Genomic DNA, 115,343 nt, shown 5'->3' on the forward strand with positions numbered 1-115,343 from the left:
TAATCTTGAACCGTTAAACCGTCAGGATGATAATCGTTTGCTGAAATACGAACAAATAACGGTCCGTTCCAAACTTCATTTATTGAGTCAATGATTTCACGTAAGAAACGATAGCGATTTTCAGGTGAACCTCCATATTCATCGGTCCGTTTATTAGAAAGTGGAGAAAGAAATTCATTAATAAGATAACCGTGAGCGCCGTGTATTTCAATAACGTCAAATCCAGCTTGTTTGGATCGTATTGCAGCCTCTTGAAAAGCTAATATGGTCTTTTTTATTTGCTGTATACTCATTTCTACTGGGATTTTCATAGTTTCATTAAACGGAATTGCGGATGGAGCGAGAGCATCCGTTTCTAATTCAGCTTTTCTTCCGGCGTGAGCAAGTTGAATGGCGGCTTTTGCGCCGTTATCATGTATAAAAGTTGTCGTTTTATGTAAGCCTTCAATTAGGCTATCATCCCATATACCTAGGTCTTTATTAGAAATTCTTCCTTCAGGTAACACGGCTGTTGCTTCGATCATAACTAAACCAACTTGACCAGCAGCTCTTGTTCCGTAATGAACGTGATGGAAATTAGTTACTTGGCCATCCTCGTTTTCTGATGAATACATGCACATAGGTGACATAACGATACGGTTTTTTAATGTAACGTCCTTAATTGTATAAGGTGAAAAAAGTTCATAATTCATCCAATAGCCTCCTAGATTGAATTTTCTTACATTGTATCATTCTTGTTTTTGTTTCCCTAATAAAACGCTTATACGAAAAATTTTGTCTATTCGTGTTACAATAATTAATATGAATTGAATTGGAGGATGACATATGTACCAGGCTTATTATGAAAGTGAATTAGGCTTGCTGGAAATTACAGCGAACGATAAAGGAATTACGTCTGTTATATTTGTTGATGAGAGACAAGAAGAACATAAAAATGAAATAATAGATCAATGTATAAATGAGCTAGATGAATATTTTAAGGGGAAAAGAAAAGAGTTCACAGTCCCGCTATCTGCTGAGGGAACAGTATTTCAAAAAAATGTATGGGATGCGCTTTATACTATCCCTTATGGCGTAAGTGCTTCATATTTAGATATTGCAGAGAAGGTTGGAAATACGAAAGCTGTACGGGCGATAGGAGGGGCAAATAGTCGGAATCCAATTTCAATAATCGTTCCATGTCACCGTGTAATAGGAAAGAGTGGAAAGCTTGTTGGATATGCTGGTGGTTTATGGAGGAAAGAGTGGTTATTAAAACACGAAGGTATTATGAAATGACGTATGGATGGGAAGAGGGATTGTTTTGAAATGTATAAATTGTGGGCAACCTTGCGAGGAGGAACAGTTAAATTGTGCAAGTTGTCAGCGAAAGTTGGATAATGAACAAGGTGAAAGTAGCTCGTTAATAGATAAAGAACTAGAAGTATATGTAGGGAGACAATATCCGTATTACAAAAGGAAATGGGAGCTTGAGAATAAGCGGATTGCTAGGTGGAGCTGGAATGGTTGGGCAACTATTTTCAATATAGGTTGGCTTGGATATCGTAAGTACTATTTACCGGCAGCATTATTTGTATTGTTATTAGTAGCGTGTGATGCGTTTTCTTATTATATGGGTTTCAATGTAGCACTGCCAATCATTAATATGGTGCCTCTTACGTTTTTATTACTCATTTTTATTCTGTTTGGAATGGGGATTTTTGCAAATGGATTATACTATCAATTTGCGGAAAGACGTATATACCGAATAAAAGCAAGAGAAATAAAAGATAAATCAGTTGAAAACTATCTTATCCATGATAGCGGCGGAACGAGCAAAATGGGAGCGACAATTGTTACTATTTTAGCAGTTGCTAGCATATTTTTTAGTCATTTCTTTTTTCCGACTGATCGAGACGTTATACAAAAGGTTCGTACAAGCTCGCTTTATGAATATCCTTTCTTTTCAATAGGTGAATCTTTCGAAAATTATTTTCAAAATTCAGGTTGGATATATTATCGTGGAACGGAAGGGTTAGAATTAGTAGAATTCCAAGGATATAACGCGGGATCACCAAGACAAAAGGTGACGATTCAATTTGTTGTCGATTATAAATTGGGTGAAGTGGAACCGTACTCGCTTACGGTTAATGGTGAATCTAAAAATGAAGAAGAGTTTTTGAAGATGATGGACGAAATATTTAAGGTTCAAAATCCATTTGATATAGAGGATGGATTACAAGTAAATGCGATTCAAAAAAGCGGCTGGAAAGAAACTTCCGACCGCTTTTTTCTATGTTTGTTAAAATAAATATTTAAAATAATCAGAATCTTTTGTATAATGAAATATATTATACAAGATTTAACTTATACATATAGATTGGGGGAAGGAAGAATGAAGAGAAAGACAACAACAATTGCTGCACTTGCGTTAACGACAAGTGTATTGGTTGCAGGATGTGGGAATGGTGAGAAGGCTTCGACAACGAAGAAAGAATCGAATAAGGAAATGGCAGATAAACAAGTTTTAAATTTGCTAGAAACAGCTGAAATTCCTTCAATGGATACATCTAAATCAACGGATTCTGTATCTTTCCGTGCCTTTGTAAATGCAATGGAAGGTTTATATCGTCTAGATAAAGATAATAAACCAACACCAGGCATGGCAAAAGATGTGAAGATTAGTGAAGATAAAAAGACATATACATTTGAATTACGTGATGCGAAATGGTCAAATGGTGATCCAGTTCGAGCACAAGATTTTGTATATGCATGGCAACGTACATTAGATAAAGCAATAGCGGCAGAATATGCATTCATTTTATTTGATGTGAAAAATGCACAGAAAGTAAATAAAGGAGAATTACCATCAGATCAATTGGGTGTTAAAGCGAAGGATGATAAAACGTTGGTAGTAGAATTAGAGCAACCAGCACCTTATTTTCTTGAGCTTACGTCGTTCCCTACATATTTTCCATTAAATGAAAAATATGTGAAAGAGCAAGGAGATAAATACGGATTAGAAGCAGATAAATTATTATATAATGGACCATTTACAATGAGTCAATGGAAACATGAACAAAATTATCAGTTAAAGAAAAATCCTAATTATTGGGATAAAGATACTGTAAAGTTAGACGAAATTAATGTAAGTATTGTGAAGGAAACAAGCACTGGAGTAAATTTATATGATAGTGATCAAGCAGATCGAGTTATTTTAACTTCTGAATTTGTTGATAAATATAAAAAGAATAAGCCAGATGAATTTAAAACGAAGTTAGATCCACGTATGTATTTCTTGCGTTTTAACCAAAAAAATGCAACATTTAAAAACCAAAAAGTACGTGAAGCGATTGATTTAGCATACGATAAAAAAGGAATTGCTGATGTCATTTTAAATGACGGTTCTTTGCCAGCATATTTCTTAGTACCTGAAAAATTCACGACAGGTCCGGATGGAAAAGACTTCCGCTCTGTAAATAAAAACTTCCGTGATAGTAAAGATAACGCAGCGAAAGCAAAAAAATTATGGGAAGAAGCGAAGAAAGAGCTTGGTCAAGATACAATTACGGTTGAATTACTAAATGATGATAATGGTAGCCGTAAAAAAGTAGGCGACTTTATTAAAGAAGAATTAGAGAAAAACTTACCTGGTATTAAAGTGAATTTGAAACAGCAACCATACAAGCAGAAGCTAGATTTAGAAAAGAAATTCGAATATGAATTCTCATTATCTGCATGGAGCCCTGACTATCCAGATCCAATGACTTATATTGATATGTTTGTTACTGGAAGCTCATTTAATGAAATGAATTATTCTAATCCGAAGTATGATGATTTAGTAGCGAAATCAAAAGGAGAGCTATTAAAAGATGATAAAGCACGCTGGAATGCACTTGCAGAAGCTGAAAAAATCTTAATTGGTCAAGATGCTGCCATTTCTCCTACGTATCAACAAAGCACAGCTTATTTAGAGAAGCCGTTTGTAAAAGGTATTGCTAATCATACGTTTGGCGGGGACTTCAGTTATAAATGGGCATATATTACAAAAAAATAGTATAATAAAAGGTGAGTGAATTTTCGCTCATCTTTTTTGTATAAGGAGGAATTATAGTTGTTAAGGGGAATCAATCATCTTTGTTTTTCAGTGTCTAATTTAGAAAACTCTATTATGTTTTATGAAAAAGTATTAGGGGGAGAATTATTAGTTAAAGGGAGAAAATTGGCGTATTTTAACATATGTGGAGTATGGATAGCACTTAATGAAGAGAAACATATTCCGAGAAATGAGATTCATCAATCTTATACGCACATTGCATTTTCTGTTGAACAAGAAGACTTTGAACGTCTAATACAGCGATTAGAAGAAAATGATGTTCATATTTTACAAGGAAGAGAACGGGATGTAAGAGATTGTGAGTCTATATATTTTGTTGATCCTGATGGACATAAGTTTGAGTTTCATTCAGGGACATTGCAAGACCGAATTAATTATTATAGGGAAGATAAACCTCATATGACATTTTACTAAGGGGAGAAGAAGTTGCATGCGTTAGTAATTGGTGGAACGGGAATGCTAAAGAGGGTGTCTATGTGGCTTTGTGAGCAAGGGTTTCATGTTTCTATTATTGGAAGAGATGAAGTGAAATTAGAAAATGTTAAACGGGAGAGTACCACACCTGAAAGTATCACATGCCTTCCGTTAGATTATCATCATGATGACGATGTAAAGTTAGCTATTAAAAACACAATTGAGAGGAATGGCCCAATAACATTGGTTGTTGCATGGATACACTCAAGTGCAAAGGATGCATTATCACTCATTTGTAGAGAATTAGACTTGTCGTCTGAAACATACAACGTTTTTCATATTTTAGGCAGTAAAGCGTCGAGAATAGCCTCACAAAAAATAGGCGGTACGCGATGTAGCTATCATAGAATAATATTAGGTTTTATATTAGAAGATACATACGGAAGATGGCTTACTCATGAAGAAATATCGGATGGAGTAATAAAAGGAATTGAAATTAAATGTGATGAATGGATTGTAGGACGAGTAGAACCGTGGGAATTGCGGCCGACATGGTAAGGGGGAATTGAAGTGAAGACAACGGTATATGTAACAAGGCATGGTGAAACGGAATGGAATGTAGAGAAACGAATGCAAGGCAGGAAAAATTCTGCTTTAACTGAAAATGGTATGTTACAAGCTAAGCAATTAGGAGATCGAATGAAAGATTTATCTATCGATGCGATCTATAGTAGTCCGAGTGAAAGAACCCTTCATACTGCAGAGTTAATAAAGGGCGAACGTGATATACCGATAATCGCGGATGAGCATTTCTATGAAATTAACATGGGTATATGGGAAGGACAGACAGTCGATGATATAGAAAGGCAGTACCCAGACGAAATACAGTTGTTTTGGTATGAACCACATCTTTTCCAGTCAACATCGGGAGAAAATTTTGCGGCTGTTCATAAAAGGGTAATGGATGGGATACAGCTTCTTTTAGAAAAGCATAAAGGAGAAAGTATATTAATTGTTTCCCATGCGGCAGCGGCAAAACTACTTGTAGGACATTTTGCGGGTATTGAAATAGAAAATGTATGGGATGATCCATTTATGCATAGTGCTAGTCTAAGTATAATAGAATTTGAAGAAGATAAAGGTGAAGTGAAGCAATTTGCAGATATAAGTCATTTTCAATGAACGTAAAAAAGGCCGCAAAACGGCCTTTTTTTGTAGGCATAAAAACTAGCGATTACGTTTTTTATACCAGAAGTGATCGAATTTCTTGTTTTTGCAAGATGGGAATTTATGTCCGCCTTTGCAATCATTCCATTTGTGCCCGTCATCGTGACAGTCTTTACCATGATCACATGAATCATCGCAAGAGTGACCGTGTCCGTGAGGGAAGAATTCGCATTTTTTACAGAAACTTCGTTTTGTCCAGAAAAATTTCTTTTCAAAGCGTATGCATTTTGTAACGAAAGTACAATGTTTTCTGCGAGTACGTTTTGTAACTAAAACGCATTCTTTTCTACGCGTTACTTTCGTAACAAATGTCCATTTTTGAACACGTACACGAGTACATTTCGTAACAAATGTCCATTTTTTTACATGCGTACATTTTGTAACGAACGTACAATGTTTCACGCGAGTACATCTTGTTCTTGGACATTTACCCCCAGTTGTACATTTACATCCAGTTGTACAATTATGATGAGTGAAATTATCATCATCGCATTCAAAAGTACTTGGATCTTGGTGTAAGAAATCCTCCATCCCAGCACTTTTGATTTCTTCAACCGCTTTTCTAATATCACGTTTCATAGAAATCCTCCTTATCATGTATTAAGTTGAAAAGGTATTCTTTTTCCTTAACATGATATGAGATATGACGTCTTTCTGAACAGGACAAGAGTGTAATTTTATATAAATAGATGATAGCGGATGTATGGACAAGGCAAGGTGCATACATTGAATGAAGAGAACTGAGAAGGGATGGGGAAATATGCTACCTTCATATGATTTTTTTATTCATCCAATGAACTTAGTGGAGTTGAAAAAAGAAATTTGGTCAGATAGTCCAGTGCCAGCAAAATTAACTTATGGAAAAAAGAAGTATGACATTGATATCGTATACCGAGGCGCTCATATTCGTGAATTTGAGAAAAAGTCTTATCATGTTATGTTTTATAAACCGAAAAAATTTCAAGGTGCGAAAGAGTTTCATTTAAATTCTGAGTTTATGGATCCGTCTCTCATACGAAATAAATTATCTTTAGATTTTTTTCATGATATTGGTGTACTTTCACCAAAATCACAACATGTATTTATAAAAATTAATGGTCAAATTCAAGGTGTATATTTACAGTTAGAATCAGTTGATGAAAACTTTTTGAAAAATAGAGGATTACCGAGTGGTTCTATTTATTATGCGATAGATGATGATGCGAATTTTTCTTTAATGAGTGAGAGAGATAAAGATGTTAAGACTGAGCTCTTTGCGGGTTATGAATTTAAATATTCGAATAAAAATAGTGAAGAACAGCTGAGTGAATTTGTATTTCAAGCGAATGCTTTGTCGAGGGAAGCTTATGAAAAAGAAATTGGAAAGTTTTTGCATGTTGATAAATATTTACGATGGTTAGCTGGCGTTATTTTTACACAAAACTTTGATGGTTTCGTTCATAACTATGCACTATATCATAACGATGAAACAAATTTATTTGAAGTGATACCGTGGGATTATGATGCGACTTGGGGGCGAGATGTACAAGGGAGACCACTTAATCATGAGTATATTCGTATCCAAGGTTATAACACGTTAAGTGCAAGATTGTTAGATATACCTGTATTTAGAAAACAATACCGAAGCATTTTGGAAGAAATATTAGAAGAACAATTTACCGTTTCATTTATGATGCCGAAAGTAGAAGGTTTGTGTGAATCGATTCGCCCATATTTACTACAAGATCCATATATGAAAGAAAAATTAGAAACATTTGATCAAGAAGCTGATATGATTGATGAATATATAAATAAAAGAAGAAAGTATATACAAGACCACTTACATGAATTGGATTAATTTTGAAAGAGATTGGAACATTATCAATCTCTTTTTTTGTATAATAAAGATGTATCAATTGAATTGAAGTAATATTTACTTAATAAAGAATGGAGATGTGGAAACATGACAGTTAAGTGGGTTGATTGGGTAAAACAAATACAATCTATAGCTCAAGCGGGTTTAACGTATTCTAAAGATGTGTATGATATAGAGCGTTTCCAACAATTACGGGATATTTCCATTTCGATGATGTCACATTATACAAAGACAGATTGGGAAATAGTAGAGAAGTTATTTGCAAGTGAGACAGGCTATCAAACACCTAAAGTTGATATAAGAGCAGTCATTTTTCAAAATGAAAAACTATTATTTGTGAAAGAAAAAAGTGATGGGAAATGGGCATTGCCAGGTGGATGGGCTGATATCGGTTATACGCCGACAGAAGTAGCAGCAAAAGAAGTTTTAGAGGAGACGGGTTATGAAGTAGATGATTTTAAGCTACTGGCTATATTTGATAAAGAAAAACATCAACCATCGCCTTCAGCAACACATGTATATAAAATTTTTATTGGCTGTAAGATTGTTGGTGGTGAAAAGAAAATTAGTATTGAAACAGAAGATGTGGAGTTTTTTGGTGAGAATGGATTGCCTAATTTATCGATTGCTAGAAATACAGAAGAGCAAATTAAAGAAATGTTTGCCTACATGAAAGAACCTCAAAAAGAAACATTAATAGATTAATAATGCTTATGCCGATGATATTGTTGAAATGAAGATATTGGCAGAATGCAACCTTTATGTAATAATGGGATGGTATGTGAAGAAAAAAGGAGATAGAAAATAAAATGTTAGCAAGCATAATAGATCAGTTATTGCAATTTTTTGCAAGCTTAGGTTACTTTGGAGTAGCACTAGCTTTAATGATTGAAATTATCCCGAGTGAAATTGTACTTTCGTATGCTGGATTTTTAGTAGCGGATGGTAAAATTAGTTTTGTCGGTGCAGTTATCGCCGGAACTATTGGTGGTACTTTAGCCCAAATCTTTTTATACTGGCTTGGATATTACGGAGGGCGTCCGGTTGTAGAGAAATATGGGAAATATCTACTTATTAATAAACACCATTTAGACATAGCGGAAGGTTGGTTTAAGCGTTACGGAGCAGGAGTAATCTTTTCTGCACGCTTTATCCCAGTCGTACGTCATGCAATCTCTATTCCAGCAGGATTAGCTAAAATGCCGTTAAAACTATTTACACTATATACAGTAGTTGCGATTATTCCATGGTCAATACTATTTATATACTTAGGTGAAAAGCTTGGTGGAAATTGGCGACACATTAAAGAGTATGCATCTGATTACACACATTACATAATTATAGGAGCTGTTCTCTTTGTTGCTCTATACTTCGGTTTAAAGTATTTAAAAAAGAAAAAAGCAGCGCGTTAAAGTCAATGATTTTTCATTGGCTTTTTTATTTGTTTCGGTTCTAAAAAAAAGGAGTTGTCCATAATGTGTAATAATAAAGCGTAGCGGAGGAATGTGATGAAAGGGTCACCGTTTATACGTGGAACGATATTTTTAACGATGGCAACGATGATATCTAAAATGTTAGGATTTATATATGTTATACCATTTACAGCAATGGTTGGTACGAGTGGGTACGTTTTATACACATATGCATATCGTCCTTATACGATTATGCTCAGCATTGCGACGATGGGACTACCACTTGCCGTTTCAAAAATGGTATCAAAATATGATCAACTGAATGATTATCATACGGTTAAGAGAGTGCTAAAGAGCGGTATCTTTTTTATGTTAATAATGGGAGTAATCTCATGTTTTACGCTATATATATTAGCTCCACATTTAGCTAAACTTGTAATCGATGGAAATGATCAAACAGGGAATAGTGTAGCAGCGGTCACTACTAATATCCAAATTGTAAGTTTTGCGTTAATACTTGTACCGGTAATGAGTTTATTAAGGGGATTCTTTCAAGGGTTTCAATCGATGGGGCCTTCTGCTTTAAGTGTAGTTGTTGAGCAGTTTTTTCGGGTCTTAACCATTTTAATAGGAAGCTTTGTCGTTTTATATATTTTAAAAGCTTCTGTCTCGCTAGCTGTTGGTATTTCAACGTTCGGTGCTTTTATGGGAGCGATAGGTGGATTAACAGTTCTAAGTGCGTATTACATAAGGAGGAGAAAGCACTTAAAGAAAAAAGAGATGGCAAGTATACCGCAAACAACGAAATCTTTCTTCTCACTGTATAAGGAGCTCTTTACATATTCAATACCGTTTGTTGTGGTTGGTTTAGCAATTCCGTTGTATCAGACGATTGATACATTTACAATTAATAAACTACTTATACAAATAGGGTATATGCAAGGAGAAGCGGAGAAGATAAATGCAATAATTGGTCTTGTTCAGATGGTTGTACTCATCCCAGTTTCCGTTGCGACTGCTTTTAGTATGTCTCTCGTACCTGAGATGACAAAAGCCTATACAGCAGGGAATGTGAAGTTACTGTACAAACATTTTACGAGAACGAATGTATTAGTAGTAGGTATTACTGTACCAGCGGCGATTGGAATGATGTTGTTAGCAAAACCAGTATATACTCTTTTATTTGGTGCCGGAAATGATCCGGAGATGGGGAGAGTTATTTTACAGTATTATGCTCCTGCCTGTATACTATTTTCGCTTTTTACAGTAACAGCTGCGATGTTACAAGGAATTAACCAACAACAGAAAACAGTGCTAGGATTAGTAATTGGCATTATTGTAAAGATAGTTTTAAATATCGTATTGCTTCCGTATTTCGATTATGTAAGTTTTATTATTTCAACATACGCTGGTTATACGATTTCAGTTGGCTTTAACTTGTGGATGCTTTCTAAATATGTTATAAAGGCAACATAAGCTTTTTAAGGCAGAGAGCACTCTGTCTTTTTCTTTGTTTAGAATATTTTTCTTATAAAAACGTTTTCAAAATAATTTTTCTATTGAAATTTAAACGTATGTTTCATATGCTGAGAATGGCGGTTCAAAAACTGTTATGTAAGAGAGGTAGATTCCTACATGTAAAAAGAATCGGGGTGATAGTATGTTAAATATTTATTTAACAGACCGAAACGGAAAACTACAAGAGGTTGAGGAAATGCAAAAGGGTTGCTGGATTAATGTACTTCATCCAACGGAAGAAGAAATTCAATATCTAGTACAAACTTTAAATGTAGACTTAGATTTCATTAAAGACCCTTTAGATGATGAAGAACGCTCTCGTATTGAAAAGGAAGACAATAATACCTTAATAATCGTGGATATTCCAACAGTTAGACATGATGAAGAAGGAAATTCGATTTATGACACGATTCCAATAGGTATGATTGTAATGCCAGATTGCTTTGTGACAATTTGTTTAGAAGAAAACCCAATTTTCGAACGCTTTATTAATCAACGTATTAAAGAATTTTATACGTTTAAAAAGACACGCTTTGCACTTCAGCTCTTATATACGATTTCTACTTATTATTTAAGATACTTAAAGCAAATTAACAGAAAAACAATCGATTTAGAGCATCAATTAAATAAGTCGATGAAAAATAAAGAGATTTTCACATTGCTAGGCCTTGAAAAAAGTTTAGTTTACTTTACAACATCATTAAAGGCGAATAAAATTGTAATTCAAAAATTAATGCGTAACAGTACATTTTTAAAAATGTATGAAGACGATCAAGATTTATTAGAAGATGTATTAATTGAAAATAAACAGGCTATTGAAATGGCGGAAATATATAGTCACATTTTAAGTGGAATGATGAATACTTTTAGCTCCGTTATATCAAATAATTTAAATAGTGTTATGAAACTGTTAACGTCTATTACAATCATTTTATCATTACCAACGATGGTTTCTAGTTTCTTTGGAATGAACGTAAAGGTTCCGTTTGAAGGGGAAGCACATGGTTTTGTAATTGTACTCATAATATGTGTAACACTATCTTTCACATTAGCATTTGTTTTTTGGAAGAAACGTTACTTTTAACGAGAAGAAAGCTGCTCTAGCATAGTTATATAACTGCGCTAGAGCAGCTTTTTTGCTATGAAATCGAAAGTTTTGAATAGAATATAACTTATAAAATGTAATGTATATGAAGGAAGTGAATTCCGTATAAGCCTTGTCCAATTCATAAAATGGGGTTAAAATTACATATTGTTAATGAAAAGTTGGAGGAAATACATCATGGAATTGTTTCAATTACCGAAAGCATTCCTGCAAATGAATACAATCTTTATCTCCATATTGATCGAAGCACTTCCTTTTGTGCTCATTGGTGTATTTATTTCAGGATTCATTCAAATGTTTGTGACAGAGGATATGGTAGCAAAATGGATGCCGAAAAACCGTTTTCTGTCTGTTTTAATGGCTACTTTTTTAGGTATGATGTTTCCAGGTTGTGAATGTGGAATCGTTCCGATTGTAAGACGGTTAATCGGAAAAGGGGTTCCACCATATGCCGGGATTGCATTTATGTTAACTGGGCCAATTATTAATCCGGTCGTATTATTTGCAACATACGTTGCCTTTGGAAGTAGTATGCACATGGTATGGTATCGTTCTATCGTAGCGATTATCGTAGCAATTATCGTTGGAATTATATTATCATTTATGTTTAAAGAACATCAATTACGAGATGATCACTTCCCAGAAGTGAATCATAAGCGTCCATTACGTAAAAAAATGTGGGATGTATGTACGCATGCTGTTGAGGAATTTTTCTCGATGGGAAAATATTTAGTATTAGGTGCGTTAATTGCAGCGGCAGTTCAAACGTTCGTACAAACTTCAACACTTCTTGCTATAGGACAAGGGCCGTTCTCTTCACCAGCTGTTATGATGGGACTAGCTTACATTTTATCACTTTGTTCAGAAGCGGATGCGTTTATTGCTTCGTCATTCCAAAGTACATTTTCAACAGCATCACTTGTCGCGTTCCTCGTATATGGACCGATGGTGGATATTAAAAATATGTTTATGATGCTTGCGACATTTAAAACGAAATTTGTAATTGTCGTTACAGTTACAGTTACACTTGTTGTTTATGCAAGCTCACTACTCATTTATGCGATGGGGTGGTAGGTTATGTTTCGAGCATATATATTATTAGGTTTTACAATCTTAATTGCGCAGCTTCATATTTCAGGTAATATTACGAAGTATATCAATATGAAGTATGCCTATTTATCAAAAACAGCAGCTATTATTTTAGGTTTTTTAACGGTCGTTCAAATTATTATCGTTTTCCAAAAAGAACATCAAAAAGAAAAAGAACAGCACAATTGTGGTTGTGATCATAGCCATTGCGGGCATGATCATTCAAAAGATGAGAATACATGGTGGAAAAAAGCATTTTCGTACTCATTGTTTTGTTTTCCGATTGTCTCAGGGCTGTTTTTCCCGATTGCAACGTTAGATTCAGATATCGTTAAGGCGAAAGGATTTCATTTTCCTGTTGCACAAGCAGAAAGTACAGATCCATTTATGACAAGGCAATTTCTAAGACCTGATACGAGCATTTATTACGGGAAAGAAGGATACCGTGGTGTAATGGAAAAGGGGAAAAAAGAGTTTGTTACGAAAGATAGTATTACTTTAAAAGATGAAGATTTTCTAAAAGGGATGGAAACAATTTATAATTATCCTGGCGAGTTTACTGGGAAAAAATTATCTTTTAAAGGGTTTGTTTTCAAAGATGACTCTTCTCAAAAAGAACAATATTTCTTATTCCGTTTCGGGATTATACATTGTGTAGCGGATTCTGGTGTATATGGTATGTTAGTGAAAAAACCAGAAGGTGTAGAATGGAAAAATGATGATTGGATTCAAGTTGAAGGAGAAATATCAACGGAATTTTATCAGCCATTCCATGCGAATATCCCTGTATTAGAAGTAACGAAATGGAATAAGGTTGAACCGCCAAAAGAACAATATGTATTTAGAGGAGCCGATTGATAACATCGGTTCTTTTTTGTGGACTAATAGTTCTGAATGTTGTTAATATTAAACGTGTAGTGATAGTAAGCTCATACCGTTCTAGTGTTAATGGGAAATGGAACTCTTACCGAACTTCTTTGCTCCAGCCGAATTTTGTGGTGGGAGTCTTAATGTCTGCAAATAGCGGGTTAAATAATCAAAGAGGTGATAACAATGACTGAAGTAAAAGGGAAAACAGCTAATGAGTCTAGAGTGTTTAAAACGAGCCGAGTATTTCCAACAGATTTAAACGATCATAATACGCTATTTGGTGGGAAGATATTAGCCGAGATGGATATGGTTGCTTCTATTTCAGCAACGAGGCATGCAAGAAAAGAATGTGTCACAGCATCTATGGATTGGGTAGATTTCTTACATCCTGTTCGCTCTTCAGATTGTGTTAGTTATGAATCTTTTGTAATTTGGACGGGTAGAACTTCTATGGAAGTATTTGTGAAGGTAGTAGCAGAAGATTTAATTTCGGGTGAGAAACGTATAGCAGCAACGTCATTTGTTACTTTTGTTGCACTTAGTAAGGAAAATAATCCGGTTCCTGTGCCGCGAGTTATCCCTGAAACAGAAGAAGAGAAAGAATTACATCGCATTGCAGTGTTACGTGCAGAACAACGCCATATACGTAAGGCGGAGAGTAAGAAAGTAGCTACATTATTAACTTTTTGAGTTGAATATGTAGTCGTTAAAGGTACAATAACAAACGGAAATGTTTTTCATATGAAAAGCGGACACCTAAAAATAGGTGTCCGCTTTTATAGTTTTTTCATCCACATATCATATGACGATAACTACTTAGCAGAAGCAAGCAGCACCGACGATGATTAAGAGGATAAATAATACGACTAATAGCGCGAATCCATTACCATGTGCGAAGCCCATTGTTATTTCCTCCTTTTATTTTAAGATACAACATACAATATGCAAATGAGCTATCGTTTGATATGGACATATATCATGTAATGACATATTTTCTTGAATGATATTGTATTAAAAAAGGGAAGATATAGAAATAACAGTAAGTGGAGGAAGGAAAATATCCATGAAACACTTTTTCGTTGTAATCCTTTGTTTAATAGGTGTATTCATTTGGATGAACATCGATGTGGAAATGGGGAAAAAAATGGCTAGTGAATATGAATTAGGGCAAGTTCGATTAGGTGAATTTCAACTATATACGAACGGTGAAGAGTTATATACGAAATTATTTGAGGATATACGTAATGCAGAAAAGTACATATATATCCATTTTTATATTGTAGGTAAAGATGAAATAAGCAAAGAGTTTTTGCAGTTACTCGAGAAAAAGGCATCGAGTGGAGTAGAAGTAAAATTGTCAGTTGATCGAATAGGTGGATATAAGCTGAAGAAAAAGATAATTCGTCAACTAAAAAGCAATGGTGTCCAGTTTACGTTTAGTAAAAAACCTAAATTGAAACATTTATTTTATTCGTTGCATCAACGAAACCATAGACGCATTGTTACGATAGATGGAAAAATATCATATATCGGCGGCTTTAACATTGGAAAGGAGTACCTTGGACAAGATCCGAAATTTGGTCCGTGGCGTGATTATCATGTGCGAGTAAATGGGAATGGTGCTAAGGATATGGAAAGAAAATTTGCTGCTGACTGGAAAGAAGATACGGGAGAAAAAATGCCTATACATAAAAGTCTACCTGCAATTGGGCATGTGAAATATCAATATTTATTTTCAGATGGAAAAGGGTTATGGGAAAAATATGGAGCGCTTTTAAAGCAGGCTAAAAAGTCTTTAATTATTGCTACGCCATATTTTGTACCAAGTAAAGAAATGATGAAAGAGTTAAAAGGTGTATTAAACCGAGGTGTCAATGTGAAAATTCTCGTACCATTTAAAAGCGACGCAGTATTGTTAAAACAAGCTGCCTATCCGTATTTGAGAGAGATGAACCATGCTGGAGCGGAGATCTATCAATATCGGAATGGTTTTTTTCACGGGAAAGTAACAATCATTGATGGAGAAATTGTTGATATAGGTACAGCGAATTTTGATAATAGAAGTTTTTATTTAAATTGTGAATCTAACTGTATCATATATGATACAACAGTTGTTGCTGACGTATGGAACCGATTAAAAGAAGACTTTCATAAATCAAAAAGATTTTCAGAAGAAGACTTTGAGAAAATTAGTAAGTGGGATTGGTTTTTAGCAAGAATAGCAAATGTTATAGCATCATATTTATAACATATAGACAAAAGAGGAGGGAGGTATTTTCATGGATTGTATGAAAGAATTAATGAGGTATAGTTATATGCTTATTTATAAGGTTGGGGAGTATACAGGGGAGGTAAGAGACGAAGAATTAAAAGAGCTATTACAGCATCATTTACCATATATGTTGCAAGCGTATAATGAACAAGTGAATTTTCAAGAAGGAGAGAATGTACAGCATATAACTTGTGAACCAATTTCATCTCATTTTCATGAAATGGAAAAGGAAACTGATAGTAAATATACAGGGGATATCCATATTGCAACTTGTTATATTTCGCATTTAAAACGGTTAGCACTAAAGTTCGCTCAAGTGGCAGTTGAAGTTGCGAATCCAGAATTCCGCTCGTTCTTAGAAAATTGCTTCCTGAAAATGAATCGTTATGCCTATAGTGTATGGCAATATGTTGTGAAGAAAGAGTATAAGATTAAACATGTATATGAAAATGAGAAGTTTGCATAAGAAACTAAGGCGGAAAGATAGGCGCCTTAGTTTTTTACTTTTCATGGAGAAAAAAGACGAGGTGTACATATCTATTATTAGAAAATTTACAAATATTTACCGTTTATTTACTATTTTTCAATCTTTCCTTTAAAAATAGAGAGTAATATGGGGGTTGTACATATTCTATCTAAAGGAGGAAACGCAAATGAACAAATGGGTTAAATCATTAACTGCTATGGCACTTGCAAGTTCTTTATTAATGGTAGGTTGTAGTAAAGGTGAGGACAAGAAGAAAGAAGACGATACAACAACACAACAAGAGGACAAAAAGGATAAAGAAACAAGTGGAACTGAGAAGTCTACAGATTCTAAAGAAAAGAAATAAAGTGAAACTTTAATCAGTGAGGCATCCCCCACTGATTATTAGTTGAACCAATCGGGCTTTTACGGGCAGTTGATCCCCATCTAACTTCTTTGTTTTTACTGAATTTTGAGGTGGGGTCTTACTGCCCGTTAAAGCGGGGTAAAATAATAATAGAGCTTCCTCTTATATATGAGGAAGCTTTTTTGTTGTAAATTGATTGAGATTATTGAAAAATAGAGGGAGAATGAAATAGGGGGAAAACAAATGAAAGTATGTATATTAGGAGCAACAGGTCGAGTAGGTTCAAATATAATAAAATTAGCATTAAAGGATGCAGCTGAAGTAACTGCATTAGCACGTGATTTAAATAGAATAGAAATACAACATGAAAGGTTACGAGTAATAGAAGGTAATGTACTAAATGAAAATGATATAAAGAAAGCGATAGAAGGAAGCGATATAGTAATTAGTGCACTTGGAACGGATCAAAATGGGACATTGGCGAAGAGTATGCCACATATTATAAAGAAAATGGAAGAAGTAGGGGTTCATAAAATCATTACAATAGGAACAGCAGGTATTTTACAAGCAAGAACAAATCTAAATTTATATCGTTTTCAATCAGCTGAATCAAAAAGGAAAATGACAACAGCAGCAGAAGATCATTTAGCTGCATATAAGATACTTAGTAGTAGTAATTTATGTTGGACGGTCGTTTGTCCGACGCATTTAATAGACGGTGATGTGACAGGAGTGTATCGAACTGAAAAAGATGTATTACCAGAAGGGGGAGCGAAAATAACAGTTGGTGATACAGCGCAATTTACGTGGAATCTGTGTAGTGAAAACAAATATGAGAATAGCCGAGTAGGTATTTCATATTAAAAAAACCATCCCGAAATTGGGATGGTTAAAAGATGATATAACATACAAATATGAGAATCATAAGGATTTGGAGAATAGCTTTCGCTACTGTGCTGCTTAAAAAACCAACTACAGTAGCAACTCCTACTAGAAAGGCGTCTTTTGGCGCTTTTTTATGCATGAGTTCTGTAATAAATACCGATAAGAACGGTATGATAATTAAACCGAATGGTGGGAAGAAGAAAGATCCGACAATGATAGAAATCATACCGACACGTTCTCCCCATTTAGAACTTCCGTATTTCTTTAAGAAATATCCATTTGCAATAAAATCAGCCACGAAAATAAATAGTGTGAAAATGACTTGAATAATCCAAAAGGAAGTTGTTAGTTCTCCGCCATTTATACCAAAATGGTAAATGAAATATCCAGCCCAAACAGCAAGGATGCCTGGAATGATAGGATAAATAAAGGCGAGAAATGAAACAATGAAACAGGCAATGATACAGATTGTTAATAATACTGTCACTTTATAACTCCTTCTTCGTGTCTAATTTATGTACCGCAATTTTTTTCACTTGATGTCCATCAAGTTCTAGTGCTTTAAATTGAAAACCGGCAAATTCAATGGAATAACCAGCTTCAATATTTAAATCAACTGCTTGAGAGAGGAGCCAGCCTCCAATTGTATCTAAATCGCTATCATCAATATGCAGGCCAAACATATCATTTACTTCAGAAATGAGCACCTTCCCATCTAAAACAGTAAGCTTCGGCGTACGTTTTTCAATCATAGGTGATTCATCCGCATCAAACTCATCTTGAATTTCTCCAATGATTTCTTCAAGAATATCTTCCATTGTTAAAAGTCCAGCAGTACCACCATATTCATCCATAATGATTGCCATCTGAACGCGATTCTTTTGTAGATGTACTAATGTTTTGCGAATTGGAACAGTTTCAAATACAGTTAGTACTGGATGTATGTAAGATTCAAGTGGTTTATGAATGCCTTTCGTTTGATCGTGAAATACTTCTTTCGTATTGATCATACCGATAATATCATCTTTATCTTTTTCGATGATCGGATAGCGTGTATATTTTTCAGTTGCGACGATATCCATATTCTCTTCTAACGTATTTTCAGTAGATAAGCAAATCATTTCTGTACGAGGGACCATAATTTCTTTCGCGACCCGGTCGTCAAATTCAAAAATATTATTTACATATTTATATTCGGTTTGGTTTATTTCGCCGCTTTTGAAACTTTCACCTAAAATGAGTCGTAGTTCCTCTTCAGAATGGGCAAGTTCATTTTCTTTCGCAGGCTCTAAACCGAGTAGTTTTGTGAAAAAGATTGCCGTACTATTAAGTAGCCAAATGAATGGATACATAATTTTATCAAATAAAATAAGTGGTCGTGCAAACTTAAGTGTGATTGCTTCAGCTTTTTGAATGGCGAAAGACTTTGGAACTAATTCACCTAATACAACATGGAAAAATGTAATAACACTAAAAGCAATAATAAAGGATAAAGTATTCGCCATTGTTCCAGTAATATTAATCTTTTCAAAGAGCGGTCGTAGTAAATGTTCCACAGTCGGTTCACCAAGCCAACCAAGCCCTAAAGAAGTAATCGTAATCCCGAGCTGACAAGCTGATAAATAAACATCTAAATTAGATAGGACACTTCTTGCAGCTAAAGCTTGTTTATTGCCTTCATTTGCAAGTTGGTCAATGCGACTTTTTCGTACTTTTACAACAGCGAATTCTGATGCAACGAAAAAGCCGGAAATAAGGATGAGCACAAAGATGAGAAAAATATTTAATATGTCCAAGTGTGTTCTCTATTCCGTAGTTTGGAATAAAGATGTCACCTCCTGCGATTATGTTATACTTTTATAATAAATCCAAACGAAAAGAATAGTCAAAGAAAAAGGGTAAATATTGGTATGTTTCTGCAATAGTTTTTGAATTTGCTGTTATTTTGTCCGCTATACAAAAGGAATAACCCCCTACTTTCATATTATAGAGGGTTATTTCAAATTAAGGTTTTGGAATACTTCTCGTTAAAGCGTATGATTGTTGTTTAACGTGATTTGTCGTCCATAGTGTTTGAAGGAAAGAGAGTATGCAATACGGGATATACAAAAGTAATAAGCTAATTGTAACAATAACAGGTGCATTTCCACCGAATTGAACGACAAATTGCAATAGTCCGCTTGCATGAAAAACGCATTCCATAATAACGAATGAAAGAATAATGGAACCTAGAATAGATTTATGATTCGAAGTAAGCGCTAAAAACAATGTATCTACAAGGAAAGAAGATTGTTTTATTTCATATTCATTGGTGTTACTTAAGAAAGGAACCCACTTTTTTATTGCTTGCATAACGATAATCATGGAAGTACTACAAACGATGATAAAAGATGAGTAGTAAGGAAGCTTTATCAATTTTGCGATGTATAGGAGTAGTAATAAGACCGAACATTGTAATAATACAGTACAAAAAGAGTACGGTATCCATTTTAATAAATAAGTGAACTTCTTAACCGATTGAGGTGCTTTAAAAAATAAATGGCCGATCCCTAAGCTGATAAAGAATCCAATCGCAAGAGTAAAGGTAAAACGAACAATCGATAAAAAATATATTTCCCATATGTAAGGGAATAACGGTGTTGAATGATTAGAAGTATGAACCATTTGATTTGCTGAGAAAAAGATAGATTCGTGCATCCAATCAATCTTTGGAATTGTCATAGAAGAAAGTTGTGCGAAGTTATGAAAAATGCTTATAAAGCCAGTTATGTATGGGTATTTATGTGTAATGAATAATGCAGGAATAGGACTAATGATAAATATAATGAGAACACCAACGATAAATTTACATATATGTGAGCGCAATAAAGACATGTAATCACCTACTCTTAGAATATTCAGAAAATTCTTATTCTTATTTTAGCTTTTTTCGGCGTAAGTTACAATATATTTTTCTTAAAGAAATTTAGTATTGTAGGGAATATAAGTGAATGAAACGTGAATAAATTATGACAAGAAAATGAATAATTTTCAGAAAAGTAAAATAAATTATTTATTTTTTTCTGAAAATATAATATAGTTATGGCACAGAAAGTATTTTAACATAAGGAGGCTGTTTATGAGGATTAAAGGGAATTATGTGCCGAAAAAGGAAGTTTTATTTTGCTCAAGTTCAATTACGATAGGGGAAGCACTGGAGCATTTAAATAAAACTGGGTATCGTTGTGTACCAGTTTTAGATGAAAAAAAAGAGAAGTATTTAGGGAATGTATACAAAGTAGATATTTTAGAATATAAAGGTTCGCTGGAAGAGAGTGTAGTACAATTATTAAACGATAAAGAAGGTTATGTTAGAGAAGATTCTTCGTTCTTTAAAGTATTTTTTACAATAAAAAAATTACCTTATTTATCAGTAGTTGATGAAAATGGAGTCTTTCTTGGAATTTTAACGCATAAAAAGGTTTTCGAGTTATTAGAAGATGCTTGGGGCGTTCATTCTAGTAAATATTCTGTCATGATTGGGACACAAGATTATAATGGGGCCATTCAAAAATTATCGACAGTATTAAAGAAATATACAGGTATCCAAAGTTTAATGACTTTTGATAATGATGCCTTATTAGTTCGGAGAATTATGTTTACATTAGGAGAAGAGTTTAACGACGGTGAATTAGAGACGTTACTGAAAGATTTAGAAGATCACGGATTTAGAGTTGTGTATGTGGAAGAGATGAAAAATCCACGCGAAGTTGAAACGATAGAGTAACATGCAAAAGCCATCTAATTATGTTGGATGGTTTTTGTTATGTTACTTGAATAAAGTTATTTAAAAATAATGATAGGATAAAAGTCGAGATTGTAACAATATTTGTGTAAAAGAATAAAAAATGTAGATAATTTTGATTTTCAAAAAAATCAATTTGAAAATATGTTTTTATTTTTCAACTAAATATGTTACTATATGTGTGATAAAAACAAAGAGGTCTGACAACTATACTCCACGCAATACCACTCTAATGAGTTAAATATTCAAAAAAATCAAAAATTAATAATTAGAGTAAAAATAAGGGGAATGGAGAAATTATGGAGAAAGACACTGCTTTGTAAGGGGCATATTTTATCAGCTTGAGCAGAGAGGAGGATGCATAGCATATTGTGAAAATAGAGATAAACAATGAAAAAGTGCTATGCAAATGAAAAGTATGAAGGGACGTTTAAGGCCAGGTGATACGGTAGCAATCGGTTTAATGTTATTTGCACTATTTTTAGGAGCAGGAAATTTAATTTTCCCACCAGTTTTAGGGCAACAAGCTGGAGAGAATGTTTGGATTGCTACAATTGGATTCCTTGTGACGGGAGTCGGATTACCCCTATTAGCTGTAACAGCTGTCGCGTTTGTAGAGGGGGACTTGAAAGCGCTATCTTCTAGAGTTCACCCAATATTCGCGTTTATTTTCCCATTGATTAGTTATTTAGCAATTGGACCATTTTTCGCGATTCCGCGTACTGGAGCCGTTTCATTTGAAATGGGTATGAAGCCATTTTTATCAGAGGCATTGGTTTCCGAATGGTACATGCTATTTCTTTTCACGATAGTTTTCTTCGGAATAACTTGGTATTTATCATTAAATCCATCTAAATTAGTGGATTGGTTCGGAAAATTTCTTACACCATTGTTAGTATTGATTGTTGCTGTTATTGTTGGAAAGGCAATTATTGATCCAATTGGAGAACCAGCTGCGCCACTAGCAGCATACAAAGAAAATGCTTTCTTTGGTGGATTTATACAAGGATATTTAACGATGGATGCAATTAGTGCGCTTGTATTTGGAATTGTCGTTGTACAAGTTATCCGTTCTAAAGGAATAAAAGAAAGTAGTCAAGTTGCAAAAATAACAGTAGTATCAGGTATTATTGCAGTACTTGGTTTAACGTTAATTTATTTATCACTTGCTTATCTTGGTTCAACAAGTACATCACTTGGTGTATCAGAGAATGGTGGACTTATTTTAACGAATGTTGTAAATGAGTTATATGGAACAAGTGGTAAAATTTTATTAGGGCTCGTTATTATACTCGCTTGTTTAACAACTTCTGTTGGATTAACATCAGCTTGTGCTGGCTTCTTTACAAACTTATTCCCTAAACTTTCGCATAAAGCGATTGTAACGATGGTATGTGTGTTTAGTTTAATTGTATCTAACCTAGGTTTAACACAATTAATCACAGTTACTTTACCAGTGTTAATGATCATTTATCCAGTTGCAATCGTATTAATCGTACTTTCTTACTTCCATAAATGGATTGGGAAGCGTAATACCATTTATATTGGAGCTATTCTAGGCGCATTGTTAATTAGTTTCTTTAACGGTTTAGAAAGTGCGAACATTAAAATTGACGCGATTTCTAACGTACTACAAATGTTACCATTATATAATGAAGGAATAGGATGGTTAATCCCATCATGTATTGGCGGGATTCTTGGTTTCTTCTTCTATAAATCAAATGAATCAAGTGAACTACAAAAGAAAGGTGCTTAGGCGCCTTTCTTTTTTTAAAGGGGATTTTATTGTTTTGTCTAAGTAATAAATGGGAGGAATGATAAAATGGCTAATTTTGAAGATTTTTTAGCTTTGGATTTACGAATTGGAACTGTAACACATGCAGAGGAATTTAAAGAAGCAAGAGTTCCAGCGATTAAACTAGAAATTGATTTTGGAGAGCTTGGAATTAAGCAGTCAAGTGCTCAAATTACGAAGAGATATACCCCAGAAGATTTAATCGGTCAGCAAATCGTTGCTGTTGTAAATTTTCCGCCAAAACGTGTAGCTGGATTTAAATCAGAAGTGCTTGTTTTAGGGGGAGTACCTGAAGCCGGTGATGTCGTATTACTTCAGCCCAATATGGAATTACCAAATGGAACGAAAATTAGTTAGTGTAAAGGCGGGGGAACATGGATATTGGACGAGAATATTTACAATGTGCCATTTCGAATTTTGAAGCAACAAAGAAACAAGGGGAACGGGTGCTTTCTCAATTATCATATGAACAGATTGAATGGTCTTCTCATGAAGCAACAAATAGTATAGCGGTTATTATAAAGCATCTGCAAGGTAATATGCGTTCTAGATGGACGGATTTTTTAACATCTGATGGTGAAAAAATAAATCGTAACCGAGACGCTGAATTTGAAGATGGTTATCATTCTAAGGAAGAGGTTCTCGCAGCATGGAATGAAGGATGGGAATATGTTTTGAAAACGATGCATGTGCTAACGCCAGAAGATTTATTACAGACGGTATATATTCGCGGTGAAGCACATACTGTCATGCAAGCAATTGAAAGACAAATTTCTCATTATGCTTTGCATATTGGACAGATTATTTACATTGGGAAGATGTTAAAAGAAAATGAGTGGGAATGTCTAAGTATTCCTAGAGGACAGTCTGCACGTTATGTAGAGAAAAAACGTTCAACATAATAATAGGAAAGAAACCGATATAAAATGGGAAATAAGAAAATCACCCAAATAATAGATGGTTCTGTAATCATAAGCATGCTGCCAAAAATAAGTCCGTATATAATAAGAAAGAAATTAAAAAGCGTATTTACAGGGATAAATCGTGAGATGAACACTTGCTGTCGTTTAAAGCAATCACTGTGAAATAAATAAAAGCGGAAGTACGATGTGGCAATAATAAGATCTTTCTTTCGCACAATTCTTTTTTTGCATGTATGACAGATGAATGGTGGTTGCATTTTATTACGCTCCATTTTTTATTTTCGTAATAACGTAAGACAAGATTAAGTGCAAGGTGTATATCCCTATATATCCTCCTGATATAAGAAAAAATGGATTTAGTAAAATTCCATGAATGCTTGTCATGAAAACTAAATCTTGTATTAAAACATCATATATATTAATAGAAATAATTGTACCGAGTACATAAAGTGCTAAGTACGCTGAAATATGTAAAGCAACACGGATTGTAGGATGCTTAGCAAGCCAATAAAAAATAAATGATAGTACAATGGGTAATGTTCCTATTAGTAGCTTCAATTCATTTCACCTCATTAACAATATAGCCGGAATTTAGACGGTCTATTCTCTAGAGCTTGTACATAACTTGAAATAGAGAGGGTGATAGTATGAATCGAGGCTTTTTTTATGTGAAGTTCACAAGTGTACGTAAGTTAGTTTTATTTATTATTACTACAGTACTAGCGACTTTTTTTCTTATTAGTATGATGGTAACCTCTATGAAAGAGACAAAGTCAACGTATTTATATAATTGGTTAAATGAGTTATCGATGAATGGTTACATGTACGTTCTTGGGAAAGAGAATCATTATTTTACACAGGAGTATCGAAATTTAAATCAAGATTTTTCAATTTCTTCGTTTCTCTTTTCTATGGCTACGAATATTCGTTTTAATGATGTACGCAGTTTTGTCGGAAAAGAGCTACCTGGTTTTGGAAAGTACGATACAGAAATTGTTATTGCGGGTGAAGGGACAAATTACTCTAACTTACCGATAGAGTCGAGCGTTCCGCTTGAAGAAGTGGTAAAAGAACGAACTGGTGAAGGTGGACAGGCTCAAAAGCCGAATACGAACAAAGAGAAAAAGCAACCGGCTCAAACAACAGGAAAAAGACAAGTTGCGCTTATTTATCATTCGCATAGTTGGGAATCTTATTTGCCGTTACTAAATTTAGCAAACGATCCAAATCCGAATAAAGCAACAAGTTCCGTCACTAATATTTCAATAGTGGGCGATCGATTTCGTGAACAATTAGAAAGTGAAGGGATAGGAGCTACTAACGACAAGACTGATGTCGGCCAAAAGTTGATTAGTAAAGGGTTAAATAGTAATAGTTCTTACAAAGTGTCACGGGAAATTGTACAAGAAGCAATGACAGGCAATAAAGAACTGCAGTACTTCTTTGACTTGCATCGTGATAGTGCTCGGAAAAATGTCACGACAAAAGCAATTGGAGATAAATCATATGCAAAGCTTGCTTTCGTAATAGGGAAAGGCAATAAAAATTATGAAAAGAACTTACAATTAGCAACAGCTCTTCATGAGGAAATTAATAAGAAATATCCAGGAGTGAGTCGTGGTGTCATTCAAAAAGGATTCCAAACAGGAAATGGTGTCTACAATCAAGACTTATCAGGACAAGCGATATTAATTGAAGTTGGTGGCGTAGATAATACGGAGGAAGAACTAAATCGATCGATTGATGCCCTTGCTAAAGCATTTGGTGAATATTTCTGGCAGGCAGAAAAGGTGAATGGATAAAATGAAACATAAATTTGTGGGAGAGTCTGAAAAAACGTGAGTGTAAAGCTTGCGTTTTTTGTCATGATGAGACGTCACAGAATAGACATAATTTGTCGTTGTTATAGTAATATCGAAATTTGTCAAATTATACTGGGAGATTTACAAAGGGATTTTCGGGAAAGTAGAGAAAATCTTTTTACAAGGAAAACTTTTTATTATAAAACGGGTAGGGTGATAGAAGTGATTAGGGAGATCAAAATAGAAGATGCAGCACCATTTTTGCAATTAAGTAAGCAATTAGATGAAGAAACGAAATTTATGCTATATGAACCAGGCGAAAGAAAATTTACAGCCGAGCAACAAGAACAAATGATTCATCGCTTTATAGAAAATGAATATGCAACAATATTCGTAGCAGTTGAAGAAGGAAGTATAGTAGGGTTTATTTTAGTGAATGGAAATCATATTCAAAGAAAGAGACATGTAGCAAGTATTGTAATTGGTATTTTGCAAGAGTATAGCGGGCGAGGTATTGGGACGAGATTGTTTAAAGAGGCTGAGAAGTGGGCAAGATTACATGATGTATGGCGTTTAGAATTAACGGTAATGGCCCACAATACAAGAGCTCAGGCACTATATAAAAAAGTTGGATTTGAGAAAGAAGGTGTCAAAAGAGCAGCTCTTATTATCGGTGGAGAGAACATCGATGAGTATGAAATGGCCAAATTATTAAAATAAGAGGTCGTTATATGAAAAAAAGATGGATACTACTTGGTATCGTAGCGATGATACTCATTGTTGGAGTAGCAGGAATCAATTATAAAATGTATAAGGATAAGCAGGCGCGCGAGGTAAATGTGAATAACATATTTCCGAAAGCGAAAGAAACGATTGCCAATATGGATGGTGATATTGCGGTAATTAGTAATCCGAATTCGATGCTTGTGCTTGTGAATAAAAGTAGACGTTTACCAGATGGATACAGACCGCCAGATTTAGTTATTCCGAAAGTGCGCTACTCAAGTGAAGGTGATCAAGAAAAGAAAAAAATGAGGAAAGAAGCAGCAGGAGCGCTAGAGGAAATGTTTCAGCAAGCTGATAAGGAGCATATTTTCTTATTTGCAGTATCGGGATTTAGATCTTTCGATCGACAAAAAGCATTAAATACGATGTATAAAAAGCAAGATGGAGCAGTAAAAACAGCGATGTCGAGTGCGGTTCCTGGTACGAGTGAACATCAAACAGGGCTTGCTATGGATATTACATCTCAAGCTGCTAAGTTTCAGCTAGAGACAATTTTTGGTGAAACGAAAGAAGGACAGTGGCTGTCTGAAAATGCCCATAAATTTGGGTTTGTAATTCGATATACAAAAGAGAAAGAATCGCTTACGGGCTATCGATATGAACCATGGCACGTAAGGTATGTGGGTAACCCACAAGCTACATATTTATATGAAAATCAACTGACGCTTGAAGAAGTAACGCAGTGAGCAATTGAGGGGAGAGAAGGATTATGACGGTGTTATATAAGAAAAAAGTACACGCATATGTGACAAGAGAAAAAGAAGGAGTTATGCAACTGCTTGTTTTTAAACATCGTGATATACCTGAAGCTGGTATACAAGTACCAGGGGGAACAGTTGACGAAGGGGAAACGTTAGAAGCAGCAATTTTACGTGAAGTACAGGAAGAGTCTGGATTACGTCATTTATGCATAGAAAGATTCCTAGCCGATTACATCATACTTGTGAAAGAGAAAAAGGAATATCAAAAGCGGCATTTTTTCCACGTAACTTTACTAACAGATGTAAAAGATGATTGGGAACATATTGTAAGTGCCGGTGAGGAAGATCAAGGGTTAGTATTTTGCTACGAATGGATTGATATTGCAAAATGCCCTGCACTAGCTGGGAAACAAGGTGAGTTTTTACATTTGTTAGATGAGGTATATGTAAAGTAATAAAAGAGTCTGAAGCGGAAATTTAATCGTTTCAGACTTTTTATTTTTCAGGAAATAAAAGGTTTTTACATTGGTAAGTTGAACTCTTTGAAAGGGATTGTAGTTGTATATGCGAGGAGCGGAGAAAATGAAAAAGTAATAGATACACGTTATCAATAAAAGCTTTTAAAGAAGGAGAATGAAGATGGAGATTCAGTTCAATGCTCGATTACAAAAAGAATTAACAATTCATGATATACAAGTAGCGATGGAAGCTGGGCAATTAACTTCAAAAGAATTAGTTATGTATTATCTTCATAGAATCGCGAAATATGATCAAGAAGGGCCAAAAATCAATTCTATTTTAGAAATCAATCCAGACGCTATTTTTATTGCAGAAGCGTTAGATTATGAAAGAAAGACAAAAGGTGGACGGGGACCATTACATGGTATACCTGTTTTACTTAAGGACAATATTGAAACGAATGACTCTATGCATACAAGTGCAGGTACGATTGCCCTGGAACAAAATATAAGTAGTGAAGATGCATTTCTCGTTACGAAACTTCGAGAAGCAGGAGCAGTAATAATAGGAAAAACAAATATGACAGAATTAGCAAATGCAATGTCTTTTGACATGTGGGCTGGATATAGTGCAAGAGGTGGACAAACAATCAATCCATATGGGACGGGCGAGGATGATATGTTTGTTGGTGGCTCTAGTACGGGGGCTGCGATTGCAGTTGCTGCTAACTTTACAGTAGTATCTGTTGGAACGGAAACGGATGCTTCTATTTTAAGCCCGGCTGTTCAAAATTCTGTAGTCGGTATTAAACCGACTGTTGGTCTAATTAGTCGTAGAGGCATTATTCCGTTCACGTATTCGCAAGATACAGCTGGTCCATTTGCTAGAACGGTTACAGACGCTGCTATTTTGCTAGGGAGTTTAACTGGGGTAGACGAGAAGGATGTAGCTACTCATAAAAGTGAAGGTATAGCAGAACATGATTATACAAAATATCTTGATGTTAACGGTTTACATGGAGCAAAGATTGGTGTATATAGCAATGCACCAAAAGATTATTATGAAACTGGTGAATATGATGAAAAATTGTTTAAGGAAACGATTGAAGTATTGCGTAGTGAGGGAGCAACAGTAGTAGAAAATATTGATATTCCGTCTTTTCATAGAGAATGGAGCTGGGGAGTATCGCTCTATGAATTAAAGCATAGTTTAGATAACTATCTTTCTAAATTACCTTCTACTATGCCAGTACATTCTATTTCAGAGTTAATGGCGTTTAATGAAAACATAGCTGAAAGAGCTTTAAAATATGGACAAACTAAGTTAGAAAGAAGAAAAGATTTTCCTAATACGTTAAGAAATCCAGAATATTTAAATGCAAGATTAGCAGATATATATTTTTCACAAGAACAAGGTATTGATTTTGCACTGAAAAAATATGATCTTGATGCGATTCTATTCCCTTCCTATATCGGCTCGACTATATGTGCGAAAGCAGGTTATCCGTCTATAGCGATACCTGCGGGATATATGGATAACGGAAGACCGTTTGGAATTACTCTTGCAAGCACTGCTTTTTCTGAGGGGACTTTGATTAAACTAGCATACGCTTTTGAACAAGCGACAAAGCATCGGAAAATCCCTAACTTATCATGAATAAAATAAATAGGACAGGAATTCCTGTCCTATTTATTTTATTCATTAAAGTGAAATATCTTTTTTCTCTGTTTTATCATATTTTAATAAGTTAAATGATAAACAAGCAGAGCACAATATAAGGATAGAAGCGAGAATATAAATAGTACGAACACCGAACAGGTCGGTAATAATGCCAACGCTAAGCATAGAAAGACCAGAAGCTGTTGAAAGAAGTGCGCCGTGTGCTGTATACATTTTGGATAATAAAGAAGGAGCAACGCTGGATTGTAAAACCGTCGTTTGAGAAATATCTCTAATTTGATAACATGGCCCCATTAGAACGCATAGAAAAAGCGCAATAAACCCGCTACTTGTCATACCATATAAAAATGTAAGAATACTAAACATAAGGGAGCCTATCGCCATGGAGCGTATTAAATTGTTTTGAATGTATGTACTCATTTTCCACGCTAATATCCCGCCAATTAACGTCCCCGCATAATAACTTGTGTTAATATATCCCCACCATTCTTCTCCTTTATGAAGGACAGTTGTTACATAAGCCATCGTAATAGCGCCGATCCATATCGTCCCTGCGAAAGTCTCAATTAAGTCCATACATGTAACGGTACGGAGAGAGGGGTTCTGAAATAAGAGTTTCCAACCTTCCAGTAAAGCAGCGCCTTTTGAAGAAGAAGGTTCAATTACTCGTTCAGTATGTATGGAACGTAATGAAACGTGTAGTGCAACACACCCAAAAATCATCAAAATGTTATTCATCATGAGTGTAGAAGTAGCACCGATAAGAAGAACTATAACACTTGTAAATGAATAAGCAGCGGCTTGCGCAATTTGTGTGGAAAAGGAAAAAATACTATTTACTTTTACTAATTGTTCTTTTCGTGTAAGGCGAGGAAGGATACCGTATAATAACGGTGCGCTCCAGCCGCTACATAAAGAAATGAAAAAAATGAAAATGAATAGTGTTACAACGTTTGAGGAAAGGGCTGGGAATAATATCATTAATAAAAATAATAGAACAGTTTTTGTCCATTGTAGTGTGAAAAGTAAGGAATAAGATGAAAAACGATTCATGATAAGTGGTGCAGATGTATTTGCTATAAGATTAGTTATGACTTGTACTAATGGAAAAAGCGCGGTTAATGTAGCTGATTTCGTTGTGATATACATATGAGTTGTAATAATCATGATGTATACGATGTCAGCGAGAGTAATGCATATTTTAGAGCCTAAATAGTAAATTAGTGAACGATTTTGCAATAAGTACACAACCTTCCTGAGGAAAAACCTTCCAATAGTTAGAATAATTATAATTTGAAAGTTGGAATTGTGAAAGAATTTAATTTTTTGTCATTTTTTGAAAGGGAATGTCATGTATAATGAAGAATATATTAATATAGTATTTTATTGATGCTTTTTATAACAGTGAATATGTACAATAGCTTGTAGTAAATGCCCCGGTATAAGAAAGGGCGGATAAACCATTCTTTTCTTCATATACATATAGAAAATGAGAAAGAAAGCGAGGGTTGCATATGGCTGCTTGGGTAATTTGGTTTATAATAGCTGGTATTTTATTTATTGCGGAACTGTTGTCGATTACGTTTTATATGCTTTGGCTTGGAATTGGAGCTGTTGTCGGAGGTCTAATTGCTTTGTTTGCCCCTGAAGCACTACTGTTACAAGTTGTTGCTGGTGCGATTGTAAGTTTAACATTGACTTTCTTTACGAAAAGAATTTCAAAAAACTTTCGAGAAGCAAAAGGGTTTACTGATACAGTAGATTTGCTTGTCGGTAAAAAAGGCATTGTTATGCAAGCGATTACAAATGAAGCGAATGGTATTGTGAAGGTGGATGGAGATACTTGGACAGCTATTGCAGATGATCCAATTGATGTTGGAGAAAAAGTTATTGTTATAAAGAGGAATAGTACTATATTACAAGTTAAAAAGGAGAGTGAATAAATATGGCAGTAGCATTAACATTAACGATTATTTTAGCACTAATTGTTGTTACATTTATCGCGTTAACAATTAAAATTATTCCACAGCAAAAAGTTGGAGTCGTTGAAAGATTTGGTAAGTTTCAACGTGTTATGCAGCCAGGATTAAATTTATTAATCCCGATTGTAGATCGAGTTCGTGTATATCATGACTTACGTATTCAACAAACGAATGTACCACCGCAAAAGGTAATTACGAAAGATAATGTACAAGTAGAGATTGATACAATTATTTTCTATCAAATTGTGGAACCGGAACTTGCGACATATGGTATTTCAAACTATGAATATGGTGTTCGTAACATTACTTCTGCAACGATGCGTCAAATCATTGGTAATATGGAACTGGATGAAACGTTATCAGGTCGTGAAAAAATTTCAACAGAAATTCGCTTAGCACTTGATGAAGCAACAGAAAAATGGGGCGTTCGTATTGAACGTGTTGAAGTTGTTGATATTAATCCGCCGAAAGATGTGCAAGCATCAATGGAAAAACAAATGAAAGCAGAGCGTAATAAACGTGCGATCATTTTAGAAGCTGAAGCTGCAAAACAAGATAAAGTTCTTCGTGCTGAAGGTGAAAAGCAAAGTAAAATCTTAATGGCTGAAGGTGATAAAGAAGCACGTATTCGAGAAGCTGAAGGTATAAAGGAAGCAAAAGAATTAGAAGCGCAAGGGGAAGCAAGAGCGATTGAGGAAATTGCAAAAGCAGAACAAAATCGGATTGAATTACTTCGTGCAGCAGATTTAGATGAACGCGTACTTGCTTATAAATCATTTGAATCATTGATTGAGGTTGCAAAAGGGCCAGCAAATAAAGTCTTTATTCCATCTAATGCAATTGAGACGCTTGGTACTCTCGGGGCCATTGGAGAAATCTTTAAAGAAAAACAAGCGAAGAAATTGCCTTCTTCAGATACACAAAAAGAACAATAAGAGTGAAAAAGAGAAATGGAATGCCGTTTCTCTTTTTGTTTTTATCTAGATAAAAAATATTAGCCTCTTTGCTACTATGAAGATGGATTTTCTTTTCACTTTTAAAAGAATTATAAGTTTAGAGTGCTTGTAATTGTTAAGTGGAATAACTCGTTTATTAAAACGGGTTGAACAACTGTACAGTAATATATTTTTGTAATAGAAAATTCAGAGTATGATATAATGGGATTTTGTGGATATTAAACGAGGGAGTGGAGAAAAAATGCAAATACTGCTAATACGCCACGGAGAATCAGAAGCTGATATCTTAAACGTACATGAAGGGCGAGCTGACTTTGAATTAACAGAAAAAGGAAGACAGCAAGTGCAAAGGCTTGTACAGAAAGTGAAAGCAGATTTTCCACCAGATTTCATTTGGGCAAGTACATTAAAGCGTGCTCGTGAAACTGGTGAAACGTTAGCTGAAGGAATTGGATGCCCAATTCAACTAGAAGAGGAATTAATGGAGTTTAATAACGGAGTGCAAGCAGGCTTATCTTTTGAAGAAGCAAAGAAATATCCAGAGCCAAAGTTTCTTCATGACCGTTTTGAAAATGGGGAATCATTTATTGAATTTAGAATGAGAATAGAAGGAATCTTTTCTAAAATCGTGACAGAGAATACGTATGAACGGATAGCAATCGTTGCACACGGTGGTGTAATAAATAGTCTATTACGTGCGTTTTTCAAAATGCCCATTTCAATGGACTATTATTTTAAAATGGGAGATACGGGAATAAGCTTAATTGAAATTGATGGCGAACAAAAAACGGTACATTTCATTAATGATACGAATCATTTGGACGGGATGTAAAGACCCGTGTACAAAGTAGTGTTTTTTGATGTTGACGGTACGCTTTTAAGTGAGATTGATAGAAGTATGCACGAAAGTACAAAAGAAGCGATACAAAGATTAATAGATAAAGGAATTCACGTAGTTGTTACAACAGGGAGACCATATAGCTTATGTTCACAATTTAAAGAGCTGGGCATACATACAATTATTTCTGCAAATGGTGCACATATTAAGTGTGGGGAAACAGTTCTACATAAATCGGTACTTTCAAGTGAAATCGTTCATGATATCTCAGAGTTTGCAGAATTACATGGTCACGGCGTTTCTTATTTTACTGAGGATTTTACAATGAACGGAATAGCCTCAGATAATGAGCGTGTAATGCAAGCACTTAGCGAGACGTTAAATTTAGGGGAGTACCCTGAAAAAAGCAAGGATTTGTCTGAAGAGATCTATTGTTTATGTTTGTATGCGGATGAAATAGAATCTCAAAAATTTATTGAAAAATACCCAATGTTTACATTCGACCGTTTTCATGGTTATGTCATAAATGTATTGGAAGATAATAAAGTATCGAAGCTCACCGCAATTCAAAAAGTATTGGATCACTTAAACATTTGTAAATCAGAAGCAATTGCTTTTGGTGACGGTGGAAACGATATTGAGATGTTGCAATATGTAGGATTAGGAATTGCGATGGGGAATGGCGGAGAAGTAATAAAAACAAAAGCTGATTTCGTTACAAAGAAGGCGAGTGAAGGTGGTATTTTATTTGCTTTAGAGAAGTTTCATGTCGTCTAACATACCTTTATTGGAATAAAGGTATGTTAGGATCTTTAATGTGCTCGCACAATAAAATATGAATTTGCCCACGATGATGATAAAAGTGTGCAACAATTTCAAGCAACCATTCAAAACGGGAATAAGAAATACCCCAATAAGCAGTCTTAATTTCCGCTAATTCTTCATTGGAATAGGATAAAAAAATTTTAGAAAGTACATCGTAGCCCTGTAGCATCGTTTTTTGCATTTGCGTAATTGTTTCGGGTGTTTGTTCTTTATAGAAAGTGTGTAGTTGTTTTTCAGTACTACCATTTAAAATGAGTAAATCCGCATGGCAAATCAGAGAAAGGTGTGCACACATTTCAAATAAAGCTCGCTTCGAGTGAATTGGTTGTATTTTTAAACTATCTTCATTATATTGGTTAAGCATTTGAATAGAAGTATCAACAGCAACTTGTAGTTGATGCAATGCAGATTGTACAAACATTGTAATTCTCCTCTTCTCCGTATATAATAGTTTCTTAAGGGTATTATATCATACTCAAAATTCCGAAAATTCTAGTAGTTTGACTAGCATATTGAAAAGTATTATATTGTAAAAGGTCATATGAAACGTGAAATAGAATGGAATGCAATTATTGAGTTAGGAGTTAGACCAATGAGTTTGAAATATGGAAGAGATACAATTATTGAAGTTGACTTAAATGCAGTAAAACATAATGTAAAAGAATTTAAAAAACGTGTGAATGATGAAAATATTGCAATGATGGCTGCTGTAAAAGCAAATGGGTATGGTCACGGGGCGGTTGAAGTTGCGAAAGCTGCTATTGAAGTAGGAATAGATCAGCTTGCAGTTGCATTTGTAGATGAAGCGATAGAGTTAAGAGAAGCAGGAATTAACGTGCCGATTTTAATTTTAGGTTATACATCAGTAGCAGCTGCGGAAGAGGCAATTCAATATGACGTTATGATGACTGTTTATAGAAGTGAAGATTTACAAGGTATAAATGAAATCGCAAACCGTCTTCAAAAGAAAGCGCAAATTCAAGTGAAAATTGATACAGGAATGAGTCGTATCGGTTTACAAGAAGAAGAGGTTAAACCATTTTTAGAAGAATTAAACCGTATGGAGTATGTAGAGGTAGTAGGAATGTTTACACATTACTCTACGGCAGATGAAATTGATAAATCATATACGAATATGCAAACAAGTTTATTTGAGAAAGCTGTCAATGCAGCAAAAGAATTAGGAATTCATATTCCATATATTCATAGTTCAAATAGTGCAGGTTCAATGGAGCTTAGCAATACATTTCAAAATATGGTTCGTGTAGGTATTGGAATATATGGAATGTATCCTTCAAAAGAGGTAGATCATGCAGTCGTTTCTTTACAGCCTGCGTTGTCATTAAAATCAAAAGTAGCTCATATTAAACATGCGAAGAAGAATCGCGGTGTAAGTTATGGGAATACGTATGTAACGACTGGTGAAGAATGGATTGCAACTGTACCGATTGGCTATGCTGATGGATATAATCGTCAGTTATCTAATAAAGGGCATGCATTAATAAATGGAGTTCGAGTACCTGTTATTGGCCGTGTTTGTATGGATCAACTTATGTTAGACGTTTCAAAAGCAATGCCAGTACAAGTTGGGGATGAAGTAGTATTCTACGGTAAACAAGGTGAAGAAGAAATTGCGGTAGAAGAAGTAGCGGATATGTTAGGTACAATTAACTATGAAGTTACTTGTATGTTAGACAGAAGAATCCCGCGAGTGTATAAAGAAAATAATGAAACGGCTGCTGTCGTAAATATACTAAGAAAGAACTGAATCGTTATGATTCAGTTTTTTTATTTTTGACAAATGAAAAATGTTCTGTTTGTACCGTGTAATTGAATGTTCTTAAAACCTACAGATTCCAATGAAGAAATTATTTCTTCATTGGAATAACAAGCTTCCTCAAAAGAAAAGTCACTTCTTTTCCAATTATTATCTATGTCATGTTGAAATAGTATAAAGTTCATTTCTGCTTTTTTATTTTCTTTATCATATGTAGAATCAATTGTACATACATATTCTTCCGCTGAAATATGAAATGAAGCAATCCAATTTTCAAGAAAACATTTCTCCATATTCATATCAAATACGAATGTACCTTCGCTATGTAATACGGAGTAAACATTATGAAAAACATTTTTTAATTCATCTAATTTTAAAATATGGTTTAAGCTATCGCCAGTAGAGATAACATAGTGAAATTGCTCATTTATATTGAAATAACGAGCATCATCGACGATAAAGGTTGCGTCTGGCGCGTTTTGACGTGCGTATTCAATCATTTGAGCAGAACCATCTATTCCAGTTACTAAAAAAGTATTATCAATTAATTTCTTAGTAAGGTGACCAGTCCCGCAGCAAAGATCTAAAATATGAGAATGTGGTGGTGCATATTGTAAAACGAGTTTTTCCAAAAGTAGATAGGAGTGTTCAGCATAATGCCCCCAATGTTTATTATAAATGGATGCGAAAATATCATAATCAGAATAAATTAGTTTTTTACACATATGTATTCACCTCAAGATTCATTACATTATAATAGTCATGCTTCTTTTTCATTTCAAAACCACATTGTGTATATAGTTTTAAAGCGTGGTTATTTTTCGTTTCGACGTCTAATTCAATTGTTGAAATTCCTTTTGTAATAAGGGTATGTACCATATAACTAAGAATATCTTTTCCGTATCCTTTATCTTGATAAGAAGGATGAACGGCGAATCCTGATAGTGTAGTAGATTGTTCTTGCTCAGAAACTGTAATCGTTCCTATCACTTTTTCGTCGATAAGAGCACAGTAAACTTGATAGGAAGGGGAATTCATCATTTTTTGTAACCATGTAGCGGTATTTTTGCTGAATCTCCAAAAGCTTTACTAGAAATTTCAATAAGATCAAGAAGTGACCCTGAAGATGCAAGAGTAAGCTGTATAGAATTCTTTGTTGTTTTTTGAACTTCTTTAGCTTTGAAATCCATACTATATTCACTATATAAATAAGGTAACTTCATATGTCTTGCAAATTCTTTCCCAGAAGCAGAATCCCCATTCATAATAAGAAGAGCTTCATCTGCCGCTCTTATTCGTATTTCTTTCATTGCGGTTTGTAAAAGAGTAGTGCCTATATGTTGTTTCCTATAGTTCGGATGAACAAACCCTATTAACTCCAGTTTTGTCGGTCTTTCAAAATCATACATACTTAATGCACCGATTAATTGAGTATTATCATAAAATAGGAAATCATATACCTCTTCATTATTGCGAGCAGTTAAAAAGTTTATATGTAAATCTGATGAGTAATCAATTTGATCGTGTTGCCCACAAATATGAGCTAAATCTTTCATTTGCTGAATTTCGTTTGCTATTAAAGATTTCTTTTGTTCAATATTCATTTCATAACCCCTCTCATTCGTATTTAAAAATAGGATGGATGACTAAGCCACTTTTTTAACTCCACACTGCCCTGAACAGATAATAACCGGTACAAATATCGATAGGGAGGTCTACATTCTGCAAGATGAGGAAGGGGCATAATGGTTTCGTAACCTTGTTTAAAAGCATGTGCCTCTTTTTCTGTAAACACATATTCTAAGCCTATAAAATCAAACTCCCGGGGAGCAACGGCATAGGCTTCTGTATCTACTAATCCCGTAATAGTTGTACCATCTGATAAAAACTGAGTAGGGTCCATATCAATTAAAACGAGCGTTGATTCCTTTGGTGCTGGTAAGGAAGAAAGTTGTGATTCAAAAGTAGGAAATGCATTTTGTATGCTTTCATTATCGGAATAAAACATATTCACAAGCTCTTTACTCACATTTAAAATGTGTGATTGGAATTCATCTAGTGTAATTTGGAAGGAACCTGACACATTTCCTATGTAATCGGCTTTAAATGTATGTATTTCTGCAAGCCCTTTTCCTAGACTGAATAAAATAGAATCTGGTTGCCCGATAAAAGATTGAACTGTGTTACCTACTAACTTTTCGGCTACAACGAATTCACGGCCATTTAAAATATGTTTTTCTAATATTGTTGGGATAGGAAGATTAGTATGTTCTTGCAGCAATGTATGTACAGCTTTTAAATGATGTACGTTCCTTGGATCAATTCCAAATAGGTTTTTACATCCCCACCAAAAATCATTATTTGGCTCTTCATTCATTTTAGAAGAACGAACGATGACTTCTGCATCTTCTGTTCGGACGAGAAACACATCGCTTGCATGGTCTTCATAACCTGGGTGTAAAGCTTGAATAGATAAAATAGGTGAAGTGAATAGTTGTTGTAGCATGAAGTTACCTCTTTTTCTGTAAATTCTATAAATTCATTATATAACAGAATATGTTCCAAGTGGATAATGATGAGGACAACTTAGAACTTAAATAAATTTATAGTGAGAAATCAGTGTGGAAATTATATTTTTCTACTTTTGTATGAATTATCAAAATAATGTTTCTGATGATAAATCTGTAAAAATGCCTGAATGTAACTCCCGTATTTTTCAATAAATGAAAGGTTAAGCATACTTTTATAAGAGTTATAATGTAGGTTATGAAAAATATTTCTCAATAATAAAATGAAGTGAAAAATATGAAGAAGTAGAATAGATTCCTTTATAATAGTTTTAAATTAATTAATATAATTAACTATTAATATTGTTAGATAGGAGAGAATATGATGGCAAATGTACTCGTAATAAATTTTCCCGGAGAAGGTCATATAAATCCGACTTTAGCTATTGTAAGTGAGTTAATTCGGCGAGGGGAGACAGTTGTTTCGTATTGTATTGGAGATTATAGAAAGAAGATTGAAGCAACAGGTGCAGAATTCCGAGTGTTTGAGAATTTCCTCTCTCAAATTAATATTATGGAACGAGTAAATGAAGGTGGGAGTCCTTTGACGATGCTATCTCATATGATTGAAGCATCAGAGCGTATTGTGACTCAAATTGTAGAAGAAACAAAAGGGGAAAAGTACGATTACTTGCTATACGATAATCATTTTCCCGTAGGACGTATTATAGCCAATATTTTAAAATTACCTAGCGTTTCTTCTTGTACAACATTTGCTTTTAATCAGTACATTAATTTTAATGATGAACAAGAATCAAGACAAGTAGATGAAACGAATCCGTTATATCAATCTTGTTTAGCGGGAATGGAAAAATGGAATAGGCAGTATGGAATGAAATGTAATAGTATGTATGATATTATGAATCATCCTGGTGATATTACTATTGTATATACTTCAAAAGAATACCAGCCGCGTTCAGATGTATTCGATGAATCGTATAAGTTTGTCGGCCCATCAATTGCTACTCGAAAAGAAGTAGACAGCTTTTCTATGGAAGATTTAAAAGATGAAAAATTGATTTTCATTTCTATGGGAACAGTTTTTAATGAACAACCTGAACTATATGAAAAATGTTTTGAAGCGTTTAAAGATGTAGAAGCGACAGTCGTATTAGTTGTTGGTAAGAAGATAAATTTAAATCAATTTGAAAACATTCCGAATAACTTTAAGTTGTATAATTACGTACCGCAATTAGAAATATTACAGCATGCTGATGTATTCGTGACACACGGTGGTATGAATAGTTCGAGTGAAGCACTATATTACGGTGTCCCGTTAGTTGTAATTCCGGTAACAGGAGATCAGCCTTTAGTTGCGCAACGAGTGAGTGAAGTAGGGGCTGGAATAAGGATTAATCGTAAAGAATTAAGTTCTGAATTGTTACGTGAGACTGTAGAAAAAGTAATGGATGATGTGACATTTAAAGAAAATAGTCGTAAAGTTGGTGAGTCCCTTAGAAATGCTGGTGGGTATAATAGGGCAGTTGATGAAATATTAAAAATGAAAATGAATTCATACTTAAAACTTAAATAAATGTTTGGAGCACACTTACTGTAATACGTAAGTGTGTTTCTGTAAATAAATTACATAAAAAATCACTGTAAAGGTGAAACTTTTGTGTATATAAACTCATATCTTTGAATTAGTAGTAAAATTACGTTAAAATAATACTAAGAAAATATATAAGTTTTGGGGGTAATGAATGAAAAGAGTATTTGAATACGTATTATTAACAATTGGATCGATTATTGTAGCGGGTTCATTAGAGCTTATTTTAGCACCTAATGGCTTAGTAGATGGTGGGGTAACGGCCATTGCTATTATGGCAAATAAAGTTGCTGGATTACCGCTTTACGGAGTGTTTTTAGGACTTAATATTCCTATCCTGCTATTTACCGCAAAAGTAATGGGGAAGAAGTTCTTCATCCGTACATCTTATGCAAATGTAGTTACAACACTCGGATTAATCTATTTAAAACCATTTCCGGCGATTACAACTTCTGAATTATTAATTGTACTTTATGGTGGCGTACTGTTTGGAATAGGCGTTGGGATTGTTGTTAAAATGGGTGGCGCAATAGATGGATCAGAAATGTTAGCGGTTTGGATGAACAAACACTTTAAAGTACCGATTAGTACATTTTTACTTGCTGTAAATGCAGTTATTTTCACATTTGTAGCGATTTTATTTTCAATCGAACAAGCGATGTTCTCATTAGCAATTTTCTATATTGTTACGAAGATGATTGATTTCATATTAGATGGTATTAACCAAGGAAAGAGCGTCATGATTATTTCTGGTAAAAATAAAGAAATAGGCGATCTGCTTATGAAAGAATTGCAATTATCCGTTACGTATCTACATGGAGAAGGTGGTTTTTTAGGAGAACATAAGAGAATCATTTATTGTATTACAAACCGTTTCATTTATCCCAAAATGAAAGATCTCGTTCTCTCTGTAGATCCAACTGCTATCATTGAAGCTTCCTATTCAACAGAAACAACTGGTGTTAAGCGGCCAGGAAGGGCAGCGAGAACAGAAAAATAGTGAATGAAAATAGCTCCACGTAAGTATAACTTACGTGGAGCTATTCTTATTTAGGGAACCAGGCCTTTCTCAGTAATTGAACTACAGTTTCGATACGATCCTCTGGAATACTGCCAAAACCGAGCAATACATACGACTCATCCATTACATTATGAACAGAATCGTATGTGGAGAGAGGGTATAACTTAATACGTTCTTTTGCGGCTGCATGAATAAGTTCTTGTTCATTCATCCCGTTATGAACGTGAAGTACAATATGAAGTCCGGATTGTTCACCGAGTATATGGACGTTATTTCCCATCTCGTTTGTAATAGATTTAATTAAAGAAATATGTTTTCTTTTATATAACGTCCGACTTCGGTTAATATGACGTTCCCAATCACCATTTTGAATAAAGGTGGCAAAGGTAAGTTGCTGCAGCGTAGAAACAGTTTGTTTAAACATACCACCAAGCTCTTCATAGGCTCTTAACAGATGAGGTGGTAAAACAATGTATCCCATTCGTAAAGAAGGTAAAAAAGATTTCGAGAAAGTTCCCATATAAATAACACGTTCATTTGCATCTAGTCCTTGTAAAGAAGGAATAGGTTTTCCTATATAACGGAATTCCCCGTCGTAATCATCTTCAATAATATAGCCCTTACAATCATTCGCCCATTTTAATAACTCGAGTCTTCTAGATAATGGCATAATGATTCCAAGTGGAAATTGGTGAGATGGAGTGACATACGCTACATTGCAACCCGATTCACGTAAAGCGGAAATATGAATTCCTTTATCATCTAAAGGGATGGGGTGAACGGTAAGACCAGAACTTTGAATCATAGCAGGAATACGGTGAAATCCAGGGTTTTCGATTCCGAATTCCTTTTTTGAACCAAGTAGTTGAAGTAGTAGCCAAAGAAGAGGCTGCGTACCTGCTCCAATAATAATTTGATCAGGTGAAGAATGTACCCCACGAGCATGATATAAATACTTTGAAATATGTTCTCGTAGAACGAGCTCACCTTGTGGATCTTCCTTAGCAAATAATTCATTTTCATACTGAAATAAAGTTTCGTGTATTGCTCTTTTCCAGTTTGTTATCGGAAAAGCTTTTTGATCAATAAGTCCTTGACTACAATCATAATCATATTGTTCGTTTTCTTTATTGTTAGCACTGTTTGACGCAATTTGCTGTTTCTTTTGAATGACATCCATATCAACTTCTGCAACAAAAATCCCACGTTTCGGTTTGCTTTCTACATACCCTTCAGCTAGTAATTGTTGATAAGCGGATTCCACTGTAATACGGCTCACATTAAGTTGTACTGCTAAATTTCTGTGAGAAGGAAGGCGTGTACCGGCACATAGTGATCTATGAGAGATTTCTCGTTTCATATATTCATAAATTTGTAAGTAAAGGGGTATTTTACTTTGTAATACTAATGGGATAGTCAGATCCATTCGTAGACGCTCCTTTTCATACTGGCCTTATAAAAAAAGATAAAACTGTCACTTAAGCTAAGGGCAGTGGCTTTCTATAATGATGATATAACATTTAGAAAATTTTATAAATAGTAAGGGGAGAATCAAAATGAATATTAGAGAAGTAGTAACAGAAGCGGATTTACATGATGTATTTCCCGTATTACAGCAGTTACGAACGAAACTTTCAAGAGAAGAAGCAAGTTCTTTGTTTCAAAAAATGAAAGAAGAGAATTATAAACTATTTTCGCTACGTAATGAAGAAGATGAAGCAGTTAGTCTAGCCGGTGTAGCGATTTGTACGAATTTTTATAATGAGAAACATGTTTTCGTATATGACCTTGTAACAGCAGAAGCACATCGTTCAAAAGGGTATGGGAATGTATTACTCTCCTATATAGAGAACTGGGGAAAAGAAAACGAATGTGAGTCCATCGTTCTTACATCAGCGTTTCCTAGATTAGACGCTCACCGCTTTTATGAAAGAGAAGGTTATGATAAGGTAAGTTTTTCTTTTTATAAAGAATTATAAAGAAGGATAGGTTCTATATGACATAATATATAGAACCTATTTCATTTAGAAAGGTTTATAATTTAAGTTGTTGAATTGTTTTTTTGTAAATAATACAGAGAATGATTGGAGCGCTTACACTTGGAAAAAATAAAGAAACTATCAATTCCTAATGATGTTAGAGTAATCGTAATATCTGATATTCATGGAGAATTACTTCTTTTAAAAGAAGTACTACAGAAAGTTAACTTTAAAGATGAAGATTATTTAATTATTAATGGTGATCTTTGTGAGAAAGGAAGAGACAGCATCGGCGTCGTAAACTACGTTATGAATCTTGTAAAGAACAATTCAAATGTTCACGTTGTTGAAGGGAATTGTGAAGTTTTAGTTGATGCGCTTTTAAATGAAAATCCTGGTCTTATCAATTATTTATGTACGAGAAAGCATTCGATTTTTAATGAATGGTTAGAGTGTGTGCATTTCTCTATTCATGAAGGTACGCCTATTCAAAAAGTAAGGGAAGTATTAATGAGCCATTTTTCAAAAGAAATAAAGTGGCTGACAGAATTGCCAACAGCGCTTGAAACAGAAGATTATATTTTTGTACATGCTGGCCTTGAAGATAGAGAAGATTGGAAAGAGACAGAACGAAAAAATGCGATAGCAATGCCGGAGTTTTTCAATAAATCACATAGAGCACATAAATATGTAGTTGTCGGTCATTGGCCTGTTGTAAACTATTCAGACAAAGCACCGTCTAATAATCCAGTTATTGATAAGGAGAAAAAGATTATTGCGATGGATGGGGGAAATGCGATTAAAGAGGCAGGGCAATTAAACGCATTTATCATTCAAAGGAAACCAGCAGGTGATATGTTTTCTTATACATATGTAGACTATTTTCCAGAGTTTGAAGTGATAGCAGATTTTAATGCGAATTCAGAAATGCAGGGCGGGGTAACATATCCATATTATTACATAGAGCCGATGGAGAAGGTGCAAGAATACACAATATGCAAGCAAAAGGAAACGAATACATTACTTTATGTGAAAAATGAATATATTAGGCAGCTTGAGTCAGGTGATTACACAGTGAAAACCGATATTTCTTGTGCACAAATATGTGTAAGGAAAGGGGACATTGTTTCTCTCATTGATGGAAGCTGTTCAGGATATGATTTAGTGAAAAGAGATGGGATAGAAGGCTGGATAGAGAAAGGGATTTTAGTTGAGATAGAAAAAATGAAAAAGAAAACGTTTAGCTGAAATAGGAGGTATAGAACCTCCTATTTTTTTATTACCTTTTTAAATGAGTAGATTGCTTGCTGTCTTTCATAAGTAAGTAAATCGTACTCGGTAAAATGGCAAGCGTCATTCCTAAAATAATTGCGATTATAGCATAACCTCTATACGGAACAGGAACGATAAATGGAAGCCCGGCTAGGAAAATACCTGCTATTATCATTGAAATACTACAAATATTTGAAGCTCTTTTTTCAAGATGTTTATCATTCCATTCCAATGAAACCGTTGATTTACTCGTATCGATTTTGGAACTGAAATAGCCTATTAATATAAATAAAAGCCCTAATGCTAAAAATATGAAATGATCAAGAGGAAGAGTGAAGCCAAGAGCGATGAGAGCAATGACAATATCGACAAAAAATAAAAATAGTAAAATTGTGTTGCCAATCCAAAGGAGAAATTTCTGGTTACTCGCTGCTTTAGATAAAGCTAAAAATAAAAAGAATAAGAAGGTACATATAATTATATTTACGATAACAAAAGTGCTTTTATCCATTGTTGATGTAGGCGTTCCATTGAAGTCCCATTTCGTAACAATACGTAATGGTAAGAAGAAATAGAGAATAATATTTGTTGTAATAATAGTGAGAAATAAAGCAATACTAAATCGATTATTCATTGAATCACCAGCTCTCCACATGAATAAGTGGTATCTTATAACAAAATTATACAATATAATAAACGATATTTGTTTTGATTTTTCTGAAAAAACATTATAATTATATATGAAATAAAGAGGAGTGTAGGAGGAAATTATGCAAAACGTAAGAGTAAAAGGGGATAAAGTTACAATTCGTGCAATTGAAGAATCAGATATAAAAACATTATGGGATCTCGTATTTAAAGAAGAAAATCCAGAATGGAAAAAATGGGATGCACCGTATTTTCCGTTTTCAATGCAAGAATACTCGTCTTATAAAGAGAAGATGAAAACTCGTTTAAAAGAGGAACCTCTATCCAATTTAATTATAGAAAATAACGGTCAAATTATAGGGACAATCGGGTTTTATTGGGAATATAAACCGACGCGTTGGTTAGAGATAGGGCTTGTTATTTATAATCCAAATTACTGGAATGGTGGTTATGGTACAGAGGCGTTAACGTTATATCGAGATTTACTATTTGAAAAGATGGAGATTGGCAGAGTAGGAATCACGACTTGGTCTGGCAATGAACGAATGATGAAAGTAGCGGAGAAAATAGGAATGAGCTTAGAAGGTAGGATGCGAAAATGTCGTTATTATAACGGGACGTACTATGATTCTATTCGAATGGGAATGATTCGTGAAGAATGGGAAGCGTTATATGTAACGAAGGGGTGAGAAAGTATGTACGCTATTATTGCTACATTTGATCGTGTGTTTACTAATAAAATTATAGAATTACAAAATGAAATAACAAATATCATTGGCACAAATCAATTAGCCGGAGTAGAACCTCATATTACATTAGCTGATTACAATGAGGTAGATGTTAACTTATATACTAAGAAATTAGAGGAGTTTGTAGCTGTTCAAGAAAATATGGCTGCAATAAATTTTCCTTCTGTTGGAGTTTTTCCTACTAATGGAACGATCTTTTTAGCACCGACCATTACAGATGAATTGTTAAAACTTCATCATTCTTATCATGATAATTTTAAAACTTTTCATGATAATTTAAATTCATATTATGTACCAGGAAAATGGGTTCCGCATTGCACGATTGCAAATAAGTTACATGCAAATCAGTTTTTAAGTGTAATGGAATATATATATGAAAAATTTGATTATGCAACAGCTTCAATTGAGAAATTAAAATTAATTAAAGTGAATTATGAAAATGGTTCTGCCATTTCTTCTAGTATATTAGCAGAATATAAGTTAAAGAGAATGGAGACAACGAGATGACATATGTAATTAGAGAAATGAAGCAAGAAGATATTCACGCTGTACAATCCGTAGCGAAAATAGCTTGGCATGATACATACGAAAGCATTATTCCGAGAGAGATTCAAGACAGATTTTTAGACGAGGCCTATTCTGATGAAAAAATGAAATATCGTCTTGAAAATACACATTTATTCGTTGCGGAAGAAGAGGGAGAAGTAATTGGCTTTGCGAATTTTTCACCTGTTAGATTGCAAAACGAAGCAGAATTAGGAGCGATTTATTTGTTACCAGATCAGCAAGGGAAAGGGGTAGGAAGTGCTTTATTACAAAAAGGGTTAACGGAATTAAAAGGAATTCGGAAACTATACATTCATGTAGAAGCAGCGAATGAAAAAGGAAAACGTTTTTATGAAGCGAAAGGTTTTGCACAATTAGAGGAATTTGAAGAAGATTTTGAAGGACATATGATGCAGACAGTAAGGATGGTTTTATACGTATAGGGAGGATTAGTAATGAAAATTTTTGATTTTAGTGAAAAAGTGGGAAAGAAAATCTCAGCATTTCAATCTAATTTCATAATGTCAAAAATATTAAACCATAAAGGAAATGTACATATTGGTGCTATGCATTTACGAGAGAATGGAATAATTGGATATCATGAAGCAGTTGTATCACAGCTGCTTCTTATTGTGGATGGAGAAGGATATGTATGCGGAGCAGATAAAGAAAATGTGAAGGTGGAAGCGGGACAGGCTGTGTTTTGGGAGAAGGGCGAATTTCATGAAACGATTACGGAAAAGGGATTGCTGGCAATTGTGATTGAGTCGGAGGAACTTGAACAAGCGATAGTAATGCCTATTAATGAGTGGAGTTGTGAAAAATGATAGAAAAGGCGAATCGAGAAGAAACGAATGAAATCTTACAGTATGCAGCTCAATCACTTTTTGAAGGGACAAGAGGGAATTGTCGATTAAGTATAGAGAAAGCGATTGAAATTACAAAGCCAATAGTGGAAAAGGGAGCATATTATTTAGTTATTAAAGAAGAAAAGAAAGTAATAGGATGGGTATTAATAGGGGAAAATACAGACTATTTTTCTCGTGAAAAACTTGGATTTATATATGAGTTATACGTTTTTCCAGAATATCGAGGGAAAGGACTGTCGAAAGAACTGATGGAAGCTGGTATTAAGGAATTGAAGGAGACGTATTCAGAAATTCGCTTAAATGTATTTGCCGGGAATTTTGCGAAAGAGATGTACGAAGAGTTTGGTTTTGTTGAAAGACAGGTAATTATGACTTTGAAGTGAGAACAATAGGCTTGAACGGGAGAGGGGAAAGAATGAGAAAAGAAAATGAGTATGTTTCGTATTTACAAAGAGTGTGTCCTGAATTACAAATAAGATCAGCTTATATAAATGAAATTGGCCAAAATAATGATGTATTAATTGTAAATGATAATGTAGTATTCCGTTTTCCGAAATATGAAAAAGGTATTCAAAAACTTCGAATAGAATTAGCTAGTTATGGAGAGGAGTTTTTACAACTATTTTCAGCTCATTATCCTAATTTAGAAGCAGTAAAGGAACGAATGTATTTTTATAAAAGTACATTTGCGCTTCAAGAAGCATTGTTTGGTGTACTAAATAATGATAAAAAAGCCTTTGAAGCTGGATTAGCACAATATGTATAAAAAGCCGATTTCAAATCGGCTTTTTATTATCGGTACATCGTCCACATCCCTATATCTTTAAACCCTAATCGTTTATAAATTCGTCCAGCAGCCGGATTATTATAAAACAAGCAAAGTGTTCGGCCTTCTTTCGTAAAGTCTTGAATCATTTTTTGCAATATGAGTGAAGCAAATCCATTTCCGCGGTAGTTCGGATGCGTACATACGCCAACTACCATAGCGGATAATGAATTTTCAGCAGATGTAGAGGCGGATGCAATAATAGCGCCGTCTTTTTCAATATAGTATGTACGTCCTGTGTTTGTTTCGAGAGCTTGTCTTAATATTTTCTCTGATTCATTAGCAGTCGGAAATTCAACGATGTTACTTCGTAATTGCATTATTCGCTTTACATCATCTAGTGTGGCAAGTTTAATTGTTTCTTGGACAGGTGTAATAGGTAAGTTGTTGTCATTTAGACATTCACAAAAATACATTTCATTTTTGACACCTAGTTGTATGCTCGGAGCGGTTTCAAATCTTTCTACAATAGTTGATTTGCCAGAGAGTTTAAGCGGCTTATAGGCGGAAATAAGTGCCTCATAATCAATGGTAATAAATTCTTCTTTACTATAGGGTATAAATGCATCATGGAAGCGGAGTAAAATCGATTTTAATGTTCCATTCTCTTTAAATACGCCCCATAATTCTTGAAAGTCTGTTTCATAACCGAAAGTTTCTAAATCCCCAATAATAAACAAGTTAAGGGCTGCTTCTTCTTTTAGGTAATCGAATACTTGTTCATGATCTTTCTTTGTTAACTTTCGCATCATAACGAATCGACCTCTTTTTTTACTTTTCTAAATATTACAACTTAAGTTTTTTGAAATCAATATAAAATTTTATGTTTAGTTCACCAACTTTCGGAAAAACTAGGAAAGATATGACAAAGGAGGTTATGAACGGTGGATCATCCAATTCAAGGGTTAATGAAAGCGGCAATGGAAAATTTAAAAGAAATGGTCGATGTAAATACGATTGTTGGAGAGCCTGTTCAAACGGCTGACGGTGGTGTGGTGTTAACGGTTTCTAAAGTGGCGTTCGGTTTTGGAGCAGGAGGTTCTGATTTCCAAACGAATGATGGCCAAAGAGCGAACGGTAACCCTGCATTTGGTGGCGGTAGCGCGGGTGGTGTTTCTATTACACCAGTAGCATTTCTTGTAGTGAATAAAGATGGAGTAAATATTCTGCATCTACAAAATGCGACACATTTAGCAGAAAAAATGATTGAATTAGCTCCACAAACAATTGATAAAATTCAATCGATGTTCCAAAAAGATGAAAAGAAAGAGGGAAATCATCATCCTCAAAACCCAGATGAAATCCTTTAAAAACACCTGCTCACGAGCAGGTGTTTTTTCTTGTAATCACTATGTAATAAAACACATGAAATTGTAAATAGTTTTTGAATTTTTTTCTATGTTTCTAAAATTTTTCATGTTAAAATATGCTATAGAATTGAAACATATAAAACGAAGGTGGCTAGGTGCTTTGTCTGGAGGATCTGACCAAGTAAAAAATATGATATATATTAATGGTAATCGTCGGGGTCATTGTTTTATTACATCAGGAATTACGTTTAAAGAGTTTGCAAGTAACATCCCTTCACCGCTTCATCAAGTGTTGCTTTTGAAGCATAACTTTGAATGGACAGATTTTCATTATCATACTTTATTTGAATATGTTGAGGAAGAAAATATACATAAGCTAATTCAAGCAGAGATTGATGAATTTGATGAATTTTGTTGGGTAGATTTTGATGATGCAAGCGATTTAGATGAATTAGAGCCAAAAGAAATTGCAGAGCTTTTATATTTGGCTCACAAAAAAGAACCACTTGCAAGAACATTCTTTCCGCTATTGAAAAATAGATTTGTTTATTTTTCACATGATGACGGATGGTACAACAAAGTGTATTATCGTAGAATTGCTGACTTTGTAGGGATGTTAAGTAAAGTCATTCCTTATAAACTCGGTGCTTTTGGTAAGAAACGTTTTTCTTTGTTCCAAAAATCAAAAATTTTCCCAGCAATTTCGAAAGAAGTGATCATGGGGCTTCTTCCATTAATGGAGGATGGTCTTTATATTGATCTAGCAGGGAAAATTGAGTCAAGAAGAGGTCTTGAAATTCCGGTATATGTAGTTGGTTCGTATGAAAGTACGGATGAGGTGCTAGATAATATCGATGAATTGAAAGAAGAAGCAACAGAGACAGGCTGGCTTATTTTTGATAAGAAAGAACAAGAATGGCAATGGGTTGTGGACTAAGAAAACTTGGCGCATGAAGTCAAGTTTTCTTGTCATTTGAAAGGAGTACAAATGAAGAAATATTATACAATTGTGGGTATTGTAAGTATTATTCTCGTAGCGATTTTACTTATTACTTGTCCGAAAGAATCGGATTTTAAAGTATATGTAGAGGATAAGTATGCATTGAAATGTGATGAGAGTAGTTTTGAATGCACACAAAATGTAGATGGTAAAAAAGAAAAATTACAATTTGAAAGTACAGATGCACGAAATGGTGTATTCTTTATGACTGCAAAGCAAACATTTAAAACAGAAGCTGGTGTTACGAAAGAATATAGCGGAGTAGGAATGTTTGGTACATTTCTTTTTGTTTCAGAGAAGACTTTCTAGTAATAGAAGGTCTTTTTCTTATGCTTATGTTCATATAGATGAAGTAAGACAAGCATAGGAGGGATAGTAATGAAGAATACATGTATCGTTTGCGGTGGTGAGGAGTTTTTTTCCTCAACTTTGTATGCACGTACGAAACAAGATTGGGCATATGCGCCAAACATGTACCGTTTTGAAAAGGTGTTTATTGAACATAGGGATGAAGAAAATTATCCAGTGTTTCAAGAAATTACAGCGAAACATTGCTGTGGATGCGGTCATATTATGTTGTATCACGAATGAACACACCAAGTATAACTTGGTGTGTTTTTTTAAAACGCTGACAAAGAAAGCGGATAGAGTAAAGTAAATAAAACAGAAAAACTACCAAAACCAATTGCTGTATATCCAAGTGTTCTTGCTCCGAAATTGACAGCTAATAAGCCGACTAAAATCGCAAGAGAGCCGAGTGTAACTGGATAAAATGCAATTGAGAAAAGCGAAAGAAATAAAGCGACATAGCCTACCATTGCACCGGTGTTTGTACCTTCTATTTCATTTGCAATTTCTTTACGCTTATGTCTAATTGGTATGCCAGCTGGTGATATTTCAGCTGCATACTCTTCGTGTTTTTCACCACTTTTAAAATGATGATTTCTCTTTCTTCGCATGTACATCCCTCTCTTTCAATTGGGTGTACCTATAGTATCTTACACAAAGAGAAGAACATGAGTATGAGTTAAACCCAAGTAAAGCAAAAATTGGAGAATAAAGATTCCGTTATTAGCTTGTACATCTCCTAATGAAGATAAACAGGAATTTTGGAAAATGATGTAGAATGAAATGAATGATAAAACGTGAAGGCAGGGGAATGTATGACGAAATTTAATTGGCATGAATCAGCAGAGAAAAAATGGGATAGTAGTGCAGAATTTTGGAATCAAAATAGTCAAGAGATGTGGGACAGCGGGAGTAGGAGTACAATTATTCCGTTTTTTGAACAGTATGTGAAGAAAGAAGCTCAGGTGCTCGATGTTGGTTGTGGGGATGGATATGGTACATATAAATTAAGTCGCGCGGGCTATAAAGCAGTTGGAGTAGATTTATCAGAAGTGATGATTCAAAAAGGGAAGGAGCGTGGAGAAGGACCGAATTTATCTTTTATAAAAGGGGATCTTTCTTCCTTACCATTTGAAAATGAGCAATTTGAATCAATTATGGCAATAAATTCTTTAGAATGGACCGAGGAGCCATTACGAGCATTAAATGAGATAAAGCGCGTTTTAAAAAGAGATGGGTATGCATGTATTGCAATTTTAGGACCGACAGCAAAGCCTCGAGAGAACAGTTATCCTCGTTTATATGGCAAAGACGTTGTTTGTAATACGATGATGCCTTGGGAGTTTGAACAGTTAGCGAAAGAACAAGGTTTTGAAGTTGTAGATGGCATCGGTGTATATAAGCGCGGAGTAAATGAGAAGATGCTAGGTCAACTACCTATCGAGTTACAACAATCGTTAACATTCTTATGGGTATTTATGTTAAAAAACGCATAAAGAAATGAAAGAATTTTTAGGAGGTAAATAAGTGCAGAAAATACAAAAAACTGATACAATATCATCAGAACCAATTAAAGGGGGACTAGGGTATATGACAACTACTACAACAGTTAAATCCGATATTGAAATCGCGCAAGAAGCGAGTATGAGGAAGATTCAAGAAATTGCAGCTGAATTAAATATTTTAGAAGATGAATTAGAGCCATACGGGCATTATAAAGGTAAGTTATCTCTTGATATTTTTAAGCGCTTACAGGATGAGAAAGACGGTAAAGTTGTTTTAGTAACAGCGATTAACCCAACTCCAGCTGGAGAAGGTAAATCAACAGTAACAGTTGGTTTAGGTCAAGCTTTTAATAAAATTGGTAAGAAAACAGTAATTGCACTTCGCGAACCATCTCTTGGACCAACGATGGGACTAAAAGGCGGGGCAGCAGGTGGCGGTTTTTCACAGGTTGTACCTATGGAAGACATTAACCTTCACTTTACTGGAGATATTCATGCGATCACAACTGCTAATAACGCGTTAGCGGCGTTTATTGATAATCATATCCAACAAGGGAACACACTTGGAATTGATACGCGTAAAATCGTTTGGAAACGCTGTGTTGACTTAAATGATCGTGCCCTACGTAACGTAGTAATTGGTCTTGGTGGACCAGTTCAAGGTGTACCACGTGAAGACGGTTTTGATATTACAGTAGCATCTGAAATTATGGCCGTATTCTGCCTTGCAACAGATATTCAAGATTTAAAAGCTCGTCTATCTCGCATCGTAGTTGCTTATAACTTTGCAAATCAACCTGTAACGGTTAAAGATTTAGGTGTAGAAGGTGCGTTAACACTATTATTAAAAGACGCATTAAAACCAAACTTAGTGCAAACGTTAGAAAATACACCAGCTATCATTCACGGTGGACCATTTGCGAATATCGCTCACGGTTGTAACAGTGTTATCGCTACAACAATGGCCGCAAAATTAGGTGATTATGTTATTACAGAAGCTGGATTTGGTGCTGATTTAGGTGCAGAGAAGTTTTTAGATATTAAAGCTCGTGAAGCTGGCATTAAACCAGAAGCAGTTGTTATTGTTGCGACTATTCGTGCGCTTAAAATGCATGGCGGCGTAGCAAAAGATCAATTAAAAGAAGAAAATGTAGATGCATTAGCAAAAGGTATGGAAAACTTACAGAAGCATGTTGAAACAATTCAAAGCTTCGGTGTGCCTTTCGTAATTGCAATTAATAAATTTATTACAGATACAGATGCAGAAGTTGCATACTTACAAGATTGGTGCAATGAGCGTGGCTATGCAGTATCCTTAACGGAAGTTTGGGAGAAAGGTGGCCAAGGCGGAGTTGACCTTGCTGAAAAAGTATTAAAAGAAATTGAAAAAGGTGAGAACAACTACGCACCACTTTATGAATTAGAATTACCATTAGAAGAAAAAATCCGTACAATTGCTCAAAAAGTGTATGGTGCAAAAGATATTGAATTTGCTCCGAAAGCACGTAAGCAATTAGCTCAATATGAAGGAGAAGGTTGGAGTAACCTACCAATTTGTATGGCGAAAACACAATACTCTCTTTCTGACGATGCAACAAAATTAGGTCGTCCATCTGACTTCATCGTTACAATTCGTGAGCTAAAACCATCTATTGGTGCAGGGTTTATCGTTGCGTTAACAGGAACAATGTTAACAATGCCAGGCCTTCCAAAACAGCCAGCAGCACTACAAATGGATGTAAATGAAGATGGAAAAGCAGTAGGTTTATTCTAAAAGGTTGTAATTCATCTCGTTTATCTGTAAACTATATATACATCAAGTGGCGCCTTTCCATCGAAAGGCGCCTGTTTTTTGGAGGAAATTATGTTTGATCCAACTGCTTTTGATAATTTAAAAGTAATCGTAGAAGGTGCTGTTTATGATTTTGATTTACATGGAGATATTCTTGTAACAGATCGAAAAGATATGATGGACCTTGCCTCATTAAGTCGTATATACCATATTTCATTTCAATTAACAGAACCGTTCGAACCGGTAGTAAAAGCAACATTTTCACTATCTGTAGATGCAAAGAACTTGTCTGGTGAAATATTGGAAGTACCACAATTTACACCAGGTTGTGAAATGAAGTTAGCATTTTCATTCCCGATAGAAAAGCCAGAGGTAGTGTGTGAAGAAATTGAAAATTTCATGCATTCTATATGGGGAAAAGAAAGAATGATTACGCAGAAAATTTCATACGAATATAATAAGCAAGCGATTTCATATCATAATAAGGTAGAGGTTATATTTCAAAAAGCGATTACAGAAGACCATGTTGATGATTTAATAGCTGTTATTTCACACATGATAGAAACGGTGCGAACAATACAACATTTTCTTCAAAAATAGAGATAAAGGAGAAAAACAAATGATAAAAGATATGCAACCATTTTTACAACAAGCTTGGGAGAAGGCTGGTTTTAAAGAATTAACTGAAATTCAAAAACAAGCGATTCCAACTATTTTAGAAGGACAAGACGTTATAGCTGAATCTCCAACTGGAACAGGAAAAACATTAGCGTACTTATTACCCCTTTTACATAAAATTAATCCTGAAGTAAAACAACCACAAGTTGTTGTTTTAGCGCCAACACGTGAGCTTGTAATGCAAATTCACGAAGAGGTTCAAAAGTTTACAGCAGGGACTGAAATTTCAGGGGCATCTTTAATTGGTGGTGCAGATATTAAGCGCCAAGTTGAAAAATTAAAGAAACACCCGAGAGTAATTGTCGGTTCACCAGGACGTATTTTAGAATTAATTCGAATGAAAAAGCTAAAGATGCATGAAGTAAAAACGATTGTATTTGATGAGTTTGATCAAATTGTAAAACAAAAGATGATGGGCGCAGTACAAGATGTAATTAAATCTACAATGCGAGATCGTCAATTAGTATTCTTCTCGGCGACAATTACAAAAGCGGCAGAAGATGCTGCACGTGATTTAGCAGTTGAACCACAATTAGTACGTATAACACGTGCAGAGTCAAAAAGCTTAGTTGAGCATACGTATATCATTTGTGAGCGACGCGAAAAAAATGATTACGTAAGAAGAATTATGCATATGGGCGATGTAAAAGCAGTTGCTTTCTTAAATGACCCATTCCGTTTAGATGAAATTACTCAGAAATTGCAATTCCGTAAAATGAAAGCAGCGGCTCTTCATGCAGAGGCAAGTAAGCAAGAGCGTGAAGCAACGATGCGTGCTTTCCGCGGCGGGAAATTAGAAATTCTACTTGCTACTGATATTGCAGCACGCGGTATTGATATCGATGATTTAACACATGTAATCCACTTGGAGTTACCAGACACAGTAGACCAATATATTCACCGCTCAGGACGTACAGGACGTATGGGTAAAGAAGGAACAGTCGTTTCTCTTGTAACACAACAAGAAGAGCGTAAATTACTTCAATTTGCAAAAAAACTAGGCATCGTATTTACGAAGCAAGAAATGTTCAACGGATCATTTGTAGAAACGAAACCGAAAGCACCAAAGAAAAAGAAGCCAGCATTTACTGGGAAGAAAAAGCCTAGATAAATAAAGAGAAAGACGTAACTATTTGTAGTTACGTCTTTTTTGTTTGTAATTGAATGAAAGAGGAATAATAATAGTACCTGTAGAAACCTACATAGAATATAAAAACCATTAGGGGGAAATGAAATGATTCATAAAGTTGGACAAATTATGTTATATGTAAACAATCAAGAAGAGGCAGTAAATTTTTGGACGGAAAAGGTAGGGTTTCATGTAGTTGCAGAGGAAGATAATAAGCAAGGAATGAGATGGGTTGAGATTGCTCCGACTAGCGGTGCAGAAACGAGCATTATATTACATAATAAAGAAGTGATTTCTAAGATGAGCCCAGAATTAAATCTTGGTACACCATCTTTAATGTTCTTCTCAGAAAATCTTGATCAATTATATACAGATTTAAAAAATAAAAATGTTACTGTTGGTGAAATGGTAACAATGCCTTCTGGTAAAGTATTTAACTTTGCTGATAGTGAAGAGAATTATTTTGCGGTTATGGAAAAGAACAAATAATAATATTGCTATGTGAAAATCCCCCTCAAATATATTGAGGGGGATTACATGTTTGAAGTGGATTTTTCATTAGAGAGTTGATTAATAAAAAATGCCCCTTTTTCAATAGCTGTTTCAATATAACCAACGATTTGATCGAACGTAAATACTTGTAAGTTTTCATGTAAATGTTGCTCTGGATACAACATATCTTCAAAAAGATACTTTCGAAAAGCTAAAACGTTTTCTTTAGAAACCTCTTCAATATCTATAATGTGAGCCTCTTGATTGAGAAGAGAGAAGAGCCGTTGTTCTTTATCGTAATGATAAAGTAATTTTGCGTTCAATAATTTAAAGTCGTTGTAGTACATAGGCGCGATAGTTTCGTCATTTTCGATTCTGTTTTTAAGCCAAGGTAGAAAAAAGCCGCTTAGCCAATTATCATCGGCAATGAGGTGGGTGCAATAGCCTAGGAGAAAAGGGGACTCCATATAATCTTTATATTTATGAATAAATGATCCATAATCAATTCGTCTCGTATAGTCTTTTGTTGAGCCGGCGTAAAAATGTGAGGTGACTTTTTCTATCTTTGAATGCACAGCATCGGGGGCTACGCCTCCAAGTATAAAAGAAGTTTTATCTTGAATAGATAATTTCTCGGCAATCCTGTTAGCGATAATAGCATGCATAATTCGTGATCCCATGAATGACACCTCGGTTTCAAGTATTCATTTCAGGAAGGGGACTGAACAGTTAGTATTACTTTCCCTGTACTTTTTCTACTTTCGACCCATTCATGTGCTTTCCCTGCATCTTGAAGTGGAAAAGATTTCGCAGCTTTCATTTTCAGACGGCCATCACGTAAATAACGGAAAACTTCATTTGCAGTTTTTTGGAGTAGTTCAGGACGTTTTTTTCGTGTAGTACCAAAACTAAAACCGAGTATAGAGCGGCAACTTGCGTGTAAATCTTTCGTTTGGAAGTTACCAATTTCACCGCTTGCATTTCCGAAATGAACGAGGCGACCATAATAAGCAAGACATTTTAAACTTCTTTCCGAAACCGTTCCAGAAATAGAATCTAAAATTACATCAACCCCTTCACCGTTGGTCAGCTCATTGACTTTCTCTACAAAATCTACATCTTGACGACATATAACATAATCAGCTCCAGCGTCTAAAGCGATTTTACTTTTCGCTTCATTTCCGACAGTACCGATAACAGTTCCAGCCCCTAATAGTTTAGCGATTTGAATTGCTGTCGTACCAATCCCACCAGCCGCTGCATGAATGAGTACAGACTCATCTTGTTGAAGCCTTGCTACATTTGCGAGTAAATTATAGCTTGTAAAAGATACAATCGGACAAGCAGCTGCAGTTTGAAAATCGACTTCATCAGGCAAAGCAAAAGTAAGGTTTTCGTTTGCGACAACGTATTCTGCGTAAGAGCCATCTTGAGGAAAAGCAATGACACGTTGTCCAGGAGAAATATTTTTCACATGAGAACCGACTCGTTCTACAACACCAGCGGCATCTATCCCTGGTATAAAAGGTAGTGCTTTATTTCCTTTTTTACCATAACGGGATTTAATATCGGCGAAATTTATACTAGTAGCAACAACGCGAATCAAAACTTGATCTTCTGAAATAGCCGGCATATCCACATCTGTATATTTCATCACTTCAGGACCACCGAACGACGTTACAATGATAGCTTTCATTATATATCCTCCTAAATTTGACTATATAAATCATTTTAAATGTTCATTAGAAATTGGAAAATTATATAATAGTTATGTGTGATTATAAGTGAAGCTTATGAACATATTGAATCATTATATTAATCTATATAAAAAAACTTTTGAAAAAATCGAACGAAATGTCAATTACTTGCCAATATATAGTGTAAGACAAAGGAGGGATGGTATGTGAAGGGTGAAACAGTGTATACAGATTTGATCCAATTAACTTTATCAGGCAATAAAGAAGCATATAGCAAGTTGTATGATAAAACGATTCAAGAAGTATATAAAACAGCACATTTTTTAATTGAAGATAAAATGGATGTAGATGATGTCGTTCAAGAAATATACATACAGTTATATGAATCGCTTCGTAAGTATGATAGCGAGAAGCCATTTAGACCTTGGCTAATTGGACTTGCGATTAAACAAATTCACTCTTATAGAAGAAAGAGGTGGATGCGATTACGAATTATAAAAAAAGCAGAAGAGCAAAGAAAACCAGTACAAATTGATTTTTCTAGCGATGTTGTAAGTAAAATATCAAATCAAAAATTAATCGAACTCATTCATAAGTTACCGTATAAATTGAAACAAGTTATTATCTTAAGATACTTACACGATTACTCTCAAGAAGAAGTAGCACAAATATTACATATTCCAATTGGTACTGTGAAATCTAGAATTAACGCAGCATTAAAGAAACTACGTCAAAAAGAGCAAGTAGAAGAAATCTTTTTAGGAGAGGTAGGGAATGTGAAATGAGTTTAGATTGTAGAGTTAGAAAATCTATACAAGAAGAAGCGAAGGGGATTATTGCCCCGCCGGGGTTAAAAGAAAAAGTAATCGTTCAAATAAAAATGAATCACGGCGGGAGTAAGATGAAGAAACGCCTTATTGCAGGAGTGCTTGCAGCAGCATTTTTAATCCCAACGACTGGTTTTGCTTACCAATCTATTATGGCGGATGGTATATACGGGTCGTTTGAGAACTTAAAAAAACATGCCGGAGCGATGACATTAGAAGCGTATATGCGTTTTAATGCAAAGTTATCAGAAGCGAAAGACGAAATGGGTGCGAAGGAATATGAAGAGTTTACAAAAGAACTAAAGAAATTAACAAATGCAAAGCTTGCGTACGGGGATTCGAACGGTAATATTAATTATGATCAATTATCACCAGGAAAAAGAGAAGAAATGAAAAATTTAAGTATGAGCCTTCAACCATACTTTGATAGATTAAATGGTCATAAATCTAGTAAAGAAGTATTAACACAAGAAGAGTTTGACCGTTATGTGGAAGCTTTAATGACATATGAAATCGTACAAGTAAAGACAAAATCAACTGGTGGGATGAAAGTAGAAGAAGTACCTGAGGCGTATAAAGAAAGATTTATTAATGCGGAGCAGTTTATGGAGTATGTAGATGAAAAGGTGAGATAAGTAAAAAGCTCAAAGCCTAAGCTGAGAGCTTTTTTATTGAAACGTAAAATTATTAACCACCTATTCCTTTTGCTAGCGATAAGAAATATACAAATACTAGTATTACTGCATTTAATGCTGTACCAACTATTCCGAATAACCAATTCTTTGATGTGATTGCAAAAATAATACCGAGTAATGAAAGTATAGCTAGAATCACAATAATTAAAGTTAAATTTGCATTAGGTCCTCTTAAAATAAAGAAAGAACATATACTTGCAAGAAACGTTAGAAACGAGAAAGCACCTAATTTATACATAATAAGTCTCCTCTGGATAAAATGCATTGTGATCTAAATACAACCAATTTAATTTTAACATAATTCCCCTTTTTGTTTATATCGGCTTTTACAAGTAATATCAGATTTATAAACAAACTGACCTAATTAGCAACACTTAAAAAATGGTTATCAATTATATTTTTTCATATTTGTAGTATCTTTTTGTATAAAACAATCTAAAAAAGAATAGCCAGCTATTAAACTTATTATCGTAACAAAAGTAGTATTTATAAGAATAATATTAGTTAAATAAGGCAGGTATGCACCAACTGGTGAAAAGAGTAGAGCTGGAGAAAAGGAAATGAATAGCGTAGGCACAGTAATAGCGATAAATTTATCCGGTTGAAAGCGCCAGTTTTGTTTACTTGTTTCGCGATTAATGGATTGAAGGAATCGTAATAAAATGCCAACTATAAGAGGGAAGAGTGTAAAGTAGAATAATCTTGGATAAACGTTAAAATTCACCTGCGCATCTGTATCTAAATAAAATTGAATTTTCACTCCGACAAATAATAATAAGACGATAAATAATGTAAAGCAGAGGTATAGCATTACTTTTTGCATTGCATTCCACCATCCTTTACTCAAAATATATTCAAAGAAAAAAGAGATATACAATAACTACTGTTGTATATCTCTTCTTTTACGGTTATTTAATAGTGGAGTTTGCTTTTTCTTGCTTCGTGAAATAATCTATAATGCCCATCGCACTAATTTCTATATCTAGATGTAAAATGTTGTAAACAGAATGATCTGATGGAACGTTTAACTTTGTAAGATGAGAAGAGATCTTATCCATTAATACAGTTTGTAAAGCTTTAGTCGCTTCATCGAAATCCGTGTACTGTTTAAAGATCTCTTTTCCAGTATGAACGAAAATAGGTAGCCAATGTTCTAGTTGGTTATATACTTCTGTAACATTAGAGGATGCACCGTAATGACCGAAATAAATAGTATCTACATTCATACTTTGAATGTGATTTTTAGAAGCAATCATCGCATCTGGTTGGAATTGTGAGGGGGACGTTGATGGTAAATATAGTTCGACACCAAGGTCTGCGAGTTCTCTATAATAAATTCCAATTGTATCGCCAGTAAAAATGCCGTTTGTTAATGAATCGTGAATGCTAATATGGTGTTTAGCATGTCCCGGTGTATCGTAAAATGTAAGTGTACGGTCTTCGGCAATTTTTAACGTATCACCATTTTGTACAATACGAACACGTTCTTCTTCTATAGGAAGAATTGGATCAAATAGTTTATCGAAATCTTCTTTGTATACAGCTTTTGCGCCTAAAATGAGTTTTGTTGGATCAATCATATGACGAGCACCGCGAGAATGCACATATAAAGTAGCGTTTGGGCATTTTTCCATCATTAAACCAGCAGCACCGGCGTGATCTAAATGAACATGTGTAACGATAATGTTTTTAACTTCGTTTAAATCAATATGTAATTGTTGTAAGCCGTCTAAAATATACGGAATAGAAGGGGCTGCACAAGTTTCAATTAAAGTAATATCGTCACCTACTAAAACGTACGTACCTGTTCGTTCATTATGTTGTAAATCAAAATCATCAATAAGATATAGGTGAGAAGATAATTGCTCTACTTTTTTCATCATTACCACTCCTTATTTACTATATGTTTCTATTATACGCTAAAATAGAAAAAAGGCAGAAAACGAAAGCTCGTCTTCTGCCTTTTTAAAGTGTTATTATTTCGTTTGTTCTTTATTGATAGACATAAGAAACAGTCCAACTATGCCACCAACGATTGGAAGCATAATTTCTCCTGCTAAATTAAAGTAGGAGCTTAAAAATAAACCATTTACATCGATTACCCAGCCAATCACATACAATAACATCATATATAGTACGAAATAAAACTCGCGATTTGAAATCGTTTCATGTTGTGCAGTTTTCATAATGAACACCATCCTTTTCTTTTATAATGGAATATAAACTGTCACATTTTGTTCACAAATTAATTGTAAAACTTTCCATCATAAAAGTCTAGTAGTTTGTGTCGAATTTTCGAACAGAAATAAAGCGCTATCATATTGGGGTGTAAGTACGTAATAAGAGCTGTATATTCATGAATGTAGTATAGTATAAACATAGAATGATAGTGAAGAGAGGGGTAAGGAAAATGACAGTTTATGATTTTTCAGCTAAAACGATAACAGGAGAAGATAAATCGTTAAAAGATTACGAAGGAAAAGCACTTCTTATTGTAAATGTAGCTAGCAAATGTGGTTTTACACCACAATATAAAGGATTACAAGAAGTATATGATAAATATAAAGACCAAGGACTAGAAGTACTCGGTTTCCCTTGTAACCAATTTGGAGGACAAGAACCAGGTACAGAAGCAGATATTACTAGTTTTTGTGAATTAAACTATGGTGTGAATTTCCCGATGTTTGCAAAGATTGATGTGAAAGGTGATAAAGCTCATCCTCTGTATACATACATGACAGAGCAAGCGCCAGGTTTACTCGGTATGAAAGCAGTGAAATGGAACTTTACTAAGTTTTTAATCGGAAAAGACGGGAAAGTAGTAGGGCGTTTTGCGCCGCAGACGAAGCCGGTGGATTTAGAGGTTGAGATTGAGAAGGTACTTGGAGAATAACTAGAAGTTTCACTTTATTAAAAAAGCCTCAAAGAACAATGTAGTTCTTTGAGGCTTTTTCTATCAATTCACAGTATCAAGATTAAATCGCTGAATGGAAGTCATTTGATTTAGGCGGAGAGGCTGCTTTTTTCATAAGAATTTCCCATAAGTGTACGGATTTCTTCCATTCTGCTACGGCCTGTCCCTTTTGATACATAGCGTTCTCATAACTGAAAGTAAGTTGTTGCATATCGGCAGAGTTGTAAAGTGTATCGATGTGGAGAGCATATTCTCGGAATGTTTGACTTTCCTCACGTGGTATACCAATTCGGCCAAATTGTTTTAAAAGTGCATCGTAAGCTTTGCTATAAACAGCATCATCTTTTCGGTATTTGTAGAAAAGAATAATAAAAAATGTAATCCATTTCATTCTATTAGCGAAGAGAATGTATCCGATGATACTAATTAGTATCGTAGAGAGGAATACGTACCACCAAGAAAGTCCATTTTTAGAATTTGTAAGCTTTTTAGTAGGAGCGTCTTCTGTATCTTCAATTAAACTTTTGAGCTTTGCTTCATTGTTTCTTTGGTGCATTTGCGCATTTTGAGACTTAGTTTCTTCGCTATTTTGTAAAGTAGGAGCAGGAGTATTATTTGTGAAATTATAGGGATTGGTAAATCCTTTTGTTGGTTCGAATGGAATCCATCCGTATCCTGGGAAATATACTTCGACCCAAGAGTGTGCGTTATCGTTCGCGATTTTATATACATCCTCACCTTCTGAACCAACTAGTGTGTTATCAAGAGTTCCTTCTGTATAACCTTTTACCCATCGAGCAGGAATCCCAGCAGAACGAAGTAACACAATCATAGATGTCGAAAAATTATTACAGTAGCCGCTTTTTGTATCAAAAAGGAATTGATCAACATAATCTTGATTTTTGGCAGGGAACAACACATTCATTGTTTCATATACGAAAGAATGGTCGGTGAAGTAATTTTCAATAGCTAATACTTTATCATATCGGTTGTCTTTATCATTTGTTAGATTAACAGCTAAGTCTCTTACTCGCTGCGGTAATGATTCGGGAAGTTGCGTGTACTTTGTCATGAAATAAGGATTTGTTTCTTGGCCTTCATTCGTGTTTACAGCTTTCAATTTTTCTATGGAAAACTCCGGGATCTCATACGTTACTTTATATGAATTTAAAGTAGTAGAGGAGTCTCCGTGCATCGTATAGATTTTTTCTGAAAAGGGGTCAACGCTGTATGATATATCTGAAGAAGCCTCAACTGATACTAATCCTGCTGGATAGGTAAGGTGTGGATAACTTTTTTTCATGGTGATTGTTGCCTCAGTGGCCTCCGTTTTTGTATTTTGTTCGTACCAGCTCACGACGTCGTTTTTATTTTTAAAAGAAACCTTTTTTTGATTTTCAGAAACTTCCCAGCCTTTTCCTGTATAAAAATCTTTCGTTTCGACTCTCCAATATTGTTTGTTTTGCGTTTGTGCTGTGAAAACAATTGTAGGATCCGTCTTAAAAGGACCGCCTAATCGCGAATCATCTAAACCATACCCAATTTTAGAAACATCTTGTTTTTTACTTGCTTCGGATGTGTTGAATTTTAAAAAATCCATTGGGTTTGGCCATTGAGGGCCAAATTTTGGAGCAAAGTATGCGATAGTTGCTGACAATACAATAAATATTGTAAGAGGTTTAAGTAATTTTGAGATTTCTCTAGCATAATTTTGTAAGTGTTCCATCTCTTTTATTCGTTCTATGCGGAGAAGACTAAGCATAAAAAAGCCGATGACAACAGTACGAATAATAGCGTAGTTTGCATGACATAAATGTAAGTTATGAAAAACGGTGATATAAATAATAGTCAATATAAGAAATAACAGCCCACGTTTTTTATGAATCATCCAAAAAGAGATGAAAGCACTCAAAAACCAAAAGGATAAAAAAAATAAAAGTGTTGGAAAAACTGGAGAAACCTCTAGCAAATTCCCCTGAAATAACAAGGAGGCATTTCGAGAAATATCAGTAAAAAATTTCATTAGCCAAGATGGATTTATAATAGCGTTTTTATAATATAAGAAATGAATGATGAATAAAATCGTGACGATCTTTATTGGAATCTGCCATTTTATTTGAAAAAAAGAGAGAGTGAAGCAAATCCCTATAAATATTACGAAAACATCTAATCTACCTACGTTTGTAATACCTACGAGGGGCCTTAGCCATTCTAGTAAAAGTAGAAATGCGCATGCATGCATGAAAAATCTAGTCATATCCCATTGTTTTTTTGCCTGTAATGTTATCATTTGCTCACCTCAAAAAACACGTTTGTATACTGGTTTCCATAAACCACATTTACAAATATTTGTCGTTTTTGTAGAGTTTCTAGAATACTGAGTTCTCGGTGTGAGAGTTGATTTGCTTTTTCTTTTACGACAAACACCATTAATTTTCTGTTTTTTATAGCAGCAAAGTCAGCCGCCTTTTGAATATCGGGAGAAAGATCGCTTATCACGAGTATAATCGTGACGGGCTCATAAATTTTTCTTAATTCCATTTCTACACTCCGGGAGAGCGGGAATACACTATCTGCTTGTACCTTCGCTAAATGACAAAAGATTTGATGTAACTGACTATCTCCATTGTCTAAAGGGAAAAAAGTTCGTTCTTTTCCGACAGATACGAATGACGCCGGTGAATTTTGCTTCAAGACAGACCTGACAATAGAGGCAGTAAATGTGACGACTGATTCGAATAGAGGGGATGGGGTTCTGTCCATGAATATCATAATATTATGGCTGCGCTGTTGTTCAAACTCTTTCGTCATAATGTTGTTTGTTCGTGCAGTTGCTTTCCAATCAATCCACGAAAAGCGATCACCAGGTTTATATTCCCTGACACCGACAGAAATGGTAGAGTCTTTTACTAAATTTATATTTGCTGAAAGTGCTCCTTGTTCGAAATGATTTTCCATTTGTCGATATGTTATATCTACATACTGAGGGTAGACTAAAAATGTATCTGGAACTGAAAAAGTTACTTCTTTCTCCATCATACCGAATAGATCGCCAGTTTTGACACGTACGCTTGAAAAAGAGTGCTCTCCTCTAGGGATTGTGTCAATTGCATATTGAAACGAAATATTTCGTTTCAATCCTGGAAAGAGTATTACTTTATTCATATTCGTTTGTTTACAATTTGTAAATTGTGATGGCAGTTCATCTTCTATAATTAAATAAAGTAAGGGAAAAGGGAAACTTCTTTTTATTGTAATCGTACTTAAAAATGGTTCTCCTGCTACATATTCGTCTTGATTTGTTCTTCGTTTTACCTCGGCGTTCCGTAAAGCAAAGAAGGAAAGCAATAGTGAATAAAGGCCAATAGGAATCGCACTGTAAAACAAAAACCAACTTACAAATCCTCCTTGAAGCATAGCGTATACAAATGTTAAGACTAGGCATAACGGAATGAGTGATAACTTAGTAAAATGATAGAGTGCTCGTAGTATCCGTTTCATCAAAGGTTCATCTTCCTTTGAGTAGGTACGGTAGTTCGCGCAACGATTTTTGCGATAACTTGTTCTCCTGTTATTCCTTCAAATTTTGCCTCCATTTTTAGAATGAGTCTGTGAGCTAACACGTAGGGAGCTAAAAATTTAACATCGTCTGGAATAACATAATTTCTGCCATGGATGAATGCATAAGCTTGTGAAGCTTTCATTAAAGCAATCGAGCCACGTGGACTTGCACCTAGTTGAATAGAACTATAAGAACGAGTCTGACTAACAAGCTTTACAATGTAATGCTTGATTGCTTTTTCCATGCTTATTTCCCGTACGCTCTGTTGTAAATAAAGTAATTCTTCTATTGTTGTAATAGCTTGTAAATGGGAGAGGGGATTTGTTTTTTCCATCCTGTTTAAAATTTCAAATTCTTCTTCTTGTGTAGGATATCCCATTTTTAGTTTCAATAAGAAACGATCGAGCTGTGCTTCTGGTAAAGGATATGTTCCCTCATATTCGACCGGATTTTGGGTAGCCATTACAAAGAACGGTTTTGGTAACGGTCTTGTCATGCCATCTATTGTAATATTGCCTTCTTCCATACTTTCAAGTAAGGCAGATTGTGTTTTTGGAGATGTACGATTAATTTCATCAGCAAGTATAAAATTCCCCATGATTGGTCCAGGCTTGAACTCAAATTGGAGCTCTTTCGGATTATAAATAGAAACACCTGTAACATCTGACGGCAGTAAATCAGGTGTGAATTGAATGCGCTTGTAATCAGCATCAATTGATTTAGAAAGTGCACGTACTAACATTGTTTTCCCAACGCCAGGCACATCTTCTAATAGTACATGACCTTCTGCTAAGAGAGCTGTCAAGGCTAAGATCGTTTCTTTTCGCTTTCCGACCATTAACTTTTCAATATTGTTAATTATTTTTTCTATAATGGGATGTAATGAGTCAAGCTGGTGCATCGTAATCCTCCTAATTTTATTATCGTTTTCTAATCTATTTAGTGAAAAATAGAATGTATCCGTCTAATTGCGGGCAGTAAAGATTCTATCTTTAATTCTGAGAATATTCAGATTATTTATCGCGATTACATCTAGTATAATTGTTTCCGTAACTTAGGGCAATATGGTAAATAATGATTTCTCGTTTTATGTGAAATACGTTTTGATATAGAATAGTATCGTCGGTAAAAGTAGAAGAGGGGAAGGAAGGGAAAGATTGACCTCAATGAGCAAAATAAATAGCGTAGGAAACCCTACGCGTAAAGTTTGGAACATATATTAATACGCCTTGTGATTAAAATGTATATGAATAAAATAAAGTCGGCTTCACATGAAGAGGCCATCTATTTAAATTATTACACTCCTTTATTTTTTATCTTTTTTATATTCTTTTCGTTTATTTAACCAAATATGAATCAATTCTACCAATTCCATTGTTTCAATCTCACAATATTCTCCTTTACCATCTTCGGCTAAATTGTCTAACACAGTAGTTGTGTCGTTCCGGATTTCTAAACCGCAAATGTTGCCATTTACTACTACATAATTTTTTCTCCGTTTAAAACACTATGTAATTCTTCTAAAATCCAATCTCGAAAAGCTGAAACTTCAATTCCTAAAAAAGTTTCAACAAGTTTTATTTCTTGAGGAAGTCTCATAACTAAATCACTACTGTTAAGTACTTCAAAACTATATGGATATTTCATGACTATTTTACTCTTTTATTTCTGGCTTTAGTGACTCTATTTACTTCTCTATTAAGGTAATAAATTCTTATACTATCATTACTCTTGTCTTACTTACATTTATAGTAAAAGTAGATTGTTATTAAACTTATTTATCCAATATCTCTCTGATGTAGGTATGAGTTCAGTGAAATCTTCATATGTACCTATCCAATCTTTTGGTACATAGTTTTCGTATGATGCCGGTTCTGGAAACATTGAATATAGTATTTTATTATCAAAGTTAATTAATAAGACGGGACTATAATCTAATAGATCTTCTCCTGCATTCTTCCTTTTAATATTTTCAAGTAGTAAATAATTTAATTCTTCTTTAGTTGTTTTATATTGATTAATCCTTACTAAAAATACTTCTACATTTTCATGATCTAATACTTTTATTCCATTTCTTTCTCCCGTTTCATCATTATCTTCAATGCTTATACCTAAATTTTTATATGCATTATCTAATTTATTATAATCTAAAAACCATAGTTCTTTATCTGTTACATACCACCTAAACTCATTTTTATATATGACGGCTACTATAATGTTTTCTGCATAAAGCGGTTCTAATATCATAATCTACTCCTTTTATTATTATCTTAATATCCTGCCATTCTGGTGTATTCTTCTCTTCATTCAATCCAAGTTGCTGGCAAATCATATGGATTTCCTGGCGTTTTTGGTTCAACTATTTTCAGGATACTTACCCTTAGTATGGTGGATTGAAAGTATTGTATTTTCATTTATAAACTTATCTTACGATTTAGGCAAATCAAATTTAACTATTCCCAAATTACTTCCGCTATTATATAAGAAATTTTTTGCACGCTCATTTTAATCTGTACTACATCTTAAACTTTGCTAGAAGCAAGGAAGTAATTTAACAGTCAGTGAAGGATGTGAACCCTCCACAACGATTAGATTTTCACTTTTTTATATTTGTTCCGGAATTTTTGACAATCTCTTGAACTGTGCGAAATGTCACATCTGTATTTTACAACCTCTCTTATAGTAAGGGTATGGAAGAGAGACGTATTAAAGGAGTGAACAGTATGAAGAAGAAACCTTCAGCACTAATGAGACGTTTAAAATATTTTTCACCAATAGATCGTTATAACGATAATCATACACAAGAAACATATGAAGATCGTGAATGGGAGAATGTGTACAGAAAGCGTTGGCAGCATGATAAAGTAATTCGTTCTACACACGGCGTGAACTGTACTGGCTCATGTAGTTGGAATATTTATGTGAAAGATGGAATTGTAACTTGGGAAGGGCAGGAGCTTAACTATCCGACTACAGGTCCTGATATGCCTGATTTTGAACCGCGAGGATGTCCGCGTGGAGCAAGTTTTTCTTGGTATATTTACAGTCCACTTCGTGTGAAATATCCGTATGTACGTGGTGTTCTTTGGAATATGTGGCAAGAAGAATTACAAAATAACGAGTCACCACTAGACGCTTGGAAAAGCATTGTGGAAAACTCTGAGAAGGCACGTACGTATAAGCAGGCGCGTGGTAAAGGGGGATTCATTCGTGCGAATTGGGATGAAGTGTTACAACTCGTTTCTGCTTCATTACTATACACAGTAATGAAATACGGTCCAGACCGAAATGTTGGTTTTTCACCAATTCCAGCTATGTCGATGTTAAGTCATGCAGCTGGTAGTCGCTTTATGCAACTTATGGGTGGACCGATGCTTAGTTTCTATGATTGGTATGCAGATTTACCACCAGCTTCTCCTCAAATTTGGGGCGATCAAACAGATGTACCAGAAAGTAGTGACTGGTATAACTCTGGTTACATTATGACATGGGGTTCAAATGTACCGATGACGAGAACACCAGATGCACACTTTTTAGCGGAGGTTCGATATAAAGGAACGAAAGTCGTTTCTGTCAGTCCTGACTTCGCTGAATCTACAAAGTTTGCGGATGATTGGATTAGTGTGAAACAAGGTACAGATGGTGCGCTTGCGATGGCAATGGGGCACGTAATCTTACAAGAATTTTACGTAGATAATCAAGTGGAATACTTCACAAAGTATGCGAAACAATATACTGATTTTCCTTTCTTCGTCACATTGAAACAAAAAGGGGATCAATTCGTTGCTGATCGTTTTTTAAATGCTTCTGATATTGGACGCGAAACGAAGTTAGGGGAATGGAAACCTGTACTTTGGAACGAGAATACGAATGATTTTGCAACACCGCACGGCACAATGGGGTCACGTTGGGATAATGAAAAGAAATGGAACTTACGTTTAGAAGATGAAGAAACAGGTGAAAAGATTGATCCACGTCTTTCTTTACTTGGAATGGAGGATAGTGTTCAAACTGTACAAATTCCGTACTTCTCTGATGATGGAAACAAAGTATTAGAACGAACAATTCCAGTGAAAAAGGTTATGACAGAAGAAGGTGAAGTGTTCGTTACAACTGTATACGACTTAACGTTAGCAAATTACGGTGTGAACCGAGGACTTGGCGGACAAGAGCCGAAAGACTTCAATGATGACGTACCGTTTACACCTGCATGGCAAGAGAAAATGACAGGAGTAAAACGTGAGCTTATTATTCAAATCGCTCGTGAGTTCGCACAAAATGCTGTTGATACGAACGGTCGCTCAATGATTATTGTCGGAGCTGGTATTAACCATTGGTTTAACTCTGATACGATTTATCGCGCAGTTTTAAATCTTGTACTTCTCGTCGGAGCGCAAGGTGTAAACGGCGGTGGTTGGGCGCATTACGTTGGTCAAGAAAAATTACGACCAGCGGAAGGATGGCAAACAATCGCGATGGCAAAAGATTGGCAAGGGCCACCAAAATTACAAAACGGTACATCTTTCTTCTATTTCGTAACAGATCAATGGCGCTATGAAGATACACCAGTGGGACATTTAGCATCACCAGTGGAAGGCAACTCTCGTTATCAACATCACGGTGATTACAATGTATTAGCGGCACGACTTGGCTGGTTGCCTTCGTATCCGACATTCGAGAAAAATGGGATTGAATTATATAAAGAAGCTGTTGCTGCTGGTGCAACAACGCAAGAAGAAATCGGGAAATACGTTGCACAAAAATTAAAAGAAAAAGAACTGAAATTTGCGATTGAAGATCCAGATAATAAAAATAACTACCCGCGCAACTTATTCGTATGGCGTGCAAACTTAATTTCAAGTTCTGGTAAAGGACATGAATATTTCTTAAAACATTTGTTAGGTACGACAAACGGATTAATGAATGACGATAGTGATTCGTTACGACCAGAAGAAATTAAGTGGCATGAAGAAGCACCAGAAGGGAAGTTAGATTTACTCATTAATTTAGATTTCCGTATGGCTGGAACAGCACTTTATTCTGATATCGTCTTACCTGCTTCAACTTGGTATGAAAAGCATGATTTAAGTAGTACAGATATGCATCCATTTGTACATCCATTTAATCCAGCAATCGGTTCGCCGTGGGAAGCGCGCTCTGACTGGGACATTTTCACTTCTCTTTCTAAAGCTGTGTCTGATTTAGCGAAGAAAATCGATCTTGAACCAATGAAAGAAGTTGTTGCAACACCACTTCTTCACGATACACCACAAGAATTAGCGCAACCACTTGGCAAGATTAGAGATTGGAGCAAAGGTGAGTGTGAACCGATCCCAGGTAAAACGATGCCACAAATTCATGTTGTCGAAAGGGATTATAAAACGATTTATGACAAAATGACTGCGCTAGGACCAAATACTGGAAAACAGCCAATTGGTACGAAAGGGATTTCTTGGTCTGCGGAAAAAGAATATGAGCAATTAAAGAGCCGATTAGGAGTCGTTCGAACGGATTCTATTGCGAAAGGTTGCCCAGACATAAAAGAAGCAATTAATGCTGCTGAAGCGGTATTAACACTTTCTTCTACAACAAACGGTCATATGGCTGTAAAAGCATGGGAAGCACTTGAAAAACAAACGGATTTAAAACTACGTGATTTAGCAGAAGAACGTGAAGAAGAATGCTTCACATTCGAACAAATTACAGCGCAGCCGAAAACAGTAATTACTTCTCCAGCATTTACAGGTTCAGAAAAAGGTGGACGCCGTTATTCACCATTTACTACAAATGTGGAACGTCTCATTCCTTGGAGAACAATCACTGGACGACAATCTTTCTATTTAGATCATGACATGATGAAAGAATTTGGTGAAACGATGGCAACATTTAAACCAATTCTGCAACATAAACCGTTCCGTAAATCACGGCCTGAAGTAGAAGGAAAAGAGATTACATTGAATTATTTAACACCGCATAATAAGTGGTCGATTCATAGTATGTACTTCGATTCATTACCGATGTTAACGCTGTTTAGAGGTGGTCCAACTGTTTGGATGAATAAAGAGGACGCTGCAGAAGCTGGCGTTGCAGATAATGATTGGATCGAGTGCTTTAACCGTAACGGTGTTGTTGTAGCGCGTGCTGTTGTAACGCACCGTATACCGAGAGGAATGGCATTTATGCATCATGCGCAAGATCGTCACATTAACGTGCCTGGTACGAAATTAACAAGCACCCGCGGGGGAACGCATAATAGTCCAACCCGTATTCATGTGAAACCGACACATATGATTGGTGGATATGGCCAATTAAGCTACGGATTTAACTATTATGGTCCAACAGGGAACCAGCGTGACTTAAACGTTGTAATTCGCAAACTGAAGGAGGTAGATTGGCTTGAAGATTAAAGCACAAGTCGGAATGGTAATGAATCTAGATAAATGCATTGGCTGCCATACTTGTAGTGTAACGTGCAAAAACACCTGGACAAATCGTCCAGGTGCTGAATATATGTATTTCAATAACGTAGAAACGAAACCTGGTATTGGTTATCCAAAGCAATGGGAAGATCAGGAGAAATATAAAGGTGGCTGGGAATTGAAAAATGGTGAAATTCAGCTGAAATCTGGTTCGAAAATGAAGCGCCTTATGAATATTTTCCACAATCCAGATCAACCAACAATTGATGATTACTTTGAACCTTGGAACTATGATTATGAAACGTTAACAAATAGTCCTCAGCGTAAGCATCAGCCAGTTGCTCGTCCGAAATCAGCAATTACGGGTGAATTTATCGACAAAATTGAATGGGGTCCAAACTGGGAAGATGATTTAGCTGGTGGACATATAACAGGATTACAAGATCCGAACGTAAAGAAAATGGAAGAAGAAATTAAAACAGATTTTGAAAATGTCTTTATGATGTATTTACCACGCATATGCGAACATTGTATGAATCCATCTTGCGTATCTTCTTGTCCATCTGGTGCGATGTATAAACGTGAAGAAGATGGGATTGTTCTTGTAGATCAAAATGCATGTCGTGCATGGAGATTTTGTGTATCTTCTTGTCCGTATAAAAAAGTGTATTTTAACTGGCAAACGAATAAAGCTGAAAAATGCACAATGTGTTTCCCACGTATTGAAGCGGGTATGCCAACAATATGTTCGGAAACATGTGTAGGACGTATTCGGTATATTGGGGTAATGCTATATAACGCTGATAAAGTAAAAGAAGCGGTGTCTGTTGAAGATGAAAAAGATTTATATGAATCTCAACTTACTGTTTTCCTAGATCCAAATGATCCAGAAGTAGCAGCTGAAGCGAAAAAACAAGGGATTCCTGAAGAATGGATTAAAGCGGCACAACAGTCGCCAATCTATAAAATGATTATCGATTGGAAAATTGCTCTACCTCTTCATCCAGAGTATCGTACAATGCCAATGGTTTGGTATATCCCGCCGCTTAGCCCAATTATGAACATGGTGGAGGGGAAAGGTAGTAACTGGCAAGCAGAAGAGATTTTCCCTGCTATTGATAATATGCGTATTCCAATTCAATATTTAGCGAATTTACTCACTGCAGGAGATGAATCACATATTCGTCTTACGTTGAAAAAAATGGCTGTTATGCGAACGCATATGAGAGCATTGCAAATTAATCAAGAACCAAATGAAGCGGTATTAAAAGAACTCGGCTTAACGAAACAGGATGTAGAAGATATGTATCGTCTTCTTGCTATCGCGAAATATAAAGATCGCTTCGTCATTCCGGCCACTCATCGCGAGCAAGTTGCAGATTTATATAACGAACAAGGAAGCTGTGGTTTATCCTTCGCAGGTGGCCCAGGCTCTTGCACGACAATTTCTTAAATAATGGGGGCGGAAAAATATGAAACAAAGTTTACAAACTGCTTTTTCATGTTCTTCATTCCTTCTCTCCTACCCGGAACTAGGGTGGAGAGAAGCTTTAGCTGAATTGCAAGAAGAGATTGAAGCGATTGAACAGGAAGACGTTAAAGTAGCACTTACAGTATTTATAAAACAAGCGCTAGATAAAACGAACGATCAATTAATTGATGTTTACGTATATACATTCGATTTTGGTAAAAAGACAAATATGTATCTTACTTATATGAACACAGGTGAACAAAGAGAAAGAGGTATTGAGTTATTAGAGTTAAAACAGCATTATAAAAAATCTGGTTTTGAAGTAACAGATAAAGAACTACCTGATTATTTACCGTTATTACTCGAGTTTTTTGCCAATGCAAATGAGCAAGACAGTGAAGAAATTATGAGTAAATACAAAGAAAACATACAAGCATTACACGTTCAGTTAAAAGATGCAGATAGTATGTATGAACCAATTCTTGCGGCTGTTCTACTCGCTATCGATACATGGGGTGTACAGACAAATTAGAAAGGAGAGTTGTCAAAATGATGGATCAATTTCTATGGGTATTGTTTCCCTATATCATTTTTGCGATCTTTATTGGTGGGCATATTTTCAGATACAACTATGATCAATTTGGATGGACATCAAAATCTAGTGAACTATTAGAAAAGAAAATGCTCCGAATCGGAAGTCTATTATTCCACTTTGGGATCATGTTCGTAATTGGCGGTCATGTTATGGGGATTTTAATTCCAGAGGCTGTATACCGTTCAATAGGTATTTCGGAGCATATGTATCATGTAGTAGCAATTAGTTTCGGACTTCCGGCAGGTGTTGCTTCTATCATCGGTTTAATTATATTAACGTACCGCCGCGTAACAGTAAAACGTATCATTGCAACGAGCACAAAGGGAGATTATATTGCGCTTATTTTATTACTTATCGTAATGCTAGCAGGGCTTTCCTCAACATTTTTAAACATCGACTCAAAAGGGTTTGATTATCGTACAACGATCGGTCCGTGGTTCCGAAGCCTCTTCATTTTCCAACCGAAAGTTGAATATATGATGGAAGTACCTGTATGGTTTAAAATTCATATTCTTGCAGGAATGGGGCTTTTCGCAGTATGGCCATTTACAAGACTAGTACATGTATTTAGTGCCCCAATTAAATATATAAGCCGTAGTTATGTAATTTACAGAAGACGTATTCCAAATGAATTGAAAAAATAATGTTGTTTTATATGTTTAGTAACTTATAAAGAAAGCCGAGATCTAATTGGAGACCTCGGCTTTCTTTATAGGTATAAGTATCTAAATAAGACGCTAATCAATACTACAAACAGAAGCAGAGCAATCTTCACAAGCAATTTCACGTTTTAAAAATTGTAAATCGTGGATTGTAATCTTTCCTTTATGAATAGAAATTGTACCTTGCTTTTTTAATTCATTTAACATTCGATTTACACTTTCGCGTGAAGTTGCACAGAAATTAGCGAGTTCTTGATTCGTTAACGGTAAATCGATGAGAATACCATTTTCTTTTAATACACCGTAACTATTTGTCATTCGAATGAGAGTAGAATAAAGGGCACCTTTTTTGCCGTGTAATACTAAATCTCGGAACTTCGTTTGCATTCTTCTTAAATGTTCACTAATCCATTTCATAAATTCAAATACAAGTGCGGGCTTTTGGAGTAATTCTCTTTCTAACGCTTCACGCTTGATAACGCCTACTTCAACATCTTCAAGGCATTTTGAATTTAATAAATACTTCGCATCGTCCGTGAACAATGTTAATTCTCCAATAATGTCATATGCCGAACAAATTCGAAGTGTTAATTCTTGTCCGTCAGCACTAAGTTTACTAATTTGTACTTTTCCTGAGTGGATAATATAGAGTTCGGTTGCCTCCATACCTTCTTGAAAAATAAAACTACCTTTTTTTATCTGCATTTTATATTCAACAGATGCAAGTAATTCCTTTAAATCTTGAGATAATTTCATACTGTTTGTCACAGCAATCACCTTTCTTCTTATAAGCAATCCATTTCCTATTTTGAGTGTAAGTATGCTGGAAATGCAAGAGCTATTTTAAAAATATAAGTGAAATTTCAATGACCGTAAGGAGTAGGCACTGAAGATGTGAACAAAATTCGAACGGATTTGTGAAGAATTTTTGAATGGGGAAAGTGATGTGAGAAAAGTCACATTGAATATGTAGCTTCTTTTTTATAATAAAGGCAAATGAAAAATTGAAAACTTACTAAGGATTGCAGCAGAAAAGAAGGGATATAGATGTACGAGAAAATGAAAGATTCTTTAGAACGTCCACTTCAAGATTTACGTATTTCAGTTATTGATCGTTGTAATTTTAGGTGCACATATTGTATGCCTGCTGAAGTGTTCGGACCTCATTACGCTTTTTTACAGGAAGAGTTTTTATTATCTTTTGATGAAATAGAGAGACTAGCTAGGCTATTTATAAGTATGGGAGTTGAAAAAATTAGGCTTACTGGTGGCGAACCGTTATTGCGTAAAGACTTACCGAAATTAATTGAAAGACTTGCAAAGCTAGAAGGCTTAAAAGATATTGGGCTCACAACAAACGGTATTCATTTAGCAAAACAAGCTCAGGCGTTAAAAGACGTGGGATTAAAACGTGTAAATATTAGTTTAGATGCGATAGAGGATCACGTCTTCAAAAATATAAATGGCCGAAATGTAAGCACAAAACCTGTATTAAAAGGAATTGAAGCAGCAAAGGCTGCAGGATTAGAAGTAAAGGTAAATATGGTCGTAAAAAAAGGAATGAATGATAGCCAAATCCTACATATGGCTCGTTATTTTAAAGAACAAGAAAATCAGCTTCGTTTTATTGAGTTTATGGATGTGGGCAGTACGAACGGATGGAACTTTGAACAAGTGATTACGAAGGAACAATTAATAGAGAAGATTAATCGCGTATATCCAGTTGAGCCTGTTACACCTCGTTACTTTGGAGAAGTTGCGAAATTGTATCGATATGTAGGGAGCAATGCAGAAGTTGGGTTTATTACTTCAGTATCAGAGTCATTTTGTTCTTCTTGTACGAGAGCTCGTATTTCGGCAGACGGTAAGTTTTTTACGTGCTTATTTGGAGAAAAAGGAACGGATTTGCGAACGCTTCTTCGAGAAAATATTTCGGATGCCTCACTATTAAAAATTTTACAACATACATGGAGATATAGAACAGATCGATATTCAGATGAAAGAACGGTGGAAAGTACAAATAAACGTCCAAAAGTTGAAATGTCATACATTGGCGGATAGCGAAAGGAGGATTCTCTATGCAAGAGCGATATTCAAGGCAAGTATTGTTTTCTGGAATTGGTGAAATGGGTCAAAGAAAAATAAGAGAAAAGCAAGTGCTCCTAATCGGTGCGGGTGCACTAGGAGCTGCAAATGCGGAAGCGCTCGTTAGGATGGGAATTGGGAAATTGACAATTGCCGATCGTGACTACGTCGAATGGAGTAATTTACAGCGGCAACAGTTATATACAGAAGAAGATGCAAAGCATTGTAAACCGAAAGCAATTGCAGCGGCAGAACATGTAAGAAAGATTAATTCTGAAGTGGAAATTGTACCAGTTGTAACAGATGTCACAATGCAAGAAATAGAAGAGTTAACAAAAGATGTGGACCTTATCATAGATGCGACTGACAATTTCGATACGCGTTTACTTATAAATGACATTTCACAAAAAGAGAATATACCTTGGATATACGGCGGATGCATCGGGAGTTACGGTGTAACGTATACAATTCTTCCTGGGAAAACACCATGTTTTCGCTGCCTAATGGACCATCCTATGAGCGGTGCAACATGCGATACAGCCGGAATCATTCAGCCAGCTGTACAAATGGTTGTTGCTCAACAAGTAACAGAGGCGATGAAAATATTGGTGGATGATTATGAGTCGTTAAGAGGGACGATGTTATCATTTGATATTTGGAACAATCAATATCTCTCATTAAAAGTAAATAGACAGAAAAAAAGTACATGTCCATCTTGCGGAAAATCACGAACGTATCCAAGTTTAACATTTGAAACGCAAATGAAAACGGAAGTGTTATGCGGACGGAATACAGTTCAAATCCGTTCAGGAATAAAGAAAAATCTTAATTTAAACGAAATTCAAAAACGATTACAAAAGAGTGTACATGTCAAAAAAACGCCATACTTACTATCATTTCTAATTGATGAATATCGTTTCGTTTTATTTACAGACGGTAGGGCATTTATTCATGGGACAAATGATGTGAAAATAGCAAAACGATTATACGCAACATATATAGGGTGAACAGAAAAGTGAGTGGCACCTTATTGGAAAGAGGTGAAAAAAGAATGTTAGAAAAACGTATACCAATTCCAGTGGTAGAAGCAGTTGCGCGTGTAATGGAATATGCCTACCAAGGTGAAATAGAAAAGGTTTCTCTTATAGAAAGCTACGGTAGAACGCTTGGAGAAGCTGTTATTGCAGATCATGATGTCCCTCATTTTGATCGCTCTCCATATGACGGGTTTGCGATTCGAGCAGAAGATACAAAAGAAGCAAGTAGCAGTAATCCCATTCTGTTTGAAGTGATTGGTGAAATTGGAGCCGGTTTTGTTTTTACAGAAGAAGTGAAAGCATTTCAAGCTGTCCGTATTATGACAGGAGCCGCAATTCCGAAAGGGTGTAATGCGGTTGTTATGTTAGAGCTAACGGAAGGATTTGAAGAAAAAGAAAAGACGTATATGAAATTAAAACGCTCCTTCGCCGCTGGTGATAACATTTCTTTTAAAGGTGAAGATGTAAAACAAAATACCATCCTTGTGAAAAAAGGGACTGTTATTAACCCTGGAGTAGTGGTGCTTCTTTCAACGTTTGGTTATAGTACCGTTCACGTTGTAAAACAGCCGGTTATTGGAATTGTAACGACAGGAAGTGAACTGCTTGAAGTACATGAACAATTAAAGTCAGGGAAGATTCGAAATAGTAACTCCTATATGATAGCTGCTCAAGTTGAACGAGCGGGCGGAGTTGTACAGTATTATGGACAATTTGCTGACGATTTTGAGACATGTTATAACACTGTGAAAAAAGCGATAAAAGAAGTCAATATTTTAATTACAACTGGTGGTGTTTCGGTAGGAGACTATGACTATTTACCTGCTATTTATGAGAGATTACGAGCTAATGTACTTTTTAACAAAATAGCGATGCGACCAGGAAGTGTGACAACTGTAGCTGAGCTAGAGGGGAAACTATTATTTGGTCTATCTGGTAATCCTTCTGCTTGTTATGTCGGTTGTGAATTATATGTTCGGCCAGTCATTGGAACATATTTGCATAGAAAAGATTCGCACATATATCGTGCAGAGGCAATATTACAGAAAGACTTTCTGAAAGCAAACCCATTTACTCGTTTTGTACGAGGGAAAGTGGAAATTGTAGATGGAACATTGCAAGCTACACCAGTTGGTTTAGACAAATCTAGTGCAATTTCTTCACTTGCAGAGGCCAACGCATTTATCGTCCTGCCGGGAGGAACGAGAGGATTTGAAGCAGGAATAACTGTTTCGGTACTGTTATTAGAATCAAGCGCCGGAAGTGAGTGGCCGTGGGAAGAACCACTTCGATCATACAAATAATAGAAAAATAGATTGCTAACTTATACAAAGATAAGAGGTGCGAGATGACACATACGTATTATGAAGTAATTGATACACCTATTTCAATTGAAGAAGTTACAAACAAAGTAATTCTTCGTGAATGTGGCGCAGTTGCAACTTTCATTGGTACTGTTAGAGAATTTACGAAAGGCCGTCGTACGCTATATTTAGAGTATGTAGCATATAAGTCAATGGCGGAGAAACAGCTTAAGAAAATTGGCACCGAAGTAGGAGAGAAGTGGCCTGGGACAAATGTCGCCATTACACATCGCATTGGTACATTACAAATTTCTGATCTTGCTGTTGTCGTCTCTGTTTCTACACCACACCGGAAAGCAGCCTATGAGGCGAACGAATATATTATGGAGCGTATAAAACAAATCGTTCCAATTTGGAAGAAAGAATTTTGGGAAGATGGTGAATCATGGATAGGTGATCAGTTAGAAAAGGTAGCATATGAGAATGATGAGCCTGGAAAGGGGATGAGAATATGATTGAAGTACTATTATTTGCACATTTACAAGAAGAAGTAAGCAAGCCAGCATTACACATAGATTATGAAAATATTACAGTTGCTGAACTAAAGGAAGTCCTTATCACGAAATACAACGTAGCAATTTCAAATGAGATAATGGTCGCTATAAATGAAGAGTATGCAAATGAGGATGACATCATTCAAACTGGCGATGTCATAGCGATAATTCCGCCAGTAAGTGGTGGTTGATTCTTTTCAGCCTAATCATGTAAGGACGTGATTAGGCTGGAGGGAATGAATATAACTATGCATACATAGGAGGGAACAGGATGAAAAGTCCTAATTTTCAATTAAGTTTACAAACTTCTAATCTAGTTATCGGTTTTATGGTATGGGTCATTTTATCATCATTAATGCCTTATATTAAAGCGGATATTCCATTAACTGCGGGACAAATTTCTATGGTAACGGCAGTACCGGTTATTTTAGGTTCTGTTCTTCGCATTCCGATTGGTTATTGGACAAATCGTTTCGGCGCAAGAAAATTATTCTTTATTAGTTTTATTCTATTATTATTTCCTGTCTTTTATATTAGTGTTGCCAATTCAATGATGGATTTAATTATTGGTGGATTATTTGTAGGGATCGGTGGAGCTGTATTCTCCGTAGGCGTAACTTCTTTACCGAAATACTTTCCGAAAGAGAGTCACGGTTTTGTAAATGGTATTTACGGTGTCGGTAACGCCGGAACAGCAATTACTTCGTTTTTAGCACCTGTCATTGCAACTTCAGTTGGCTGGCGAACGACAGTACAGTGTTATTTAGTTTTACTTGCAGCGTTTGCACTTATGAACTTTTTATTAGGCGATCGTAAGGAGAAAAAGGTGAATACGCCACTAATGGAACAAATAAAAGGTGTATATAAAAATGAAAAACTTTGGTTTCTATGTATCTTTTATTTTTTAACATTCGGATCGTTTGTTGCATTTACCGTATACTTACCAAACTTCTTAGTATCTCACTTCGGATTAGAGAAAGTGGATGCAGGTATGCGGACAGCTGGATTCATCGTATTAGCAACAATTATGCGTCCGATTGGTGGTTGGCTTGGTGATAAGTTTAACCCGTTTAAAATATTAATCTTCGTATTTATCGGTTTAACACTTTCAGGTATTATTTTATCATTTATGCCTAGTATGAACGTGTATACATTTGGTTGCCTACTAGTCGCATTTTGTGCAGGGATTGGTAATGGTACAATCTTCAAACTTGTTCCCATGTACTTCTCAGAACAAGCTGGTATTGTAAATGGACTCGTTTCAGCTTTAGGCGGACTAGGAGGGTTCTTCCCGCCCCTAATTTTAACTTTACTATTCCAACTAACAGGCCATTATGCAATTGGATTTATGGCATTATCAGAAGTCGCACTTGCTTGTTTAATCATTACAGTGTGGATGTATAGTCAAGAAAAGCTGTTAGTGATGTTAAAAAATCATTAATAAAGAAAAAGAACCATCCTAAAGTAATCTAGGATGGTTCTTTTAGTAATAGGCTTCGATATGTTTTTTATTGCTAGCTTAACAAACACTTGTATTCTAAAATAATGTGGTTTAAAAATGAAAAACAGAAGTTTTATGGAATTTTATGTTAAAATATAGATATCAGATGTTATTCAATTAAAGGGCAAGTTAGTTAAAGGGATGTTAAATCTATTCCAAAGATTGAGCTAATTTTTAGAATACAAATATTTAATCGGATCGGGGTGTTTAGATGAAAAAATTATATAAGTCTACTCAAGATAAACAAGTTTCAGGTGTACTAGGTGGCTTAAGTGATAAGTATGGAATTGATGTAAGTATCCTTCGCATAGTAACTGCATTATCCGCTTTTTTTCTAGCGGATTTACAGTGTTACTTTATATAATAGCTGCAATTGTTTTGCCTACAGATAAAGATATTAAGAGATAAATGTATGAACTTAAATTTAATTCTACAATCGAGAACGCTGTTTTTTGTCTATTGAAAGTTTCCAAAGTAAAAGCTACAGTACGATTGTTATAAGACTGAAATGAACAAACGAAAAATCCTCATAAAACATTCGGAATATATCGAGAACGAAAATAATAACTTTTGAATGAAACGATGACTATTGATCGCTAACGAATCGATAAATAGTCGCTCCTTTCTAAAAACTGTATATTAATATATAAAAATTAATATAAATGTATAGGAATATCCCGAAAATTTAAAAATATATGACGGTATTTATAACAAGAAAAAACTTCATATTTTTTAGGGCCAGATTTTTTGGTAAGGCTAATGGATATTATGAAAAAGTACACTTAAAATAAAGTTTAGGTCGATAAGATAAAATTATGAATTTGTATAAATAATCCATAATTTTCTTTATGAGTCATATTTGATATGTTAAAGAAAAGAGAGGGGAGGGAAATGAAATGAGAATTTTTGATGCACATTTTCATATTATTGATTTTAATTTTCCGATTATTGAGAACCAAGGGTATTTTCCACCCAACTTTGTTGTAGAAGATTATCAGAATGAATCTCCTAATTTGAATGTAATTGGTGGAGCGATCGTATCTGGTTCTTTCCAAGGGTTTGATCAAGAATATTTATTAAAGGCACTAAAACAGTTGGGTTCAACATTTTGTGGCGTAACACAATTACCTTTTACAGTGACGGATGAAGAAATACTAAATTTAAATGAAAATGGGGTAAAAGCATTACGCTTTAATATTAAAAGAGGTGGTTCAGAAGATTTATCGAAGCTGGATTACTTTGCTAGAAGAGTTCATGATTTAGTAGGATGGCATAGTGAGCTTTATATGGATGCAAAAGAGTTGCCCGAAATTGCATCCACTATAGAAAAATTACCAGCTATATCAATTGACCATTTAGGGTTATCAGAAGAAGGTTTACCACATTTATTAAAACTAGTTGATAAAGGGGTACATGTGAAAGCTACTGGTTTTGGTCGTGTCGAATTAGATGTTGAGAATGCCTTAAAGTCGATTTATGAAGTTAACCCATATGCACTTATGTTTGGAACAGATTTACCATCTACAAGAGCAAAAAGACCTTTTGAGTATGGAGATATCAAATTGATTCAACAGCTATTTGATGAACAAGCTACCGATAACATCCTGTATACGAATGCTTTTAAATGGTATTTTGGGTAGCGTCATGGTCTACATTTGAATTAAATGTGTCCAAATTTAGTAAAGCGTTTAATCAAACTAAAATATATGTAGAATGAGGTTTTAAATGTTTGTTTTTATTATATTAGACGTAATATTACCAATATTAATATTGATGCTAATTGGTGCAACCTTACAAAGGAAGTTCCAATTTAACTTAAAGCAGCTATCAACACTTATTAATTATTGCTTGATGCCAGCGGCTGTATTTGTGAATATATATGATATTAGTATAGAAACAGGTTTGTTGCTCCAGATAATATACTATTTAATGCTTTACAGTCTGAGTGTGATGATAGTAAGTCATTTCATTTCAAAAACATTAAAGTTAGAAAAAGGAGAAAGTGCAGCTCTAAAAAATAGCATTTCGTTAATGAATTTCGGTAATTATGGATTACCAGTAAGTCAATTGATTTTCAGTCACAATCCAGTGGGGGTTTCCATTCAGATTTTCATTGTTATTTTTCAGAATATTTTAACTTATTCATATGGGATATATAACTTACTATCAGCAACAAAAACAATCGGAAGTATTATTCAATCATTTCTAAGATTGCCTGTATTTCATGCACTCATATTAGGGGTTCTCTTTCAATCTTTTACAATTCAAATACCTAATTCTATCTTTCTACCTCTTAATCAGCTTGCGAATAGTTTTGTTGCAATAGCACTCATATTGCTAGGAGCGCAATTATCCAACATTAAGCTTAATTTTTTCCATCGAGTCATAACATGGGCTTTAATTGGAAGATTATTGATGGGACCATTATTAGCACTTGCCATGATCTACCTACTAAACATTGATGGTATTGTTGCACAATCATTATTTATTGCAAGTTCTTTTCCTACTTCAAGAAATACATCAACGATTGCTATGGAGTATCAAATAGAGCCTGAATTACATGCGCAAATCGTTCTATTTTCAACACTTTTCAGCATTATTACAGTAACTGTCGTTATTTATTTGTCATATATTTTGTTTTGAATATACATGCAAAAACGATTAGATTTGAGGCGGTAAATGATGGACAGAAATCCCATCAATATGAGAAGAAAACAGTCTTTGATATATTAGGTGTCGTTTACAATTGTACCATGCCTAATAATCAAGCGGCTTAATTCAAAAAAGGAACCAAAACAAAAAGAACAAACGCTTCTAAAAAACGTTTGTCCAAAGGTAATTACTATTTTAGCTAAGAAATAGATTATTATTTGTGAGTACGAGAAAGCTTTTTTATAAGTTTAGGAAATATAGATGTTAGTGCCTGCTTCAAACGCTTTGTATATGATGGATTTTTACCTGAAGTTGAAATAGTGACAACATATTCATCATGTCGGATGACACCAGGTGTGTGAAACGATGATTTTGTACCATCACTTACAACATTAACCCACTGGAAATCATGGGCGGCCTGTTTGACCATCATATTTACAGCATGTTGATTTGTAGCTGCATAAATAAGATGAGCATCTTTAATATCATCATTACTAAAAGTTTTTTGCTTCCAAGTAATATAAGGTAGTTCCTTCATTTCCTCGCAAATTTCTGGGCTGATAATGGTGACAAAAGCGCCTGTATCTTTTAATCCAGACGCTTTTCGATATGCAATTTTACCTCCACCAACTATAACAACTACTTTTTTATTTAGATTAAGCATAAGAGGGTACATGTTATACATACACACATTCCTCCATTCGTTCTAATAATGTCAATTTCATATATGTATCAAACTGAAGACAGTTACAAGTCGTGATGTGAGCATGTTTTTTTGTATGCAACTTAATTTTTTGAAGCAACAGTCCGGTAAAGAGAAGATAGGGCATGACATATACATGGGAGGCAGTCGATGTTATAGCCTTGAGCTCAGCAGTAAAAGAGGGTGCTCCTTTCGTTAAAAAGGAGCACGATACTGGCATACCGAGTTTTCGTTCGACAGCTGCTCCGATTTGTTGTAACTCATGTATCGGCTGTGGATCACTGCTACCTCTTCCTACGAGTAAAATACTACTATCTTGCATTGGCATAGTTTCACGTATTCTTTTCACTACAAGTTCCACCATATGTGGATGCGTACTAAAGGGTGGTACAACTGAAAATGTTATTTGTGGATATTTCTTTTGTAGTTGCTCTATTTCAAAAGGAATATCAAGTTTATAGTGAGCTGCTGCAAATAATAAAACAGGTACAATCATTATTTCAGTTGCGCCCTCTAGTATCGTTTCTGTAACTGCATCCGAAATGGTAGGTGTTGTTAGTTCTAGAAAAGCCATTTTTTGAATTCTTTCGTTACGTTCTTTCATAACAGATTGAATAAAGTGAATGAATTGCTCATTACCTTCTTGCAGGCGACTCCCGTGTCCAACATATACAATTCCTTTCATCGTACCACCAAATCTTTCTTCATAACCATGTCTTGTAATTGCTCATCTACATGATGAAGTCCGACTTTATTCGCATAGTGTAAAGTTGGAACGTCGGTATATGAGAAGGGAAGAGTAAGAATATCGCTAAAGCCAAGGCGTTTTATTTCTGATAGAAATGTATCAATTGAGGCACGCCCTTCAAATACAATACTATCCCATGAGAATTCAGAAAGCATAAGAGAATGGACTTCATCGAAGCGATGATCAATTGTATATTCATGAGTCATCATATATGACCCAGCACCAATTGTCTCTTGAATAAAAGCAATTCGGTTAATATTTCGTCCTAAATAAACAGTTGTATCGGAAGAGAACTCTGCTTGTTTACTTAGTAGTCCATATTGTATAAGTTTTTCTTGAGTGGCAACGTTCATATGTTGTAGTTGCGCCTGTAAAGAACGAATATCTTTTTGGTGTTTACTACATGATCGCATCAATATTTCTACACTTTCAGCTGAACAAAATACAAGGCGATCAACGTTAAAAATTTCATTGATTTGTTCAAGTTTTAATGTGTATTCTGCTTTTTTGAAAGTAGGAATTTGATATATTTCTGCACCGGCTTCTTGTAACTTTTGCTTCATTGAACTTGTTTTATTCGTTGCGGATGCAAATAAAACTTTTTTACCATGTAATGGTTTACGTTCTTTCCAAGCGATTTGATTACGTAAGGAAACGACATCACCAACAATTGTCATGGATGGATTTGAAATATTCTCGTTTTTGACGATAGGAACAATGGTTGAAAGTGTTCCTGTGACAACGCGCTGCTTTCCGGTTGTACCCCATTCAATGACGGCTACTGGCGTATCTTTTTTCTTTCCTGCTTGTAGTAAGTTTTCACAAATTGTAGGTAAGTTTTTTATACCCATGTAGTAGGCAATTGTGTCGCTATTGTGGGATGAATTATATTTTCCATGATCGGTTAAAGGGCCTTTCGCATGCCCAGTTAGTAAAGTGACGCTATTACTGTAGTTACGGTGGGTGAGGGGGATACCTGCATAGCTACTAGCGGCGATGCTAGATGTAATACCTGGTACGATTTCATATGGAACGTTCGCTGCTGCTAAAGTTTCTGCTTCTTCACCAACACGGCCGAAAATAGATGGATCTCCGCCCTTTAAGCGGACAACGATTTTTCCTTCTTTCGCAAATTGAAGGAGGTGGGCGTTAATCATTTCTTGTCGCATAGTATGATTCTTTGGTATTTTTCCGCAATAAATAAGTTCACATGTTTCTTTTGTATAACTAAGAAAGAAAGGGTTTAATAAACGGTCATATAAAACGATATCTGCAAGCTTTAAACAATCTATTGCTTTCTTTGTAATAAGCCCTTCATCACCTGGTCCTGCACCAACTAAATATACATATCCGTTCATCATCGCACCTCATCAATTTTTATTTAAAAGGAAGCCAGAGGAGGCTTCCTTTCGAAAATTACATGTATAAATAAATGTCACCATCAATAACTTCTACTTCGTATGTTTGAATACAGCCGTCATCAGGTTTTTGAACTTCACCTGTTAGTAATGAAATTTTCCAATCATGCAGTGGACAAAAAACGAATTCACCAGATACAATTCCTTCGGCTAATGGTCCGTTTTTATGAGGACAACGATTTTCTACAGCTTGAATATCGCCATTTGAAAGGCGGAATAGGGCGATAGACATACCTTTCATTTGTACCTCTTTACCGATTTGAATAGGAAGATCTTCTGCACGCATAACTTTTATTTTTTCTTTCGTTTGTATCATATAGATCACAGCTCCTTATTTCACAGTTTCTACTTCATACATCGCTTTTAATGATTTCGTTTCCAGTGCTTGTCCCCAAGCTTCTTTATATGTGCCACGAGCTGTTTGGAAACGTTCATTTAACTTAGTGACCATATTTACATCTTGCAGTATTTCTTTTATGTGATCGAAGCCTAATCGTTCTGTCCAGTAGGCAGTACGCTCTCCGTAAATACCAGTTTCACGATAATATTGCATGTAAGCTGTAGCGATGCGAAGGACATCATCTTCAGTAGAGACAATCATTACAAAATCAGCTTCGCGTACTTCTGTACCACCATTTCCGCCAATATAAAGTTGGTATCCATTTTCGACACAAACAACTCCAAAATCTTTCGTCAGTACTTCCGCACAGTTACGCGGACAACCCGTTACACCCATCTTCATTTTATGGGGTGTATCTACCATTTCTAATGATTGTTCAAGGAGCATACCAAGTCCTAATGAATCTTTCGTACCGAAACGGCAGAAGCGAGAACCAACACATGATTTTACATTACGAAGCGATTTTGAATACGCATACCCCGAAGTCATATGTAAGTCAGCCCATACGTTAGGTAAATCTTGTTTCTTAACACCGTATAAGCCAATTCGGCTCGCACCTGTAATTTTCACAAGAGGAACATCATATTTTTTCGCAACTTCAGCAATTTTCATTAAATCATCTGCTGTTGTAACGCCTCCGTACATACGTGGAATAACAGAGAATGTACCATCGTGCTGAATGTTACCGTTCATTCTTTCATTAACGAAGCGGGACGCTTTATCATCTTCATATTCTTCTGGAATCGCCATACGTAAATAGTAGTTCAAAGCAGGACGACATTTCGAACAGCCATCTTCATGTACAAAACCAAGAACATTTCGTACTTCTTTTGGAGAGTTTAAACCTTTCTCGTGAATGGCTGCTACGACTTCATCACGTGATAAAGTTGTACATCCGCACATACCAGCAGACTGCGCAGAAGCATCAAAAGCATCTCCGAGTGTATGAGATAAAACTTGTTCCACAAGCGGACGACATTTACCACAAGATCCTGCTGCTTTCGTGCAGCCTTTTACTTCTTCAAAAGTAGTTAACTCTTGTTCTAAAATGGCATGAACGATTGTACCTTTCGTAACACCATTACATCCACAAATCGTGTCATCCGCACTCATTGTAGCAATGTCAAGTTCACTTTCTTCACCAGCTTTGTGAAGAATGGAAGCTGGTGTATATTCTTGTATATCTTTTTCTTTCTTTAACATGCTAAAGAGGCGTGTACCATCAGCTGTGTCACCATATAAAACGATACCAACGACTTTATTGTCGCGAATTAATACTTTTTTATAGGAACGTTTACATTCATCAAAGATCGATATTGCTTTCGTCTGATCATCTTCATATATTTGACCAGCAGAGAATAAATCACAACCAGCAACTTTTAATTGTGTACCGACGATACTGCCCGTATATCCATTCGTTTGTAAATTTGTTATATGTTTCGCTAATATTGCCCCTTGTTCATAAAGAGGAGCAACAAGTCCATAAGCGATACCGTCATGCTCTGCACATTCGCCAACTGCATAAATGGATTCATCATTTGTTAGCATATAGTCATTGACTACAATGCCGCGATTGACAATGAGACCAGCATCTCTTGCTATTTTCGTATTTGGTCGTATTCCGACAGCCATTACGATTAAATCACAATCTACAACTTCACCATCTTCAAATTGAATGCCCTCAACATAGTCTGTACCAAGAATTTTTACAGTTTTCTTTTCCATTAAAAACTTCATGCCTTGTGCTTCTAAATCTTCACGCAGAAGAGAAGCTGCTTTCGTATCTAGTTGTTGCTCCATTAAGTTAGGCATTAAATGAACAACATGTACGTCCATTCCTAAGTCAATTAGACCTCTTGCGGCTTCTAAACCGAGTAACCCGCCACCAATGACAACGGCCTTTTTCTTTTCTTTAGTGGTATCTATCATAAATTGTGTATCTTCAATAGTTCGAAATCCTGTTACACCGGGAAGTGTGGAACCTTCAACAGGTAAAATAAAAGCACTAGAACCTGTTGCAATAATGAGCTTGTCATATGTAAGAGTACGATTCTTTTCTGTAATAATAATTTTTTCTTCTCGGTTAATACTTTGAACTCTTTCGTTTGTATACAAAGTTATTTCGTTTTCATCGTACCAACTATATTCATTCATAATGATATCTTGCATATTTGTTTTGCCTTGTAAAACATGAGAGAGCATAATACGGTTGTAGTTTGGATGCGGTTCATCTCCAAAAATAGTAATCTCATAGGAATCACTATCATGTTTTAATATTTCTTCCATACAGCGTATGCCAGCCATACCATTTCCGATCATAACTAAACGTTTTTTCATTTTTGTTTCCCCTTTTTATGTGAAATATTGAACAAAGGATTATATTTTTATTATAGAAAATTAAAAAAGGGGGAGATGTGATATTTATCACACTTATATAATGATTCACAAATTGTTAAAATTCGGATTTGTTTGAGGGGGGCGTGGATATTTTTCGCAAAATGAAAAAGCAGGACATAAGTATTTACACTCATGTCCTGCACTTGATTTATGCTCTTGTAATGGCACGCGGAAATAAAATATTATTTTCTAAATGAATATGCTCAAATAAATCAGACTCTAGCGCTTCAAGGCGTTGATAAACAAGTCGATAAGTGCCGCAAGCTCCTTCTGGAGGAGTAAAGTCATTTGTCACTTTACGAAGTTCTTTTATAATATTTCCGGCGTGGCTATGTTCATTTTCCAACTCATCTACTACCTTGCTTAACTTTTCATAGTTTTCATCAGTTGGATTTTGTTCAAATTCTAAAATTAAGGGAAAATCTTCCGTTTCTTCTTTAATTAAATGCTGTTCTAATTCCATTTTAAGTTCATGAAATAGCTTATGAATTTGAGCTAAATGAGGCTGATTTACTCCATGAACACGTAATACTTTCGTCACATATGGACTTAACTGCGGTAATTCTTCATTTAAATAACGATGATGCTTATTAATTACATAATCAATCAATTCACGATAAGAAGCATTTTTCCAATCAATTTCAGATTCATTTAATCGTTTCGTATTATGATAAAGTGTATTTAACTTTGTAATTACTTCAGAAGCCGGTAAATTTCTTTCATGAATTGCATCAATAAGCGGCTTATTACCACCACAACAAAAATCTATTCTATACGATTTAAAAAGATCACTAGCTTTCGGAAATTGCGTAACAATCTCACCAACAATTGAAGTTTCAGTAAATGTATGTTCCATATGAATGCCTCCATAAAGTTTAAATGTAATATCTAAATTAAGAATAGCGATGAATGAAAAACAATGTGGTGATTGAAATCACTTATTATGTGTCTGTTTTGAGAATAATAGGAGTGTTATAAATGGAAGAGAGAGAGGAGGTAATTAGTCGCAATACTATTTGATAAAAAAAGAAGCTTACTAGAAGCTTCTTTTTTTATACTATTTTTCACATGCAACTCCATCACCATCACGATCAAGTTTAGAGCTATAACCTGGTTGGTCTCTATATAAAGGAGCTTTCCCAGCACTTCTAACTGCGGCACAATTTGCGTAAGTTACATTACTATTGTTACTTGCAGCAGGTTGTGTTTGAGCTTGCTGTGCTTTTTTCTGTTCCTCTTGTTGTTTACGAGCTTGCTCATCAGCTATGCGTTTTTGCTCTTCTTGTTGCTTACGAGCTTGTTCATCAGCGAGACGTTTTTGCTCTTCTTGTTGTTTACGAGCTTGCTCATCAGCCTGGCGTTTTTGTTCCTCTTGTTGTTTACGAGCTTGTTCATCAGCGAGACGTTTTTGCTCTTCTTGTTGCTTGCGAGCTTGCTCTTCGGCTTGGCGTTTTTCATCCTCTTGCTTACGAGCTTGTTCTTCCGCTTGACGCTTCTCATCTTCTTGCTTTTGAGTTTTTTCATCTGCTTCTTTCTTTGCTGCTTCATCTTTTTTGTCGCTATCTTTTTGTTCTGCATTGTTAGATGCAACTTTTTTACTAGTAGCTGCCGTCTTTTCAGAAGAAGGGTTTGAAATACTTGATAACGCACCAAAAATGACAAATAAAATAGCAGTGATTATAAATTGTTTTTTTGCTACACCTGTCTTTTTAATTACGGATAAGATTGCTAGAACAAGGAAAAAAATAAATAAAATTAAACTTAAAGTAGCAAAAAAATCGATGACTGGGTGTTCAGATTTTGTAGTGCCCATTCCTGTTAAGAGAATTGAAATCATAAAAAGAATAACAGTAGGACGACCATATTGTTTTGCTTTTCCATTTTTCTTAAAGAATGAAATGATACATAGTATTAAAAGAATAAAAGCAATAAAAAATAAAGCTGCACCAATATTACTCAAAATCGCCATTTTTATACCTCCATTTGTAAGATTTTCACTATTGATTATATAGGAACTTATTGGATATTACACGATTTATATAAATTTAGAAAATTAGTATTTTTAATAGACTTATAAACGTTTATTTCATATATAAGAAAAAATGGATATATTCCCTATTACATTTTTAAAGATAATTCATAAATTATAATATAACGATTGAAAGGAGGGGGTTAAATGGAATTCCAATTATTGGTAACTTGTATATTACAAGAAGGTAATGCTTTCTTTTTAGTAACGAAAGTAGACGATGTTATTACGTTAAAAGTACCGATTACTGCGGGAGTAGCAGGTTTATTCTTAGCTTTAGGTGTACCAAGATGTTCTTAATTTAAGTTTCTAGAGTAGAAGGGAAGGGATATACCTTTCTCTTCTACTCTTACATAATATGATTATGTAAACTAAAATATTGTTTTGTAATAGCACGTTTAAAATGGACATGCATATACTATAATGTTTCATTGGATGTTAGTGATGAAAGGTAGTTTTCACACGTGCATGTAGTGATGTTCATTAAGTTATGAAATTAAAGAGGTGCTATTATACATGAAAAGAAGAACATTGGATATTCCAGTTACATTGCGAAGAGAGTGGTTTTTAATAGAATTAGCCCATTTAACGAAAAAATATGGAATTGAAATTGCAACTAGCAAAATGGAAGCTGCACCGTTTTTAAGAGATCAAGTTACGGAATCAAAAATAGGATCAGGGCTCCAATACGATAAATATGATGATGAGTATATCATTGAAAATTAAAGGATACCAGCAAAAAAATTCTTTATAACAAAATATAAAATAAAGCAGATTCTAAATATGGAATCTGCTTTATTATGAAATACTTCTAGTCAACTATCCTCTTTCTAGTGTTTTTCCTACATATTTTTCTTGTGTTATTCCAAAAGATTCACGAAGAATGCGAGCATAATCTTTTGATTCTATTGGTCGTTTATTTTTTGTGCCTTTAAAGGTTTCTGTATAATTTTTATTTGTTAATGATACGTGACCATAATCAGTTAATTTACAAGTAATAGCCCCTTTATTAAAAGGCGATTCTTTATGCTCTACAATCACTTTTTGAATGTTATTCACTTTTTTCTCATTTATTGGATGTAAAGTGAAAGCATAGCCTATTTTCCATTCGTGTGAAGGTTCAGATTGCAAGAAATTTGTAGATTCCCCGTTAGCTCCTTTTCTCATTTCTAAAATGTGTGTACCTTTTCGGGTAGTTTGTTTGCGAATTCGATATTCTCCCGTTTGAGAAGAAATCACTTCTCCGTTAAAAGGGACGGGATGTAGAGGTAGATGAGATGCAAAACCTGCGTCTATAACATAATCTTTATAATTATGATTTAATATGATAATGACATGACCATCATCGGGTTTCCATTTATTATCGTAAAGATCATAAACAGTACCAGCTACTTTATATACTTGAAACCCACAATCCATTAAAAAGTAATACAATAAGGAGTTTAATTCATAACAAAGACCGCCTCGTTTTTGAATTAGTAACTTTTCTACTAAGTTATTTTTTGAGATGTTTTTAATAGTACCAGCCATAATATCGAGATTTTCATAGGGGAGAATCAAGCCCATTTTCAAGAGAATTTCATCTAAATCATTAAATGTTATTTCTTTTGCAGGAATTTTTAGTCGTTTAAAAAACTCCTTTTGTAAATTGGTCATCATAAAGCATTCTCCTTTCTTTTTACAGAATTTTCTTCTGCTCACCGATAGGTTAGTACTTATAAAAGTTTAATTCAAGTCTGCGAAAATTATCATAATATATGTTTCTCGAAATATTATTTTCTATTCGGAAATTTCAGTTTAAAATTTAATGGTAGGAAAGTCTTACAGTATAAGCCTCTATTCGTTTGTTTTGTATAAAATTAAATAAAAGTACATATCTTCATTAATCTTTTTTATAACTAGGTGGTAATAAAGTGTTTTTTTCCTAAAGTTTTTTCAAGATTTGTATACTTTATATAGACAATAATGATTTAGAGATATTTGGATTTAGTACGGTTAACAATTATTGAGAAACTTTTTTATAGTGTTCTCTCAAAAGGAAGAGATAGAAACAAAGAGAATAACGTGAGTTAAGAAAGAAGGTGTACTAGTAATCTTTTGCAAATAGGGACAAGATTTTGTTTAAGTAAAAAGATTATCTAGTATTAAGAGAGAAGATAAAAAAATATTACAAAGAGCACCTTCTTTCAAAAAAAGTGGGGGGAGTAACATGCGATTGATGAGAAGATGTGTTGCCTTACTGATTGTATTTTTAATTATGGCTCCAATGATTAGCACGAATGTACGGGCAGAAGTTGTAAAAGAGCTTGGAAAGGGATTTCCTGATACAGAAGTATTTACACCTGGAGAATGGTTTTTAGGTCAAAAACCTGCTAATTATGATGAGAATAAGCCTCCAATTCTTTTTGTACAAGGAAGGAATGGGAATGCTGATAGTTGGTATGGAAAGACAGTGTATCACGATATAAATGATATGTATGACTATGCTTTGAAAGCAGGCTATCAAACAGTATTTATACAATTATATGATGCTGCTGGGAAAGGGTCAGCTAGTCAGTGGGACAACGGAAAATTGTTAGCACAAAAGTTAGAAGAAATATATAATCATTTCGGTAAAAAAGTTAATATTGTAGCACATAGTAAAGGCGGTATCGATACACAGGCTGCATTAGTAGGATATGGTGCAAATCGATTTGTAGGAAATGTTATTACGCTTGCGACGCCACATCATGGCTCAAATTTAGCGGACTTATCATATAGTTGGTGGGCAGGATGGCTTGCTTCTATTTTAGGTCAAAAAGATGATGGTACGTACTCATTACAAATGGGCGAAATGGCAAAATTTCGTTCAACGATTGATAATAATCCAGCAGCTAAATTAAACCGTTACTATACGGCTACTGGGACTAGCTGGGGACCAGTATTTTCTGCGCTATCTATGGGCGGGTTCTATTTGTCATCATACGGTTCAAATGATGGACTAGTAAATGAGTGGAGTGCTAAGTTACCGTATGGAACGCATTTATTTACAGATTCCAGATTTGATCATGATAATATACGAAAAGGATCTGCTGTTTTCTCTCGAATTGAACCATATTTACGTACATCAAATGTAGCTGTACCAGCTTTAGTAGCATCCAGCACTAGTTCAAATGAAAATATAGAACAACTAAATACAACTTCAAATCAAAACATTTTAGGAGGAGAATTGCCACAAAATCAATGGATAGAGCAAACTGTTATGGTTGATAAAAAAGCTGAAGGAATAGTTTCTATCTTAACAGCGTCTTCTGATGTAGAAGTACAAATGATGTCTCCAAAAGGAAAAATGTATACAAATAAGGATAGCGTTATTACTACTGGTGAAGGTGAATCTTTCTTTGGTGGTGCGACAATTAGAACATTTAAATTTGATAAAATGGATGTAGGAGAATGGAAAGTTAAAATGATGGCGAAGCAGTCGAAAGATGCATTTTTAATTGTAAGCGATTACAATAGTGGTGCACCATTTGTTCTCCAAATGCCTACAAAAGTTAAAGTGAATAAATCTGAGTATAAACTGAAAAAATCACCTGTGGCACCTGAAATGAAAGGGGATCTTTCTATAACAGTAAGAGTAGTTAATAAAGAAGGGAAACTAGTCTCTGAATACAATGAATTACAAAAGGGTAATAACAATACGTTTACTGGTGCTTTGAAGGACATAAAGCAACCAGGAGTATATAACGTTACGATGGATATAAAAGGGACGAATAAAGAAGGACAACCGTATAATCGTACAATTGTTAAGTCGGTTTATGTGGAGAAGTAAGAAAGAATGAGAAGTTTTTAATATAAAAAGTACCGAACTTTTGTAGTAGAAGAGTTCGGTACTTTTTTCATGTTTATTAGATTAACAGAAACGTACAATGGAATTTATGTCTGATTATAGGAATCAAAAGAGCATTATTCAATAAAAAAAGATGCTGAAATAGCATCTGAATGTGAAGAGGATTATTAACTTAGTTTTATAACTGTTAATTCAACTGAATTAATACCATTATCACAAGTTGCAATACTTTGACGATTAAAACCACTATTATTTTTCAGTTGAAGAGTGGAATTAGCTGTCACTGTAACAATCGTTTCGCCAGCTAGTTGAAGACATTCGTTATTTGATGAAGTATTCATTTGGAAAGCGAAATCACCTTGACTATTAGCAAGTGGATTATTATTTAAAAATATAGTCATGACTGGAATATGTGGAAATACAGGATTTGAAGTAGTGTTAATCGTTGAAATGAAAGAAACTCTATAATCACCAGCTTGACTAAATTGTATAGTAGTAGGATTTAGTAAGGAAACTCCTCCTGCTATAGGGCCAACGTGATTAAATGGAAAAGGATTTCCAAAAGGAACGGTTATAAACTCAGTTTGCCAAAAAGTGCCGTATGCTGGACAGCTTTTTTTATGTGAATGGTCGTATGAACATTTTTTATAGGAACTAGAAGAGGAGTTGCATGAACATTTTTTATATGAACTGGAAGAAGAGTTACATGAACATTTTTTATTTGAATTTGAAGAATAATAGTATGAACCCAATATATTACCTCCTATTATGAATGAAGTGTATACTCATAGTATTTTATGCTTGTCTTATATAAAAGGTGATAGATTTGGAGTATAAAGTGCTAATACGATGAAATATAGTAATAGAATAGTAGCTGTAACGATTTTGAAGAAGAAAAGGTTGATGTTTTGGTGGAAATATCAGTGGAATATCTTGAAAGATTGAAGTAAAGCGGGCACGCATATTTTACATGTGAAAGTAAAACCATTATCCTCAGTTGTAATGATGTGATCGTTTAAGTGAATGTCTATTTTGTCGTGTTTGTATATTAGAGTTTATGGTTATTATCTTTTATTTACGTAGTGGGGCAGGAAGAAGACGAAAAGTATCGAATGAATGTACATATGTAGCATTGTTTGCTTTTGGTGTGAATAGTAATAAAAGATACGTTGAAATATTTTAAACCGTAACAAAAGAGCGATTAAATAATAGAGGGAGCAACTTACATGGAAAATATATTAAAGGTATCTTCAAAATCAAAACCAAATTCAGTAGCAGGTGCAATAGCTGGTGTACTAAGAACAAGTGGCAATGTGGAAATTCAAGCGATTGGGGCAGGTTCTATAAATCAAGCGATTAAAGCAATTGCAATTGCAAGAGGATTTGTTGCTCCAAGTGGTATTGATTTGGCCTTTGTTCCAGCATTTCAAGAGGTTACTATTAATGATCAAGAAAGAACGGCGATTAAATTAATTGTAGGTCCTAGAAGGAAAAGGTAACTGCAGTAATTCAGTATTGAAATGACATTTAACATAACAAACAAAAAGTGTCACAAATGCTTATGAAATAGGCATTTGTGACACTTTTATAGTTTTGTGAGAATAAAAACCTCTAAAACTGCTCATTCTTCTCCCAAGATTCCACAATATAATGTGCAATCGTCGGGTTGAACCCTTTCCCAACTAAAAACATAATCGCAGCAACTTCTGTTAAAGCGTGTTTGTGTGATGTATGTTTTGCTTCATTTAAACCGTAATCTACCCAAGGTTTTACGAAATCTAGTACAGGTTTCTTTAAAGGTAAAAACTGTGTACCGACAACTTGTTGAATTTGTTGTTGTGTTGGTTCTGTAATTGGTCCAGGCGGTAAGATTTGCGGTTGTGTAATATCGAGTGTTGGTCCTGGTGGTAAAATTTGTGGTTGTGTTGGATCAATTGTTGGTGGTTTAGGCGGTGAGACACGCGCGTTGTAGTTTGGTTGGTACATTTGTTGTTGCGGCTGAGTTGCGTATGGATTTGGTTGAAATTGTTGCTCTTGATTTTGTGGTGCTACATATGGATTTTGAGGGTATTCATAATTAGGACGTGAGTCGTATGGATTTTGTTGATATTCAGTTTCTTGATTTTGCGTTGTTGCATATGGATTTTGCTGATATTGTTGTTCTTGATTTTGCGGTGCTGCATATGGGTTTTGAGGATATTCATAATTAGGACGTGTGTCGTATGAGCTTTGTTGATAATTAGCTTCTTGGTTTTGCGGTGTTTCGTATGGATTTTGTTCATATTGTTGCTCTTGTTCTTCATATTGTTCTGTGTATCTTTGGTCCTGTTGCTGAGGGTAAAATGGTTGTTGTGGATAAGGCGGTTGATTATTATAGAACATATTTATTCCTCCTCCATGATGATGCTTACCACTCAGTGTATGGGCGGACAAGAAAATATGTGATGAAAAAATGCGGGCGTGTTACAATAAGTAACTGGGTGAAGATAAAATGACAAAACAAGAAAAGATTCAAAAAACAATTACTTTTGTAAAACATATTTTAGAAAAAGATGCGAGTGGGCATGATTGGTATCATATTGAACGCGTACATAAACTGGCGATTTCTTTATCCGAGCAAGAAGGGGGAAATCGTTTTATAATTGAAATGGCAGCATTACTTCACGATGTGGCAGATGAGAAGTTAAATGAAAGTGAAGAAGCAGGAATGAAAAAAGTTTCTGATTGGTTAGAAGAGTTACATGTTGAAGAAGAGGAAAGTAAACATGTTCTTCATATCATCGCCAATATGTCTTATAAAGGTGGTCATGGCGGTAAAGTGGATTCACTTGAAGGGAAGCTTGTTCAAGATGCGGATCGCTTAGACGCTCTTGGAGCAATTGGAATAGCTCGCACATTTGCGTATGGTGGAGCGAAAGGGAGATTAATGTATGATCCAACTATTCCTCCGCGTGAAGTGATGACGAAAGATGAATATAGAAAAAATAACGATCCATCTTTAAATCATTTCTATGAAAAACTTTTAAAACTAAAAGACTTAATGAACACGAACGCAGCAAAACAAGAGGCTGAAGTTCGTCATCGTTATATGGAACAGTTTATTGAACAATTTATGAAAGAGTGGAATGCACAAATATGAAAATGTTAACTGTGGAAAACTTATCGAAATCATACGGAGAAAAACCGTTATTTGATGGATTATCATGTAGTATTACAGAAGGACAACGTGTCGGAATCATTGGTGTAAACGGTACTGGTAAATCGACATTATTAAAAATTATTGCAGGGTTAGAAACTCCTGATACAGGTGATATGACGCATTCACGTGGTTATACAATTAGTTATTTATCACAGCAACCAGAGTTTGATGAAAAACTAACAGTATTAGAACAAGTGTTCCATGGTGATACACCTTTAATTCGTCTTCTTCGTGATTATGAACAATCGTTATTAAATATCGAAAAAGATCCAAGTAATGAAAAAGTACAGGAACAATTATTTGCAGTGCAGCAACGTATGGATGCGATGAGTGCATGGGAAGCAAATGCGAATGCAAAATCGTTATTAACGAAATTAGGAATTACTGATTTTACAGCAACTGTTGGAAACCTATCTGGTGGACAAAAAAAGCGTATTGCAATGGCGCAATGTTTTATTGAAACACCTGATTTATTAATTTTGGATGAGCCTACGAACCATCTTGACCATGAGACAGTTGAATGGTTGGAAGAATATTTAGCACGATATACTGGTGCGGTATTACTTGTAACCCATGATCGTTATTTCTTAGATCGTGTGACAAACCGCATTTTTGAATTAGACAATGGTAAACTATATAGTTACGAAGGAAACTATAGTACATTTTTAGAAGCGAAAGCACTTCGTGAAGAACAAGAAATTGCGCAAGAATCAAAACGTCAAAACTTATATCGCCGCGAACTAGCATGGATCCGCCGCGGTGCAAAAGCTCGTTCGACAAAGCAAAAAGCACGTATTCAACGATTTGATGAGTTAAAAGGTCAAGAAGGACCAGCTGCAAAACAGTCAGTTGATATTGCGCTTAGCGGGAGTCGCCTTGGCAAAAAAGTACTTGAGTTAAAAGATGTAACGAAAAAATTCGGTGATAAAACGGTATTACACAACTTTAATCATATTGTGAAACCAGGAGATCGTATCGGAATCATTGGAGCGAATGGAAGCGGAAAATCTTCTCTATTAAATATGCTTGCAGGCAAGTTAGCTCCTGATAGTGGTGAAGTTGAAGTAGGACAAACTGTAAAAGTTGCTTATTATACGCAAGAAAATGAAGAGATGAATTTAAATCAGCGTATGATTGAATACATTAAAGAGATTGCAGAAGTTATTCATACGACAGACGGAAAAGTAATTGGTGCATCTCAAATGCTAGAACGTTTCTTATTCCCGACGCACTCACATGGTACACCGCTTGGTAAACTATCTGGTGGTGAAAGAAGACGTTTATATTTATTACGTATTTTAATGGGAGAACCAAACGTACTATTACTTGATGAACCTACGAATGATCTAGATACACAAACATTAACAGTACTGGAAGATTATTTAGAAGATTTCCCAGGTGTCGTTTTAACTGTATCGCATGACCGTTACTTCTTAGATAAAGTAGTAGATGAATTGTTCATCTTTAGTGGCGGAGGCGAAGTGCGTGAATTCCTAGGTAGTTATACGGACTTTTTAGAAATGGAAAAGACGAAAGAACTTATTGAGAAGGCGGAAGTTCAAAAAGAGAAAAAAGTAGTAGAAGAAGCTCCGAAACAACAACGTAAACGTAAACTTTCATACAAAGAGCAGCGTGAATGGGAAACAATTGAAGATACAATTGCCGAACTAGAAGAGAAAATTGAGTCAATTGGAGAAGAACTTGCGAAAGTTGGATCTGACTTCACAAAGGCACAAGAATTATCTGAAGCACAGCAGAAAACAGAAGAAGAGCTAGAAAAAACGATGGAAAGATGGAGTGAACTATCAGACATCGTTGAAGGATTAAAATAAAAACAAGCTGCATATATTGAAAAGTAAAGAGAAAAACTTTACACTATTGGTAGAACCTATTTTAGGAGGGAAAAAATGAGAACATCTAATCCAATGTTGAAAAAAGAGGCATTCCGTAAAGAGGGAGCAAGCGCTTCTGCGATGACGATTGGCGGAACAGTAGGCAAAACGTTTATTATGCTTATCTTGCTACTTGCAACGTCTGTCTATTCATACATACAGATGATGCAGGGGACGATGAAGATGCCGGTATTAATTGGTGCTTTAATCGTTGCGGCAATCATCGCATTTGCGTCTATGTTCTTTCCGCGTATTTCACCTTTTGGTGCACCAATCTATGCGGCGGTAGAAGGGGTTGTATTAGGTAGTATTTCAGCAGTTTATACAATGAAATTTGGCGATTCTATCGTTTTAAATGCTGTATTACTAACAATCTCAATTCTATTTGCAATGTTAGTGTTATATGCAACGCGTGTAGTAAAGGTAACGGATAAATTCCGTACAGGCGTGATGGCAGCAACACTTGGAATTATGGTTATGTATTTAGTCGTATTTCTACTAAACATGTTTGGTGTAACTGTTCCGTACATTCACCAAGGCGGTACGATTGGTATTATTATTAGTGCAGTTGTTATCGTAGTTGCTGCATTAAACTTATTACTAGATTTCGATTTAATCGAAAATGGTGTACGTAGTCAAGCTCCGAAATATATGGAGTGGTACACTGCGATGGGACTAATGCTTACATTAGTTTGGTTATATTTGGAAATTCTTCGTTTCGTTTCTTACTTTACGAAAAATGACTAATAAAAAATCCTGCATGAAAAATGCAGGATTTTTTTATTTTCAAAGATAGAGTGAAATTTTAATCAGTGAGGCTTATACTGCCTGTTAATGCAGGGTAATTTCGGTAATGGTATAATATGGTTGTTGGTAATTCAAATTGAAGGGGGATGGAATATGATGAAAGAGAAGAAAGGGATTATGAAAAAACTATTTTCTAAAAGTTTTTTCATAGAACTAGAAGATGCTTTAACGTATCCATCATCAGAAGTTATTATTTCCGCTATTGAAAGGTATGCGGTTGAATGTCAGGAACAATTGAATTTTGAGAGTAAAGTTAAACCGATTACTTTTTACTTAGAAAATGTAATGTATCGTGTTGAGATAAAGATGGCTCGCGGTGGATATTACATTTCCTGTAGTGAAGTATAAATTTTGAAACCTTACATGTTTAATATATGTAAGGTTTCTTTTTTTCTTTTACAGCATATAAAATAATATTTTTTACTTTAAAATATATTATTTTACGCTTTTTACCCTTCATACATTTTTCTTTACAATGAAGAAAAATATGTGAGGTGGTATAACATATGATGAATCGAGTTGTATTAATCGGTAGATTGACAAAGGAACCAGAATTATACTACACAAAGCAAGGTGTCGCTTATGCACGAGTATGTGTTGCGGTGAATAGAGGTTTTCGAAATAGTTTAGGTGAGCAACAAGTAGATTTTATTAATTGTGTCGTTTGGAGAAAATCGGCTGAGAATGTAACTGAATATTGTAAGAAGGGGTCACTTGTTGGAATTACCGGACGTATTCATACGAGGAATTACGAAGATGATCAAGGAAAGAGAATATATATAACGGAAGTTCTGATTGAGAGCATTACATTTTTGGAGAAAAGGCGGGAGGGGGCATCACAATAAGAGGGCTTAGTAGTATAGCCCTCTATCACTTTTGATTGATACCCTCCCAAACAACATCTAATTGTTGATTGAGTATATTTTTCACGTTTATTTCATTAGCATGTAATAGTGAATGGGACATTAATGTATAAAAATAAGTACTCATAATTGTAGAGGTGATAATATGTATATCCCATTTACTGTTTAATTTTCCTGTCGCTTTTGCTTCTGCAATAATTGAAGATAAACCTTCTTGTAGTTGTTGTATGCTTTTTACTTCATTTTCTACTAAGTAGTTAGACTTAATAATCTCAAAGACGGCATGCTGCATTAAATCACCATGTCCAGTAAAACGGTCTAGTAAGTCTCCTAGAACAAGTTTGATTCTTTCTTTTGGATGTTCCACATTTTCATATGCTTTTAAACTTTCATTCCATAGCTCAATTTGAGAATCACCTAAAAATAATAATATGTTTTCTTTTTTCGGAAAGTAGTTGAAGAAAGTTCCTTTTGCAATCCCGCATGCAGTAGTAATATCTTGAACCGTTACATTTTCGTACCCTCGTTCTTGGAAGAGTTGTACTGCTTTTAGGAATATAAGTTCTTTTAATTCTTTTTTTCTCGTTTCTCTAAGCATTTTATCTACTCCTAACACAAACAATTATATCTGTTTAATAGATAATCTTAAATAAAATCTTACTTCATGATTAAGTTTAATGTAATTGAAAGAAGGATAGAGAATGCTGTTTCTCATTTTTGTTATAAATGAAAGTTGTATAGTTCATGTGCTTGTCTTTCAGAAATCCATTTCGGAATACGTTTCATTACTTCGTTTCTCACTATAGTTAAAGGTGTACTTTCTATTTGCGCCATTTTTCCAACTTTCCAAGCAGTATTTGAGATTTTTTCAATTCTATCTCGTCTTTTTTGTTCGTATTCTATGAATGCTTGACGATAATGGGCATTATTCTTAATACATTCAGCCAAAATAATTGCATCTTCAATTGCCTGACAAGCTCCTTGACCTAAATTAGGAGTAAGTGCATGAGCTGCATCCCCAATAAATACGATGCGCTTTTCAAAAAACTGTTTCATTGGTGTAATGTCTACAATGTCACGATGAATCATAGTAACGTCCGATGCATTATTTAAAATAGATGGGATGGGATTGTGGTAAGTTTTGAAATGATTATATAAATCTGCTGTTGTGTAAGCTTTGTATTTTGGATCTCTAGCTTTAGCGTTTATGAGCGCATACCAGTATACTTCGTTATTGGGAAGAGGGACGATACCAAATCTACCGTTTGTTCCCCAAGTTTCAATAAAATCGTTTGTTAAAGAAAGGTTATTAGTAGGAGTTACGCCGCGCCAACACGTATATCCTGCATAACGATAATTATCGCTTTGTGTTACTTGTTTTCGAACGACAGAATGAATACCATCAGCAGCAATGAGTATATTACCAAGTGCTTCACTACCATCTTGGAATAATATTTTTAAGGCGTTTTCTTCATTTTGTTCTATTTTTGCGCATTCTTTTCCCCATTCGACAGTATCTTCTTTTAGTTCAGAAAGTAGTAATTGATGTAAATTTTTTCTATGAATGGAGTACATTTTTGGATAACATGCTGGAATGGTCAATTTATTAAAAATAGTTCCTTTTTCGGATACAAGGTTAAAGCCGTCACTTTCGTTGCCAATTTTTTTTATTCTCTCAGAAATTCCGTATGGTTCAAGTGCTTGCATCGCATTTGGGGCGATGATAATACCTGCACCAGCAACAGTAGGTTCAGTATTTTGGTCATATACTTTTACATCTAATCCTATTTTTTGTAAGGAAATTGCTGAGCAAAGTCCAGCAATACCGCCACCAATAATTATGACATTATTCATTTGATATCCCTCCAACTTAGAGTGACTTTGATCATAAAATGACCATGGTCATTTTATGAGTTAAGGTTAATCCCTTTTTCTGGTATTGTCAATTATACTTTTAACTTTAGTTTTCGAACGATTAGGTGAAAATAGAATGAAACTTCTAAGAAATGTAGAAAAGGAATTAGCAAAAATTAAGCATCCGAGTAGGAGTATAGAGTGATAACATGTTACAATACAGCTAAGAACACGCAATAAAGGAGAGTTTTTTACGTGAAGATTAAAGCAATTGAACCGACGCCAAGTCCAAATACAATGAAAGTTATTTTGAATGAAGTATTACCATCAGGAGCGCGTAATAATTATACAAATGAAAATAAAGAACAAGCACCAATGCAAGTGCAAGAAATTTTGAAAATTGAAGGCATTAAAGGTGTATATCATGTAGCCGACTTTTTAGCAGTGGAGCGAAATGCGAAGTTTGACTGGAAAGTTTTATTACAACAAGTTCGTGCTGTTTTCGGCGAACAGGTAGTAGAAGAAAGTGAAGAACAACAACTTGCTCATTTTGGGGAAGTGAAAGTGTTTGTTCAAATGTTCTTTACAATTCCAATGCAAGTAAAGTTAACAGATGGAACATCGGAAGAACGTGTTGGTTTACCAGATCGTTTTAAAGAATCAATTATGAAAGTTCAAATGTCTGCACCAAACGTTGTGAAAGAGCGCAAATGGGTAGAACAAGGTACACGTTACGGTAATTTTGAAGAAATCGGGAAAGAAGTAGTAGAAGAGATTGTTGCTGCTTATTCAGAAGAACGTGTAAATGAAACAGTTAAAGAATTATTAAACCAGGCAGGTGCTGTTGAAGTAACGATTCAAAAGCGTGAGCCATATAAAGTAACAGTAGAGATGATGAAAGATGCTGACTGGAAAAATCGTTTTGCAGCATTAGAGCAAATGGATCCTACTGAAGAAGATATGCCAGTGTTGAAGATGGCGTTAGATGATGAAAAAGTTTCAATCCGCCGTTTAGCAACAGCGTATTTAGGTATGGTAAAAGGTGATGGGGTATTGCCGTTATTATATAAAGCGTTATTAGATCGTTCAGTAAGTGTTCGGCGTACAGCGGGCGATTGCTTATCAGACGTAGGTGATCCAGCAGCGATGTTCGTTATGATTAAATCTCTGAAAGATTCAAGTAAATTAGTACGCTGGCGTGCAGCTATGTTCTTATTTGAACTTGGAGATGAAAGTGCGATTCCTGCATTAAAAGCAGCGCAAGATGATCCGGAGTTTGAAGTAGCGATGCAAGCGCGTCTAGCATTAGAGCGTATTGAAGGTGGAGAAGAAGCAAAAGGTTCTGTATGGAAACAAATGACGGAGTCTCGTAAAGGGGAGTAATGTATGATTGTTTTCTATGATAGTTGGTGTCCGATGTGTACGGCGGTTGCAGAACGTACGAAAAAACTAGATAAAAAGGGCAAGATGCAATTTGTTTCATTTCGAGATGAAGATGTAGTTGAGAAGTATGAACTTTCTCAAGAACTACAAAGTAAGATGGAACAAAGATTGTATATTTTAAAAAATAATAAGTGGTATGCCGGAATTCATAGCATACATGTATTAGCAAAGGCCGTTCCATCTTATTGGTTTGCCGTTCCTTTTATAAAACTATCTATCGTACTCGGATTTGGAAGTAAAGTATACGATTATATCGCTAACAATAGAAAACTTGTCCCAGTTGGACATTGCTGTGAAGGGGTTTGTGAAATCCCTACAAAAAAATGAAATCATCGTTATCTTTCTTTTGCACCTAGTAATAGAGCGTGATATGATGAATTTGGAATGAAAGTTGAAGGAGAGATTACACGATGTCAAATGCTTATGAAGAATACATGCGCCAAATGGTAATCCCAATGCGTCAAGAATTAGTGCGTTCTGGGTTTGAAGAGTTAACTACAGAAGAAGCTGTAACAGAATTTATGGAAAACACGGCAGGTACAACTTTAGTAGTTGTAAACTCAGTTTGTGGTTGTGCAGCTGGTTTAGCACGTCCATCAGCAGGTCAAGCAGTTGTTCGTGCTGAAAAACAACCAGATCATCTTGTAACTGTATTCGCAGGTCAAGATAAAGATGCTACTGCAAAAATGCGTGAATACTTCGGAGAAATTCCTCCATCTTCACCATCTATGGCATTATTAAAAGGAAAAGAAGTTGTTCACTTCATTCACCGTCATGAAATTGAAGGTGCAACTATGGACGAAATTATTACGAACTTAGAACATGCTTTCGAAAAGAATTGCTAAAGAAGGGGGAGAGTAAATCTCCCTCTTTTCTTTATATAGAGGTGAAACAATGATCGTAACAACAGCAGGAAGAACAAACAAAGAAATGACAGATTATGCAAACAAGGTAGCAGCAGAATTAAATCGTTCTTTCGTTAAACGTAATGACGTACCAGTACATAAACTGCATGAGCAGTATGAACAAGATGTACTTGTTGTAGGGAAAAACCGATTAGCTATTTATCCGAGAGGAACGGAAGAGTCATTTTTCTTTCATCCAAACTCAGCGATGTTTCGTGTGAAAAGGTTAATGCGCGGAGAACACGATCCGTTTGTACAAGCCGCGCAATTAGAGAGCGGAATGACAGTATTAGATTGTACGCTCGGTATGGCATCAGATAGTATTGTAGCTAGTTATATTGTTGGTGAAAGCGGAAAAGTAACGGGACTTGAAGGCAATGAGTATATGGCTTATATTATGGAAAATGGTTTAAAAACATGGTCTTCAACTGTTTCTGAAATTGATGAGGCAATGCAACGAATCGATGTGAAGCAAACGGAGCATTACGCATTTTTAACACAATGTGAAGACAATAGTTATGATGTTGTGTACCTTGATCCGATGTTTGAAGAAACTGTTATAGAATCAGATGGAATAAAAGGATTAAAATACTTCGCTTTGTATCATGATATTACTAACGAAACAATTGCAGAAGCGAAGCGTGTGGCGAGAAAGCGTATCGTTCTGAAAGATCATTTCCGTAGTTCTAGATTTGAAAAACATAATTTTCATGTATACAAAAGAAGAAGTGCTAAGTTTCACTTTGGTGTAATTGACCCTTGCTAATTGTTTGAAAAGATGTATAATAAGCAATAATTAATTAAATATACTGTCGGTGATGAAGAGAGTAGTCTTTTTTAGAAGGAAAGCGAGCTAGGGATGGTGTGAGCCTAGTGCGGAAGGAAAAGATGAAGCGCACTTCGGAGATGCTTCTTGAACGAATAGTAGAGTAAGCCGAGGCCCCCTGTCCTCGTTATAAACGGGAAAGTGGTTCGTAATGAACAACAAGGGTGGTACCACGGGTTTAAACTCGTCTCTTTTTGGAGACGAGTTTTTTGTGTTTAAAAAAATAAGGAGGTTATATAGTATGGATTATAAAACGCAGTTTGCGGAAAGTTTATCCGATATTTTTACGAATGAATTAACGCAAAATCAAATTTTAGATTTAATCGAAACGCCGAAACAAGATGAATTCGGAGATGCGGCATTTCCATGTTTTTCACTTGCGAAGCAATATAAAAAATCACCAGCTATTATCGCAAAGGAAGTTGCAGGAAAATTAAGTGATCCATTTTTTACGAAAGTAGAGGCTGTTGGTCCTTATGTAAATGTCTTTTTTAATCGTGAGATGGTAAGTGATGATGTATTAAAAACGGTTTTAGCGGAGAAAGAAGAGTACGGTCAAAATCACTTTGGTTGTGAAAAAACGGTAGTTATCGATTATTCCTCTCCTAATATCGCGAAACCTTTTTCAATGGGGCATTTACGTTCTACAATGATTGGAAATTCACTGAAACATATTGCTGAAAAATGTGGTTATGAAGTTGTAGGAATTAATTATATTGGAGACTGGGGCACACAGTTTGGAAAGTTAATTACCGCTTATAAAAAATGGGGAAATGAAGCAGTAGTTAAAGAGGATCCAATACGTGAACTATTTAAGTTATATGTTCAATTTCATGAAGAGGTAAAAGACGATGAAGAATTAGAAGAAGATGGACGCGCTTGGTTTAAGAAATTAGAAGAAGGTGATGAAGAAGCTGTTGAGCTTTGGAATTGGTTCCGTCACGAATCCTTAAAAGAATTTTCTCGTATTTATGAACTTCTCGGTGTTGAGTTTACTAATTTTCAAGGAGAAGCCTTTTATAATAACTTAATGGAAGATTTTATTGGGATTTTAGAAGAACATGATTTGCTTGAAGAGTCAGAATGTGCGTTAGTCGTTAATTTAGAAGAAGAGGGAATGCCGCCTTGCTTAATTAGAAAATCCGATGGTGCAACGATTTACGCAACACGTGACTTAACAGCAGCGTTATACCGTCAAAACACATATGCATTTGATAAAGCGTTATATGTAGTTGGCCCAGAACAAAGTTTACATTTTAATCAATTTTTCACTGTATTAAAAAAGCTTGGTTACAATTGGGTTGACGGCATGGAACATGTACCGTTTGGGTTCATTTTAAAAGATGGTAAGAAAATGTCGACACGTAAAGGAAGAGTTATTTTACTTGAAGAAGTACTTGAAGAAGCAATTGACCTTGCAAAACAAAATATTGAAGAGAAAAATCCAAACTTAAAACAGAAAGAAGAAGTAGCGAAGCAAGTCGGTGTTGGCGCAGTTATCTTTCACGATTTAAAAAACGAGCGTATGCATAATATCGAATTCTCATTAGAAAACATGCTGAAATTTGAAGGTGAAACAGGACCGTATGTACAGTACACACATGCACGTGCTTGCTCTATTTTAAGAAAAGAAAGTGTAGAATTTGAAACGTGTACGTTTGCATTAAAAGATGATCATAGCTGGAGCGTTGTAAAATTACTGAATAAATTCCCTCAAATAATTGAAGCAGCTTTCAACAAAAATGAGCCATCAATCATTTCAAAATATGTATTGGATGTAGCACAATCGTTTAATAAATATTACGGTAATGTTCGTATATTAGAAGAGAGCGAAGAGAAAGACAGCAGACTCGCATTAGTGTATGCTGTGACGGTTGTATTAAAAGAGGGATTACGTTTACTTGGGGTGGAGGCACCTGAGGAGATGTGAAACAAATAGGTATACGTATCATAATAGATATGTATGCCTATTTATTTTTATAGAAAATGTGAAAGCAGAAGTTTTATTTTATTAAATCTAAATTTTTCTAGAATTGTTTCAAGTGTAGGAATGTCCTTATTAAATGGAGAATTGTAATGTCATATATAAAAAGGAGGCGTTAAACTTGGAAACATACGATTGGAACAGTAAACTAGCATATTTAAAAAACACAAGAGATTTATATTACAACGACGATTATGTAAGCTTTTTAGTAAATATGGTTTGGAAGATTACTAAGCCAGTACATATTGTTGATTATGGTTGTGGATATGGTTATTTAGGCTTAGTATTAATGCCTTTACTTCCAGAAGGATCAAAGTATACAGGCATTGATAGTGGAGAAACATTATTATCTGAAGCGAGAGAGTTGTTTCGTTTACTTCCGTATGAGACAGAATTTCTTGAGGGAGATGCTACAGAAATTGAATTGAAAGATACATACGATATAGCAATTTGTCATGCTTTCTTATTACATATGAGTTCGCCAAAAATGATGCTAAAAAAAATGATACATTCAATTAAAAAGGGCGGAAAAATAATCTGTTTTGAACCACATTGGATATCAAATATGTCTTCATACTCTTTAGATGGAGAGAATCAATCGGAAATTATTAGGCTAGGTGCTTTGCAGAAGTTATTTGAAAATGACATGCAGAGAAGCGGAAAAGATGGAAATATTGGTATGAAAATACCGATGTGTTTAAGTGAACTAGGCGTAAAAAATATTGAATGTAGAGTAAGTGATAAAGTGAACTTTTTAGATTCTAATATGCACTATAATGATAAACAAAGGTTGTATCATTCATTAAAAGAAGAGGGGATTGCAGGGGATCCGGGTGATAAACAGCATTTTATAGAACGTTTAATGGCTAGAGGATTAACATATGATGATGCGCTAGCTCAATATGAAGCTGAACTCCGATTTTTTAAGGCATTTCATCTACATTCTTCTTTAGTATATGCTCCGAATATGAAAATTACATTTGGTGAAATAGTATGTTGAAAGATAGCGATTTATTGAGGATTGTCATTTTTTGTCGGTAAGTCGATATCCACCGTATAATCGCTGATATATTTTGAAAATCGTCGATATATTTAAATTATCGCCGATATAATTTCATGTACGGATTTCAGCTTCCAAAAGATAAAATCCTCATGTTACGTTATTCCATTTAATTAAACAAAATATGGAGAAAAACAATCATTTTTACTATATTTTGTTATAAATTTGAATAATATTAATTAATACCATCCATTATAAGAGATTTTAGTTGAATACCTACAATATGATGTGTAAAATCTAAGCAAGTAGCAGTACAAATAAATATTCGAGGTGAATACATGCTAGATTTTAAGCAGTTAGATGCTTGTTTGAAAGACAAGAGATTTATAGATGGATTACAGGAAATAAATAATGAAATTTCATATATAAAAGAAAAGAATACTTTATCTTATTTGAAGAGTTGGCTTGCTAGTGTTCCTTCACATAAGGAGTTTGACATATTAATACGTCTTACTGATGAAGGGCTTATGCACCAATACAGTTCATTCCTCATTCGCTACGCCTACAAAAAATTCCTAAATATGAGAACGCTCTCTTTATATTGTGATGAGTTAATTGATGAGCGGAAAATACTTGAAGTAGAACAGTTGTTAAAAGACTCATTAGAAGAGGTAAGTAAAGAAGAAATAGAAGCTGATCTTTTAGCGAAAACATATTTTACATTAGTACGATGTTTGTTGGAAATGAAACGAAATGAAGAAGCCCTAATCTATATGCAAAAGGCAGAGGAGTACAGTTCACGTGCCGTATTTGATAAATGGGGCTACGTCTATATGCATACAGGTGAATGGGAGAAAGCAGAAGAACAATTTATAGCCGGCATGCAGCATAAAGATTGTGAAGAGCTATCTACCTATTTATTATCACAATTATATGCGAATCAAGGAGAACAAAAACGTGCATTACAGCTAATTGATGATGCGATTGTAAAGTTCCCGCAAGTACCATATTTTCATTTTGAAAAGGTAAAATATTTATTAGATTTAAGGAAGTATGAAGAAATGTTAGCGGTAATAGATAACATAAATAATCAGCTTCCTTATCATGCGTATAAAGCTTACTTTGTACATTTACGTGCAGAAGCGCTTTACAAAATGAATAAACTTGTAGATTTACAACAGTTATTAAAAGAAGAAAAAAGTTTAAAAGAGTCTTTATATCATAATTTAGAAAAAAATCCAGATGGAAAAAAGGTGCATTTACCGATAGTTCCTATTGTACAAAAGGATAATTATTGTGTTCCGACAAGTTTAGAAATGATGTTGCAGTTATGGGGAGAAAAACGTACACAAGATGAAATAGCAGAGTTTATTTTTGATATGACAGGCTCAAAGTTTTCAGATACTGTTTCTTATTTAGAAGAATTAGGTTATGAATATCGTTATTTTAAAGGGAATGAGGAAAATTATAAGAGACTGCTGGATGAAGGGATTCCTGTTTTATTAAGTATAGATATTGAGCATGCTTCACATGTACAAGTGCTATCTGGATATGATGATACGTTACAAGCTTTTTATGTTCAAGATCCGAACTTTATAGAACCAGTTATTGTGGAATATAGTAAGTTACAAGAAAAATATCGTTACACAGGTTGTTTAGCGATTACGTTTGTTCCGAAAGAAAAGAAGGAGCAATTAGCATTTTTAAATGAAGAAGAAAATCATTATTTTAAATCTATTTTTTCTCTTACGGATCATCTAGATGAACATGATAAAGAGGGGATTCATAACTTAGTACAATTTTTAAAAGAGACGAGTGATAATCCGAATACGTGGTTATATACAGTTAAGCATTTAGATGTTGAAGTAGATAATGAGTTTATTATATGTTGTATTGAAAAGTTAATGGAGAAGTTTCCGAACTCAGATTTTGTTAAATTGCATGGTGCGCAGTGCTTTATTCGCCTTCAAGAATTAGAAAAAGCCGGGCAAATGCTGACAAGTGTTGAGAAGAAAAATAATCGTACTTTATATCATTTAATAAACGGAAGATATGCTTTTGAACAGGAAAGTTATATAGAAGCGATTTCAAGTTTTCGTTCATCATTACAATTAGACGCAGATCAGCCGATTGCTTGGAGTTTTCTCGCTCTATCATACATGTATATCGATCAATCTGAAAAGGCGTTGCAGTTTTCTCAAGTTGCTTTAGAACGTAGTCCAGAAAGATTCACTTTAACGAATCACGGATTAATATTAATAGATTTGGAAAGATATGAAGAAGCGTATGAAATTTTTAATGACCTATTAAGAGAGAATAAAAATGAGGCACATGTATGGTATGAGCGCGCGAGATGTGCGCATCATTTAGGGAAATTACATTTAGCGATAAAAGGGCTTAAAGTAGCGATTTATTTGGATAGTAATGCACCCTACATCTATACGAAACTTTCGGAAATATACGAGTCTGATTTGAAGGATGAGGAAAGTACGAAAGAAATTTTATTAAAAGGTATTGAGAATTGTGACGATAAGGCACCTCTATACGTAAAACTCGGTGACTATCATTTTCAAAATGATAGTCTGGAAGAAGCAGAAACATTGTATAATCGTGCTTTAGAAGAAAATCATGATGATGTTTATTCTCACTTTGGACTTACGCAAGTTTATATGGCGAAAGAACAATACAAGGAAGCGAAACAATATATTCTCGGTATTGAAAAACAAATTGAAAAGAGCCAAGATTTTCTTATGAATGCGGGAATGGTTCTATGGGATGCTGAGGTTGAACTTGGTGGAAATGAAGAAGGGTTTAAAGTAGCTTTGTCTAAGTTAGAGAGTGGTATAAAGCAGAGTGAATATAATGTGGCAAGTGCGTTAGATGAATATGTGAATCGAATTAAAGGAACGGTATTTGTACAAAGAGGTATAGCATTCTTAAGAACGTTACACAAAGAAAGAAAAGAAATAAGCGAATACGGTTGTTATACAGGTATTTTATATGAATCTATTGGGCAGTACGGCCAAGCGATGAAAAGGTATAATAAGGCGATAGAACAAAAGGAAACGGCATTACCGTATTACCGAATTGGTGAAATACTTATGGCATTAGGGCAATTGACGGAAGCAAAACAGGCGTATGAAACATGTTTAGAGCTTGATGAGAATTTCGTAGGTGTGCATTTACAGCTTGCAGAAATATATGAAAAAGAAGAAAATCGTTCTAAAGAACAAAGTCATATGGTTCAGGCTATGAAAGAAGAGCCGATGCATATTAATATGGAATATTTGGCACAGCTTTCAGTAGAAATGAGTCTTCAGGAAGAGTTACTGACAGAACTAGAACAATTAGCGGACGAAGCACCTGAAATATGGCGATTAGATGCGATTGCATATGTGTATGGAGCGATGGATGAAATAGATAAAGAACAAGCACAGATTGAAGAGGCGCTTCAATTAGATAGTGAGCATATAGAAGTTCTATATCATTATGCCAAAGTGTTAGTGAAAAAAAGAAATGCAAAAGCAATTGAAATTGCAATGAAAGTTATACAAAAAGATGCAAATAATGAACGAATATTTGATGTGTATGTAAAAGCGATAGAACAACATAAGAAATTGTCTAACATACGAGATTTTCTTCATACATTAAAGGTGAAGAAGGCAGAAAGAAGTATGGCATTTATGTATGCTGCATCTGCGGTGACGGAAAGATGGATTGAACGTCAACAAAATGAACAGCCGAAAAAATTTATAATTACGAGAGCTTTTTATCGTATGAAAAACCGTGCGAAAGAAATTTCGATTATTACTACAATCATTGATTTGTATGAAATTTCGTTAAAGTTAAATCAAAAAAATAGTATGGCAGCGCAGCGATTTTCACTATTTTACGAGAATGTGGCGATGTATAAAGAGGCGATAGATGTATTGCAAACATCGTTAGAAAATAAATGGGATTACGATATAGCGAAGCAACTTGTAAATCTTTTCATGGCGTGTGAGGATGAAGATATGTTACGGGATGCTTCAGAATTAACGAAGCAAATGGTTCGAGAGTTACCAGATGATTATGATACGCTTCTTTTACAAGCACAAGTATTCTTTAAAATAGGAGAAGAAAGAAAAGCAGAAAAGATTACCTTACAATTAACGGAGCAAACACCGTTTGTAAGTAGAGCGTTTCTTGCTTTAGGAGAAATGTATCAAAGTCAAGAAAGGTTTGAAGAGGCAATTCATGTATTAGAAAATGCTTCTATACATCATCCAAATGAAGCAGCAATTCTTCTTTCTTTAGCATCTTCGTATCATGGTGCCGGACAAACACTAAAGGCAGAAAAAATAACAAATGATGTATTAACAATAGATGCGAGTGATTTGTTAGCAAGATACGATCGCGCTTGTTATTTAGCACAGTTAAATAGAATTGAAGAGGCGAAGCAAGAGCTTGAAATTGTTCTTCGTGAGGATGAATCAGGATTCTTTGCTGAGCTTATTGAAGAAGATGAAGATTTAGCTGGAATACAAGAATTTAAGAAATAATTGTATAGGAATTGTGAAAAAAGGGTATAATTAAATATATATTTAGAATTAGTTGACAATTTATTGCCCAATGGCATAAAATAGCTTTTAATAAAGTATACAAATCTGAAGACGAGAACGAGTAAAATAATGAATTGTTCCCCAGAGAGCCGGTGTATAGCTGAAAGCCGGTGTGCAGACGTTATTTGAAAATCATCTCCGAGGAGCCGAGGCTGAAATAAGTAAGCCCGGACGGATGTCTACCGTTACAAAGAACACGTATGATAGTACGTTGCTAAGTGCTATTAGCGAAGAGCTAATAGAATTAGGGTGGTAACGCGGTTAAACCCGTCCCTACTTCATGGGGACGGGTTTTTTGTGTGCTTT

The 115,343-nt window shown here is 34.9% G+C and carries 121 protein-coding genes, 3 pseudogenes and 2 other annotated features (1 of these 126 only partly in view); of the genes and pseudogenes, 83 read left to right on the plus strand and 41 right to left on the minus strand.

Translation table 11 applies throughout. The features are described 5' to 3' along the window. A protein-coding gene (namA, locus tag RBB48_RS14070; protein ID WP_306007778.1) for an NADPH dehydrogenase NamA crosses the window boundary here: on the minus strand, positions 1–692 show its 5' portion. 346 nt of this gene lie to the left of the window's left edge; the window shows 692 of its 1,038 coding nt (coding positions 1–692); its start codon is at positions 690–692; its stop codon lies off the left edge, out of view. Between the two features lie 133 nt (positions 693–825). Between namA and RBB48_RS14075 the strand changes: the two genes are divergently transcribed. The 6 genes from RBB48_RS14075 (at position 826) to RBB48_RS14100 (ending at position 5,692) form a co-directional block, all read left to right on the plus strand. After that, positions 826–1,278 carry a methylated-DNA--[protein]-cysteine S-methyltransferase gene (locus RBB48_RS14075; RefSeq protein WP_087982770.1) on the plus strand — a complete coding sequence of 151 codons (453 nt, stop codon included), beginning with the start codon at positions 826–828 and terminating at the stop codon, positions 1,276–1,278. A gap of 7 nt (positions 1,279–1,285) precedes the next feature. Continuing rightward, a complete protein-coding gene (locus RBB48_RS14080; RefSeq protein WP_098649354.1) occupies positions 1,286–2,290 on the plus strand; it encodes a DUF2628 domain-containing protein in 1,005 nt (334 codons plus the stop codon). Between the two features lie 84 nt (positions 2,291–2,374). Further along, positions 2,375–4,036 (plus strand): peptide ABC transporter substrate-binding protein, encoded by a 1,662-nt coding sequence (locus tag RBB48_RS14085; RefSeq protein ID WP_098856730.1) that lies wholly within the window; start codon positions 2,375–2,377, stop codon positions 4,034–4,036. Positions 4,037–4,093: 57 nt separating this feature from the next. After that, the gene (fosB, locus tag RBB48_RS14090) at positions 4,094–4,510 is read left to right on the plus strand and encodes a FosBx1 family fosfomycin resistance bacillithiol transferase (RefSeq protein ID WP_088063110.1); all 417 of its coding nucleotides are present in this window, start codon (positions 4,094–4,096) and stop codon (positions 4,508–4,510) included. Between the two features lie 12 nt (positions 4,511–4,522). After that, positions 4,523–5,068: a short-chain dehydrogenase gene (locus tag RBB48_RS14095; RefSeq protein ID WP_097906696.1), complete on the plus strand. Its 546-nt coding sequence runs from the start codon at positions 4,523–4,525 to the stop codon at positions 5,066–5,068. Between the two features lie 12 nt (positions 5,069–5,080). Then, positions 5,081–5,692, plus strand: a complete 612-nt coding sequence (locus tag RBB48_RS14100) for a phosphoserine phosphatase 1 (protein WP_097906695.1) — start codon at positions 5,081–5,083, stop codon at positions 5,690–5,692. 45 nt (positions 5,693–5,737) lie between these two features. Here the strand turns inward: RBB48_RS14100 and exsB are convergent, their stop codons facing one another. Next, positions 5,738–6,316: an exosporium protein ExsB gene (gene exsB, locus RBB48_RS14105; RefSeq protein WP_306007779.1), complete on the minus strand. Its 579-nt coding sequence runs from the start codon at positions 6,314–6,316 to the stop codon at positions 5,738–5,740. A 181-nt stretch (positions 6,317–6,497) separates the two neighbouring features. On the opposite strand from exsB, the gene cotH reads away from it, so the two are divergent. The 8 genes from cotH (at position 6,498) to RBB48_RS14145 (ending at position 14,276) form a co-directional block, all read left to right on the plus strand. Then, the gene (gene cotH / locus RBB48_RS14110) at positions 6,498–7,574 is read left to right on the plus strand and encodes a spore coat protein CotH (RefSeq protein ID WP_088063416.1); all 1,077 of its coding nucleotides are present in this window, start codon (positions 6,498–6,500) and stop codon (positions 7,572–7,574) included. A 105-nt stretch (positions 7,575–7,679) separates the two neighbouring features. After that, positions 7,680–8,297: an NUDIX hydrolase N-terminal domain-containing protein gene (locus RBB48_RS14115; RefSeq protein ID WP_097906693.1), complete on the plus strand. Its 618-nt coding sequence runs from the start codon at positions 7,680–7,682 to the stop codon at positions 8,295–8,297. Between the two features lie 104 nt (positions 8,298–8,401). After that, entirely contained in the window at positions 8,402–9,004 is a 603-nt protein-coding gene (gene uptA, locus RBB48_RS14120) for an undecaprenyl phosphate transporter UptA (RefSeq protein ID WP_000881203.1), read from the plus strand. A gap of 96 nt (positions 9,005–9,100) precedes the next feature. After that, the gene (locus RBB48_RS14125) at positions 9,101–10,480 is read left to right on the plus strand and encodes a putative polysaccharide biosynthesis protein (RefSeq protein ID WP_046954954.1); all 1,380 of its coding nucleotides are present in this window, start codon (positions 9,101–9,103) and stop codon (positions 10,478–10,480) included. A gap of 184 nt (positions 10,481–10,664) precedes the next feature. Then, a complete protein-coding gene (locus RBB48_RS14130; protein WP_000932392.1) occupies positions 10,665–11,606 on the plus strand; it encodes a magnesium transporter CorA family protein in 942 nt (313 codons plus the stop codon). A 198-nt stretch (positions 11,607–11,804) separates the two neighbouring features. Then, positions 11,805–12,701 carry a permease gene (locus RBB48_RS14135; protein WP_000418724.1) on the plus strand — a complete coding sequence of 299 codons (897 nt, stop codon included), beginning with the start codon at positions 11,805–11,807 and terminating at the stop codon, positions 12,699–12,701. Between the two features lie 3 nt (positions 12,702–12,704). Continuing rightward, a complete protein-coding gene (locus RBB48_RS14140; protein WP_088063115.1) occupies positions 12,705–13,574 on the plus strand; it encodes a TIGR03943 family putative permease subunit in 870 nt (289 codons plus the stop codon). A 195-nt stretch (positions 13,575–13,769) separates the two neighbouring features. Beyond that, positions 13,770–14,276, plus strand: coding sequence for an acyl-CoA thioesterase (locus RBB48_RS14145; protein ID WP_000141167.1), 507 nt, complete (start codon positions 13,770–13,772; stop codon positions 14,274–14,276). Between the two features lie 126 nt (positions 14,277–14,402). Here the strand turns inward: RBB48_RS14145 and RBB48_RS14150 are convergent, their stop codons facing one another. Then, positions 14,403–14,489: a YjcZ family sporulation protein gene (locus RBB48_RS14150; protein WP_000505094.1), complete on the minus strand. Its 87-nt coding sequence runs from the start codon at positions 14,487–14,489 to the stop codon at positions 14,403–14,405. Between the two features lie 160 nt (positions 14,490–14,649). On the opposite strand from RBB48_RS14150, the gene cls reads away from it, so the two are divergent. The 4 genes from cls (at position 14,650) to RBB48_RS14170 (ending at position 17,555) form a co-directional block, all read left to right on the plus strand. After that, entirely contained in the window at positions 14,650–15,834 is a 1,185-nt protein-coding gene (cls, locus tag RBB48_RS14155) for a cardiolipin synthase (protein ID WP_142310359.1), read from the plus strand. 31 nt (positions 15,835–15,865) lie between these two features. Then, positions 15,866–16,324: a spore coat protein gene (locus RBB48_RS14160; protein ID WP_000340548.1), complete on the plus strand. Its 459-nt coding sequence runs from the start codon at positions 15,866–15,868 to the stop codon at positions 16,322–16,324. Positions 16,325–16,511: 187 nt separating this feature from the next. Beyond that, positions 16,512–16,691, plus strand: coding sequence for a hypothetical protein (locus RBB48_RS14165; RefSeq protein WP_001045960.1), 180 nt, complete (start codon positions 16,512–16,514; stop codon positions 16,689–16,691). 243 nt (positions 16,692–16,934) lie between these two features. Beyond that, positions 16,935–17,555, plus strand: coding sequence for an NAD(P)-dependent oxidoreductase (locus tag RBB48_RS14170; RefSeq protein ID WP_088063116.1), 621 nt, complete (start codon positions 16,935–16,937; stop codon positions 17,553–17,555). A gap of 25 nt (positions 17,556–17,580) precedes the next feature. On the opposite strand, the gene RBB48_RS14175 is transcribed toward RBB48_RS14170, so the two are convergent. The 3 genes from RBB48_RS14175 to RBB48_RS14185 all read right to left on the minus strand — a co-directional run bounded on the left by RBB48_RS14175 (position 17,581) and on the right by RBB48_RS14185 (position 20,450). Then, positions 17,581–18,063, minus strand: a complete 483-nt coding sequence (locus RBB48_RS14175) for a DUF456 domain-containing protein (RefSeq protein WP_097906689.1) — start codon at positions 18,061–18,063, stop codon at positions 17,581–17,583. Between the two features lies 1 nt (position 18,064). Then, the gene (locus tag RBB48_RS14180) at positions 18,065–19,372 is read right to left on the minus strand and encodes a hemolysin family protein (RefSeq protein ID WP_000353742.1); all 1,308 of its coding nucleotides are present in this window, start codon (positions 19,370–19,372) and stop codon (positions 18,065–18,067) included. Between the two features lie 208 nt (positions 19,373–19,580). Beyond that, a complete protein-coding gene (locus tag RBB48_RS14185; RefSeq protein WP_097906687.1) occupies positions 19,581–20,450 on the minus strand; it encodes a hypothetical protein in 870 nt (289 codons plus the stop codon). A gap of 244 nt (positions 20,451–20,694) precedes the next feature. Here RBB48_RS14185 and cbpA point away from each other — a divergent pair, with 244 nt between their 5' ends. The 4 genes from cbpA to RBB48_RS14205 all read left to right on the plus strand — a co-directional run bounded on the left by cbpA (position 20,695) and on the right by RBB48_RS14205 (position 24,057). Continuing rightward, positions 20,695–21,342: a cyclic di-AMP binding protein CbpA gene (gene cbpA, locus RBB48_RS14190; protein WP_088063119.1), complete on the plus strand. Its 648-nt coding sequence runs from the start codon at positions 20,695–20,697 to the stop codon at positions 21,340–21,342. A gap of 436 nt (positions 21,343–21,778) precedes the next feature. Continuing rightward, the gene (gene brnQ4 / locus RBB48_RS14195; RefSeq protein ID WP_395940407.1) at positions 21,779–23,116 is read left to right on the plus strand and encodes a branched-chain amino acid transport system II carrier protein BrnQ4; all 1,338 of its coding nucleotides are present in this window, start codon (positions 21,779–21,781) and stop codon (positions 23,114–23,116) included. A 66-nt stretch (positions 23,117–23,182) separates the two neighbouring features. Further along, positions 23,183–23,512, plus strand: coding sequence for a chaperone CsaA (gene csaA / locus RBB48_RS14200; RefSeq protein WP_046954946.1), 330 nt, complete (start codon positions 23,183–23,185; stop codon positions 23,510–23,512). Positions 23,513–23,529: 17 nt separating this feature from the next. Beyond that, the gene (locus tag RBB48_RS14205; RefSeq protein ID WP_088063120.1) at positions 23,530–24,057 is read left to right on the plus strand and encodes a DUF1572 domain-containing protein; all 528 of its coding nucleotides are present in this window, start codon (positions 23,530–23,532) and stop codon (positions 24,055–24,057) included. Here RBB48_RS14205 and RBB48_RS14210 read toward each other — a convergent pair. Both RBB48_RS14210 and RBB48_RS14215 read right to left on the minus strand, forming a co-directional pair. After that, a complete protein-coding gene (locus tag RBB48_RS14210) occupies positions 24,030–24,335 on the minus strand; it encodes a hypothetical protein (RefSeq protein ID WP_048543104.1) in 306 nt (101 codons plus the stop codon). The genes RBB48_RS14205 and RBB48_RS14210 overlap by 28 nt on opposite strands. A gap of 4 nt (positions 24,336–24,339) precedes the next feature. Further along, entirely contained in the window at positions 24,340–24,636 is a 297-nt protein-coding gene (locus RBB48_RS14215) for a hypothetical protein (protein ID WP_088609014.1), read from the minus strand. A gap of 89 nt (positions 24,637–24,725) precedes the next feature. Between RBB48_RS14215 and spoIIP the strand changes: the two genes are divergently transcribed. The 5 genes from spoIIP to RBB48_RS14240 all read left to right on the plus strand — a co-directional run bounded on the left by spoIIP (position 24,726) and on the right by RBB48_RS14240 (position 29,482). Next, positions 24,726–25,880 (plus strand): stage II sporulation protein SpoIIP, encoded by a 1,155-nt coding sequence (gene spoIIP, locus RBB48_RS14220; protein WP_088609015.1) that lies wholly within the window; start codon positions 24,726–24,728, stop codon positions 25,878–25,880. A 222-nt stretch (positions 25,881–26,102) separates the two neighbouring features. Further along, on the plus strand, positions 26,103–26,600 hold the full coding sequence (locus tag RBB48_RS14225) for a GNAT family N-acetyltransferase (protein ID WP_141542753.1): 498 nt from the start codon (positions 26,103–26,105) through the stop codon (positions 26,598–26,600). Between the two features lie 11 nt (positions 26,601–26,611). Beyond that, positions 26,612–27,352 carry a M15 family metallopeptidase gene (locus RBB48_RS14230; protein WP_088609016.1) on the plus strand — a complete coding sequence of 247 codons (741 nt, stop codon included), beginning with the start codon at positions 26,612–26,614 and terminating at the stop codon, positions 27,350–27,352. Between the two features lie 23 nt (positions 27,353–27,375). Further along, positions 27,376–27,822: an NUDIX hydrolase gene (locus RBB48_RS14235; protein WP_076537077.1), complete on the plus strand. Its 447-nt coding sequence runs from the start codon at positions 27,376–27,378 to the stop codon at positions 27,820–27,822. A gap of 184 nt (positions 27,823–28,006) precedes the next feature. Continuing rightward, positions 28,007–29,482: an amidase family protein gene (locus tag RBB48_RS14240; protein WP_097906684.1), complete on the plus strand. Its 1,476-nt coding sequence runs from the start codon at positions 28,007–28,009 to the stop codon at positions 29,480–29,482. Positions 29,483–29,527: 45 nt separating this feature from the next. On the opposite strand, the gene RBB48_RS14245 is transcribed toward RBB48_RS14240, so the two are convergent. Further along, positions 29,528–30,745, minus strand: coding sequence for an MFS transporter (locus RBB48_RS14245; protein WP_141542754.1), 1,218 nt, complete (start codon positions 30,743–30,745; stop codon positions 29,528–29,530). A 275-nt stretch (positions 30,746–31,020) separates the two neighbouring features. On the opposite strand from RBB48_RS14245, the gene RBB48_RS14250 reads away from it, so the two are divergent. The 4 genes from RBB48_RS14250 (at position 31,021) to RBB48_RS14265 (ending at position 34,059) form a co-directional block, all read left to right on the plus strand. Continuing rightward, entirely contained in the window at positions 31,021–31,449 is a 429-nt protein-coding gene (locus RBB48_RS14250; protein WP_087982739.1) for an NfeD family protein, read from the plus strand. Positions 31,450–31,451: 2 nt separating this feature from the next. After that, complete coding sequence (locus RBB48_RS14255) at positions 31,452–32,423, plus strand: SPFH domain-containing protein (protein WP_088063126.1); 972 nt, start codon at positions 31,452–31,454, stop codon at positions 32,421–32,423. Positions 32,424–32,685: 262 nt separating this feature from the next. Then, on the plus strand, positions 32,686–33,276 hold the full coding sequence (locus tag RBB48_RS14260; protein ID WP_033656322.1) for a histidine phosphatase family protein: 591 nt from the start codon (positions 32,686–32,688) through the stop codon (positions 33,274–33,276). A gap of 6 nt (positions 33,277–33,282) precedes the next feature. Continuing rightward, a complete protein-coding gene (locus tag RBB48_RS14265; protein ID WP_306007782.1) occupies positions 33,283–34,059 on the plus strand; it encodes a Cof-type HAD-IIB family hydrolase in 777 nt (258 codons plus the stop codon). 7 nt (positions 34,060–34,066) lie between these two features. On the opposite strand, the gene RBB48_RS14270 is transcribed toward RBB48_RS14265, so the two are convergent. Further along, positions 34,067–34,528, minus strand: coding sequence for a DinB family protein (locus RBB48_RS14270; RefSeq protein ID WP_097889430.1), 462 nt, complete (start codon positions 34,526–34,528; stop codon positions 34,067–34,069). Between the two features lie 171 nt (positions 34,529–34,699). On the opposite strand from RBB48_RS14270, the gene alr reads away from it, so the two are divergent. Beyond that, positions 34,700–35,875 (plus strand): alanine racemase, encoded by a 1,176-nt coding sequence (alr, locus tag RBB48_RS14275; RefSeq protein WP_033662679.1) that lies wholly within the window; start codon positions 34,700–34,702, stop codon positions 35,873–35,875. A gap of 20 nt (positions 35,876–35,895) precedes the next feature. Here the strand turns inward: alr and RBB48_RS14280 are convergent, their stop codons facing one another. From RBB48_RS14280 to RBB48_RS14290, 3 genes and pseudogenes are all read right to left on the minus strand, one after another. Next, positions 35,896–36,609: a class I SAM-dependent methyltransferase gene (locus tag RBB48_RS14280; RefSeq protein WP_097889431.1), complete on the minus strand. Its 714-nt coding sequence runs from the start codon at positions 36,607–36,609 to the stop codon at positions 35,896–35,898. Continuing rightward, positions 36,602–37,488 (minus strand): annotated as a pseudogene (locus tag RBB48_RS14285) (GNAT family N-acetyltransferase). The gene RBB48_RS14280 and the pseudogene RBB48_RS14285 overlap by 8 nt, the downstream one beginning before the upstream one ends. 23 nt (positions 37,489–37,511) lie before the next feature. Beyond that, positions 37,512–38,390, minus strand: coding sequence for a protein kinase family protein (locus tag RBB48_RS14290; protein ID WP_097906682.1), 879 nt, complete (start codon positions 38,388–38,390; stop codon positions 37,512–37,514). A 386-nt stretch (positions 38,391–38,776) separates the two neighbouring features. On the opposite strand from RBB48_RS14290, the gene RBB48_RS14295 reads away from it, so the two are divergent. Both RBB48_RS14295 and RBB48_RS14300 read left to right on the plus strand, forming a co-directional pair. Then, the gene (locus RBB48_RS14295) at positions 38,777–39,985 is read left to right on the plus strand and encodes a macrolide family glycosyltransferase (RefSeq protein WP_088609019.1); all 1,209 of its coding nucleotides are present in this window, start codon (positions 38,777–38,779) and stop codon (positions 39,983–39,985) included. Positions 39,986–40,154: 169 nt separating this feature from the next. Beyond that, positions 40,155–41,000: a YitT family protein gene (locus RBB48_RS14300; RefSeq protein WP_097889434.1), complete on the plus strand. Its 846-nt coding sequence runs from the start codon at positions 40,155–40,157 to the stop codon at positions 40,998–41,000. 46 nt (positions 41,001–41,046) lie between these two features. Here the strand turns inward: RBB48_RS14300 and pdxR are convergent, their stop codons facing one another. Beyond that, positions 41,047–42,447 carry a MocR-like pyridoxine biosynthesis transcription factor PdxR gene (gene pdxR / locus RBB48_RS14305; protein WP_098133681.1) on the minus strand — a complete coding sequence of 467 codons (1,401 nt, stop codon included), beginning with the start codon at positions 42,445–42,447 and terminating at the stop codon, positions 41,047–41,049. Positions 42,448–42,577: 130 nt separating this feature from the next. Between pdxR and RBB48_RS14310 the strand changes: the two genes are divergently transcribed. Together RBB48_RS14310 and RBB48_RS14315 are read left to right on the plus strand one after the other, a co-directional pair. Then, complete coding sequence (locus RBB48_RS14310) at positions 42,578–43,000, plus strand: GNAT family N-acetyltransferase (RefSeq protein ID WP_087982720.1); 423 nt, start codon at positions 42,578–42,580, stop codon at positions 42,998–43,000. Between the two features lie 120 nt (positions 43,001–43,120). Continuing rightward, positions 43,121–44,248, plus strand: coding sequence for a metallophosphoesterase (locus RBB48_RS14315; RefSeq protein WP_097889437.1), 1,128 nt, complete (start codon positions 43,121–43,123; stop codon positions 44,246–44,248). A gap of 31 nt (positions 44,249–44,279) precedes the next feature. On the opposite strand, the gene RBB48_RS14320 is transcribed toward RBB48_RS14315, so the two are convergent. Next, positions 44,280–44,906 (minus strand): DUF1648 domain-containing protein, encoded by a 627-nt coding sequence (locus RBB48_RS14320; protein ID WP_097908536.1) that lies wholly within the window; start codon positions 44,904–44,906, stop codon positions 44,280–44,282. A 136-nt stretch (positions 44,907–45,042) separates the two neighbouring features. Between RBB48_RS14320 and RBB48_RS14325 the strand changes: the two genes are divergently transcribed. From RBB48_RS14325 to RBB48_RS14350, 6 genes are read left to right on the plus strand one after another with little or no spacing between them, the layout of a single operon-like run. After that, on the plus strand, positions 45,043–45,609 hold the full coding sequence (locus RBB48_RS14325) for a GNAT family N-acetyltransferase (RefSeq protein ID WP_097889438.1): 567 nt from the start codon (positions 45,043–45,045) through the stop codon (positions 45,607–45,609). A 6-nt stretch (positions 45,610–45,615) separates the two neighbouring features. After that, the gene (locus tag RBB48_RS14330) at positions 45,616–46,176 is read left to right on the plus strand and encodes a 2'-5' RNA ligase family protein (RefSeq protein WP_088063135.1); all 561 of its coding nucleotides are present in this window, start codon (positions 45,616–45,618) and stop codon (positions 46,174–46,176) included. Next, positions 46,173–46,658 (plus strand): GNAT family N-acetyltransferase, encoded by a 486-nt coding sequence (locus RBB48_RS14335; protein WP_087982712.1) that lies wholly within the window; start codon positions 46,173–46,175, stop codon positions 46,656–46,658. Before RBB48_RS14330 ends, RBB48_RS14335 begins: the two co-directional genes overlap by 4 nt. 12 nt (positions 46,659–46,670) lie before the next feature. Then, positions 46,671–47,042, plus strand: coding sequence for a cupin (locus RBB48_RS14340; protein ID WP_097889439.1), 372 nt, complete (start codon positions 46,671–46,673; stop codon positions 47,040–47,042). Further along, entirely contained in the window at positions 47,039–47,467 is a 429-nt protein-coding gene (locus RBB48_RS14345; RefSeq protein WP_097889440.1) for a GNAT family N-acetyltransferase, read from the plus strand. Before RBB48_RS14340 ends, RBB48_RS14345 begins: the two co-directional genes overlap by 4 nt. 32 nt (positions 47,468–47,499) lie before the next feature. After that, positions 47,500–47,850 carry a hypothetical protein gene (locus tag RBB48_RS14350; RefSeq protein ID WP_088063138.1) on the plus strand — a complete coding sequence of 117 codons (351 nt, stop codon included), beginning with the start codon at positions 47,500–47,502 and terminating at the stop codon, positions 47,848–47,850. A 26-nt stretch (positions 47,851–47,876) separates the two neighbouring features. On the opposite strand, the gene RBB48_RS14355 is transcribed toward RBB48_RS14350, so the two are convergent. Then, complete coding sequence (locus tag RBB48_RS14355) at positions 47,877–48,662, minus strand: GNAT family N-acetyltransferase (RefSeq protein ID WP_262800868.1); 786 nt, start codon at positions 48,660–48,662, stop codon at positions 47,877–47,879. 132 nt (positions 48,663–48,794) lie between these two features. Here RBB48_RS14355 and ytfJ point away from each other — a divergent pair, with 132 nt between their 5' ends. The 4 genes from ytfJ to RBB48_RS14375 all read left to right on the plus strand — a co-directional run bounded on the left by ytfJ (position 48,795) and on the right by RBB48_RS14375 (position 50,811). Beyond that, positions 48,795–49,220 (plus strand): GerW family sporulation protein, encoded by a 426-nt coding sequence (ytfJ, locus tag RBB48_RS14360; protein WP_000349987.1) that lies wholly within the window; start codon positions 48,795–48,797, stop codon positions 49,218–49,220. Positions 49,221–49,380: 160 nt separating this feature from the next. After that, the gene (locus RBB48_RS14365) at positions 49,381–50,157 is read left to right on the plus strand and encodes an oxalate:formate antiporter (protein ID WP_000014094.1); all 777 of its coding nucleotides are present in this window, start codon (positions 49,381–49,383) and stop codon (positions 50,155–50,157) included. Positions 50,158–50,208: 51 nt separating this feature from the next. Next, positions 50,209–50,529: a hypothetical protein gene (locus tag RBB48_RS14370; RefSeq protein ID WP_048540982.1), complete on the plus strand. Its 321-nt coding sequence runs from the start codon at positions 50,209–50,211 to the stop codon at positions 50,527–50,529. A 69-nt stretch (positions 50,530–50,598) separates the two neighbouring features. Further along, positions 50,599–50,811 carry a hypothetical protein gene (locus RBB48_RS14375; RefSeq protein ID WP_000798747.1) on the plus strand — a complete coding sequence of 71 codons (213 nt, stop codon included), beginning with the start codon at positions 50,599–50,601 and terminating at the stop codon, positions 50,809–50,811. A gap of 29 nt (positions 50,812–50,840) precedes the next feature. On the opposite strand, the gene RBB48_RS14380 is transcribed toward RBB48_RS14375, so the two are convergent. Continuing rightward, on the minus strand, positions 50,841–51,179 hold the full coding sequence (locus RBB48_RS14380) for a hypothetical protein (RefSeq protein WP_060488565.1): 339 nt from the start codon (positions 51,177–51,179) through the stop codon (positions 50,841–50,843). A gap of 204 nt (positions 51,180–51,383) precedes the next feature. Between RBB48_RS14380 and RBB48_RS14385 the strand changes: the two genes are divergently transcribed. The 5 genes from RBB48_RS14385 (at position 51,384) to RBB48_RS14405 (ending at position 56,161) form a co-directional block, all read left to right on the plus strand. After that, complete coding sequence (locus RBB48_RS14385; protein ID WP_060488566.1) at positions 51,384–52,064, plus strand: class I SAM-dependent methyltransferase; 681 nt, start codon at positions 51,384–51,386, stop codon at positions 52,062–52,064. Positions 52,065–52,158: 94 nt separating this feature from the next. Beyond that, positions 52,159–53,847 (plus strand): formate--tetrahydrofolate ligase, encoded by a 1,689-nt coding sequence (locus RBB48_RS14390; RefSeq protein WP_306007832.1) that lies wholly within the window; start codon positions 52,159–52,161, stop codon positions 53,845–53,847. Positions 53,848–53,937: 90 nt separating this feature from the next. Further along, positions 53,938–54,465, plus strand: coding sequence for a hypothetical protein (locus RBB48_RS14395; protein WP_141499182.1), 528 nt, complete (start codon positions 53,938–53,940; stop codon positions 54,463–54,465). 19 nt (positions 54,466–54,484) lie between these two features. Beyond that, positions 54,485–55,654: a DEAD/DEAH box helicase gene (locus RBB48_RS14400; protein ID WP_000588608.1), complete on the plus strand. Its 1,170-nt coding sequence runs from the start codon at positions 54,485–54,487 to the stop codon at positions 55,652–55,654. Positions 55,655–55,777: 123 nt separating this feature from the next. Then, complete coding sequence (locus RBB48_RS14405; protein ID WP_088609021.1) at positions 55,778–56,161, plus strand: VOC family protein; 384 nt, start codon at positions 55,778–55,780, stop codon at positions 56,159–56,161. A 44-nt stretch (positions 56,162–56,205) separates the two neighbouring features. Here the strand turns inward: RBB48_RS14405 and RBB48_RS14410 are convergent, their stop codons facing one another. Continuing rightward, positions 56,206–56,844, minus strand: a complete 639-nt coding sequence (locus RBB48_RS14410) for a zinc dependent phospholipase C family protein (protein WP_088063142.1) — start codon at positions 56,842–56,844, stop codon at positions 56,206–56,208. Between the two features lie 29 nt (positions 56,845–56,873). Continuing rightward, positions 56,874–57,860 (minus strand): quinone oxidoreductase family protein, encoded by a 987-nt coding sequence (locus RBB48_RS14415; protein WP_306007783.1) that lies wholly within the window; start codon positions 57,858–57,860, stop codon positions 56,874–56,876. A 207-nt stretch (positions 57,861–58,067) separates the two neighbouring features. On the opposite strand from RBB48_RS14415, the gene RBB48_RS14420 reads away from it, so the two are divergent. Then, positions 58,068–58,646: a sigma-70 family RNA polymerase sigma factor gene (locus tag RBB48_RS14420; protein ID WP_306007784.1), complete on the plus strand. Its 579-nt coding sequence runs from the start codon at positions 58,068–58,070 to the stop codon at positions 58,644–58,646. Continuing rightward, complete coding sequence (locus RBB48_RS14425; protein WP_088609024.1) at positions 58,643–59,323, plus strand: DUF3600 domain-containing protein; 681 nt, start codon at positions 58,643–58,645, stop codon at positions 59,321–59,323. Before RBB48_RS14420 ends, RBB48_RS14425 begins: the two co-directional genes overlap by 4 nt. A 52-nt stretch (positions 59,324–59,375) precedes the next feature. Here RBB48_RS14425 and RBB48_RS14430 read toward each other — a convergent pair whose 3' ends face one another. From RBB48_RS14430 to RBB48_RS14445, 4 genes are all read right to left on the minus strand, one after another. Further along, positions 59,376–59,621, minus strand: coding sequence for a hypothetical protein (locus tag RBB48_RS14430; RefSeq protein ID WP_088609025.1), 246 nt, complete (start codon positions 59,619–59,621; stop codon positions 59,376–59,378). Between the two features lie 150 nt (positions 59,622–59,771). After that, entirely contained in the window at positions 59,772–60,206 is a 435-nt protein-coding gene (locus tag RBB48_RS14435; protein WP_087982676.1) for a hypothetical protein, read from the minus strand. Positions 60,207–60,291: 85 nt separating this feature from the next. After that, on the minus strand, positions 60,292–61,263 hold the full coding sequence (locus RBB48_RS14440; protein ID WP_098133686.1) for an MBL fold metallo-hydrolase: 972 nt from the start codon (positions 61,261–61,263) through the stop codon (positions 60,292–60,294). A gap of 96 nt (positions 61,264–61,359) precedes the next feature. Continuing rightward, the gene (locus tag RBB48_RS14445) at positions 61,360–61,569 is read right to left on the minus strand and encodes a DUF3925 family protein (protein WP_088609027.1); all 210 of its coding nucleotides are present in this window, start codon (positions 61,567–61,569) and stop codon (positions 61,360–61,362) included. 224 nt (positions 61,570–61,793) lie between these two features. On the opposite strand from RBB48_RS14445, the gene bsaA reads away from it, so the two are divergent. Next, positions 61,794–62,276, plus strand: coding sequence for a glutathione peroxidase (gene bsaA, locus RBB48_RS14450; RefSeq protein ID WP_088609028.1), 483 nt, complete (start codon positions 61,794–61,796; stop codon positions 62,274–62,276). An 82-nt stretch (positions 62,277–62,358) separates the two neighbouring features. On the opposite strand, the gene RBB48_RS14455 is transcribed toward bsaA, so the two are convergent. From RBB48_RS14455 to RBB48_RS14475, 5 genes and pseudogenes are all read right to left on the minus strand, one after another. Continuing rightward, entirely contained in the window at positions 62,359–64,587 is a 2,229-nt protein-coding gene (locus RBB48_RS14455; protein ID WP_088609029.1) for a transglutaminase TgpA family protein, read from the minus strand. Then, the gene (locus tag RBB48_RS14460; protein WP_306007833.1) at positions 64,584–65,798 is read right to left on the minus strand and encodes a DUF58 domain-containing protein; all 1,215 of its coding nucleotides are present in this window, start codon (positions 65,796–65,798) and stop codon (positions 64,584–64,586) included. The genes RBB48_RS14455 and RBB48_RS14460 overlap by 4 nt, the downstream gene beginning before the upstream one ends. Continuing rightward, entirely contained in the window at positions 65,798–66,760 is a 963-nt protein-coding gene (locus tag RBB48_RS14465; RefSeq protein ID WP_306007785.1) for an AAA family ATPase, read from the minus strand. The genes RBB48_RS14460 and RBB48_RS14465 overlap by 1 nt, the downstream gene beginning before the upstream one ends. A 405-nt stretch (positions 66,761–67,165) precedes the next feature. Further along, positions 67,166–67,506 (minus strand): annotated as a pseudogene (locus RBB48_RS14470) (hypothetical protein). 99 nt (positions 67,507–67,605) lie between these two features. After that, the gene (locus tag RBB48_RS14475; protein ID WP_088609031.1) at positions 67,606–68,106 is read right to left on the minus strand and encodes a hypothetical protein; all 501 of its coding nucleotides are present in this window, start codon (positions 68,104–68,106) and stop codon (positions 67,606–67,608) included. Between the two features lie 476 nt (positions 68,107–68,582). On the opposite strand from RBB48_RS14475, the gene RBB48_RS14480 reads away from it, so the two are divergent. The 4 genes from RBB48_RS14480 to narI are packed head-to-tail and all read left to right on the plus strand — an operon-like array spanning position 68,583 to position 74,988. After that, positions 68,583–72,266 (plus strand): nitrate reductase subunit alpha, encoded by a 3,684-nt coding sequence (locus RBB48_RS14480; protein WP_088609032.1) that lies wholly within the window; start codon positions 68,583–68,585, stop codon positions 72,264–72,266. Next, positions 72,256–73,731: a nitrate reductase subunit beta gene (gene narH, locus RBB48_RS14485; RefSeq protein WP_306007786.1), complete on the plus strand. Its 1,476-nt coding sequence runs from the start codon at positions 72,256–72,258 to the stop codon at positions 73,729–73,731. The genes RBB48_RS14480 and narH overlap by 11 nt, the downstream gene beginning before the upstream one ends. Positions 73,732–73,750: 19 nt before the next feature. Then, the gene (narJ, locus tag RBB48_RS14490; protein ID WP_097889472.1) at positions 73,751–74,281 is read left to right on the plus strand and encodes a nitrate reductase molybdenum cofactor assembly chaperone; all 531 of its coding nucleotides are present in this window, start codon (positions 73,751–73,753) and stop codon (positions 74,279–74,281) included. A gap of 17 nt (positions 74,282–74,298) precedes the next feature. Next, entirely contained in the window at positions 74,299–74,988 is a 690-nt protein-coding gene (gene narI, locus RBB48_RS14495; protein WP_000969212.1) for a respiratory nitrate reductase subunit gamma, read from the plus strand. A 93-nt stretch (positions 74,989–75,081) separates the two neighbouring features. Here the strand turns inward: narI and RBB48_RS14500 are convergent, their stop codons facing one another. Continuing rightward, on the minus strand, positions 75,082–75,774 hold the full coding sequence (locus RBB48_RS14500) for a Crp/Fnr family transcriptional regulator (protein WP_000185186.1): 693 nt from the start codon (positions 75,772–75,774) through the stop codon (positions 75,082–75,084). A 279-nt stretch (positions 75,775–76,053) separates the two neighbouring features. Here RBB48_RS14500 and moaA point away from each other — a divergent pair, with 279 nt between their 5' ends. From moaA to RBB48_RS14545, 9 genes and pseudogenes are all read left to right on the plus strand, one after another. Further along, positions 76,054–77,067, plus strand: coding sequence for a GTP 3',8-cyclase MoaA (gene moaA / locus RBB48_RS14505; RefSeq protein WP_306007787.1), 1,014 nt, complete (start codon positions 76,054–76,056; stop codon positions 77,065–77,067). Positions 77,068–77,084: 17 nt separating this feature from the next. After that, positions 77,085–78,098, plus strand: coding sequence for a molybdopterin-synthase adenylyltransferase MoeB (locus tag RBB48_RS14510; RefSeq protein WP_098133689.1), 1,014 nt, complete (start codon positions 77,085–77,087; stop codon positions 78,096–78,098). Positions 78,099–78,142: 44 nt separating this feature from the next. Next, positions 78,143–79,432 carry a molybdopterin molybdotransferase MoeA gene (locus tag RBB48_RS14515; protein ID WP_098082492.1) on the plus strand — a complete coding sequence of 430 codons (1,290 nt, stop codon included), beginning with the start codon at positions 78,143–78,145 and terminating at the stop codon, positions 79,430–79,432. Positions 79,433–79,476: 44 nt separating this feature from the next. Next, positions 79,477–79,947 (plus strand): molybdenum cofactor biosynthesis protein MoaE, encoded by a 471-nt coding sequence (locus RBB48_RS14520; RefSeq protein WP_046953626.1) that lies wholly within the window; start codon positions 79,477–79,479, stop codon positions 79,945–79,947. Next, a complete protein-coding gene (moaD, locus tag RBB48_RS14525) occupies positions 79,944–80,177 on the plus strand; it encodes a molybdopterin converting factor subunit 1 (RefSeq protein ID WP_046953625.1) in 234 nt (77 codons plus the stop codon). The genes RBB48_RS14520 and moaD overlap by 4 nt, the downstream gene beginning before the upstream one ends. Before the next feature lie 80 nt (positions 80,178–80,257). Next, positions 80,258–81,427 (plus strand): nitrate transporter NarK, encoded by a 1,170-nt coding sequence (gene narK, locus RBB48_RS14530; protein ID WP_000841864.1) that lies wholly within the window; start codon positions 80,258–80,260, stop codon positions 81,425–81,427. 271 nt (positions 81,428–81,698) lie between these two features. Continuing rightward, positions 81,699–81,895 (plus strand): annotated as a pseudogene (locus RBB48_RS14535) (PspC domain-containing protein). A gap of 488 nt (positions 81,896–82,383) precedes the next feature. Then, positions 82,384–83,127: an amidohydrolase family protein gene (locus tag RBB48_RS14540; protein WP_088063162.1), complete on the plus strand. Its 744-nt coding sequence runs from the start codon at positions 82,384–82,386 to the stop codon at positions 83,125–83,127. Positions 83,128–83,212: 85 nt separating this feature from the next. Next, positions 83,213–84,130, plus strand: a complete 918-nt coding sequence (locus RBB48_RS14545; RefSeq protein WP_306007788.1) for an AEC family transporter — start codon at positions 83,213–83,215, stop codon at positions 84,128–84,130. A 223-nt stretch (positions 84,131–84,353) separates the two neighbouring features. Here RBB48_RS14545 and RBB48_RS14550 read toward each other — a convergent pair whose 3' ends face one another. From RBB48_RS14550 to RBB48_RS14580, 7 genes are all read right to left on the minus strand, one after another. Beyond that, positions 84,354–84,824, minus strand: a complete 471-nt coding sequence (locus tag RBB48_RS14550; protein WP_088063164.1) for a precorrin-2 dehydrogenase — start codon at positions 84,822–84,824, stop codon at positions 84,354–84,356. After that, complete coding sequence (locus RBB48_RS14555; RefSeq protein WP_088063165.1) at positions 84,817–85,527, minus strand: sirohydrochlorin chelatase; 711 nt, start codon at positions 85,525–85,527, stop codon at positions 84,817–84,819. Before RBB48_RS14555 ends, RBB48_RS14550 begins: the two co-directional genes overlap by 8 nt. Beyond that, positions 85,524–86,948: a uroporphyrin-III C-methyltransferase gene (locus RBB48_RS14560; RefSeq protein ID WP_306007789.1), complete on the minus strand. Its 1,425-nt coding sequence runs from the start codon at positions 86,946–86,948 to the stop codon at positions 85,524–85,526. The genes RBB48_RS14555 and RBB48_RS14560 overlap by 4 nt, the downstream gene beginning before the upstream one ends. A gap of 58 nt (positions 86,949–87,006) precedes the next feature. Further along, on the minus strand, positions 87,007–87,324 hold the full coding sequence (nirD, locus tag RBB48_RS14565; RefSeq protein ID WP_097889479.1) for a nitrite reductase small subunit NirD: 318 nt from the start codon (positions 87,322–87,324) through the stop codon (positions 87,007–87,009). A gap of 15 nt (positions 87,325–87,339) precedes the next feature. Then, on the minus strand, positions 87,340–89,745 hold the full coding sequence (nirB, locus tag RBB48_RS14570; RefSeq protein WP_306007790.1) for an NADPH-nitrite reductase large subunit: 2,406 nt from the start codon (positions 89,743–89,745) through the stop codon (positions 87,340–87,342). Between the two features lie 208 nt (positions 89,746–89,953). Then, the gene (gene ric / locus RBB48_RS14575) at positions 89,954–90,661 is read right to left on the minus strand and encodes an iron-sulfur cluster repair di-iron protein (RefSeq protein ID WP_097889481.1); all 708 of its coding nucleotides are present in this window, start codon (positions 90,659–90,661) and stop codon (positions 89,954–89,956) included. Between the two features lie 201 nt (positions 90,662–90,862). After that, positions 90,863–91,774 (minus strand): excalibur calcium-binding domain-containing protein, encoded by a 912-nt coding sequence (locus tag RBB48_RS14580; RefSeq protein WP_262719818.1) that lies wholly within the window; start codon positions 91,772–91,774, stop codon positions 90,863–90,865. Between the two features lie 207 nt (positions 91,775–91,981). Here RBB48_RS14580 and exsG point away from each other — a divergent pair, with 207 nt between their 5' ends. Both exsG and RBB48_RS14590 read left to right on the plus strand, forming a co-directional pair. Further along, positions 91,982–92,134 carry an exosporium protein ExsG gene (gene exsG / locus RBB48_RS14585; RefSeq protein WP_000395678.1) on the plus strand — a complete coding sequence of 51 codons (153 nt, stop codon included), beginning with the start codon at positions 91,982–91,984 and terminating at the stop codon, positions 92,132–92,134. A gap of 216 nt (positions 92,135–92,350) precedes the next feature. Further along, positions 92,351–92,560, plus strand: coding sequence for a hypothetical protein (locus RBB48_RS14590; protein WP_000830261.1), 210 nt, complete (start codon positions 92,351–92,353; stop codon positions 92,558–92,560). A gap of 93 nt (positions 92,561–92,653) precedes the next feature. On the opposite strand, the gene RBB48_RS14595 is transcribed toward RBB48_RS14590, so the two are convergent. Next, the gene (locus RBB48_RS14595) at positions 92,654–93,493 is read right to left on the minus strand and encodes an arylamine N-acetyltransferase family protein (RefSeq protein WP_097907125.1); all 840 of its coding nucleotides are present in this window, start codon (positions 93,491–93,493) and stop codon (positions 92,654–92,656) included. A gap of 550 nt (positions 93,494–94,043) precedes the next feature. Between RBB48_RS14595 and RBB48_RS14600 the strand changes: the two genes are divergently transcribed. After that, the gene (locus tag RBB48_RS14600; protein ID WP_262719894.1) at positions 94,044–95,645 is read left to right on the plus strand and encodes an esterase/lipase family protein; all 1,602 of its coding nucleotides are present in this window, start codon (positions 94,044–94,046) and stop codon (positions 95,643–95,645) included. A gap of 185 nt (positions 95,646–95,830) precedes the next feature. On the opposite strand, the gene RBB48_RS14605 is transcribed toward RBB48_RS14600, so the two are convergent. Then, entirely contained in the window at positions 95,831–96,415 is a 585-nt protein-coding gene (locus RBB48_RS14605; RefSeq protein WP_306007792.1) for a preprotein translocase, read from the minus strand. A gap of 474 nt (positions 96,416–96,889) precedes the next feature. Here RBB48_RS14605 and spoVS point away from each other — a divergent pair, with 474 nt between their 5' ends. Then, positions 96,890–97,162: a stage V sporulation protein SpoVS gene (gene spoVS, locus RBB48_RS14610; protein WP_000427790.1), complete on the plus strand. Its 273-nt coding sequence runs from the start codon at positions 96,890–96,892 to the stop codon at positions 97,160–97,162. 112 nt (positions 97,163–97,274) lie between these two features. Here the strand turns inward: spoVS and RBB48_RS14615 are convergent, their stop codons facing one another. After that, entirely contained in the window at positions 97,275–98,045 is a 771-nt protein-coding gene (locus RBB48_RS14615) for a hypothetical protein (RefSeq protein WP_088609104.1), read from the minus strand. Between the two features lie 109 nt (positions 98,046–98,154). Between RBB48_RS14615 and RBB48_RS14620 the strand changes: the two genes are divergently transcribed. From RBB48_RS14620 to RBB48_RS14640, 5 genes are all read left to right on the plus strand, one after another. Beyond that, complete coding sequence (locus tag RBB48_RS14620) at positions 98,155–98,802, plus strand: HD domain-containing protein (RefSeq protein WP_087982623.1); 648 nt, start codon at positions 98,155–98,157, stop codon at positions 98,800–98,802. Beyond that, positions 98,799–100,694 (plus strand): ABC-F family ATP-binding cassette domain-containing protein, encoded by a 1,896-nt coding sequence (locus tag RBB48_RS14625; protein ID WP_087982620.1) that lies wholly within the window; start codon positions 98,799–98,801, stop codon positions 100,692–100,694. Before RBB48_RS14620 ends, RBB48_RS14625 begins: the two co-directional genes overlap by 4 nt. Before the next feature lie 75 nt (positions 100,695–100,769). Next, positions 100,770–101,501: a Bax inhibitor-1/YccA family protein gene (locus tag RBB48_RS14630; protein WP_001260655.1), complete on the plus strand. Its 732-nt coding sequence runs from the start codon at positions 100,770–100,772 to the stop codon at positions 101,499–101,501. A 153-nt stretch (positions 101,502–101,654) separates the two neighbouring features. Further along, positions 101,655–101,909 carry a DUF4318 domain-containing protein gene (locus tag RBB48_RS14635; RefSeq protein WP_000975142.1) on the plus strand — a complete coding sequence of 85 codons (255 nt, stop codon included), beginning with the start codon at positions 101,655–101,657 and terminating at the stop codon, positions 101,907–101,909. A 158-nt stretch (positions 101,910–102,067) separates the two neighbouring features. Further along, positions 102,068–102,406 (plus strand): single-stranded DNA-binding protein, encoded by a 339-nt coding sequence (locus RBB48_RS14640; protein ID WP_048540931.1) that lies wholly within the window; start codon positions 102,068–102,070, stop codon positions 102,404–102,406. A gap of 25 nt (positions 102,407–102,431) precedes the next feature. Here RBB48_RS14640 and RBB48_RS14645 read toward each other — a convergent pair whose 3' ends face one another. Beyond that, positions 102,432–103,022: a TetR/AcrR family transcriptional regulator gene (locus RBB48_RS14645; protein WP_088609105.1), complete on the minus strand. Its 591-nt coding sequence runs from the start codon at positions 103,020–103,022 to the stop codon at positions 102,432–102,434. Between the two features lie 122 nt (positions 103,023–103,144). Further along, positions 103,145–104,278, minus strand: coding sequence for an FAD-dependent monooxygenase (locus tag RBB48_RS14650; protein ID WP_106382851.1), 1,134 nt, complete (start codon positions 104,276–104,278; stop codon positions 103,145–103,147). Positions 104,279–104,533: 255 nt separating this feature from the next. Between RBB48_RS14650 and RBB48_RS14655 the strand changes: the two genes are divergently transcribed. The 7 genes from RBB48_RS14655 to RBB48_RS14685 all read left to right on the plus strand — a co-directional run bounded on the left by RBB48_RS14655 (position 104,534) and on the right by RBB48_RS14685 (position 114,977). Continuing rightward, on the plus strand, positions 104,534–105,661 hold the full coding sequence (locus RBB48_RS14655) for a conserved virulence factor C family protein (RefSeq protein WP_087982610.1): 1,128 nt from the start codon (positions 104,534–104,536) through the stop codon (positions 105,659–105,661). Positions 105,662–105,664: 3 nt separating this feature from the next. Then, entirely contained in the window at positions 105,665–106,048 is a 384-nt protein-coding gene (locus RBB48_RS14660) for a thiol-disulfide oxidoreductase DCC family protein (protein WP_088063223.1), read from the plus strand. A gap of 83 nt (positions 106,049–106,131) precedes the next feature. Continuing rightward, positions 106,132–106,566, plus strand: a complete 435-nt coding sequence (locus tag RBB48_RS14665) for a BrxA/BrxB family bacilliredoxin (protein ID WP_088609106.1) — start codon at positions 106,132–106,134, stop codon at positions 106,564–106,566. A 49-nt stretch (positions 106,567–106,615) separates the two neighbouring features. Continuing rightward, positions 106,616–107,392: a class I SAM-dependent methyltransferase gene (locus RBB48_RS14670; protein WP_098133697.1), complete on the plus strand. Its 777-nt coding sequence runs from the start codon at positions 106,616–106,618 to the stop codon at positions 107,390–107,392. A 40-nt stretch (positions 107,393–107,432) separates the two neighbouring features. Continuing rightward, positions 107,433–107,647: a binding site (T-box leader), on the plus strand. 46 nt (positions 107,648–107,693) lie between these two features. After that, the gene (argS, locus tag RBB48_RS14675) at positions 107,694–109,382 is read left to right on the plus strand and encodes an arginine--tRNA ligase (protein ID WP_098133698.1); all 1,689 of its coding nucleotides are present in this window, start codon (positions 107,694–107,696) and stop codon (positions 109,380–109,382) included. A gap of 133 nt (positions 109,383–109,515) precedes the next feature. Then, positions 109,516–110,436, plus strand: a complete 921-nt coding sequence (locus RBB48_RS14680) for a class I SAM-dependent methyltransferase (protein WP_176546139.1) — start codon at positions 109,516–109,518, stop codon at positions 110,434–110,436. Positions 110,437–110,774: 338 nt separating this feature from the next. Then, a complete protein-coding gene (locus tag RBB48_RS14685; RefSeq protein WP_306007797.1) occupies positions 110,775–114,977 on the plus strand; it encodes a bacteriocin-processing peptidase family protein in 4,203 nt (1,400 codons plus the stop codon). Positions 114,978–115,076: 99 nt separating this feature from the next. Continuing rightward, positions 115,077–115,315 (plus strand) — a binding site (T-box leader). The last annotated feature ends 28 nt before the right edge of the window (positions 115,316–115,343 follow it).

The sequence above is a fragment of the Bacillus sp. MMSF_3353 genome (genome assembly GCF_030733445.1).
Lineage (GTDB): Bacteria > Bacillota > Bacilli > Bacillales > Bacillaceae_G > Bacillus_A > Bacillus_A wiedmannii.

Coding starts and splice junctions, on each gene's coding strand:
- RBB48_RS14645 (WP_088609105.1), bottom strand. CDS start 103,022: ATGCTTAGAGAAACGAGAAAAAAAGAATTAAAAGAACTTATATTCCTA.
- RBB48_RS14670 (WP_098133697.1), top strand. CDS start 106,616: ATGATCGTAACAACAGCAGGAAGAACAAACAAAGAAATGACAGATTAT.
- RBB48_RS14440 (WP_098133686.1), bottom strand. CDS start 61,263: ATGAAAAAAGTAGAGCAATTATCTTCTCACCTATATCTTATTGATGAT.
- RBB48_RS14640 (WP_048540931.1), top strand. CDS start 102,068: ATGATGAATCGAGTTGTATTAATCGGTAGATTGACAAAGGAACCAGAA.
- RBB48_RS14685 (WP_306007797.1), top strand. CDS start 110,775: ATGCTAGATTTTAAGCAGTTAGATGCTTGTTTGAAAGACAAGAGATTT.
- argS (WP_098133698.1), top strand. CDS start 107,694: ATGGATTATAAAACGCAGTTTGCGGAAAGTTTATCCGATATTTTTACG.
- spoIIP (WP_088609015.1), top strand. CDS start 24,726: ATGAATCGAGGCTTTTTTTATGTGAAGTTCACAAGTGTACGTAAGTTA.
- RBB48_RS14240 (WP_097906684.1), top strand. CDS start 28,007: ATGGAGATTCAGTTCAATGCTCGATTACAAAAAGAATTAACAATTCAT.
- RBB48_RS14600 (WP_262719894.1), top strand. CDS start 94,044: ATGCGATTGATGAGAAGATGTGTTGCCTTACTGATTGTATTTTTAATT.
- RBB48_RS14280 (WP_097889431.1), bottom strand. CDS start 36,609: ATGTGTAAAAAACTAATTTATTCTGATTATGATATTTTCGCATCCATT.
- RBB48_RS14145 (WP_000141167.1), top strand. CDS start 13,770: ATGACTGAAGTAAAAGGGAAAACAGCTAATGAGTCTAGAGTGTTTAAA.
- brnQ4 (WP_395940407.1), top strand. CDS start 21,779: ATGAAGGGACGTTTAAGGCCAGGTGATACGGTAGCAATCGGTTTAATG.
- RBB48_RS14295 (WP_088609019.1), top strand. CDS start 38,777: ATGGCAAATGTACTCGTAATAAATTTTCCCGGAGAAGGTCATATAAAT.
- RBB48_RS14150 (WP_000505094.1), bottom strand. CDS start 14,489: ATGGGCTTCGCACATGGTAATGGATTCGCGCTATTAGTCGTATTATTT.
- RBB48_RS14080 (WP_098649354.1), top strand. CDS start 1,286: ATGGGAAGAGGGATTGTTTTGAAATGTATAAATTGTGGGCAACCTTGC.
- RBB48_RS14320 (WP_097908536.1), bottom strand. CDS start 44,906: ATGAATAATCGATTTAGTATTGCTTTATTTCTCACTATTATTACAACA.
- RBB48_RS14075 (WP_087982770.1), top strand. CDS start 826: ATGTACCAGGCTTATTATGAAAGTGAATTAGGCTTGCTGGAAATTACA.
- RBB48_RS14230 (WP_088609016.1), top strand. CDS start 26,612: ATGAAAAAAAGATGGATACTACTTGGTATCGTAGCGATGATACTCATT.
- RBB48_RS14425 (WP_088609024.1), top strand. CDS start 58,643: ATGAGTTTAGATTGTAGAGTTAGAAAATCTATACAAGAAGAAGCGAAG.
- RBB48_RS14345 (WP_097889440.1), top strand. CDS start 47,039: ATGATAGAAAAGGCGAATCGAGAAGAAACGAATGAAATCTTACAGTAT.
- ric (WP_097889481.1), bottom strand. CDS start 90,661: ATGGAACATACATTTACTGAAACTTCAATTGTTGGTGAGATTGTTACG.
- RBB48_RS14335 (WP_087982712.1), top strand. CDS start 46,173: ATGACATATGTAATTAGAGAAATGAAGCAAGAAGATATTCACGCTGTA.
- RBB48_RS14350 (WP_088063138.1), top strand. CDS start 47,500: ATGAGAAAAGAAAATGAGTATGTTTCGTATTTACAAAGAGTGTGTCCT.
- cotH (WP_088063416.1), top strand. CDS start 6,498: ATGCTACCTTCATATGATTTTTTTATTCATCCAATGAACTTAGTGGAG.
- RBB48_RS14330 (WP_088063135.1), top strand. CDS start 45,616: ATGTACGCTATTATTGCTACATTTGATCGTGTGTTTACTAATAAAATT.
- RBB48_RS14455 (WP_088609029.1), bottom strand. CDS start 64,587: ATGATAACATTACAGGCAAAAAAACAATGGGATATGACTAGATTTTTC.
- RBB48_RS14170 (WP_088063116.1), top strand. CDS start 16,935: ATGAAAGTATGTATATTAGGAGCAACAGGTCGAGTAGGTTCAAATATA.
- RBB48_RS14405 (WP_088609021.1), top strand. CDS start 55,778: ATGATTCATAAAGTTGGACAAATTATGTTATATGTAAACAATCAAGAA.
- RBB48_RS14165 (WP_001045960.1), top strand. CDS start 16,512: ATGAACAAATGGGTTAAATCATTAACTGCTATGGCACTTGCAAGTTCT.
- cls (WP_142310359.1), top strand. CDS start 14,650: ATGAAACACTTTTTCGTTGTAATCCTTTGTTTAATAGGTGTATTCATT.
- RBB48_RS14400 (WP_000588608.1), top strand. CDS start 54,485: ATGATAAAAGATATGCAACCATTTTTACAACAAGCTTGGGAGAAGGCT.
- moaA (WP_306007787.1), top strand. CDS start 76,054: ATGTACGAGAAAATGAAAGATTCTTTAGAACGTCCACTTCAAGATTTA.
- RBB48_RS14355 (WP_262800868.1), bottom strand. CDS start 48,662: ATGATGCGAAAGTTAACAAAGAAAGATCATGAACAAGTATTCGATTAC.
- RBB48_RS14630 (WP_001260655.1), top strand. CDS start 100,770: ATGAGAACATCTAATCCAATGTTGAAAAAAGAGGCATTCCGTAAAGAG.
- RBB48_RS14430 (WP_088609025.1), bottom strand. CDS start 59,621: ATGTATAAATTAGGTGCTTTCTCGTTTCTAACGTTTCTTGCAAGTATA.
- RBB48_RS14620 (WP_087982623.1), top strand. CDS start 98,155: ATGACAAAACAAGAAAAGATTCAAAAAACAATTACTTTTGTAAAACAT.
- narJ (WP_097889472.1), top strand. CDS start 73,751: ATGAAACAAAGTTTACAAACTGCTTTTTCATGTTCTTCATTCCTTCTC.
- RBB48_RS14515 (WP_098082492.1), top strand. CDS start 78,143: ATGTTAGAAAAACGTATACCAATTCCAGTGGTAGAAGCAGTTGCGCGT.
- spoVS (WP_000427790.1), top strand. CDS start 96,890: ATGGAAAATATATTAAAGGTATCTTCAAAATCAAAACCAAATTCAGTA.
- RBB48_RS14370 (WP_048540982.1), top strand. CDS start 50,209: ATGAAGAAATATTATACAATTGTGGGTATTGTAAGTATTATTCTCGTA.
- narK (WP_000841864.1), top strand. CDS start 80,258: ATGAAAAGTCCTAATTTTCAATTAAGTTTACAAACTTCTAATCTAGTT.
- RBB48_RS14615 (WP_088609104.1), bottom strand. CDS start 98,045: ATGTTCTATAATAATCAACCGCCTTATCCACAACAACCATTTTACCCT.
- RBB48_RS14300 (WP_097889434.1), top strand. CDS start 40,155: ATGAAAAGAGTATTTGAATACGTATTATTAACAATTGGATCGATTATT.
- RBB48_RS14250 (WP_087982739.1), top strand. CDS start 31,021: ATGGCTGCTTGGGTAATTTGGTTTATAATAGCTGGTATTTTATTTATT.
- RBB48_RS14325 (WP_097889438.1), top strand. CDS start 45,043: ATGCAAAACGTAAGAGTAAAAGGGGATAAAGTTACAATTCGTGCAATT.
- RBB48_RS14590 (WP_000830261.1), top strand. CDS start 92,351: ATGAAAAGAAGAACATTGGATATTCCAGTTACATTGCGAAGAGAGTGG.
- moaD (WP_046953625.1), top strand. CDS start 79,944: ATGATTGAAGTACTATTATTTGCACATTTACAAGAAGAAGTAAGCAAG.
- RBB48_RS14560 (WP_306007789.1), bottom strand. CDS start 86,948: ATGAACGGATATGTATATTTAGTTGGTGCAGGACCAGGTGATGAAGGG.
- pdxR (WP_098133681.1), bottom strand. CDS start 42,447: ATGGATCTGACTATCCCATTAGTATTACAAAGTAAAATACCCCTTTAC.
- RBB48_RS14480 (WP_088609032.1), top strand. CDS start 68,583: ATGAAGAAGAAACCTTCAGCACTAATGAGACGTTTAAAATATTTTTCA.
- RBB48_RS14660 (WP_088063223.1), top strand. CDS start 105,665: ATGATTGTTTTCTATGATAGTTGGTGTCCGATGTGTACGGCGGTTGCA.
- uptA (WP_000881203.1), top strand. CDS start 8,402: ATGTTAGCAAGCATAATAGATCAGTTATTGCAATTTTTTGCAAGCTTA.
- RBB48_RS14130 (WP_000932392.1), top strand. CDS start 10,665: ATGTTAAATATTTATTTAACAGACCGAAACGGAAAACTACAAGAGGTT.
- exsB (WP_306007779.1), bottom strand. CDS start 6,316: ATGAAACGTGATATTAGAAAAGCGGTTGAAGAAATCAAAAGTGCTGGG.
- alr (WP_033662679.1), top strand. CDS start 34,700: ATGAGTTTGAAATATGGAAGAGATACAATTATTGAAGTTGACTTAAAT.
- RBB48_RS14085 (WP_098856730.1), top strand. CDS start 2,375: ATGAAGAGAAAGACAACAACAATTGCTGCACTTGCGTTAACGACAAGT.
- RBB48_RS14410 (WP_088063142.1), bottom strand. CDS start 56,844: ATGGGATCACGAATTATGCATGCTATTATCGCTAACAGGATTGCCGAG.
- RBB48_RS14475 (WP_088609031.1), bottom strand. CDS start 68,106: ATGATATTAGAACCGCTTTATGCAGAAAACATTATAGTAGCCGTCATA.
- RBB48_RS14290 (WP_097906682.1), bottom strand. CDS start 38,390: ATGCTACAACAACTATTCACTTCACCTATTTTATCTATTCAAGCTTTA.
- RBB48_RS14540 (WP_088063162.1), top strand. CDS start 82,384: ATGAGAATTTTTGATGCACATTTTCATATTATTGATTTTAATTTTCCG.
- RBB48_RS14140 (WP_088063115.1), top strand. CDS start 12,705: ATGTTTCGAGCATATATATTATTAGGTTTTACAATCTTAATTGCGCAG.
- RBB48_RS14635 (WP_000975142.1), top strand. CDS start 101,655: ATGATGAAAGAGAAGAAAGGGATTATGAAAAAACTATTTTCTAAAAGT.
- RBB48_RS14205 (WP_088063120.1), top strand. CDS start 23,530: ATGGATATTGGACGAGAATATTTACAATGTGCCATTTCGAATTTTGAA.
- exsG (WP_000395678.1), top strand. CDS start 91,982: ATGGAATTCCAATTATTGGTAACTTGTATATTACAAGAAGGTAATGCT.
- RBB48_RS14550 (WP_088063164.1), bottom strand. CDS start 84,824: ATGTATAACATGTACCCTCTTATGCTTAATCTAAATAAAAAAGTAGTT.
- RBB48_RS14435 (WP_087982676.1), bottom strand. CDS start 60,206: ATGCAAAAAGTAATGCTATACCTCTGCTTTACATTATTTATCGTCTTA.
- RBB48_RS14375 (WP_000798747.1), top strand. CDS start 50,599: ATGAAGAATACATGTATCGTTTGCGGTGGTGAGGAGTTTTTTTCCTCA.
- bsaA (WP_088609028.1), top strand. CDS start 61,794: ATGACAGTTTATGATTTTTCAGCTAAAACGATAACAGGAGAAGATAAA.
- RBB48_RS14625 (WP_087982620.1), top strand. CDS start 98,799: ATGAAAATGTTAACTGTGGAAAACTTATCGAAATCATACGGAGAAAAA.
- RBB48_RS14445 (WP_088609027.1), bottom strand. CDS start 61,569: ATGAAAACTGCACAACATGAAACGATTTCAAATCGCGAGTTTTATTTC.
- RBB48_RS14680 (WP_176546139.1), top strand. CDS start 109,516: ATGGAGAATTGTAATGTCATATATAAAAAGGAGGCGTTAAACTTGGAA.
- RBB48_RS14390 (WP_306007832.1), top strand. CDS start 52,159: ATGACAACTACTACAACAGTTAAATCCGATATTGAAATCGCGCAAGAA.
- RBB48_RS14260 (WP_033656322.1), top strand. CDS start 32,686: ATGCAAATACTGCTAATACGCCACGGAGAATCAGAAGCTGATATCTTA.
- RBB48_RS14520 (WP_046953626.1), top strand. CDS start 79,477: ATGACACATACGTATTATGAAGTAATTGATACACCTATTTCAATTGAA.
- RBB48_RS14310 (WP_087982720.1), top strand. CDS start 42,578: ATGAATATTAGAGAAGTAGTAACAGAAGCGGATTTACATGATGTATTT.
- RBB48_RS14255 (WP_088063126.1), top strand. CDS start 31,452: ATGGCAGTAGCATTAACATTAACGATTATTTTAGCACTAATTGTTGTT.
- nirD (WP_097889479.1), bottom strand. CDS start 87,324: ATGATACAAACGAAAGAAAAAATAAAAGTTATGCGTGCAGAAGATCTT.
- RBB48_RS14270 (WP_097889430.1), bottom strand. CDS start 34,528: ATGTTTGTACAATCTGCATTGCATCAACTACAAGTTGCTGTTGATACT.
- RBB48_RS14510 (WP_098133689.1), top strand. CDS start 77,085: ATGCAAGAGCGATATTCAAGGCAAGTATTGTTTTCTGGAATTGGTGAA.
- RBB48_RS14125 (WP_046954954.1), top strand. CDS start 9,101: ATGAAAGGGTCACCGTTTATACGTGGAACGATATTTTTAACGATGGCA.
- RBB48_RS14595 (WP_097907125.1), bottom strand. CDS start 93,493: ATGATGACCAATTTACAAAAGGAGTTTTTTAAACGACTAAAAATTCCT.
- RBB48_RS14380 (WP_060488565.1), bottom strand. CDS start 51,179: ATGCGAAGAAAGAGAAATCATCATTTTAAAAGTGGTGAAAAACACGAA.
- RBB48_RS14395 (WP_141499182.1), top strand. CDS start 53,938: ATGTTTGATCCAACTGCTTTTGATAATTTAAAAGTAATCGTAGAAGGT.
- RBB48_RS14115 (WP_097906693.1), top strand. CDS start 7,680: ATGACAGTTAAGTGGGTTGATTGGGTAAAACAAATACAATCTATAGCT.
- cbpA (WP_088063119.1), top strand. CDS start 20,695: ATGAGGATTAAAGGGAATTATGTGCCGAAAAAGGAAGTTTTATTTTGC.
- nirB (WP_306007790.1), bottom strand. CDS start 89,745: ATGAAAAAACGTTTAGTTATGATCGGAAATGGTATGGCTGGCATACGC.
- RBB48_RS14580 (WP_262719818.1), bottom strand. CDS start 91,774: ATGGCGATTTTGAGTAATATTGGTGCAGCTTTATTTTTTATTGCTTTT.
- RBB48_RS14555 (WP_088063165.1), bottom strand. CDS start 85,527: ATGAAAGGAATTGTATATGTTGGACACGGGAGTCGCCTGCAAGAAGGT.
- RBB48_RS14235 (WP_076537077.1), top strand. CDS start 27,376: ATGACGGTGTTATATAAGAAAAAAGTACACGCATATGTGACAAGAGAA.
- RBB48_RS14650 (WP_106382851.1), bottom strand. CDS start 104,278: ATGAATAATGTCATAATTATTGGTGGCGGTATTGCTGGACTTTGCTCA.
- narI (WP_000969212.1), top strand. CDS start 74,299: ATGATGGATCAATTTCTATGGGTATTGTTTCCCTATATCATTTTTGCG.
- RBB48_RS14135 (WP_000418724.1), top strand. CDS start 11,805: ATGGAATTGTTTCAATTACCGAAAGCATTCCTGCAAATGAATACAATC.
- RBB48_RS14460 (WP_306007833.1), bottom strand. CDS start 65,798: ATGAAACGGATACTACGAGCACTCTATCATTTTACTAAGTTATCACTC.
- RBB48_RS14210 (WP_048543104.1), bottom strand. CDS start 24,335: ATGCAACCACCATTCATCTGTCATACATGCAAAAAAAGAATTGTGCGA.
- csaA (WP_046954946.1), top strand. CDS start 23,183: ATGGCTAATTTTGAAGATTTTTTAGCTTTGGATTTACGAATTGGAACT.
- RBB48_RS14340 (WP_097889439.1), top strand. CDS start 46,671: ATGAAAATTTTTGATTTTAGTGAAAAAGTGGGAAAGAAAATCTCAGCA.
- RBB48_RS14160 (WP_000340548.1), top strand. CDS start 15,866: ATGGATTGTATGAAAGAATTAATGAGGTATAGTTATATGCTTATTTAT.
- RBB48_RS14545 (WP_306007788.1), top strand. CDS start 83,213: ATGTTTGTTTTTATTATATTAGACGTAATATTACCAATATTAATATTG.
- RBB48_RS14465 (WP_306007785.1), bottom strand. CDS start 66,760: ATGCACCAGCTTGACTCATTACATCCCATTATAGAAAAAATAATTAAC.
- RBB48_RS14385 (WP_060488566.1), top strand. CDS start 51,384: ATGACGAAATTTAATTGGCATGAATCAGCAGAGAAAAAATGGGATAGT.
- RBB48_RS14185 (WP_097906687.1), bottom strand. CDS start 20,450: ATGTCTTTATTGCGCTCACATATATGTAAATTTATCGTTGGTGTTCTC.
- RBB48_RS14665 (WP_088609106.1), top strand. CDS start 106,132: ATGTCAAATGCTTATGAAGAATACATGCGCCAAATGGTAATCCCAATG.
- RBB48_RS14415 (WP_306007783.1), bottom strand. CDS start 57,860: ATGAAAGCTATCATTGTAACGTCGTTCGGTGGTCCTGAAGTGATGAAA.